Raw genomic sequence first — 107580 nt, forward strand, 5'->3', positions numbered from 1 at the left:
ATCAGCTGGGACACGCGCAGGTTGTGGCGGCGGCACAGCTGCAGCAGCTCGGCGGCGCTGTTGAAGTCGTAGGGCAGGCGGGTGGCGTCCTGGTCGAGACTGCCGGTGGCGGCCTGCTCGGCATCGACGACGAAGCCGCCGCCGATGGAGTAATAGGTGTCGGCGTACAACTCGGCGCCGTTTTCGTAGGCGACCAGGCTCATGGCATTGGGGTGGTAGGGCAGGTTCTCCTCCAGCAGACGCATGTCGCGCACCCAGTCGAAGGCAATGCGCCGCTCGCCGGCCAGGATCAGTTCGCCGCTGCCGAGCAGTTCGGCCATGCGCGGGGCGATCTGGCTGGGATCGATGCGGTCGGGCCATTCGCCCATCAGGCCCATGATCACGGCGCGGTCGGTGCCGTGGCCGACGCCGGTGGCGGAGAGCGAGCCGTAGAGCTTCACTTCGACGCGGCTGACGCGGGGCAGCAACTGGCGCTCGCGCAGGGCGCCGACGAACAGGGCGGCGGCGCGCATGGGGCCGACGGTATGCGAGCTGGAAGGGCCGATACCGATCTTGAACAGGTCGAACACACTGATAGCCATGCCGGCCTCCGCAGGAACTGGGCGTGATGCGGAGCGCCCGCGGGCACTCCTGATGCGGGGCATCATCGGCCCTCGGCCGGCGGGGCCGGCGTCCGGCACCGACTTGGCCTTATCCAAAAGCGCCGCGACGTGCGACACGGGAAGAATCGTGCCAGGCGATGTCGCTAATGCGACAAATAATTATGAATTTGAGACTTGGTCGATAGACAACATCAATCGGTCGACAGCCCCATATTTCGGGGTGTTTCATGATGAACGGTCGACGAACGGCTAGGGTTTCGCCTTCGGACCTGCGCTTGACCCCTCCCCGTAATTGCTAGAGGCTGACCTCATGAAGTGTTTTCTGTTGTCGCTGTTGGCGTTACCCGTTCTTTGCTCAGGCCTGGCCCAGGCCGCCGAACCACAGTCCTGCTCGCTGGTCCGTTTCGCCGATGTCGGCTGGACCGACATCACCGTCACCACCGCCGTCACCCGCCTGGTGCTCAGTGAACAGGGCTACCGCACCAAGGTCGAGCGTCTCTCCGTCCCCGATACCTACAAGGCTATGGCCGAGAAGCGCATCGACGTCTTCCTCGGCAACTGGATGCCGAGCATGGCCGCGGACATCAAGCCCTACGCCGACAACGGCCAGGTGCAGACGGTGCGCGCCAACCTGGAGGGCGCCAAGTACACCCTCGCCGTTCCCCAGTATGCCTACGACGCCGGCCTGAAGAGCTTCGCCGACATCGCCAGGTTCAAGGAGCAGTTGGGCGGCAAGATCTACGGCATCGAGCCGGGCAACGACGGCAACCAATTGATCCGCAAGATGATCGCCGAGAAGGCCTTCGGCCTGGGCGACTTCCAGCTGGTGGAGTCCAGCGAGGCCGACATGCTCGCCTCGGTGCGCCGCGCCGGCGCCCTCAAGCAGCCGATCGTGTTCCTCGGCTGGGAACCGCACCCGATGAACACCCGCCTGCAGATGCGCTACCTGGAAGGCGGCGATGCCTATTTCGGCCCGAACTACGGCGGCGCCACCGTCTACACCAACGTCAGGGCCGGCTATCTTGATGAATGCCCGAACGTCGCGCAGCTGCTGCGCAACCTGAAATTCGACCTGGCCATGGAGAACCGCCTGATGGACGCGGTGCTCAATGAACGGAGCAATCCGCGCCAGGCCGCCAAGGACTGGTTGCAGGCCAACCCGCAGGTGCGCGATGCCTGGCTCAAGGGCGTGCAGCCGCGCGCCCAGGCCCAGTCCAAGGCCGTCGCCCAGCAGTGAGAGCGACGCCGCCGGGACGCCGGAACAGGGCCGTGGAACTGGATGCGACACCCCTGGTGCTGATTGCGACTTCGCCTGCACTGGTTGCGACGCACCCGGTATGCGGCGGATTTTTCCTGTTCCATGATCGTTTCCGAATCGACGAAGAAAGGGCCCGCGTCCCGGCGCGGCCCACCTAGAAACCCACGCAGATCGCCCCATCCCGTAGAGGAGTACGCTCATGAAAGGTTGCAAGTCTTTGCTACTGGCTGTGTCCCTGAGTACGCCGCTGGTGGTTCAGGCCGCTGAACCTGAGTCGTGCGGCACGGTTCGCTTCTCCGACGTCGGCTGGACCGACATCACCGTTACCACCGCGACCACTCGCCAGGTGCTGGAGTCGCTCGGCTACACCACCAAGGTGAACATGCTTTCCGTGCCGGTGACCTATCGCTCGCTGGCGAACAAGGACCTCGACGTCTTCCTCGGCAACTGGATGCCGAGCATGGCCAACGACATCAAGCCCTACGCCGACAACGGCTCGGTGGAAACCGTGCGGGCCAACCTGGAGGGCGCCAAGTACACCCTGGCGGTCACCCAGGCGGCCTACGACGGCGGGCTGAAGACCTTCGCCGACATCGCCAGGTTCTCCGACAAGCTCGGCGGCAAGATCTACGGCATCGAGCCGGGCAACGACGGCAACCGCCTGGTCCAGGGCATGATCGACAAGAACCAGTTCGACCTGGGCAAGTTCAAGCTGGTGGAGTCCAGCGAGGCCGGCATGCTCTCGCAGGTGGGCCGCGCCGACCGCCGCAGCCAGTGGATCGTGTTCCTCGGCTGGGAACCGCACCCGATGAACACCCGCTTCAAGATGCAGTACCTGCAGGGTGGCGATGATGTGTTCGGCCCCAACTACGGCGGCGCGACCATCTACACCAACGTGCGCAAGGGCTACGTCCAGGAATGCCCGAACGTCGGCAAGCTGCTGACCAACCTCACTTTCACCCTGGACATGGAAAACAAACTGATGGACGCCGTGCTCAACGAGGGCAAGAAGCCCGAGGACGCGGCCAAGGCCTGGTTGAAGGATCACCCGGAACTGCTCGATGCCTGGCTGGCTGGCGTCACCACGCGTGACGGCAAGCCGGCGCTCGCCGCGGCCAAGGTCGCTTTCGCCAAGTGACCCTGGCCGGTCGCTTCCACCTTGCTTGATGGGCCCGCACTATGTTTCTGACTGAACACAAGATCCCCCTCGGTGAGCACATCGCCGCCTTCGTCGACTGGCTCACCCGCCATGGTTCGGCGGTCTTCGACAAGATCTCGGACGTCCTCGAGTTCCTCATCCACGGTGTCACCGGCGGGTTGCTGTGGTTCCACCCGCTGCTGCTCACCGCCATCATGGTGGGCCTGGTGCACTTCATCCAGCGCAGCATCGGCCTGACGCTGTTCGCCCTGGCCTCGCTGCTATTGATCCTCAACCTGGGCTACTGGCAGGAAACCATGGAGACCCTGGCCCAGGTCATCTTCGCCACCCTGGTGTGCGTCGCCATCGGCGTGCCCCTGGGCATCCTCGCGGCGCACAAGCCCTGGTTCTACACCGCCCTGCGCCCGCTGCTGGACCTGATGCAGACGGTGCCCACCTTCGTCTACCTGATCCCCACCCTGACGCTGTTCGGCCTGGGTGTGGTGCCGGGCCTGATTTCCACTGTGATCTTCGCCATCGCCGCGCCGATCCGCCTGACCTGCCTGGGCATCCAGGACGTGCCGGCGGAGCTGATGGACGCCGGCAAGGCCTTCGGCTGCTCGCGTTGGCAGCTGCTGACCCGAATCGAACTGCCGCACGCCATGCCCAGCATCGGCGCCGGCATCACCCAGTGCATCATGCTGTCGCTGTCGATGGTGGTGATTTCCGCGCTGGTAGGCGCCGACGGCCTCGGCAAGCCGGTGGTGAACGCGCTGAACACCGCGGACATCTCCCTGGGCTTCGAGGCCGGCCTGGCCATCGTCCTGCTCGCCATCCTGCTCGACCGGGTGTGCAAGCAACGCTCGCTGCGGGGGAGGTAAGCAACCATGGCTGCGATTGAATTCAAGAACGTCGATGTGATCTTCGGCAAGAACACCAAGGAAGCCCTGCGCCTGCTCGACGAAGGCCTGGGCCGTCAGGAAATCCTCAAGCGCACCGGCCAGGTGCTGGGCGTGGAGGACGCCAACCTGGACGTCGAGCGCGGTGAAATCTGCGTGATGATGGGCCTGTCCGGCTCAGGCAAGTCGAGCCTGCTGCGCTGCATCAACGGCCTCAATACGGTCAGCCGCGGCAAGCTGCTGATCGAGCACGAAGGCCAGCAGGTGGACGTCGCCAACTGCTCGCCGGCGACGCTCAAGACCATGCGCACCAAGCGCATCGCCATGGTGTTCCAGAAGTTCGCCCTGATGCCCTGGCTGACCGTGGCCGAGAACATCGGCTTCGGCCTGGAGATGCAGGGCCGCCCGGCCGCCGAGCGCAAGAAGGTGATCGACGAGAAGCTCGAACTGGTGGGCCTGTCGCAGTGGCGCGACAAGCGCCCGGACGAACTCTCCGGCGGCATGCAGCAGCGCGTCGGCCTGGCCCGCGCGCTGGCCATGGACGGCGACATCCTGCTGATGGACGAGCCCTTCTCGGCGCTGGACCCGCTGATCCGCCAGCAGCTGCAGGACGAACTGCTGGTGCTGCAACGGCAGCTGCACAAGACCATCGTCTTCGTCAGCCACGACCTCGACGAGGCGCTGAAGATCGGTTCGCGCATCGCCATCATGAAGGACGGCCGCATCATCCAGCACAGCAAGCCCGAGGAGATCGTGCTGAACCCGGCGGACGACTACGTGCGCACCTTCGTCGCCCACACCAACCCGCTCAACGTGCTGTGCGGCTCCAGCCTGATGCGCGGCCTGGACCAGTGCCGCCGGCAGGACGGCGAGGTGTGCTTCGACCAGGGCCGCGACTGCTGGATCGGCCTCACCGAGACCAACCAGATCAAGACCGCGCGCCAGGGCAGCAACATCATCGACCTGCAGCAATGGCGCCCGGGCGACCCGGTGGAAAAGCTCAAGCACGAGCCGACCCTGGTGGACGTCAGCATCCGCATGCGCGACGCCCTGCAGATCCGCTACCAGACCGGCCACAAGCTGGTGCTGCAGGAGCAGAGCCGCGTGGTCGGCGTGCTCGGCGACAGCGAGCTGTACCACGCGCTGCTGGGCAAGAACCTGGGCTGACGGGGCCGAGGCAACGAAAACGCCGGGCAGATGCCCGGCGTTTTCGTTTTGCGCGGAGTTTCTCCTGCACTTCGTAGGATGGGTTGAGCGAAGCGATACCCATCGCCACGGCCGCATGGGTTTCGCAGGCTCAACCCATCCTACGAAGCGCCCATCGGTGCAGCCAGCCTCAATGCTTGAGCTCGGCCAGGCCCTTGAGCAGCGCCGCGTGGAAGGCCTGCGGGTCCTGGATCTGCGGCGCGTGGCCGAGCTTGTCGAACTCCACCAGGGTGGCGTGGGGGATGGCCTGGGCGGTGCGCTTGCCCAGCTCGGCGTAGTTGCCCAGCTTGGCGCGCAGCGGCTCGGGGGCGACGTCCTTGCCGATCGCGGTGTTGTCCTGGGTGCCGATCATCAGCAGGGTGGGCGCCTGGATCTGGCCGAACTCGTAGACCACCGGCTGGGTGAAGATCATGTCGTACTGCAGCGCCGAGTTCCACGCCACGCGCTCGTGGCCGGAGCCGTTGTACAGGCCGGCGAGCATGTTCACCCACTTGTCGTACTCCGGCTTCCACTGGCCGGCGTAGTAGGTGGCCTGCTCGTACTTGCGGATGCTTTCCGCGCTGGTCTTCAGCTCGCGCTCGTACCACTGGTCCGGGGTGCGGTAGGGCACGCCCAGGGCCTTCCAGTCCTCAAGGCCGATGGGGTTGACCAGCACCAGCTGCTCGACCTGCTGCGGGTACATCAGCGCGTAGCGCGCGGCGAGCATGCCGCCGGTGGAGTGGCCGAGCATGGTCACCTTGTGCAGCCTGAGCTTGTCCAGCAGGGCGTGGGTGTTGCTGGCCAGTTGCTGGAAGCTGTACTGGTAGTGCTCCGGCTTGGTCGACTTGCAGAAGCCGATCTGGTCCGGCGCCACCCCCCGGTAGCCGGCCGCGCTGAGGGCGGCGATGCTCGCCTCCCAGGTGCCGGCGCAGAAGTTCTTGCCGTGCAGCAGCACCACCGTGCGGCCGTTGGGCTTGGCCGGCTTCACGTCGATGTAGGCCATGTGCACGTGCTTGCCCTGGGAGGCGAAGCTGAAGTGTCCCACCGGGTAGGCGTAGTTGAAGCGTTCCAGTTCGGGACCGTAGTTCGGCCGGGTTTCGGCGGCCTGCAGCGGCAGGGCGGCGGCCAGCAGCAGGGCGGGGAGCCAGCGTCGGAACATGGGGTTTCCTCGGGAGGGCGGGGGAATGCTCTAGCATGCCTGGGGAGGCTTGAGGCTCACAAGGGCGTAGGGCGGATAACCGTTCGCGGTTATCCGCCGTTTGACCTACGACGGCGCTCTTCCTCCCATGTTAGGAGCAACTGTCTTGCAAGCCGCGCCGAGGTGCTCTTCGTAGGATGGGTTGAGCTTGCGAAACCCATGCGGTTGCGCTGATGGGTATCGCTTCGCTCAACACCATCCTACGAGAAGCCGTGCCTATCCGTATTCGTGCCTATCCGTATTGTAGGAGCGGGCCCTGCCCGCGAATCGCGCGCTCCTACAGGTGACTCCGTTCGCGATGGCGGCGTTTCAGGCCGGCCCGTCGCGGGTCAGCCAGTCGATGAACAGCGAGAACAGCTCCGCCTGGGAGTTGATCTCCAGCTTGGTGTAGAGGTGCTTGCGGTGCATGCGCACTGTCTCCGGCGAGATGTCCAGCACCCGCGCGCTGGACTTCACCGAGTGGCCGCGCAGCAGCAGGTGGGCGATTTCCCGCTCGCGTTCGGTCAGGCAGTCGCCGCCGAAGTTCATGAAGGCTTCGCGGATGTGCCGGTTCAGTGCCGCCGCCGGTGGCGCGCCGGCGTCGCCACCGGCCAGCAGCAGGTCGAGGCCGCCGCGGCTCTCGAACTGCCGGCACAGCTCGCGCACCAGCGGTAGAGCGGCGCGCAGCAGTTCGGTCTGTTCCTCGCTGAAGCGCGCGCCGCTACGGCCCTGGTACACGCACAGGGAAAGCTTGCGCTGGGCGTCGAGGTCGACGATGTAGTGGCTGTCTTCCACCGAGCCGCACTTGAGGTAGTAGGTCTTGTAGTACTCGCTGGCGAAGAAGTCGTCCGGGGCGATTTCCGCCAGCGGGTAGAAGCCCTCGGCCAGGCCGCCTTCCATGGCCAGGCAGAAGGGGTCGAGCAGGTAGCCGCGGGCGTAGTAGCGCTCGGTCAGCGGCTCGCGGTATTGCGCGGGGATGCCGTGCTGGAACAGGTGGCGCGGCGGCTGGCCCTTGCGCTCCAGGCCGAACAGCGAGGACTCGATGGGCACCAGCGCGCCGAGCGCCTCCACCAGCCGCGCCGGGAACTCCGCCGTGGCCACCGCCGCCATGGCGCGCGCCAGCCCCGCATGCCAGGCATGCAGGGCTGGGCTGTTGGGTGGGGTGGCCGGTGTGCTCATGGTCGGCAGCATACGGCCGCCGCCGACCAGGTGCAAAGCGCCGTGTCCGCGCATCAGTGCCCCGCGTAGTCGCCGCTGCGCTTGAGGTCCTCGGCAGTTTCGAGAATCGCCTCGCGCAGGGTGTCGACCACTTCGTCGACCTGCTCGCGGGTGATGGTCAGCGGCGGCGACATCACGTTCAGGTGCACGATGGGGCGCACCAGCAGGCCGCGCTTCTGCGCGCGCAGGTGGATCTTCTCGCCGATGTTCAGCTCCTCGGGGAACAGCGTCTTGCTGCGCTTGTCGGCGACGAACTCGACGCAGGCCATCAGCTTCTGGCAGCGCACGTCGCCCACCAGCGGCAGCTCGGCCAGCTCCTTCAGGCGCTGCTCCAGGTAGGCGCCGACGTCCTTGACGTGCTCCAGCAGGTTCTCGCGCTGGATGATCTCGATGTTCTTCAGCGCCGAGATGCAGCTCACCGGGTGCCCGCTGTAGGTGAAGCCGTGGCTGAAGCAGCGGCCCTGGTTCGGCTCGGCGATCACCTTCCAGATACGGCCGGAGAAGATGCACGCGCCCAGCGGCAGGTAGCCGGAGGTCAGGCCCTTGGCGGTGGTGATGATGTCCGGCTGCATGCCGAACACGTCCTCGGAGGCGAAGAACGCGCCCAGGCGGCCGAAGGAGGTCACCACCTCGTCGGCGACGTAGAGCAGGTCGTACTTCCGGCACACCTCCCACATGCGCTTGTGGTAACCCTTGGGCGGGATGATCACGCCGCCCGAGCCCATGATCGGCTCGGCGAAGAAGGCCGCCACGTTGTCCGCGCCCAGTTCCAGGATCTTGTCCTCGAATTCCTTGACCAGGAATTCCAGGAAATCGCCCTCGGTCATGCCCGCCGGCGCGCGGTAGGGATTGGGGCAGGAAATGTGGTGGATGAAGTCCTTGAGGAAGTCGAACTCGGCCGGGTGGTCGGCGACCTTGCCGCCGAGCGACATGGTCAGGAAAGTCGAGCCGTGGTAGGCGTTGACGCGGCTGATGATGTGCTTCTTGGCGTGCTTGCCGCGGCAGTTCTGGTAGTACTGGATCAGCCGGTAGGCGGTGTCCACGGCGGTGGAGCCGCCGGTGGTGAGGAACACGTGGTCGAGGTCGCCCGGGGCCAGTTCGGCGAGCTTTTCGCAGAGCTGGATGGCGGTGACGTTGGCCATGTCGCAGAAGGGGTTGGAGTAGGCCAGCTGGCGCACCTGCTCGGCGATGGCCTCGGCCATCTCCTCGCGGCCCAGGCCGATGTTGGTGCACCACATGCCGCCCACGGCGTCCAGGTAGCGGTTGCCCTTGGTGTCGTAGATGTAGGCGCCCTGGCCTGCGGCAATGTTCAGCGCGCCGTTCTCGCGGTGGTCGTCGAACACGTGGTAGCCGTGCACGTAGTGGGCCTTGTCGGCGGCGACCAGCTTTTCGTCATCGAACTGGGCGAAGAAGGCGGCGGATGGGGTGATCATGGCAGTACCTCGATAGTGCGGTTTCATCTCGTTAATTCCGTTTCCCTCTCCCTTGCCGGATCTTGTATCGCCTGAGCGCTTCAGGAGGGCGCCATCGGTCATCTCGGCACTATCGGCCCCCTCTCCCTTCAGGGCGGGGCGCGCAGCCGAGGGCTGGGGAGAGGGGGCTCTTGAAAGTCAGCTCATCAGGTCCCCGTCTTCACCGCATTCCACGTCCGGGTGATCAGCCGCGTGGCCTTGGGCCCCTGGACCTTCTGGGTGAACAGCCGCGAACGCGTCTCGGCATCCGGGTAGATCGCCGGGTCGTCGCGCACCCCGGCGGCCAGCAGCGGCTTGGCCGCGCCATTGCTGGTGGCGTAGCGGATGTAGTCGCTGACGTCGGCGGCCACCTTCGGCTGCAGCATGTACTCGATGAACTTGTGGGCGTTGGCCACGTGGGGCGCGTCGGCCGGGATGTAGAAGTCGTCGAACCAGATCAGCGAGCCTTCCCTGGGCACGAAGTAGCCCAGCTTGACCTTGGCCCCGGCCTCGTCGGCGCGGGCCTGGGCGGTGGCGTAGTCGCCGGACCAGGTCATGGCCATGCACTGGTCGCCGTTGGCCAGGCCGTTGAGGTAGCTGGTGGAGTCGAACTTGCGGATGTACGGGCGGATCGACTGCAGCAGGTCCTGGGCGGCCTTGAGGTCCTCGGGGTTGGCGCTGTTCGGGTCGCGCTTGAGGTAGGCCAGGGCCAGCGGGATGACGTCGGTGGGCGAGTCGATGATGGTCACCCCGCAGTCGGCGAATTTCGACACCACCTTGGGATCGAACAGCATCGCCAGCGAGCCGATGGGCGCGTCGGGCATGCGCTGCCTGATCTTCTCGATGTTGTAGGTGATGCCGTTGCTGCCCCAGGTGTAGGGCGCCGAGTACTGCACGCCCGGGTCGTAGTGGTCGAGGTGCTTGAGCACCTCGGCGTCGAGGTTGCTCCAGCTGGGCAGCTTGCTCTTGTCCAGCGGCTGGAACACCCCGGCCTTGAGCAGCGGCGGCACCAGCGCGGCGTTGAGCACCACCAGGTCGTAGCCGGAGCGGCCGGGCAGCAGCTTGCCCTGCACCGTCTCGTAGGAGTCGAAGGTGTCGTAGACCACCTTGATCCCGGTGGCCTTCTCGAAGTCGGCGATGGTGTGCTCGCCGATGTAGTCGGTCCAGTTGTACAGCCTCAGCGTTTTGCCGCCGTCGGCGTCCGCGGCCTGGCCGAGCAAGGGGCTCAGCAGCAGGGCCGTGCCCAGGATCGCTGCGCAGGATTTGTACATGTCACTCCCACCTGTGGTTGTTGTTCGAGGGTCGTGTCGGCTGTGGCCACTGTCCGCCGCCAGCCGTCGCCGGGCCATTCCCCGAATGGGTGGGTGGGGCTGGTATGCTGTTGCACATTCGTTCAGATTGGCGGCCTCGGACACAGGAGCGGCAGGCGATGAACCAGGCAGTGCGCTTTTCCCGGCTGGAACCCGAACAGCGCAAGGCGCTGCTGATCGAGGCCACCCTGGCGTGCCTGAAGCAGCACGGCTTCCAGGGCGCGTCGATCCGCAAGATCTGCGCCGAGGCCGGGGTTTCGGTGGGGCTGATCAACCACCACTACGCGGGCAAGGACGAGCTGGTGGCCGAGGCCTACCTGACGGTCACCGGGCGCGTCATGCAGTTGCTGCGCGAGGCCATCGACCAGGCCGCGCCGGACCCTCGCGCGCGCCTGTCGGCGTTCTTCCGCGCCTCGTTCAGCGCCGAACTGCTCGACCCGCAACTGCTCGATGCCTGGCTGGCGTTCTGGGGCGCGGTGAAGACCGCCGAGGCGATCAATCGTGCCCACGACCATTCCTACGGCGAGTACCGCGCCCTGCTGGCCCAGGCGCTGAACCAATTGGCCGAAGAGGAAGGCTGGGCCGACTTCGATGCCGACCTCGCCGCCATCGCCCTGTCCGCCATGCTCGACGGCCTGTGGCTGGAATCCGGGCTGAACCCCAACACCTTCAGCCCCGAGCAGGGTATCCAGGTCTGCGAAGCCTGGGTCGACGGCCTGCAGGCCGGCGGGCGGCAGCGCTTCAGCCGTCGGCCGGCGGACTGTTGATCGGCCGTTCAGCAATCGCTACTCTGCGCCGGCTCCTGGGAAATTTCCCATGGGCGCCCATCCTCTAATAAGAAATCCGCCGCGACCTCGCCGGCGGCCGCAGCAGGGTATTGGCGATGGCTCCCCGTGTACTGATCGTCGACGACGATCCGCTGATCCACGAACTCCTCCAGTCCTACCTCGCCGGGGAGGGCTACGAGGTGGCCTGCGCCAGCACCGCCGAACAGGCCGAGGCCAGCCTGGCCGAAGCCGAGCAGGGCGGCCCGCCGTTCGACCTGGTGCTGCTGGACATCCGCCTGCCCGGCAAGGACGGCCTGACCCTCACCCGCGAACTGCGCGTGCGCTCGGAGGTGGGCATCATCCTCATCACCGGGCGCAACGACGACATCGACCGCATCGTCGGCCTGGAATGCGGCGCCGACGACTACGTGATCAAGCCGCCGAACCCGCGCGAGCTGGTGTCGCGGGCGAAGAACCTGATCCGCCGCGTGCGCCATGCCCGCGCGCCGGCCACGGCAACGCCGGCGCGCCAGCCGCTCAAGCGCTTCGCCCAGTGGCGCCTGGACCCGGACCGGCGGCGCCTGGTCGACCGCGACGGCGGCGAAACCCTGCTCACCCACGGCGAGTTCCAGCTGCTCAGCGTATTCCTGCGCAACAGCGGCCACACCCTCAGCCGCGACCAACTGATGGACCAGATCCGCAACCGCGAGTGGCTGCCCAACGACCGCTCCATCGACGTGTTGGTCGGCCGCCTGCGCCGCAAGCTGCGCGACGACCCGGCCGAACCCGAGCTGATCATCACCATCCACGGCGCCGGCTACCTGTTCACCGCCGCCCCCTGCGACGCCTGAACGTGCGCTGGCTGGCCCTGCTCGCCCTGGCGCTGCTCGTCCTGGCCCGGGGCGGCCTGGCGCCGGCCGCCGAGCGCGTACGTTACTGCGACTATCCGGTGTACCCGCCGGTGTCCTGGAGCGATGGCCATGAAGTGCGCGGGCTGGCGCCGCAGGTGGTGAAGCGCGTGCTCGGCGGGCTCGGCTACGACGTGCAGGTGGTGGTGCTGGGCAACTGGAAACGCTGCCTGCTGGACGCCGCCGCCGGGCGCGTCGACGTGGTGCTGGCCTACCGCACGGCGCAGCGCGACCAGGGCCTGGCCTTCGCCGAGGCGCCGGTGCTGCGCGAGGAGGTGGCGCTGTTCTACAACCGCCGCAAACCGGTGCGCTTCCAGACGCTGGAGGACCTTTCCCGCTACCGCGGCGGCCTGCTTTTCGGCGAGAGCTATGGCGCCGAATTCGACCGCTTCGTCGCCAGCCACGACAATATCGAGTACGTCTCCGACAGCACGCAGAACTTCGGCAAGCTGATCCGCCAGCGCATCGACTTCATCCCCTACGAACGGCGCACCGGGCGGCTGCTGGTCGAGCGCCTGCCCGGCGGCGCGGACATAGTGGACGCGCCGCAACCGATCACCGTCGACTACCTGCGCCTGGCGGTGTCGCGGCATTCGCCGTTGCAGGCGCGCCTGGGCGAGATCGACAAGGCCCTGCAACGCCTGCAGGCCGACGGCAGCCTGGCGCGCTGGCTGGATGAGAGCGAGCGCGACTACCGCGCCATGCTCGCTACCGGGGCGCAACCATGAGAGCCCTGCGCGCCCCCGGCCCGCTGGCGCGGCGCCTGCTGCTGCGGGTGCTGGGCTTCAGCCTGTGCTTCACCCTGCTGGCCGGCGCGCTGCAGCTGTACCTGGAATACCGCCGCGAGATGCGCGACATCGAAACCCGCCTGGAGCTGATCCGCAGCGGCTACCTGGCCAGCTTCGAGCGCAGCCTGTGGGACCTCAACCAGGCCCAGCTCAACGTGCAGCTGCACGGCCTGGTGGACTTCCCCGACATCGCCTGGGCGAGCCTGGCCAGCGCCGACTTCAACCTGATCCAGGGCGACATCCAGGCCCCCGGCCCGCTGCGCGTCGAGCACTTCCCGCTCAGCTACCAGCCGCCGGACGGCGAACGCCGGGCCCTCGGCGAGCTGGCCGTGGCCATCGACCAGGGCGCCGTGTACCGCCGCCTTTGGCACGGCGGGCTGAGCAACCTGCTGTGGATGGGTCTGTTCCTCTGCGGCCTGGCGGTGGCCCTGAGCTGGCTGTTCCACAAGCTGGTGACGCGCCACCTGGAGCGCATGGCCGAGTTCGCCGGGCGCATGGCCGGCGGCGACCTGCAACAGCCGCTGCGCCTGGACAAGCGCATCCGCGCCGAAGACGACGAACTCGACACCGTGGCCCATTCCCTCGACGACATGCGCCAGGCCCTGCGCGAAGAGCGCGACGAGCTGCAGCGCCAGGTCGAGCGGCGCACCGCCAGCCTGCGCCGGGCCAAGGACGAGGCCGAGGCGGCCAACGAGGCGAAGAGCCGCTTCCTGGCCACCATGAGCCACGAAATCCGCACCCCGCTCAACGGCATCCTCGGCATGGCCGAACTGCTGCGCGACGCGCCCCTGGGCGAGCTGGAACGCAAGCGCCTGCACGCCCTGCACAAGGCCGGCGAGGGCCTGCTGGCAGTGCTCAACGAAGTGCTGCACTTCGCCAAGCTGGAGGACGGCGCCAGCCTGCCGGAGCCGGTGGACTTCGACCTCGGCGAGCTGCTCGACGAGGTGCTGACGCTGCTGGAACCCCGCGCGGCGGCCAATGCCACGCGCCTGTCGCTGCACCTGGACGACGACGTGCGCCGCCGTTGCCGCGGCGCCGAGCAGTTCCTCCGCCAGGTGCTGAGCAACCTGGTAGCCAACGCGGTGAAGTTCACCGAGGGCGGCGAAGTGCGCGTGGAGGTGGAACTGCTGGCGCAGCAGGGCGAAGGCCAGCGCCTGCGCTTCGCCGTGGTCGACGACGGCATCGGCATTCCCGAGGCGGTGCAGGCGCGCATCTTCGAACGCTTCATCCAGGCCAGCGAGGAAGTCACCCGCCGCTACGGCGGCAGCGGCCTGGGCCTGGCCATCAGCAAGCGCCTGGTGGAAGCCATGGGCGGACGCATCGGCGTGCGCAGCCGGGAAGGGCAGGGCAGCACCTTCTGGTTCGAGGTCGAGCTGCAAGCCGCGCTGGTTCCCGTGGTGGAACCGCAGGCGGCCCCGCGCAGCGAACGTGCCCTGAGCGTGCTGCTGGTGGAGGACGTGCCGCTCAATCGCGAAGTGGCCCAGGGCCTGCTGGAGCGCGACGGTCACGCCGTGCGCCTGGCCGAGGATGCCGAACCGGCGCTGGTCGCCTGTCGCGAGCAGGCCTTCGACCTGATCCTGCTGGACATGCACCTGCCCGGCCTGGGCGGTATCGAGTTGTGCCGGGTGATCCGCGGCCAGGAGGGTGGGCGCAACCGGGAAACGCCGATCCTCGCCTTCACCGCCAGCGTGCAGCCGGCGCTGGTGCGCACTTACTTCGAAGCTGGCATGCAAGGTGTGTTGGCCAAGCCGTTGCGTGTCGACGACCTGCGCCGTGCGCTGGCCAACCTGCATGCGCCTGTGCCCGAGCGTGAGGCGGATGGGGTGATCGACGAGCAGGTGCTGGCGACTCACCGCGAACTGCTGGGTGAGCACCGGGTGAGAGAATTGCTCGGTGTGCTGCGCGACCTGCTGGCGCAACAGCTGCCGCTGCTGCACGAAGCCATCCGCGCCGACGACGCCAGCGAGGCCGCCGGGCTGGCCCACCGCCTGGCGGGCAGTTGCCATTCCATGGGCCTGCGTGGCCTGGGCGAATGCCTGCACGGCCTGGAGGAAGCGGCCCTGGCTGGCGAACCGCTGCAAGCCTGGAGCGAAAGACTCGACACGCAACTCCACACCGCCAGGACGCACCTCCTGTAGGAGCGAGCTTGCTCGCGAACGGATTCCCCGGCGGCTGCGGTGCCATGCGGTTCGCGAGCAAGCTCGCTCCTACGAAAAGCATGCATAGCCGCATGGCTTACCGGGAGGCACACGTTCCCCCGCAGGCACGGACAGTCCCCTCTCCCTTCAGGGAGAGGGTTAGGGAGAGGGTTGCGGGCTCACCGGTGAGCTCTGTGCGTTCGGCTGACTCCGTCCCCTCTCCCCAGCCCTCGGCTGCGCGCCCCGCCCTGAAGGGCGATGGGGCCGTTCGGCAGGCTTGGATGTTTCGGAGTTAGCCGGTGCGTCCGGAAAGCCCCCGCTACAAATTCCTTTGCTCGCGAACGGATCTCCCGGCGGCTGCGGTGCCATGCGGTTCGCGAGCAAGCTCGCTCCTACGAAAGGCATGCATAGCCGCATGGCTTACCGGGAGGCACACGTTCCCCCGCAGGCACGGACAGTCCCCTCTCCCTTCAGGGAGAGGGTTAGGGAGAGGGTTGCGGGCTCCCAGATGAACTCCGTGCGTTCGGCTGACTCCGTTCCCTCTCCCCAGCCCTCGGCTGCGCGCCCCGCCCTGAAGGGCGAGGGGGGCGTTCGGCAGGCTTGGACGTTTCGGCGTCAGCCGGCACGCCAGTAAAGCCTGTTCGGAATACAAATTCCTTACAGCTTTTTACATCTTCGATCCCGCCGTTCAACGCGACCTTACATCCCCTTCGAATAATCCGGCGGTATCCGTGCCCCGAGCCACGGCCTCTGACTGATTGGAGATAACAACAATGATCCAACGTAGAGTTCCGCTTCGCCGCGCCCGCCGTCTACCGGAGGTGCGCCATGTCTGATTCGAAGATCCAGCTCACCCGCGCGCTCAAGAGCCGCCACATCTTCATGCTGTCCCTCGGCGGGGTGATCGGCACCGGGCTGTTCATGGGCGCCGGCGTCACCATCAACCAGGGCGGCCCGGCCGGCGCCGTGCTGGCCTACCTGGTGGCCGGGCTGCTGATGTACCTGGTGATGGTCTGCCTGGGCGAGCTGTCGGTGCAGATGCCCGTCTCCGGCTCCTTCCAGGCCCACGCCACGCGTTTCATCGGCCCGGCCACCGGGTTCATGATCGGCTGGGTGTACTGGATGAGCTGGGCCTCCACCGTCGGCCTGGAATTCACCGCCGCCGGCATGCTGATGACGCGCTGGTTCCCCGAGGTGCCGATCTGGCTCTGGTCGGGCTTCTTCGTGGTCGTGCTGTTCTCCCTCAACGCCCTGGCCACCCGCGCCTTCGGCGAGGCCGAGTACTGGTTCGCCGGGATCAAGGTGGCGGCCATCCTCGCCTTCATCATCGTCGGCGTGCTGGTGATCTTCGGCGGCATCCACCTGAACGACGGCGCACCGGCCCCCATGCTCAACAACCTGGCCGGCGACAGCCTGTTCCCCAATGGCCTGTCGGCAGTGTTCGCGGTGATGATGACGGTGGTCTACGCCTTCCAGGGCTGCGAGATCATGGGCGTGGCCGCCGGCGAGACCGACCAGCCGGAGAAGAGCATCCCCCGCGCCGTGCGCAACGTGGTGTTCCGCGTGCTGATCTTCTACGTGCTGGCGATCGTCGTGCTGGCCGCCATCGTCCCCTGGCAGCAGGCCGGGCTGGTGGAAAGCCCGTTCGTGCAGGTGTTCGACATGGTCGGCATCCCCTACGCGGCGGACCTGATGAACTTCGTCATCCTCACCGCCATCCTCTCGGTGGGCAACTCCGGCCTGTACGCCTCCACCCGCATCCTCTGGGCCATGTCCAAGACCGGCATGGCGCCCAAGGGCCTGTCCAAACTCAGTTCCCGCGGCGTGCCGCTGTACGCGCTGCTGATCAGCCTGGCCTTCGCCCTGCTCTCGCTGCTGACCAGCGTGGTCGCCGCCGACACCCTGTTCATGGTGCTGATGGCGGTGAGCGGCATGTCCGGCACCGTGACCTGGATCGTCATCGCCTACGCCCAGTACCGCTTCCGCCGCGAACACATGGCCAAGGGCGGCACGGTGGCCGACCTGAAATACGCCGCGCCGCTGTTCCCGCTGATCCCCCTGGCCTGCATCGCCATCTGCTGCGCGCTGTTCGTGTTCCTGGCCCTGGACCCGACCCAGCGCCCGTCGCTGTACTGGGGCTTCGGCTTCATCGCCGCCTGCTACCTGGCCTACTACGTGCTCAAGCGCAAGCGCCCGCAGGTGATCGATGAGGCGCTGCCGAGCGTCGGTTGAGCCCACGAAGCCCCGCCCCGCGGGGCTTTTCGCTTTTCGGCTTCTCGTAGGATGGCGTTGAGCGAAGCGATACCCATCAGCGCAACCGCATGGGTTTCGCAAGCTCAACGCCATCCTACGAAAAGCCGTGCTTCCTGGAACCGTAGGAGACTTCGTCCGCGAAGGCCCGCAGGGCCGTTTGTGCGAAGTTGTAACAAGGTCCCGGGGAAAACCCTTCCGAATCCCCACAGCCCCGCACCACGCGGCCTTCCCGCCGTCCGGCGGGGCGTTACAAGCCCCCCGAACGGGTGCATTGCCGTCTTGTTGAACACTTGTTTAGTATGGTGGCCAACACCGCCCTCATGCGACAACAACAACGAGGCCAGCATGACTCACGCATCCCCGCTCAGCCGGGTCCAGGACGGCATCGCCTGGATCACCCTGAACCGCCCCGAACAGCGCAACGCGCTGGACGTTCCCACGCTGAAGAACCTGCACGCGCTGCTCGACGCCTACGCCGTCGACCCGGCCGTGCGCGTCATCGTGCTGACCGGCGAGGGCCGCAGCTTCTGCGCCGGCGCCGACCTCGCCGAATGGGCCGAGGCCGAAGCGCGCGGCGAGCTGGAAACCTACGGCTGGACCGAAACCGCCCACGCCCTGATGACCCGCCTGCACGGCCTGGACAAGCCGACCATCGCCGCGGTCAACGGCACCGCCGTCGGCGCCGGCATGGACCTGACCCTGTGCTGCGACTTCCGCATCGCCGGCGCCTCGGCGCGCTTCAAGGCCGGCTACACCGGCATGGCCTACTGCCCGGATGCCGGCGCCAGCTGGCACCTGCCGCGGCTGATCGGCAGCGAAGCGGCCAAGCGCCTGCTGTTCCTCGACGAACTGTGGAACGCCGAGCGCGCGCTGAACGCCGGCCTGGTCGGCGAAGTGGTCGCCGATGACCAACTGCAGGCCCAGGTCGGCGAATTCGCCGCGCGCCTGGCCGCCGGCCCGACCTTCGCCTTCGCCCAGACCAAGCGCCTGATCCGCGACGGCGCCAACCGCACGCTGGCCCAGCAACTGGAGGCCGAGCAGGCCGCCGGGCTGCTCTGCGGCCGCAGCGAGGACGCCGCCGAAGCCCTGCGCGCCGTGGCCGAAAAACGCTCCCCCCACTTCCAAGGCCGTTGAGCGGCGAGGTATTCCCCATGGATTTCAAACTGACCCAGGAACAGGAAATGCTCGTCGAGGCGGTCAAGGCTTTCGTCGAGAAAGAGCTGCTGCCCCACGAGGAAGAAGTCGACCGCGCCGACGCGGTGTCGCCGGAACTCGCCGCGCAGATTCGCGGCAAGGCGCTGGCCGCCGGCTTCTACGCCTTCAACATGCCCGAGGAAGTCGGCGGCGGCGGCCTCGACTACCTGTCCCAGGCGCTGGTCGAGCGCGAGCTGTCCAAGGTCTCCTGGGCGCTGCACGTGTTCGTCGCGCGGCCCTCGAAAATCCTCATGGCCTGCAAGGGCCAGCAGGTGCAGGACTACCTGCTGCCCTGCGTGAACGGCGAGAAGATCGACTGCTTCGCCCTCACCGAGCCGGGCGCCGGCTCCGACGCCAACTCGATCAAGACCCGCGCCGTGCGCGACGGCGACGACTTCGTCATCAACGGTGCCAAGCACTTCATCAGCCACGCCGGCCACGCCGACTTCGCCATCGTCTTCGCCGTCACCGACAGCTACGAGCGCAACGGCAAGAAGCGCAACGCCGTGACCGCCTTCCTGGTCGACAAGGGCAGCGCCGGCATGACCGTGCGCCGCGGCCCGAAATGCGTCAGCAACAAGGGCTACCACACCTACGAAATCTTCTTCGACGACTGCCGCGTGCCGGCCTCCAAGGTCCTCGGCGAAGTCGACAAGGGCTGGGAAGTGGCCAACGCCTGGCTCACCGCCGGCCGCGTGATGGTCGCCGCCAACTGCGTCGGCCAGGCCCAGCGCGCCATGGACCTGGCCCTGCAATGGTCGGCCGACCGCAAGCAGTTCGGCCAGGCCATCGGCAGCTACCAGGGCATTTCCTTCAAGCTGGCCGACATGGCCACGCAGATCCGCGCCGCCGAGCTGATGACCCTGCACACCGCGTGGAAGATGGACCAGGGCAGCATGACCGACGGCGAGGCCGGCATGGCCAAGCTGTTCGCCAGCGAAGTGCTCGGCAAGGTCGCCGACGAGACCGTGCAGATCTTCGGCGGCATGGGCCTGATGGACGAAGGCCCGGTGGAACGCATCTGGCGCAACGCTCGCATCGAGCGCATCTGGGAAGGCACCTCGGAAATCCAGCGCCACATCATCTCCCGCGAACTGCTGCGGCCGCTGCTGCGCTGATCCTCGCTCCCCTCTCCCGCTTGCGGGAGAGGGGCTGGGGGAGAGGGCAACGAGCCTTGCACCGAGACCTGATATGAACACAGAGAACCTCAAGCGCCTGCTGGCGCCCCGTCACCTGGCCTTCATCGGCGGCCGCAGCATGGCCCGCGCGCTCAAGCGCTGCGCCGAGGGCGGCTTCGCCGGGCCGCTGTGGCTGGTCAACCCGCAATACGACGAGCTGGAAGGCGTGCCCTGCGTGCGCAGCATCGCCGAACTGCCCGAAGGCCCGGACGCGGTGTTCGTCGCCACCAACCGCGACCTGACCCTGAACGCGGTTGCGGAGTTGGCCGCCAAGGGCGCCGGCGGCGCCATCTGCTACGCCTCCGGCTTCGCCGAAACCGGCGCCGAAGGCCAGGCCCTGCAACAGCGCCTGCTCGATGTGGCCGGCGACATGGCCCTGCTCGGCCCCAACTGCTACGGCCTGCTCGACTACCTGCACGGCGCCGCGCTGTGGCCGGTGGCCCACGGCGGGCACATCGTCGAGAAGGGCGTGGCGGTGCTGACGCAGAGCGGCAACTTCGCCTACAACCTGTCGATGAGCGACCGCTCGCTGCCCATCGCCTACATGGCCTCGGTGGGCAACCAGGCGCAACTGGGCGTGGCCGAGCTGATGGACGTGCTGCTCGACGAGCCGCGCGTCACCGCCATCGGCCTGCACCTGGAAGGCCTGAAGAACGTCCCCGGCTTCGCCCGCGCCGCCTACAAGGCGCTGCAGAAGGGCATCCCGGTGATCGCGCTGAAGACCGGCGTGTCGCAGATCGGTGCGGAACTGGCGCTCAGCCACACCAGCTCGCTGGCCGGCTCCGACGCGCTGTACGACGCGCTCTTCGACCGCCTCGGGGTGATCCGCGTGAGCGGCCCGGTGAGCTTCATCGAAACCCTCAAGGCCGCCGCCTGCGGCAACCTGCCGGCCGGCCCGAGCCTGGCCGCGCTGGCCTGCTCCGGCGGCGACGCCGGGCTGATCGCCGACTACGCCGAACGCAACGGCCTGCCGTTGCCCAGGCTGGTCGACGCGCAGCGCGCCGAACTGGCCCAGGTGCTGCCGGACTACGCCAACATCGCCAACCCGCTGGACTTCACCACCGCCATCTGGGGCGACGGCCCGGCGCTGGAGAAGATGCTCGACAGCGCCCTGCAGACCCCCGCCGACGCGGCCCTGCTGGTGCTCGACTACCCCGGCGAGGAAACCGGCGAACGCCCGCAGTGCGACCTGTTGCTGGAACTGTATTGCGCAGCGCTGAAGCGCCACGACAAGGTCGGCTTCATCGCCTCGGCGCTGCCCGAACTGCTGCCGGCCCACGCCCGCGAACTGCTGCACGGCCACGGCGTGGCGGCGTTGCAGGGCGTGGAAGACGGCCTGGCCGCCTGGGGCCGCATCGCCCACTACCGCCAACGCCGCGACGCGCTGCTGGCCCGTGGCGAGGCGGCGCTGGTGCCGCTGTGCCCGCAGGCCATCGACCGCCAGGGCCGGCTGCTCGACGAGTGGCAGTCCAAGCAGGCGCTGAAACCCTTCGGCCTGCCGCTGCCGGCCGCCGTGCTCAGCACCCCCGGCCAGGCCCGCGAGGCCGCCGCCGACCTGGGCTACCCGCTGGTGCTCAAGGCGGTCAGCGCCGAGCTGCCGCACAAGACCGAGGCTGGCGGCGTGGCGCTCAACCTGCGCAACGAGGCGGCCCTGGAAGCGGCGCTGTTCGACATGCGCGAGAACCTGGCGAAGCACGCACCGCAGCTGAAGTTCGAGCAAGTGCTGCTGGAACGCATGGCCAGCCCGCCGCTGGCCGAGCTGATCGTCGGCATCAAGCGCGAGGTCGGCTTCGGCCTGGCCCTGGTGCTGGGCGCCGGCGGCATCCTCGTCGAGTTGCTCAAGGATAGCCGCAGCCTGCTGCTGCCGACCACCGACGCGGCCATCCGCGACGCCCTGCTGGGCCTGCGCAGCGCACCGCTGCTCAGCGGCTTCCGCGGCCGCCCGGCGGTGGACATGGACAAGCTGGTGGACGCCATCCGCGCGGTGGCCGACTACGCCTGCGAACACGCCGACAGCCTGCTGGAGCTGGACGTCAACCCGCTGCTGGTCAACGCCGAAGGCGCCGTGGCGGTGGATGCGCTCATACGGCTGGCCGACGCCTGAGGAGCTGAAGGGGAACACGAACGCTCCCCTCTCCCTTCAGGGAGAGGGGCTGGGGGAGAGGGTGGCGGGCCGACGCACCGATGCGGCCGGCGAAGAGCCCCTCTCCCCAGCCCTCTCCCGCAAGCGGGAGAGGGGGCAAGAGCGCTACGGCGCGAACGGCGATCACACACGTCGCCGGACAGACGAGGATTTGCCCATGCAACAACAGAAGACCCTCACCGGCGGCCAGGCCCTGGTCCGCCTGCTGGCCAACTACGGCGTCGATACCGTGTTCGGCATCCCCGGCGTGCACACCCTGGAGCTGTACCGCGGCCTGCCCGGCAGCGGCATCCGCCATGTGCTGACGCGCCACGAGCAGGGCGCCGGTTTCATGGCCGACGGCTACGCCCGTGTCAGCGGCAAGCCCGGCGTGGCCTTCATCATCACCGGCCCGGGGGTGACCAACGCCGCCACCGCCATCGGTCAGGCCTATGCCGACTCGGTGCCGCTGCTGGTGATCTCCAGCGTCAACCACACCGCCAGCCTCGGCAAGGGCTGGGGCTGCCTGCACGAGACCCAGGACCAGCGCGCCATGACCGCGCCGATCACCGCCTTCTCGGCAGTCGCCTTGACCCCGGAAGACCTGCCCGAGCTGATCGCCCGCGCCTACGCCGTGTTCGACAGCGAGCGCCCGCGCCCGGTGCACATCTCGGTGCCGCTGGACGTGCTCGCCGCGCCCATCGCCCGCGACTGGACGAATGAAGTGGTGCGCCGCGCCGGCCGTGGCCAGCCCGCCGCCGACGCGCTGCGCCAGGCTGTGGATAAACTCGCCGCGGCCAAGCGCCCGATGATCATCGCCGGCGGCGGCGCGCTGCATGCCGCCGACGCCCTGGCCGCGCTCAGCGAACGCCTGGCCGCGCCGCTGTTCACCAGCGTCGCCGGCAAGGGCCTGCTGGCCCCGGAAGCGCCGCTGTCCGCCGGCGCAACCCTGTGTACCCAGGCCGGCTGGGACATGATCGCCGAGGCCGACGTGGTGCTGGCCATCGGCACCGAGATGGCCGACACCGACTACTGGCGCGAGCGCCTGCCGCTGAACGGCGAGCTGATCCGCGTCGACGTCGATTCGCGCAAGTTCAACGACTTCTACCCCAGCGCCGTGGCCCTGCTGGGCGATTCGAAGGCCACCGCCGAAGCGCTGCTCGCCGCGCTGCCGGCCGCCAAGCGCGACGCCGGCAGTGCCAGCGACCGTGTCGCCCAGCTGCGCCAGCAACTGGATGCCAGCCACGCGCCGCTGCAGCTTATCCACAAGGCGATCCTCGAACGCATCGCCAAGGCGCTGCCGGCCAACGCCTTCATCGCCAGCGACATGACCCAACTGGCCTACACCGCCAACTACCTGTACCCCAGCCAGGCCCCGCGCGGCTGGCTGCACCCCACCGGCTACGGCACCCTCGGCTACGGCGTGCCGGCCGGCATCGGCGCCAAGTTCGGCGCGCCGGAGCGCCCCGGCCTGGTGCTGGTGGGCGACGGCGGCTTCCTCTACACCGCCCAGGAACTGGCCACCGCCACCGAGGAGCTGGACAGCCCGCTGGTGGTGCTGCTGTGGAACAACGACGCCCTCGGGCAGATCCGCGACGACATGCTCGGCCTGGATATCGAGCCGGTCGGCGTGCTGCCGCGCAACCCGGACTTCGCCCTGCTCGGCCGCGCCTACGGCTGCGAGATGCGCCAGCCGCAGAGCCTGGACGAGCTGGAGCGCGACCTGTGCGAAGGTTTCGCCCACCCCGGCGTGACCCTGATCGAGCTGAAACACGCCTGCGCGAAGTAGGCCCCGTTGCACCCGCCGGGGCGCAGGCCCCGGCGCATTGAAGGACTCTCCGTCATGCGCTTCTCGAACCTCACCCAACGCATCGCAGGCCCCGGCGCCGCCGCCTGGGACATCCACTACCGCGCCCTGGCGCGCCTGGAGCAGGGCGACGACATCCTGCTGCTGTCGGTGGGCGACCCCGACTTCGACACCCCGGCGCCCATCGTGCAGTCGGCCATCGACAGCCTGCTGGCCGGCAACACCCACTACTCCGACGTGCGCGGCAAGCGCAACCTGCGCGAGGCCATCGCCAGCCGCCACACGCAACGCAGCGGCCAGGCGGTGGATGCGAACAATGTCGTGGTGCTGGCCGGCGCGCAGTGCGCGCTCTACGCCGTGGCGCAGTGCGTGCTGAACCCGGGCGACGAGGTGATAGTCGCCGAACCCATGTACGTCACCTACGAGGCGGTGTTCGGCGCCTGCGGGGCCAAGGTGGTGCCGGTGTCGGTGCGCTCCGAGCACGGCTTCCGCGTGCAGGCCGAGGACGTGGCCAGGCTGGTCACCCCGCGCACCCGCGCCATCGCCATCAACAGCCCGCACAACCCCTCCGGCGCCAGCCTGCCGCGGGCGACCTGGGAGGCACTGGCCGAGCTGTGCATCGAACACGACCTGTGGATGATTTCCGACGAGGTCTACAGCGAACTGATATTCGACGGCGAGCACGTCAGCCCGGCCAGCCTGCCGGGCATGGCCGAGCGCACCGCGACCCTCAACAGCCTGTCCAAGTCCCACGCCATGACCGGCTGGCGGGTGGGCTGGGTGGTCGGCCCGCAGGACCTCTGCGGCCATCTGGAAAACCTCGCGCTGTGCATGCTCTACGGCTCGCCGGACTTCGTCCAGGACGCCGCCTGCACCGCGCTGGAAGCCCAGCTGCCGGAGCTGGAAGCCATGCGCGAGGCCTACCGCCAGCGCCACGACCTGGTGCTCGACTGCCTCGCCGATTGCGTCGGCCTGCGCGCCCTGCGCCCGGACGGCGGCATGTTCGTAATGGTCGACATCCGCCCCACCGGCCTCTCCGCCCAGGACTTCGCCGACCTGCTGCTGGACCGCCACGGCGTCTCGGTGCTGGCCGGCGAAGCCTTCGGCCCCAGCGCCGCCGGGCACATCCGCCTGGGCCTGGTGCTCGGCGCCGAGCCGCTGCGCGAAGCCTGCCGGCGCATCGCCCTGTGCGCCGCCGAACTGCTCAAGGAGAAGCGCTATGCATGACCGCCTGCAGCTGTACATCGACGGCGCCTGGGTGGCGCCGCAAGGGCAGGGCCTGGCCGAGGTGCAGAACCCGGCCACCGAGCAGACCATCGGCCGCGAGTGGGGCGAGGAAGGTCTGGCGGAGTTCGTCGAACACAAGGCCATTCAACTCTGAACGCCTGAAGAGCACCCTCTCCCCAGCCCTCTCCCGCAAGCGGGAGAGGGGGCAAAAGCAGTCCAGCGTGGCGGTGAAGTTTCGCGCTGGCACGGATAGCTCCCCTCTCCCTTCGGAGCGGGGCGCGCAGCCAGGGGCTGGGGGAGAGGGCAACGCCCAGCGCCGATGCCCGACCATCAAGGAATCCACATGAACGTACTGATCGTCCACGCCCACAACGAACCCCAGTCCTTCAGCACCGCGCTGTACAAGCTGGCCGAGGAAACCCTCAAGGGCCAGGGCCACGAAGTGCAGGTCTCCGACCTCTACGCGATGAACTGGAACCCGGTAGCCAGCGCCGCCGACTTCGGCGCGCGCGCCAACCCGGACTACCTGGTCTACGCCCTGGAGCAGCGCGAAGGCGCCAAGCACCAGACCATCGCCGCCGACATCCAGGCCGAGCTGGACAAGCTGCTCAGGGCGGACCTGGTGATCTTCAACTTCCCGATCTACTGGTTCTCCGCCCCGGCCATCCTCAAGGGCTGGTTCGACCGCGTGCTGGTCTCGGGCATCTGCTACGGCGGCAAGCGCTTCTACGACCAGGGCGGCCTGGCCGGCAAGAAGGCGCTGGTCACCGTCACCCTCGGCGGGCGCGAGCACATGTTCGGCGAAGGCGCCATCCACGGCCCGCTGGAAGACATGCTGCGGCCGATCCTGCGCGGCACCCTGGCCTACACCGGCATGACGGTGCTGCCGCCCTTCGTCGCCTGGCACGTGCCCTACATCGGCAACGACGCGCGCCAGGACTTCCTGCGCCAGTACCAGGACCGCCTGCAGCACCTGGAGGGCGACCAACCGCTGGAATTCCCGCGCCTGGCGCAGTTCGACGAACGCCTCTATCCGCTGCCGCGCTGACTGGCACGCCTCGATGCCGTGGCGCACCGTCGTAGGATGGTGTTGAGCGAAGCGATACCCATCACCGCGACCGCATGGGTTTCGCAAGCTCAACCCATCCTACGAAAGCACCTCGGCGCCGCCTGCAAACGAAAAAAGGCGCACATCAATCAAGACATGCGCCTTTGGAGGAAAAGGGCAGCCGCTGCAGCGGGGTATGCGCGGGGGAGTGTTGGCAAGCGGCTGGTGTGCCGGGTGCCAGACGATAGGCCTGATGGACCCATCGCTGCTGCAGCGACCTGGTTGCCACTATACCCGGCAACTGTCGCGGGAAAATGACCCTATACTGCGATTCAGTTTTGCAGACGGGGCAACAGTGGACACTTTACATGCGATGCGGGTCTTCGCCCGCGTGGTCGATGCCGGCAGCTTCACCGCCGCCGCCAATGCCCTGGGCCTGTCGACCGCCCAGGTCTCCCGCGTGGTCTCGGACCTGGAGGCCTACCTGCAGGCGCGCCTGTTGCACCGCACCACGCGGCGCCTGGCCCTGACCGAGACCGGCGAACGCTACCTGCAGCGTTGTCGGGAAATCCTCCTCGACGTCGAGGAAGCCGAAGCCGAGGCCAACGGCGCGCACCTGCGCCCGCGCGGCCGGCTGCGCGTGCACTCGTTGACCGGGCTCGGCCAGCAGCATCTCATCCCGCTGATCTCGCGCTACTGCCAGCAGCACCCGGAGGTCTACATCGAGCTGACCCTGGCCCAGCGCCAGCCGGACATCCTCGAAGAAGGCCAGGACGTGGTCATCACCCGCGACCGCGAACTGCCCGACTCCGAATACGTCGCCCAGACCCTCGGCACCATCTACAGCGTGCTCTGCGCCAGCCCCGGCTACCTGGCCGAACGCGGCACCCCGCGCGCCATCGAGGACCTGCGCGAGCACCGCTGCCTGCGCCTGCAGGACCCGACCTTCCCGGAAGGCTGGGCCTTCGAGGAAGACAACGAGGCGAGCGTGATCCGCCCGCGCGACACCTTCATGGTCAACGTCGCCGAGGCCCTGGCCGGGGCCGCCCGCGCCGGCATGGGCATCTGCCTGCTGCCCAGCTACGTGGCCGCGCCGGCGCTGCGCCAGGGCGAGCTGGTGCGCGTGTTGCCCGAGCGCAGCCTGCACGTGCGGCAGATCTTCGCGCTCTACCCGTCGCGGCGCTTCCTCGACGCGAAGATCCGCACCTGGGTGGAATTCCTCAAGGAAGAACTGCCCAAGGCCTTCGACGCCGACGAGCAGGTGATGAACGACCCTGCGCACTGGGCCTGAAAACGGATTGTTGCTTTTCAGGCAATGGTCTGTTGGTGAGCCAGCTATTTTTCCGCCTGTCACCGAGTCGTAACCTTTGCATCGCCCCCACTGAGCGGGGCCAATCAAAGGTTCGAAAATCATGTCCCGTAAACTTGTTGTTGCTGCCCTGCTGTCCGTTTGCTCGCTGTCCTTCGTGCAACTGAGCTTCGCCGAAGAATCCCGACTGATGACCGACAAGATGGTGAAAGCCAACGAGGCCGCCATCGCCGCTGCCCAGCAGGCCTCCGACGCCGAGCGTACCGCCGGCAAGGCCGCTGCCCAGTCCAACGCCGATTCCTGATCGGCGTTACTTTCCCCCGGGAAGCCCGGAGCGTGAGCCGGTATTCCCAATGCCTTGCGCCGCATACGAAATGCGGCGTTTTTTTATCCCGGCGGGGGCGGTGATCTTTTCATTTTATGAAAAAGTCTTTCGCCGTCTCCGCGCTTTATCGAAACTAGATAGGTCAATAGACTTGTCTTTATCTGCCGGGCTCTCCCGGCAGGCCCGACACGATCAGCCTGATGTGTCACCGAGGGGCGGTGACTGCGAACTTCCGCCCCTCACGCCAGCCGGTTCCTCCAACGCCGACTGGCCTTGCTTCCCGACGCCGATATCCGATTGCTCCAATCGACGTCTTCTTTCCGGCCGCTGCACTCAGCGGCCGTTTTTTTGCCTGTGGAAAAGCGCCGGCCGCTCGAGGCGATATTGGCGAAGTGCCGTTGCGCAGGGCAGAATCCCTTCTGTCTGGACATGAATGCCATGCATGACGCCGAACCTGTTCGCCACTCCCCGCGCAAGCCTGGGCTGGCCGCTGCTGGCTCTGTTCGGAGCCGCCGTCGCATTGCTGCTGCTCTGGTGGGGGGCAGGGAGCATCTCGCGCGGGTACCTGGCCAAGCGCCTGGAGGAGGCGACTCAGCCTTCTCCGAGATAATCCCCCCGGCTCAACCCATGCCGCTGCATCTTCTCGTTGAGGGTGCGGCGCGGCAGGCCGAGCAGTTCCATCACCGCCTTGATGTCGCCCTTGCACTGGCCCAGGGCCTGGCGGATGCATTCGGCCTCGTAGGCTTCCATGCGTTCGAACAGGCCGCTGCCGGCCGGCGCTTCCAGTTGCGCCGCGCGGTCCAGGCCGAGCACGTGGCGTTCGGCGGCGTTGGCCAGTTCGCGGACGTTGCCCGGCCAGTCGTGGGCCAGCAGCCGGGCCAGTTCGGCGGTGCTCAGCGGCAGCGCTTCGCGGCCGAGCTTCTGGCTGGCCAACTGGGCGAAATGCTCGAACAGCAGCGGGATGTCCTCGCGCCTTTCGCGCAGCGGCGGCAGGCGCAGCTCGGCGACGTTCAGGCGGTACACCAGGTCCTCGCGGAAGCGCCCGGCGCGGGCTTCTTCCAGCAGGTCCGGCTTGGTCGCGGCGATCACCCGCAGGTCGACGCGGATGCTCTGGTTCGAGCCCAGGCGCTCCAGCTGCTGCTCCTGCAGCACGCGCAGCAGCTTGACCTGCTGGGCCAGCGGCATGCTCTCGATCTCGTCGAGGAACAGGCTGCCGCCGTTGGCGTGCTCCAGCTTGCCGATGCGCTTGCCCTGGGCGCCGGTGAAGGCGCCGCTCTCATGGCCGAACAGCTCGCTCTCGAACAGCTGCTCGGGGATGGCCGCGCAGTTCAGCGCGACGAAGGGCTTGTCGGCGCGCGGGCCGAAGTCGTGCAGGCAGCGGGCGACCAGTTCCTTGCCGGCGCCGGTCTCGCCGCGGATCAGCACGTTCACCGGCGTGCCGGCCAGGGCCAGCACCTGGCGGCGCAGGGCTTCCATCGGCTTCGACACGCCGAGCAGGCGCGACTCCACCTGGTCCTTGAGCGTGGCCTGTTCGCGCAGCTGGCGGTTCTCCAGCACCAGGCGGCGCTTTTCCAGGGCGCGGCGCAGGCTGTCCAGCAGGCGCTCGGGGGTGAAGGGCTTCTCGATGAAGTCGTAGGCGCCGTCGCGCATGGCCTGCACCGCCATGGGCACGTCGCCGTGGCCGGTGACCATGATCACCGGCAGGTCGCGGTCCAGCTGCTGCAGGCGTTCGAGCAGGGCCAGGCCGTCCGTGCCGGGCATGCGCACGTCGCTGATCACCACGCCGGCGAAGCTGCGCTCCAGGTTCTTCAGGCACTCCTCGGCGCTCTTGCACAGGCGCACCGTGAAGCCGGACAGCTGCAGCCACTGCTGCACGGCATCGCGGATGGCGGCTTCGTCATCGACGAAAATCACGTGTTCGGTCATGTCTCTTCGCTCGCGGCGGGCAGCACCAGGCGGAACAGCGCGCCGCCTTCGGGACGGTTGGCGGCCTCCAGGCGGCCGCCGAGTTCGTGGACGATGCCGTAGGATACCGCCAGTCCCAGGCCGAGTCCCTCGCCCACCGGCTTGGTGGTGAAGAAGGGATCGAAGACGTTGCCCAGGTGCTCGGCGGCGATGCCCGCGCCGTTGTCGGCGACTTCCAGAATCCAGTACGGGTCCTCGCGACGCAGCGCCACCCGGATGTGCGGGCGCTCGACGCCGGCCACCGCGTCCAGGGCGTTGCGCAGCAGGTTGACCAGCACCTGCTCCAGGCGGATGGCATCGCCCAGCACCCAGGCCGGCACGCTGAGCACCTGGCTGACCTCCACCTGCTCGGCGCGGATGCGCGGCGTCAGCAATTGCAGGGCCTGGTCCAGCACGTGGCCCAGTTCGATGCGTTCGCGCAGGCCGCCGGGGGTCTTGCGGGCGAAGGTCTTCAGGTGGCCGGTCAGCGCGGCCATGCGCTCCAGCAGGTCGTCCAGGCGCGCCAGCGCGGCGCGGGCCTCGTCGCTGCGCCCGGCGTCCAGCAGCAGGCGCACGCTGGCCAGGTGCATGCGCTGGGCGGTCAGCGGCTGGTTGATCTCGTGGGCCAGGGCCGCCGACATCTGCCCCAGGGCCGCCAGCTTGGCGGCTTGCACCAGGCCGTCCTGGGCGGTTTTCAGGGCGGCGGTGCGCTGTTCCACCAACTGTTCCAGTTCCTCGCGGCTGCGCTGGCGCAGGCGGGCGATGCGCCAGCGCTGCTGCAGCAGCAGGGCCAGGAACACCAGCGTCAGCCAGGCCCCGGCGGCGGCCAGGCGCGCGGTGGCGACGTCGCTCTGCACGCCGCGGGCGTCGCGCAGCAGGTGCAGGGTCCAGTCGTCGTCGGGCAGGCTCAGGGATTGCCAGAGGTAGTCGGTTTCGTCGTCCTTGGCGCCGACGCGCACCAGGCGGCTGTCCTCGCCCAGCGGCTGCAGGGTGCGGTGCCGCAGCGGGCTCAGCGGCTGGCGGTCGTACTGGCGGGTCTGCGCCAGTTCCAGGCGGGCGAAGGTGTCCAGCGGCTGCAATTCGCGGTAGCGCCAGCCGGGGTGGTTGGCGAGGAAGACGATGCCCTTGGTGTCGCTGACCAGCACCAGGTCGGGGGTCTGGCTCCACTGCTGTTCCAGGTCGGGGAATTCCAGCTTGACCACGATGGCGCCGAGGAAGCGTCCGGCCTCGTCGCGCACCGCGTTGGCCAGGAAGTAGCCGGGGATGCCGGTGGTCACGCCCACCGCGTAGAAGCGCCCGGTGCCCTGGGCGATGGTCTGGCGGAAGTAGGGGCGGAAGGCGTAGTTGTGGCCGACGTAGCTGGTCGGCAGGCGCCAGTTGCTGGCAGCCACCGCCAGGCCGTCGCGGTCAAGCAGTTCCAGGGTGGAGGAGCGCGCCGCGGCGTTGATCCGCTCCAGCTTGAGGTTCAGCGCCTGCTGCAGCTCGCCCGTGATCGGGCCGGCCAGGGCCTGGCGCAGTTCCGGGTCCAGGGCCAGCACCGCCGGCAGGCTGCGGTAGCGTTCCAGCAGGGTGCGCAGGGAGCTGACGTACAGCCCCAACTGCTCGTGGGCGGCCTCGGCCTCGGCGAGCAGCGAGCGGTGCCGCGCCTTTTCCCCGGCCCAGTACACCGACAGCAGCAGGCCGGCCAGTACCAGCAGGCTGGCGAGGATCAGGCGCAGGGGACGGGTCGGGCTCATGGCGCTCGGTGCGGGTGGGCGGAGCGCGACCATAGCACGTCCGGGCACTGGTCCGGCGCGGCCGCGGGTCGCTACACTGCGCGACCCTCGAGGAGAACGTCCGATGCAGTTGATCGCCTGGTCCCATTCCTGCTCCGCCGGCTTCACCCTGCGCGGCTGGCGCAGCGAACCCAGCGGCAAGCCGTTGCTGCACTTCCTGCATGGCAATGGTTTCTGCGGGCGCGCCTACGAGCCGATGCTCAAGCACCTGGCGCGGGACTTCGATCTCTGGCTGTGCGACGTCCAGGGCCATGGCGACAGCGACCACGGCGGGCGCTTCCACGGCTGGAACCGCAACGCCGAGATGGCCGTGGAAGCCTTCGAGGCCGGCCGCGGGGGCTACGGCGAGGTGCCGCGCTACGCCTGCGGGCACAGCTTCGGCGGCGTGCTCAGCAGCCTGATCCTGGCGCGCCATCCGCGGCTGTTCGAACGCGCGGCGCTGCTCGACCCGGTGCTGTTCACCCCGGCGATGATCGGCGTGATGGCGCTGTCCGAGGTGCTCGGCCTGCACGAGCGCCGGGCCATGGCGCAGAAGGCCAGGGCGCGGCGCAGCCAGTGGCCGGACCGTGCCGCCGCCTACGCCGGCCTGCACGGCCGCGGCATCTTCAAGGGCTGGACCGACGAGGCGCTATGGGCCTACGTGGAGAACGCCATCAAGGCGGTGGACGGCGGCGTCGAGCTGAAATGCCGGCCGAGCCGCGAGGCGGAAATCTTCAGTTCCTTCCCCAAGCGCCTGTGGCCGTCGCTGGCGAAAGTGAGCACGCCGACCCTGGTGCTGTTCGGCGAACGGACCTACCCCTTCGTGCCCAGGTCGGTGGCCCGCTGGTGCGCGCAGAACACCCACGTCGGCGGGCAGAGCGTCGCCGGCGGGCATTGCTTCATGCAGGAATATCCCCAGGACAGCGCCGAGCGGGTGGCGCGCTTCCTGCTCGGGCACGAGTAGTGCGGGAATCAGTCAGGGCACGGAAACCGCTTCCGAACTTCCAATTCACTCTCGTACTAGCCCTTGGCCACCGCAATCGAGGAGACCTCACCAGGAGCCATAGGGGATGCCGTACTTTTCGATGTAGGTCTTGGAGATGTCGCTTAATGGGTAATAGTGCCCATCTGATTGCCCGCCATAAGGCCCCTTCTTTACCACTTCCCCCTGTACCCGCGTGACCTCGATGGGATCCAGGCAAGGTCCCATGATCCAGACCTTGGCGATGCCGCCGGGCGCCAGGCCGATGGTCAGGCCTTTGCGGTAGTCGGTAATCCACTTTTCATCGAACCTGCAAAAGGCCTTTTCGCTCTTGACCATGGCCCGCTGGGTGGCTTCGGGTATCACGATATAGGCCTCATAGGTCTGCGGCTCCACCAGCGATTGCCAGCGCACGTAGATGAGCCGTGGTAAGGCTGCACCACGCACGTATTTGCCTGCTCCCCAGCCTGGGCGCTCTGGCCAGCCACTGGCATCTATCTTGAGTTTCGTGGGGGGAATGGTAGAGGCGACACCACTCATGGCGCGGCGGAACACGTGGTCATGTACGTCCACCGCATCGGCAGTCTCGATCCACACCTCCATGTAAGGCGGCGCGCCGAAGCCCAGGCGCCAGGCATCGTAGGGCAGGCCATTGGCGCCCGTGGCGCAGCCGCTCAGCAGCCAGGCCAGGGCGACTACCAGCAGGGGTTTCAGCCTATTCATTGGGATACTCCGCGCGCTTGCCGCCCTTGGCGGGGCGGTTGATGAACATCGCTTCCCACTCGCTTTCGTGCTTGCCCTTGGCCACGGCCATCGAAGAACCCTCACCAGGAGCCATAGGGGATGCCATATTTTTCGATGTAGGTTCTGGCTGTATTGGAGAGGGGGCGATGCCGTCCTTCTGAGGTGCCGTCATAGGGACCTTTCTTCACCACCGTCCCCTGTACCCGCGTGACCTCGATGGGATCCAGGCAAGGTCCCATGATCCAGACCTTGGCGATGCCGCCGGGCGCCAGGCCGATGGTCAGGCCTTTGCGGTAGTCGGTAATCCACTTTTCATCGAACCTGCAAAAGGCCTTTTCGCTCTTGACCATGGCCCGCTGGGTGGCTTCGGGTATCACGATATAGGCCTCATAGGTCTGCGGCTCCACCAGCGATTGCCAGCGCACGTAGACCAACCGCGGCAGAGCCGCGCCGCGGACATGCTTACCTTTCCCCCAACTCGGGCGTTCCGGCCAACCACGGGGATCGCCCTTGAGGTTCTTTGGCGTCTGGATCGCCGCCACCCCGCTCATGGCACGACGGAACACGCGGTCATGTACGTCCACCGCATCGGCGGTCTCGATCCATACCTCCATGTAGTTGGGCGCCAGGAAGCCCAGGCGCCAGGCGTCGTAGGGCAGGCCATTGGCGCCCGTGGCGCAGCCGCTCAGCAGCCAGGCCAGGGCGACTATCAGCAGGGGTTTCAGCCTATTCATTGGGATACTCCGCGCGCTTGCCGCCCTTGGCGGGACGATTGATGAACATCACTTCCAGTTCGCTCTCATGCTTGCCCTTGGCTGCATTCCAGTGGGCGGAGAGGTGGATGTAGCGGCGCTGCAACAGGGCGACTTCCTCCTCGCTCAAGCCAGGGAGGGATTCGCCCAGGGCATAGGCTTGCAACTTCGCGGCGATGGCTTGCAGCTCCATTGGTAATGCTGTGCGATTGTCATCGGGATCGATGGGGTCGAACGCCACCCCAGCCCGCACTGCCAGTTCCCGCATGATGCGCAGGTACACCCGCGACAGTTCCCCACGCACCTGGCGCTCGCTGCACACCGCGGCGTAGACGCGTTTTTCCGGGTAATGGTCGTGCTTCTTGTTGAAGGGCAGCCGGACCTCCCAGGTCTCGATGCCGATGCGTTGCGCATAGGGTTGCCAGGCCGGCAGGCGGCGCTCCAGCGTCTGACGCGTGCGCAGGTAGGCCTGGGTCCATTCGTTGGCGGTGCCCAGGCTGACCTGGTTGCTTTCCGGCGGGCTGAGGAAGACCTTTTCCGTGGCCAGGGGCAGGTAGCCGCCACCGATGTCCGAGTGGGCGCCGGGCAGGCGGATGTCGTGGTCGGTGCGGGTCAGGGAGAAGTTGTGGCGGTACTCGTTGGCGGCCACCAGTTGCACCACCTGGCGGGCGCAGCCGGGGGCCAGGCCCAGCTCCAGGTCGGCATTGCGCCCATCGTGCGGGCTGAAATCGCCACGCCAGGGCGCCACCACCGCGGCCACGGTGTCGAACAGGCCGATGAAGCCCAGGGTAAAGTCCGTGCGGTGGCGCCAGGCGAAGCTCTCGGCCAAGCCCTCCGTTCCTGGCGGTATGGCTTTGGCCAGCAGGCTGTCCGCGCCTTTGAGCAGGTCGTTGGCGCAATGCCGCGCGGCGGCGGCCCCGCGGCTGAAGCCGAACAGATCGATTTCGATACGTCGGATTTTCAGATCGGGATTGGCCTGCCGTAAACGACGCAACTGTTCCAAGGCCAGTGCCGGCATCTGCTTCACCCGCGCAAGGACTCCCGTGCTGCCACGGCCGGTCCCCTGGCTGAACGGCGAGTCCTGCTGGCCGGCGCTGGTGCCGACGCCTTCCAGATAGACTGCCAGATAGGCCTCGTCAGCTTCGGCCGGCAGACGCTCATCCGCCTGGTCTGGATAGAGGTTATACAAGTGAGCGATGTTGCTCGCATCGTTGCCATAGCTGTTATCCGGCGTGGCGCCGCTACCGTCGAAACCATAGGCTGCACAGTGCTGGCGGATCTCCTCCGCCGCCTCCTGTGACAGCCCCACGTTGATGGCGCGGCACTCGGCGGCAGCCTCGCTGTTGGCCTGGTTGTTGCCGGTGCCGTCGAAGAACAGGCCCAGGCGCAGGACGATGCCGGTGAGTTCTTCCTCTTCCTCCTCTTCTTCGGCCAGCGTCTCGCCCTGCTCGTTGCCGGGACGGGCTGGCCCGGTGCCCGCCAGCGGTACGGCAAGGGCGGCGCCAAGGCCCATCACGCCAGAGGCGGCGGCCCCCGAGCCTCCGTCGAGCGGGGCGATCAGGTAATGGCTGCCCGGCGGGCAGCCGCAAGCGACGGTACAACCATCGACGGCGACCAGCATGCCGAGGTGTTCGGTGGTCAGGTCGCCCTGCTGGATGACGCCCGGCACGCCGCAGCGTGGGCAGGGCGTGGTCATGTCGCCCACCCGCAGCACCGCACGGTCATGGTTGGTGAAGGTGGTCTGCCCGGCCAGGCACTTCGCCCCGGTGGAGGTGATATCGTCCGCCAGGCCCACGCCCTTGCCGCGGATATTCATGCGCTTGCCCATCACGCGGCTTCCTTGCCAGATGGCACGCTGGTCGACGGAGAGGCGGCTGGAAGGCCCGTGCGAGGCTTGTCGATCCAGCATTGGAGGATGGGGATAATGGGGGTATCGAGCATGGGTCATCCCTCTTCATTATTTGATGAGGGATGACCTTGGGTTGGCCCTGCGCGCAGGGGCAATCGGAACGGTCCTGGCTATGAATGGGAAACGGCGAATTCTCTATGCACCTTGACCTAGGGCGCACAAGCCGTGGGCATGTTCATGGAGGGGCAAGCGAGTCGCGCCCATTGTCCGCTGAGTTTCGTCCTATCCCTTGCCTGAGGGGCAGGCTATGCCTTGTGAGCGGTCAGGTTCAGTCGCCGACCTTCTTGTCGGCGTGGTTGCGCCGCCACTCGTCCAGCCGCACCACCTCGGCCTTGTGCCGTGGCGCCTGTGGCTCGGCCGTGGGCGCTGGCAGGGCCTGGGCGATTTCCACCACCGCGTGCACCTCGTGGGGCTCGGGGTGGAAGCGGAAGGGCTCCAGCTCGATCGGGCCGGGGCGCTGGCCGAGCATGGTGATGCTGCCGTTGTAGCGGTCCTGGCCGCTGGCGGTGAACTCGAAGCCGTATTCCCGGGCCAGGCAGAGCATGCCGTTGGCGCCGCGGCGCAGGCGCAGGCGGCGCAGGGCGACGTTCTCGTCGAGCAGCTCCACCCCCTGCCGCGCGCAGTGCTGGCGCGCCAGCTGCAGGGCGCGCTCGCGGATGCCGTGGGCGCGCCACCACCAGGCGGCGGCCGTGGCCAGCAGGAGGAATACGAAAAGGTTGCCCAAGGTCACTTCAAGGCTCCGCTCGGGAAGAGGCGCTCCAGCTTACCGAGTCTGTAGGAAAGCGGCGAGAGCCGCCGGTTCCCAGGTGGTGATTTGCGCCCCATACTGACACATCCAGTTGCAGGAATTCGTCATGTCGTCGCGCACTCCCCACGTCCTCGCCATCCAGTCCCACGTCGTCTTCGGCCATGCCGGCAACAGCGCCGCCGTGTTCCCGATGCGCCGCGTCGGGGTGAACGTCTGGCCGCTGAACACCGTGCAGTTCTCCAACCATACCCAGTATGGCCACTGGACCGGCCAGGTGCTGCCGCCGGAGCAGATTCCGGCGCTGGTGGAGGGCATCGCCGCCATCGGCGAGCTGGGCAACTGCGACGCCGTGCTTTCCGGCTACCTGGGCAGCGCCGCCCAGGGCCGCGCGATCCTCGAGGCGCTGGCGCGCATCCGCGAGGCCAACCCGCGGGCGATCTACCTGTGCGACCCGGTGATGGGCCACCCGGACAAGGGCTGCATCGTGGCCCCGGAAGTCGGCGAGTTCCTGCTCCAGGAAGCCGCCGCGGTGGCCGACTACCTGTGCCCCAACCAACTGGAGCTGGACAGCTTCTGCCAGCGCAGCCCGCAGTCCCTGGAGGATTGCGTGGAGATGGCGCGCAGCCTGCTGGCGCGCGGCCCCAAGGCGGTGCTGGTGAAGCACCTGAACTACCCGGGCAAGCCGTCGGATGCCTTCGAGATGCTGCTGGTCAGCGCCGAGGGCAGCTGGCACCTGCGCCGCCCGCTGCTGGCCTTCCCGCGCCAGCCGGTGGGCGTCGGCGACCTGACCTCCGGCCTGTTCCTGGCCCGCCTGCTGCTGGGCGAGGCGCCCTGCACGGCCTTCGAATTCACCGCCGCGGCGGTGCACGAAGTGCTGCTGGAGACACAGCACTGCGGCAGCTACGAACTGGAACTGGTGCGCGCCCAGGACCGCATCGCCCACCCGCGGGTGCGTTTCGAGGCGAAGGCGATCTGAGGGAGGCGTCAGGCCCTGTCGTCGAGGCGGGACCGAAAGTGCTCGGCACCCGCCGCGAACTCAAGCCGACTGCGGCAACCCATCCGGCTGCGGCGCCGGGGTGCCGTGCTGCTCGACGCGCTGGTACATGCCCTGGGCGATCTCGCGTTCGCCCATGATCACCAGGCTGGCGCCGTTCTGTTCCAGGTATTCCACCTCGGCGTCGAAGTGCGCGCGGGCGATGATGTCCAGTTCGGGGTTGGCCGCGCGGGCGCGGCTGGCGATCTGCCCAGCCTCGAAGCCGTTGGGGATGGCGATCAGCAGCCAGCGCGCGGTGGTGATGTTGGCCAGGGCCAGCACTTCCGGGTTGGCGGCGTTGCCGACCACTACGCTCAGGCCGCGTTCGCGCAGTTCGGCGGCCTTCTCGCGCTTGTCCTCGATCACCACCAGCGGCGTGCCGTCCTTCTGCAGGCGCGCGCTGACCAGTTCGCCGACGCGGCCGTGGCCGATGAGGATGGCGTGCTCGTGCTCGCGCACCGGCGGCGGCAGGTCCTCGTCCTGCGCCTGGGCCTCGCTGGGCTGGGCGCTTTCCTTGCGCGCCTGCAGGCGCTCGATGGCGATGAACAGCAGCGGGTTGACCAGGATCGACAGGATGGCGCCGGCCAGCACCAGGTCGCGGCCCTGCTCGGGCAGCAGTTCAAGGGTCACGCCCAGGCCGACCAGGATGAAGGAGAACTCGCCGATCTGCGCCAGGCTGGCGGCGATGGTCAGCGCGGTGCTGTTGGGGTGGCCGAACAGGCGCACGATGACGTAGGCGGCCACCGATTTGCCGAAGACGATGACCAGGAAGGTGGCCAGCACCGGCAGCGGCTCCTGGATCAGGATCGCCGGGTTGAACAACATGCCCACCGAGACGAAGAACAGCACCGCGAAGGCGTCGCGCAGGGGCAGCGAGTTCTCCGCCGCCTCGTGGCTGAGCTCGGATTCGTTGAGGATCATCCCGGCGAAGAAGGCGCCGAGGGCGAAGGACACGCCGAACACCACCGCCGAGCCGGTGGCGATGCCCAGGGCGATGGCCAGCACGGCGAGGGTGAACAGCTCGCGCGAACCGGTCGCGGCGACCTTCTCCAGGGCCCAGGGCACCACGCGGCGGCCGCCGAGGATCATCACCGCGACGAAGGCCACCACCTTGCCCAGGGTCAGCAGGATCGGCAGCAGGATGCCGCCGCTGGCGCCGTCCTCGGCCTTGCCGCCAAGCGTGCCGGCCAGCGCCGGCAGCAGCACCAGGGTGAGGACCATGGCCAGGTCTTCGACGATCAGCCAGCCGATGGCGATGCGCCCGCGCTTGGTGTCGATCAGCTGGCGCTGTTCCAGGGCGCGCAGCAGCACCACGGTGCTGGCCACCGACAGCGCCAGGCCGAACACCAGGCCGCCGCCCAGCGGCCAGCCCATCATCCAGGCCAGGCCCATGCCGAGCAGGGTGGCCACGCCGATCTGCACCACCGCGCCGGGGATGGCGATGGCCTTCACCGAGAGCAGGTCTTTCAACGAGAAGTGCAGGCCGACGCCGAACATCAGCAGGATCACCCCCAGTTCGGCGATTTCCGTCGACAGCGCCTGGTCGGCGACGTAGCCGGGGGTGAAGGGCCCGGCCAGCACGCCGGCCAGCAGGTAGCCGACCAGCGGCGAGATGCGCAGGCGGTTGGCCAGGGCACCGAGGATGAAGGCCAGCACGAAGCCGACGGCGAGGGTGGTCAGTAGCGGTGTGTGGTGCATGGTCTGGGCTCCGGGCACGCAGGGAACTGCCGCCCCGGGAGGGCGGTGGTTCGAAGGTGGATCACGGGGGCAAACCCGCGGATTGGGCAAGTCTAGGCGCTGGCGAGGCTTTCGGCCTTGCCGACGCTCAAGGTTAACTTGTTGACGCGCCGGACTTTTTCAGCGGCACTTGAGAAATCTTGTCAAGAAATGTCGGCATCCTTGTCCCATTCTTCACGAATTGCCTGGTAACGCTGCTCAAGTTCCTGGCGCAGCTGGCGGCGCTGCTGGGCCTGGGCGAAGCGCCGGCGCTCCTCCCGGGTGACCGGCTGCAGCGGCGGCACGGCGGTGGGTTTGCGCGCGTCGTCCAGCGCCACCATGGTGAAGAAGCAGCTGTTGGTGTGGCGCACGGATTTCTCGCGGATGTTCTCGGTGACCACCTTCACGCCGATCTCCATGGAGGTGCGGCCGGTGTAGTTGACCGAGGCGAGGAAGGTCACCAGTTCGCCGACGTGGATCGGCTCGCGGAAGATCACCTGGTCGACCGAGAGGGTCACCACGTAGTGGCCGGCGTAGCGGCTGGCGCAGGCGTAGGCGACCTCGTCGAGGTACTTGAGCAGGGTGCCGCCGTGGACGTTGCCGGAGAAGTTGGCCATGTCCGGGGTCATCAGGACGGTCATGCTGAGTTGGTGGTTGCCGGGTTCCATATCGCTCTCGCAAGGCGGGTGGGGGATGCCAAGACTGGACGCACTGCGCGCAGCCCCGCGACACACTCTTTTCTATACCCCCCATTGGCCCCGGCGAACAGGGGCGCGCGCCAATCGCCGGGCGATTGGCGCGCGGCGCGGCTCAGCGGCCGGCGGAGAGGCCGAAGTCGATGGCCAGGTCGGCGCCGGTGATGGCTTCGGATTGCGGGCCGCAGAGGTACCAGACCAGGTCGGCGACCTCTTCCGGGCGGATGAAGCGCGCTTCCTTGCCCTGTGGATAATCCCGCAGCAGGCCGAGCTTGTAGGCGGCGGGGTTGCCCTGGCCGTAGCGCTCGGCCTGGTAGTCGAGCATGGGCGTGGCGATGTCGGCCGGGGAGATGGCGTTGACGCGCACGCCGTCCGCGGCCAGTTCCAGGGCCAGGGTGCGGGTGAGCATGGTCAGCGCCGCCTTGCTCGCGCAGTAGGCCGCCGAGCCGCGGTAGGCCTGGCGCCCGGAGTCGCTGGAGATGTTCACGATGCAGCCGCGGTTGTCCTTGAGGTAGGGCGTGGCGGCCTGGCACATGTAGAACGCGGCCTTGAGGTTGACCCCCAGGACCAGGTCGAAATCGTCCTCGTTGAAGTTCTCCACCGGGCCCTCGCGCCAGACCCCGGCGGCGTTGATCAGCGCGTCCAGGCGGCCGGTGCGGGCGAGGATGTCCGCCACCAGGCTCTGGCAGTTGTCCGCCCGGCGCAGGTCGGCCACGGCGCTGGCATCCAGCGGCACCTGGGCGTTGAGCGCATGCAGCCCGCTCTTGTCGACGTCGGTGGCGGCGATGCGCCAGTGGCTCTGGGCGAAGCGCTTGGCGATGGCCTTGCCGAGGCCGCCGGCGGCCCCGGTGATCAGAACAACGGGTGTGCTCATTGACTGAGTGATCTCCCTGCCTGATAGGGAAACGGCGCGCCGTCAGGCAGTGGCGGCACGCCGCAAGGAAGAGGGCCGCACGGGCGGCCCTCTGTCTCTACTGACCAAGAAAAGACCAGAATCTTCGCTTTGCCAGGGTAATTTTTTCGTAAATCCCGCTGGAGCTTTCGTAGGCGACTGATGGTCGCGGCGGCTCAGGCGTGGTGCAGGTACCAGCGCCAGTCCTGTTCGCCGACCTCGCCCATGAACTGGCGGTATTCCTCCCACTTGATGGCCAGGAATACCTTGAGGAACTCTTCGCCCAGCGCCTCGCGGGCCCAGCTGGAGGCCTCCAGGGCGCGCAGCGCGGTGAGCCAGTCGGTGGGCAGGAACTCGCGGGCCTGCTCGTAGCCGTTGCCCTCGATGGCCGCGCCGGGGTCGAGCTGTTCGCGGATGCCCTTGTGGATGCCGGCGAGGATAGCCGCGGCGGCCAGGTAGGGGTTGGCGTCGGCGCCACAGATGCGGTGCTCGATGTGCCGGCTCTTGGCCGGGCCGCCGGGCACGCGGAAGGACACGGTGCGGTTGTTCACCCCCCAGCTCTTGGCCAGCGGCGCGTAGCTGTTGGCCTGGAAGCGGCGGAAGGAGTTGGCGTTGGGGCAGAAGATGGCCAGGGAGTCGAGCAGCGTGGCCATCATGCCGCCGATGGAGTGCCGCAGCAGCGGCGTGCCTTGCGGGCCTTCAAGGTCGGAAAGCTCGCTGGCGTAGAGGTTGTTGCCCTGTTCGTCGGCCAGGCTGACGTGCAGGTGCATACCGCTGCCGGCACGGTCGCCGAACGGCTTGGCCATGAAGCAGGCCTGCAGCCCGTGCTTGTTCGCCACGCCCTTGACCAGGCGCTTGTAGCGCACGCCTTCGTCGATGGCCTGGAGCACGTCGAAGCGGTGCTCCAGGGTCAGCTCCAACTGGCCGGGGGCGTATTCGGAGATGGCCGTGCGCACCGGCAGGCCCTGGGCCTCGCAGGCGGCGTAGAGGTCGTCGAGGAAGGGCTGCATCTGTTCCAGCTCGTACACGCCGTAGACCTGCGGCGCCTGCGGGCGCACGCCGTTCATCTGCAGCGCCGGCTGCGGGCGGCCCTGGGCGTCGCGCTGCTTGTCCAGCAGGTAGAACTCCAGTTCCACCGCCATCACCGGGTGCAGGCCCTCGGCCTTGAGCCGCTCGACCACGCGCACCAGGGCCTGGCGCGGGTCGGCCGGGGTGGCCGGCAGGCCCTGGGTCGGGTGCATGCTGACCTGCAGCTGGCCGGTGGGCGAGCTGCGCCAGGGTTGCAGGGTCAGGCTGCCGGGCAGCGGGTAGGTCCAGCAGTCGGCGTCGGCCACTTCCCAGACCAGCCCGGTGCCTTCGACATCCTCGCCCTGCACGGTGAGCGCGAGGATCGAGCTGGGCAGCGGCCGGCCGTTGTCGTAGATGGCCAGCAGCTCGTCGCGGTGCAGCAGCTTGCCGCGCGGGATGCCGTTGGCGTCGATGATGAACAGCTCGATGCTGCGTACCTCGGGGTGCGCGGCGAGGAAGGCTTCGGCTTCCTTTCGATCGGCGAATTGCATGGCGGTCCTCGGTTGGCGCGGCGCGCCGGATGTTCTCTTCGTAGGAGCAACTGTCTTGCAGGCTGCACCGTAGGATGGGTATCGCTTCGCTCAACCCATCCTACGACGGCGCTGCTCCTGTTCCTTGTAGGAGCGGATTCATCCGCGATCCGCCGGCAGGCGGCGGAAAGCATCGCGGACGGAGTGCGCTCCTGCGACGGTGTTTCGAGCGGGCCCAGGGGCGCGGTGCATCAAGCCTCGCGCGCGCCAGGAATCGCCAGCAGCTCGGTGATGCCCGCGTCGAGGGTGTCGATCAGGCGGTCGACGTCGGCTTCGCTGGTGTCCGGGCAGCACAGGGTCATGTTGTGGAACGGCGTGATCAGGATGCCGCGGTTGATCAGGTACAGGTGCAGGGCCATCTGCAGTTCGTCGTGGAAGGCCGCTTCGGCCTCGGCGCCGGTGCGCGGCGAGACCGGGCAGAACTGGAACTCGCTGCGCGCGCCCAGTTCGGTCACCGACCACTTCAGGCCGTGCTTGGCGATCAGCCGGCGGAAGCCGTCGGCCAGGCGCCTGGCCAGCGGCAGCATGTGCTCGTAGGCGGCCTGGGTCATCACCTGTTCCAGGTTGGCGCGCATGCAGTGCATGGCCAGGGCGTTGGCCGAGAGGGTGGTGCCCATGCCGCTGTGGCCGTGGCCATGGCTGTCTTCCTGGGCCTTCTGCCGCGAGGCGAGCATCTTCTCGGCCATTTCCGCGCTGCAGCCGAAGATGCCGCAGGGCACGCCGCCGGCGATCGGCTTGCCGACCACGAAGAAGTCCGGGTCGAGGTTCCACAGTTTCGTGCAGCCGCCGATGCCGGTGGAGATGGTGTGGGTTTCGTCGATGATCAGCAGCGCGCCGTACTTGCGCGTCAGCTCGCGGCACTTCTGCAGGAAGCCCGGGTCGGGCAGGACCATGCCGATGTTGGTCATCGCCGGCTCGCACAGCAGGGCGCAGACGTCGCCCCTGGCCAGCGCGGCTTCCAGCGCTGCCACGTCGTTGAAGGGGATGGAGCGGCTGTACTGGGTCAGGTCGTAGGCCTGGCCGACCAGGCCGGAGCGCGGCACGGTCTCGCCGTCGCGGTAGCGCACCATGACGTCGTCGACGGTGCCGTGGTAGCAGCCGTCGAACACCAGCAGGGTGTTGCGCCCGGTGATAGCGCGGGCCCAGCGCAGCACGTAGCGGTTGGAGTCGGTGGCGGTGGCGGTGACCTGCCAGAACGGCAGGCCGAAGCGCGCGGCCAGCAGTTCGCCGCAGACCACGGCGTCTTCGCCCGGGAGCATGGTGGTCAGGCCGTTGTTGGCCTGCTCGGCGATGGCGCGGGCCACCGGGTCCGGCGAGTGGCCGAACATGGTGCCGGTGTCGCCCAGGCAGAAGTCGACGTACTCGTGGCCGTCCACGTCGTAGAAGCGGGCGCCCTTGGCGCGCTCGACGAACAGCGGGCAGGGGGTGGACCAGTCGGCCATCCAGTGCATGGGCACGCCGGCGTACAGCGAGTTGCGCGCGCGCTCGGCCAGGGCCACGGATTTCGGGTTCTGCTCCAGGAAGCGTTGGCGTTCGCGGGCAGTGAATTCGTCCACGGCCTGTTGGGCGATTCCGCTGGCGGTCATCTTGCACACCTCGTTCGTTTTTTCGCACATCTTCCATTTGTGATCACAAAAAAGTCAATACATGCTGCGGGACGCCTGTTAATCTTTCTTCTCAATAGAATTTGTGATCACAAAACAGAATGGCTCATGGGAGCGCACTGGCAAGGCCAGTTGGCGCGCCTGATCGGAACAAGGGAAAAGAAAATGACGCACAACTGCAGCCTGACCTTCGCCCAACTGCCGGCGCCGCCGGCCCGCGCGGAGTGACGCCATGGCCGAGAACCTCCAGCAGCAGCTGTACCAGAACCTGCGCCAGGCCCTGCTCAGCGGGCGCTTCCAGCCCGGCGAGCGGTTGAAGATCCGCGATCTGGCCGACGAATGGGGCACCAGCCCGATGCCGGTGCGCGCCGCGCTGCAGCGGCTGGTAGCCGAGGGCGCCCTGGAGGGCGAGCCGCAGCGCTCGCTGCGGGTGCCGCTGATGACCCGCGAGCGCTTCCTGCAGATCCTGCAGATTCGCCAGTCACTGGAGGGGCTTGCGGTGGAGGACGGGGTGCCGCGCCTGCAAGGGGCGGACATCGAGGTCCTGCAGGCCTGTACCGAAGCCATGGAGGAGGCCGTGCGGCGGCGCGACGTGCAGGCCTACCTGGAGCACAACAGCCGCTTCCACCTGACGCTCTACCGCGCCTGCGGCAACCCTACGCTATTGCGCATGATCGAGGCGCTGTGGCTGCAGGTCGGGCCCTTTTTCAACCGGCTGTTCACCGGCGCCGACCTGTCGCTGCGCCTGAACGACTTCCACGGCCAGGCCCTGGAGGCCATCCGGCGGGGCGATGCCCGCGGCGCGCGGGCGGCCATCGAGCAGGACCTGGCCTACTTCGGCCAATACCTGCTGAATCTGCTGGCGCTGGAGTCGGGGGCGAGCGTGACGCGCTGAGGGCGCGTCACTCGGTCTTGATGTAGCGGACGTTTTCCTTGCGGATGAGGATCGTCTGCCCGTCGAGTTGCTCGAACTCGTAGTAGTCGTGGTACTTGTCGAAATCGGCATGGTCCTTTACCAGGACCTCGCTGCCGTCGTTCAGCATCACCACGGCCTTGTCGGCACAGCCGGCCAGGCCGAACAGCAGCGCGCTGAGGAGTAGGAATTTCAGCTTCATAGAGTCTCCAAGGGACATCGTGGACCGGCCTTGGCAGAAGGTTTGGGTACACGCTCGGTAGCCACTGTGACAACCGCTCCGCTTGGAAATTCAGTGCTCCGGGCTCAGGTGTCCAACCATACGTCGCGTGCCCAGGTCCACACCGAGTCCCAGGTTTCCTCGGTCAGTTCGCCGTCCGCCCAGAGCACCACCTCGCCGTCCTGGGCCACCGCATAGTAGTCGTCGCCATCGGCGCAGAGCGGTATCAGCTCGCGCGGCAGGCCCATCGCCCAGGCCACCGCGGCCACCTCCGGCAGATAGGTGTGGGAGTGCGGATCGGTCACCGTGACCGGCTCCAGGCGACCGTAGACCACGTCGCTGACCTTCAGGAGGAACTCGCGGAATTCCGACGGAAGGCCGATCAGCAGCTCTTCCTCGATCTCCACCAGCAGTTCCTCGTCCGGCAGCTCCAGGGGGACAGGGACGGGCTCGTTGAGTTCACGCAATTGGTCGATGACGTCTTCCACGGCAGGGGCCTCTCGATTGACTGGGGCGCTTTATACAGTAGTAGCCGGGCCTGGGCGCAAGTTCACGTTGGGGGTGTTTGGCGGACGAGTGGAAGGGATTGGGGTGGGGGGCTGTCCTGAGCGGTGTCGAAGTCAGGCACCATCCTTCCAACCCGTCATTCCCGCGAACGCGGAACCCAGTGGTTTGGGGGCTTGGTGTAGCGCGCCGCTCCGAGTCTGCGGAGACTTTTTGTTTCGCCCCCTCGGGCGAGTCACTTTTGTCAGTCGCCACAAAAGTAACCAAAAAGGCTTGCCCCGACATACGGGCCCGACACAGTCGGGCTACCCTCACGAACTCCCCCGCCACGGAGGCCCGCCCCGAGGGTACGTCCCTGTAGCCCATCGGGGCTCTCGCGACATCCATGTCGCATGACCTCCTGAGCGGGGGCTTCGTTCGGCCTTCTGAAGGGGCGTTTCGGTGCGCTTGGATGTTTCTCTGGAAGTCCAAGAGCAAACGCGCTTTTGCTTTTCGTAGGAGCGAGCTTGCTCGCGAACCCCGCAGTCACTGGGTTCCCGCGTTCGCGGGAATGATGGGGAGAGTGAGGAGTTTCAGGATGACTCCAAACTCCCTACCCACTCCGAACAGCCCCCTCTCCTTCAGGGAGAGGGTTGGGGAGAGGGCGCTCTTGGCAGCGCCTACGTCACCGGTAACCACTGTTCGCGAGCAAGCTCGCTCCTACAGGGCCCGTGCATACCGCCCGGATACGAAAACGCCGTTTCCCGGTAGAGGGAAACGGCGTTCTTTCTTGCTTAAGCGAACAGCCCTACGGCAGAAGCCATCAGCCGTTCTGGCGGATGCCTGCCAGCAGCCAGGGCTGGTCCTGGCCCTGGGCGCGTTCTATGCGCCAGCTTTCGCTGAAGGTTTCGCCCTGGTCGAAGCGCGAGGTCTTGGAGAGGCCGCTGAAGGTCAGGGTGGCGATGGTCTTGTCGGCCTGGTCGTCGACGCCTTCCAGTTGCACCTGCAGGTTGTCGATGTAGGTGGACTGGTAGCCGTCGCCCAGTTCGGCGCGTTCCTGCTTCAGCCACTGCAGCATCTGCGGGGTGACGAACTCGGCGATCTTGTCCATCTCGTTGGCGTCCCAGTGCTGTTGCAGGGACAGGAAGTGCTCGCGGGCGGCGCCGACGAAGCGCTGCTCGTCGAACCAGCTCGGCGCGTTGATCGCCGGAGCGGCCGCGGCCGGGCGGGCGCTGGCGCCGAATGGCGACGGCTGGGCGGCCGGCACTTCGCGCTGCTGCGGCGCATGGCCGGCCATCGCCGGCTGGCCCTGGGCCTGCTGGCGGCGACGGGAGGCGATGAAGCGGAAGGCGATGAAGGCGATCAGGGCGATGATCAGGATGTCGAGGAACTGCATGCCCTGGAAGCCGTCGCCCATGAACATGGAGGCCAGCAGGCCGCCGGCGGCGATGCCGGCCAGCGGGCCGAGCCAGCGCGATGCACCGCCAGCGGCGGCGGCACCTGCGGCCGCACCGGCTGCGGGAGCGGCGGCGTTGGGGGTGTTCGGGGCGGTGTTCGGTTGCACCTGGCGGGTCTGGTGGCTCGGCGCCGAGCCCATGCTCTTGCCGCCGCCGAAACGTTTGGCGGCATTGACGTCGAGGCTGAGCGTCACGGCGACACAGAAGGCCATGGCAAGGCTGAGAAAGCGCTTCATTGGGGTCATTCTCTTGGTTGGAATACGACGCGCGTCATGTTGCCGAGCATGGCCGCCAGGAACCAGCCGGATTTTGTTTCCGGCTATTGCCCCTGCGCCGCGCCAGGTCTTGGGCCAGAAGGGCTGCGAAGGTCTGTAACCGGGTTTTTCAGCGGCCTCGAAGACGCTGGCCGTTTGATAGGCTGGCGCCCTAGCGGGGCCGCTGGCCGCGCGATCCCCCCACTGCCACATCGCGCGAGGACCGCCGCCATGCACGCCATCGACTTCATCCAGGACCTGGCGGTGATCATGCTGATCGCCGGTTTCGTCACCATCCTCTGCCACCGCTTCAAGCAGCCGGTGGTGCTCGGCTACATCATCGCCGGGGTGATCATCGGCCCGCACACGCCGCCCTTCGGCCTGGTGCACGACGAGCAGACCATCAAGACCCTCGCCGAGCTGGGGGTGATCTTCCTGATGTTCTGCCTGGGCCTGGAGTTTTCCCTGCGCAAGCTGTTCCAGGTCGGCGCCACGGCGTTCATCGCCGCCTTCCTGGAGATCACCCTGATGATCTGGGCCGGCTTCGAGATCGGCCGGCTGTTCGACTGGAACACCATGGATTCGCTGTTCCTCGGCGCCATCCTGGCGATGTCCTCGACCACCATCATCATCAAGGTGCTGGGCGACCTGAAGCTGAAGAACGAGCGCTTCGCCCAGCTGATCTTCGGCGTGCTGATCATCGAGGACATCCTCGGCATCGGCATCATCGCGCTGTTCTCGGGCATCGCCGTGAGCGGTGCGGTGGAGGCCGACCAGGTGGTTTCCACGGTGGGCAAGCTGAGCCTGTTCATGGTCGTCGCGCTGGTCGTCGGCATCCTGCTGGTGCCGCGCCTGCTGGCCTACGTGGCGAAGTTCGAGAGCAACGAGATGCTGCTGGTGACGGTGCTCGGCCTGTGCTTCGGCTTCTGCCTGCTGGTGATCAAGCTGGAATACAGCGTGGTGCTGGGCGCCTTCCTGATCGGCGCGATCATGGCCGAGTCGCGCCAGTTGGTGCAGATCGAACGGCTGATGGAGCCGGTGCGCGACATGTTCAGCGCCATCTTCTTCGTCGCCATCGGCCTGACCATCGACCCGCGGGTGCTGGTGGACTACGCCGCGCCGATCCTGGTCATCACCCTGGTGGTGGTGCTGGGCAAGCTGGTGTCCTGCGGCACCGGCGCCTACATCGCCGGCAACGACGGGCGCACCTCGATGCGCGTGGGCATGGGCCTGTCGCAGATCGGCGAGTTCTCCTTCATCATCGCCGCCCTGGGCATGAGCCTGGGGGTGACCAGCGACTTCCTCTACCCGGTGGTGGTCGGCGTGTCGGCCATCACCACCCTGCTGACGCCCTACCTGATCCGCTCCGCCGACCCCCTGGCGCTGTACCTGGGGCGCACCCTGCCTTCGCCCATGGTGCGGGTGTTCGGCCTGTACGGCGAGTGGCTGCGCAGCATCCGTCCGCGCGGCGACAAGGCGGTGCTGGCCGGGATGATCCGGCGCATCCTGCTGCAGGTGGGGGTGAACCTGGTGCTGGTGATCGCCATCTTCTTCGGCCTGGCGTTCTTCGCCGGGCGGATCGCCGAGTGGCTGGCCAACTGGGTCGAGCACGAGGCGCTGCACAAGGCGCTGATCTGGGGCGCCGCGCTGCTGCTGTCGCTGCCTTTCCTGATCGCCGCCTACCGCAAGCTCAAGGCGCTGGCCATGCTGCTGGCGGAAATGGGCGTCAAGGCCGAGAGCGCCGGGCGCCATACCGCGCGGGTGCGCCGGGTGATCGCCGAGATGATCCCGCTGCTGTCCCTGGGCGGCATGATGCTGCTGCTGGCGGCGCTCAGCTCGAGCATCCTGCCGCCGGGGGAGCTGCTGGTGGTGGTGGGCCTGGTGGCCGCGCTGGCGCTGGCGGTGGGCTGGCGCTGGTTCATCCGCCTGCATTCGCGGATGCAGATCGCCCTGCTGGAAACCCTGGAGCAGGGCAAGGGCGGGCATTGAGCGTGCCGGGGCGATGCGGTCGGACTATACGCCCCACGAAACCGCGCCGAGGGGCTTTTCGTAGAATGGGTTGAGCTTGCGAAATCCATGCGGTCGCGGTGGTGATGGGTATCGCTTCGCTCAACCCATCCTACGGGACTTGCCGGATGGTGTAGGAGCGGACTCTGTCCGCGATAGCCGGATGTTCCGGCGCGATTCGCGGATGAGATCCGCTACGCTGCGCCACCCGCGCCACTCCCCTGTAGGAGCGCGCCCTGCGCGCGATTCGCGGGCAGGGCCCGCTCCTACAGGTATGGGGATAGCGTAGGAGCGGACCTTGTCCGCGATAGCCGGATGTCTCGGCGCGATTCGCGGATGAGATCCGCTCCTACGCTGCGCCACCCGCGCCACTCCCCTGTAGGAGCGCGCCCTGCGCGCGAAATCGCGGACGGAGTCCGCTCCTACAGGTGATGCCTGGCGTTGGGGGAGGGGGCTCTACACCGCCTCCAGCTTGGCGTAGCCGAGCATCAGCCACTTGCTGCCTTCGCTGTCGAAGTTCACCTGCACTCGGGCCTGGGCGCCGGAGCCTTCGAAGTTGAGGATCACGCCGTCGCCGAACAGCGGGTGACGTACCGACTGGCCGAGGGCGAAGGGGGTTTCCGGCACGCCGGCGCCGCTGAACAGGCTGCCGCTGCGCTGGTTGCCGGACAGCGGCCGGCTCACCGAGTTGGACAGGCGCACTTCCTGGATCAGGCCCGGCGGGATTTCGCGGACGAAGCGCGAGACCTTGTTGTAGGTCTCGCTGCCGTACAGGCGGCGCGTCTCGGCGTAGGTCAGCACCAGGCGCTGCATGGCGCGGGTGATGCCGACGTAGGCCAGGCGGCGTTCCTCTTCCAGGCGGCCGGGTTCCTCCAGGCTCATCTTGTGCGGGAACAGGCCTTCTTCCATGCCGGCCAGGAACACCAGGGGGAACTCCAGGCCCTTGGCGCTGTGCAGGGTCATCAGCTGCACGCTGTCCTCGAAGGCGTCGGCCTGGGTGTCGCCGGCCTCCAGCGCGGTGTGGTCGAGGAAGGCCACCAGCGGCGGGATGTCCTCGTCCTCGGGGTTCTCGAAGGCGCGGGCGGCGCTGACCAGTTCCTCCAGGTTCTCCACCCGGGCCTGGCCCTTCTCGCCCTTTTCTTCCTTGTGGTAGCTGATCAGCCCGGACTGCTCGATGACCGTCTGGGTCATCTGGTGCAGCGGCATGCCCTCGACCTGCTGGGCCAGCAGGTCGACGGTCTCGAGGAAGCCGTTGAGCGCGCTGGCGGCGCGGCCGGTCACGGCTTTGGCGGCGATCACGTCGTTGATCGCGCGCCACATGGAGGTGCCGTTCAGCCGCGCGGCGTTGCGGATGGCTTCGACGGTCTTCTCGCCGATGCCGCGCGGCGGGATGTTGACCACCCGTTCCAGCGCGGCGTCGTCGTCGCGCAGGCGGATCAGCCGCAGGTAGGCCAGGGCGTTCTTGATCTCGGCGCGCTCGAAGAAGCGCTGGCCGCCGTAGATGCGGTAGGGGATCTTCTCCCGCAGCAGCGCCTCTTCCAGCACCCGCGACTGCGCGTTGGAGCGGTAGAGGATGGCGATTTCGCTGCGCTTGAGGCCGTCCTTACGCAGGGCGTCCTCGATGGTCTCGACGATGTAGCGGGCCTCGTCGTGCTCGTTGAAGCCGGCGTAGAGGGTGATGGGCTCGCCATCCACCCCGTCGGTCCAGAGTTCCTTGCCCAGGCGCCCGTGGTTGTTGGCGATCAGGGCGTTGGCGGCCTTGAGGATGGTGGCGGTGGAGCGGTAGTTCTGCTCCAGGCGGATGTCCTCGGTGCCGGCGAAGTCGTCGGCGAACTGCTGGATGTTCTCGATCTTCGCCCCGCGCCAGCCGTAGATCGACTGGTCGTCGTCGCCCACCACCATCAGGCTCTCGCCGCCCTTGGCCAGCAGGCGCAGCCAGGCGTACTGCACGGCGTTGGTGTCCTGGAACTCGTCCACCAGGATGTGCCGGAAGCGCCGCTGGTAGTGCGCCAGCAGGCCGGGGTCGTTGCGCCACAGGTCCAGCGAGCGCAGCAGCAGCTCGGCGAAGTCGACCACCCCGGCGCGGGCGCAGGCCTCTTCGTAGGCCTGGTAGACGCTGACCATGGTGGCCAGGTAGAGGTCGCCGCTGGCCTGGATGTTCTGCGGGCGGTTGCCCTCGTCCTTCTGCGCGTTGATGAACCACTGCGCCTGGCGCGGCGGCCAGCGCTGCTCGTCCAGGCCCAGTTCGCGCACCACGCGCTTGACCAGGCGCAGCTGGTCGTCGCTGTCGAGGATCTGGAAGCCCTCGGGCAGCCCGGCCTCGCGCCAGTGGGCGCGCAGCAGGCGGTGGGCCAGGCCGTGGAAGGTGCCGACCCACATGCCCGCCGGGTTGATCCCCAGCAACTGCTCGATGCGCGCGCGCATCTCCGCCGCCGCCTTGTTGGTGAAGGTCACCGCCAGGATGCTGTGGGGCGAGGCGTGCTCCACCTGGATCAGCCAGGCGATGCGGTGCACCAGCACGCGGGTCTTGCCCGAGCCGGCGCCGGCGAGCACGCGCTGGTGGCCCAGCGGCGCGGCCACGGCCTGGCGCTGCGGGTCGTTGAGGGAGTTGAGCAGGAGGGAGAGGTCGTCGTTCATGGGGCGGCATTCTACCGACGGCGGGGAAAGCCCGGCAAACCAAAGCGCCGTCCGGCACCTGCCCGACGAAAGTTCAGCGATTTGCTGGCATATTGCCGCTTTCCCGAGCTTGGGCGACCCTGCCGCCTCGGTTATGCTCGGGCCACGCCAAGGCCGACCCCTACAAGAAAAAGCCGCCTATGACCGCATACCTGGATACCTCGGCCGCGCCTTTCAGCCAGGCCGAGATCCGCCAGCAATACGCCCACGAACTGGCCATCGAGCGCACCCGCCTGCTCTACCAGGGCTCGCGGGTGCCGACCCTGCTCATGCTGCTCAACGGCCTGGCCTGCGCCGGCCTGCTCTGGCACAGCCAGGACGGCCTGCTGCTGTCCGGCTGGCTGGTGTGGCTGGTGCTGCTGGCGGTGATGCGGCTGATCCAGGTCGCCGCCTTCCACAACGCCGAGCCGCAGCGCCAGGCCGAAGCGCACTGGCAGCGGGCGTTCCTCTTCGGCGCCGGCGCCTCGGGGCTGACCCTGGCCTTCGCCGCCATCGCCCTGGTGCCGCCGGATGCCTTCCTGCAACAGGCCCTGGTGTTCGGCCTGATCGCCGCGGCCATTCTTTCCGCCAGCGTCGCCTACGCGGTGAGCCTGCCGGCCTTCCTGACCTTCGCCTTGCCCTGCCTGCTGCCGTCCATCGGCTACCTGCTGCTCAAGGGCAGCGACCTGCAGCAGGGCTGGGGGCTGCTCGGCTCGATCCTGCTGTCGGCCCTGCTGGTGGTGGCCTGGCAGGTCAACCGGCTGGTCCAGGGCAGCCTGCTGCGGCGCTTCCAGACCCTTGCGCTGGTAGACCACCTGGAGCAGGCCAAGGGCCGCGCGGAAGCCCTCAACCAGGACCTGGCCCGCGAGGTCGAGCAGCGCCGCAGCGCCGAACGCGCCCTGCGCGAGGCGCGCGACCAGCTGCAGGTGCGGGTCGAGGCCGGCAGCGTCGAGCTGAGCAACAGCCAGGCGCGCCTGGCCATGGCCCTGGAGGCCAGCGAGCTGGGGCTGTGGGACTGGAACCTGCGCACCGACGAGGTGCACCACTCGCGCCTGCGGGAAATCTTCGGCCTCGACCAGGACGCGGTGCGCAGCATGCGCGCCGACCTGCGCCCGCTGTTGCACCCGGACGACGTGCCGCTGCTGCGCCGGGCCCTGGCCGACCACCTGCGCGGGCGCACCGACGGCTACCGCGTCGAATACCGCGTGCGCCACGCCGACGGCCACTGGGTGTGGGTGGAGGACCGCGGCCGGGTGATGGCCCGCGATGCCCGCGGCAAGGTCACGCGGATGGTCGGCACCCGCTGCGACGTCAGCGCGCGCAAGCGCCGCGAGGAAGAGCAGCGCCTGGCCGCCACGGTGTTCGAGGCGGCCAGCGAGGGCATCGTCATCCTCGACGCCGACTACCGCCTGCTGGCGGTCAACCAGGCCTTCAGCCGCGTCACCGGGCACCGCCCGGAAGAGGTGATCGGCCAGGTCGCCGCGAGCCTTTCCGGCAACCCCGAGACGCGCCGCCAGTACCTGCTGATCCGCGAGGAGCTGGAGCGCGCCGGCAGCTGGCAGGGCGAGCTGCTGGAGACGCGCAAGAACGGCGAGCCCTATCCGCAATGGCTGCAGCTGAACATGGTGCGCGACAACCGCGGCCAGCTGTCCCACGTGGTGGGCTTCTTCGCCGACCTCACCGCGCGCCGCGACGCCGAGGAGCGCCTGCGCTACCTGTCGCACTACGACGAGCTCACCGGCCTGGCCAACCGCGGCCTGTTCAAGCAGCGCCTGCACGATGCCGGCCAGCGCGCGCGGCACAGCGGGCGCAGCCTGGCCCTGCTGCTGATCGACCTGGACCGCTTCAAGCTGCTCAACGACAGCCTCGGCCACGAGGTCGGCGACCAGTTGCTGCGGCAGATCGCCCGGCGTCTGACCCAGGCGGTGCCGGAGGCGGACACCATCGCCCGGCTGTCGGCCGACGAGTTCGCCGTGCTGGTGGATTCCTATTCCAGTCTCTCGGCCCTGGCGCGCCTGTCCAGCCGCCTGCTGACGCGCCTGCGCATGCCGATGAGCGTCGCCGGCGAGGAGCTGATGCTCAGCGCCTCCCTGGGCATCAGCCTGCTGCCGGAGAACGCGCGGGAGATTTCCGCGCTGATGAGCCAGGCGAACATGGCCATGCAGCATGCCAAGCACCTGGGCGGCAACACCTTCCAGTTCTTCACCGACAACCTCCAGGCCTGCACCCTGGAGCGCCTGCAACTGGAAGTGCAGCTGCGCAAGGCTGTCGAGGACGGCCAACTGGAAGTGCACTACCAGCCCAAGCTGAACCTGGCCAATGGCCGCCTGGACAGCGCCGAGGCCCTGGTGCGCTGGCGCCATCCGCTGCAGGGCATGATCCCGCCCGGCGACTTCATCCCCCTGGCCGAGGAAACCGGGCTGATCGGCGCCATCGGCGAGTTCGTGCTGCGCCGCGCCTGCCACCAGGGGCGCACCTGGCAGGCCCGCGGCCTGGCCGAGCTGCGGGTGTCGGTGAACCTCTCGGTGCACCAGCTGCGCCAGGGCAACCTGGTCAGCCTGGTGCGCACCGTGCTCGACGAAACCGGCCTGGAGCCGCGGCTGCTGGAGCTGGAGATCACCGAGAGCCAGCTGCTGGAGAACGTCGAGAGCGTCAGCACCACCTTCCGCCAGCTGCGCGAGATGGGCGTGAAGCTGGCCATCGATGACTTCGGCACCGGCTATTCCTCGCTCAGCTACCTCAAGCGCTTCCCGGTGGACTACGTGAAGATCGACCAGACCTTCATCCGCGACCTGTCCGCCCAGGGCGAGGACGCCGCCATCACCCGCGCCATCATCGCCATGGTCCACAGCCTGGAGCTGAAGGTGGTGGCCGAGGGCGTGGAGCGCCAGGAGCAGCTGGACTTCCTGCGCCAGCACCGCTGCGACGAGATCCAGGGCTACCTGATCAGTCCGCCGCTGGCGCCGGCGGCCTTCACCGCCTTCCTGGAGGCCCACGGCCAGCGGCCGGGCTAGGCCGCTCAGCGGTGCGCGTGGTCGCCGCTCACGCCCTGCAGCACGGCCTGGTCGATCTCGCTGAAGCGCAGCACGCGGCCGCCTTCGGCCTTGGCCAGGCGCTCGGCGTCGGCCTGGTTGCCGAAGGAGGCGAGGGTGGCGCCCATCGCCCCGGGGCGCTGGATGCCCACCACGTAGTAGGCGCTGGTGGCGTCGATCAGGTGGCGGTCGTCCGGGTGGTTCCAGTCGCTGCGGGCCATGTCGTGCACGTACAGGCGCTGGCCGTCGTGGCGGTTCTCCGGCTGCAGCCACCAGCCGAGCAGCTCGGCGGTGGAGCAGAACTTGCGCACCTTGCCGGCGCTCACGGCCTCGCCCTTGGGCCCGGGGAAGCCGTCGATGAGCATGCCGCAGACGTGGCATTCGTCGCCATTGTGGAAGGGCACCGGGGCGAGGTTGGCGGCGTCCTGGCGGCCGTCGCCGCAACCGGCGAGCAGCAGGCTGAACAGGGCGGCGGCGAGGTAGAGGCGGGGCAGCGGCATCGGGGGCTCCTTGGAGTGGGTTTTCAGGCCGGGCGGCGCCGGAACAGGCGGTAGGCCAGGGCCAGCGCCGCCGGCGTCCAGGCCGCCAGGGCCAGCCAGAGCACGGCGCCGGGCACCGGCAGGTCGCGGCCCAGGACCAGCACGCCGTCGATCTCCGGGCCGAGGCCGGAGAGGTTGATCAGGCGGTAGATGTCGGTGGGGTTGAGCAACAGCAGCCAGGGCAGCAGTTCGGGGCTGATGCGGCCCTTGCCGAGCACCAGCAGGGCCAGCAGGGCCAGGTCGAAGAGCAGCACGAAGAAGAACCACAGGCCCAGCGCCAGGCCGGCGGCGGTGGACTTCTCGCTCACGCGGCTGCTCAGCGCGTAGGCCATGGCCAGGAAGGCCCAGCCGAGCAGGGTGGAGGACAGGATGAAGCGGGCGAAGGCCCACAGCAGCTGCGACAGCTGGATGTCCGCCACCAGCACGGCGATGGACAGCGCGGCGGCGGCGAAGCCGAGCAGGGTGGCCAGGGCGAGGATCAGCCCGTGGCCGAGGAACTTGCCCAGCAGCAGCTGGCCGCGGCTCAGCGGGTAGGCCAGCAGGAGCAGCAGGGTGCCGCCTTCCTCCTCGCCGACGATGGCGTCGTAGGCCAGCAGCAGGGCGATCAGCGGCATGAGGATGGTGGCCAGGCTTGCGAGGCTGGCCATGGTCGCCGGGATCGAGGTGAAGCCCACCTGCCCGGCGGTGGCCGCGCCGAACCAGGCGATGCCCACGGCGAGCAGGGCGAACAGCAGGCTGATCGCCAGCAGCCAGCGGTTGCGCAGGCCGTCGGCCAGTTCCTTGCGGGCGATGTGCCAGACCGGCGTCATGCTGTTTCTCCGCAGGCGCGCGCGGCGCCCTGCATGTGGTGCAGGTAGAGGTCCTCCAGCGAGGGCGGCAGCACCTCCAGGCCCTCGGGCTGTTCTTCCAGCAGCGCCTGCAGCAGGCGGCGCTGCCGTTCTGCGGCAGCCAGCAGCTCGATGCGCCCGCCGTCCAGGGCGCGCACGCTGTAGCCGCTGTCGCGCCAGTGGGCCAGCCAGCGTTCGTTGCGCGGGCCGGCGATGCGGATGCGCGTCGGCAGGCCGGCTTCGCGGCGCAGCTCGGCCAGGCTGCCGCAGGTCAGCAGGCGGCCGTTGGCGAGGATGGCGGCGCGGTCGATGTGGGATTCGACGCCGGGCAGCACGTGGGAGCAGAGGATGACCCCGGTGCCCTGGTTGCGCAGGCGGTCGAGCAGGCGGTAGAGCTCGACGGTGGCCAGCGGGTCGAGGCCCACGCTGGGCTCGTCGAGCAGCAGCAGGCGCGGCCGGCCGAGGATCGCCTGGGCCAGGCCGAGGCGCTGGCGCATGCCCTTGGAGTAGGTCTTCAGGCGCCGGTCGGCGGCCTGGGCCAGGCCCACCTGTTCCAGCAGCGCGTCCACTTCGGCGGGCGCTGCGCCCTTCAGGCGGGCGAAGTGGCGCAGGGTTTCGCGGCCGGTCAGCTGCGGGTAGAAGGTGACGTTCTCCGGGAGGAAGCCGAGCTGGCGGCGCACCGCGGGGTCTTCGGCAGCGCGCCCGAACACCCGCACCTGGCCTTCGTCGGGGCGCAGCAGGCCGAGCATCAGCTTGATGCTGGTGGTCTTGCCGGCGCCGTTGTGGCCGAGCAGGCCGAGCACCTCGCCGGCGGCCAGGTCCAGGTCGAGCCCGTGCAGGGCGGTGAAGGCCCCGTAGCGCAGGCTCGCGCCTTCTATTTGCAGCAGCTTCATGGGCTCGCCTCCGCTTGCGGTTCGCGCATCAGCGGGTGGCTGTCGCGCACCCCCGGCGAGCGCGTCACCGGGAAGGCGCGCTGCACCCAGCGCAGCAGTTCGATGGATGGGCTGGCGAGCAGCAGGCGCACCTGCGGGTACAGCCACAGCAGGCGGTCGACGTTGTCGTTGGGCTCGTAGAAGACGTCGCCCAGGCCGTCGTCGTCGCGGTCCCAGCCCAGGTAGTCGCTCCAGTAGTTGCCGCGGCCGTCGGCCGACCATTCCTGGGTGCGGTTGGCCACGTAGAGCACCTGCCGGCGGTTGCCGACGAAGGCGTTGCCGGCGATGCGGTTGTCCTCCGAGCCCGCGGTCAGGTGGATGCCCAGGGCGCTGCCGGCCAGGCGGTTGCCCTCGATGCGGTTGTACAGCGAGTTGTAGATGAACAGGGCCTTGCCCTCGGCGCCGGCGATCATGCCTTCGCCGGTCACGCCGCTGCCGCTGCGCACGCCCTCGACGCGGTTGCCGGCGAGGGTCGAGTAGGTGATGTAGTTCATCAGGATGCCGTAGTTCTCGTCGTCCACCGAGCGGTTGCCGATCACGCTGAGCTTGCGGCTCTGCATCAGCGCGTAGCCGGTGCGGGTATGGCGGGTCAGGTTGCCGATCACCCGGCTGTCGTTGGTGAACATGTAGTGCACGCCGTAGCGCAGGTCTTCCAGGCGGTTGTGCTCGATGGCGCTGCCGTTGGCGGTGTCGATGTAGATGCCGTCGCGGGTGTGGCGCACCCGGTTGCCGCGCACCAGGGCGTTGCGCACCGCGTAGAGGTGGATGCCGTTGCCGCGGTCCTGGGAGCGCAGCCGCGCATCGCCCTCGATGCGGTTGTCCAGCACCTGGGCGTCTTCGCTGGCGTCGAGCCAGATGCCGAAGCCCGGGCCCTGCAGCCGGTTGTTGCGCAGGACCACGCCGCGGGCGCGCTTCTCGACGAAGATCGCCGAGTCCATGTCGGTCAGGTTGCGGCCCCAGTTGCGCACCCGGCAGCCTTCGACGCTGACGTCGGCGCTGCGCACGGTGAGGGTGCTGCCTTCGCCCTGGCCGTCGAAAGTGGCGCCGTCTTCACAGCGCAGGCGCATTGGCCGGTCGATGAGGAAGCGGCCGGCGTAGGTGCCGGCCGCCAGCGTCCACAGCCCGTCGCCGGCCGCGCGCAGGGGCAGCTCGTCGATCGGCTGCAGCGCGGCCAGCGCGGGGCTGGCCAGCGTCAGCAGCAGGGCGAGGCAGGCGCGGGAAGTGGGCACGCGGAAGCATCCTCCGGGGGCGTTTGCAGGTGGCGGCTGCCGGGCCCCCGAGCCCGGCAGCGCCAGCGGCCCGTATCAGGCCTTTTCCACCAGCATGCGGCCGACCATTTCCATGTGCAGGGCATGGCAGAACCAGCTGCAGTAGTACCAGTGCACCCCGGGCCTGTCGGCGACGAAGGTGATGGACGAGGTCTGCTGCGGGCTGATCTCCATGCTCACGCCGTGGTTGACCATGACGAAGCCGTGGGTCACGTCCTCGATCTCGTCGAGGTTGGTGATGGTCACCGTGACCTCGTCGCCCTGCTTCACGGTGAACTCGGTGATCCCGTAGGTAGGCGCCATGGAAGTCATGTACACGCGCACCTGCTTGCCGTCGCGGATGACCTTGTTGTCCTTGAGCAGGTCGATGCCGTCCTTCTTCGCCCGGGCCACGGTCGGGGCGAAGAAGGGGTCGTCGCGCGACCAGATCTTGCGCGGCTTGATCTGGTCGCGGCGGGCGAGGATGCAGTCGTGCGGCTCGGCGAAGGTGGGGCCGTCGTGGACCAGTTGCATCTCGTCGCCGGAGATGTCGATCAGCTGGTCGTTCTCCGGGTGCAGCGGGCCGGTGAGCAGGAAGCGGTCCTTGGAGAACTTGCTCAGCACCACCACCCACTTGCCGTCGGCCTCGCGGGTCTCGCAGAGCGAGGCGTGGTTGTGCCCTGGCTGGTAGTGCACGTCGAGCTTCTGGCGGATGTAGTCGACCTTCTCGCCCTTGTAGGCGCGCACCGCGTCCTCCAGGTTCCACTTCACCAGCTGGCTGTCGATGAACAGCGTGGTGTAGGCGTTGCCGCGGCCGTCGAAGGTGGTGTGCAGCGGGCCCAGGCCCAGCTCCGGCTCGGCGACTACGACCTCGCGCGGGTCCTTGAGCTTGCCGGCGAAGAGGTCCGGCAGTTTGTCGATGGCGATCATGCTGCAGGTCGGCGACAGCTTGCCGTTGGCGATGAAGTACTTGCCGTCCGGCGAGGTGTTCAGGCCGTGGGGGTTCTTCGGCACCGGGATGTAGCGCGTTACCACGCTGTCCTTGCCGTCTTTCCTGCGGCCGTCGACCACCGGGACCTTGGAGTCGCCCAGGGTGACGAAGCGCTTGGCCTTGATCTCGGCCTCGATGCGCGGGATGTCGAACACCACCACCCAGTCGCGCTCGTTGCGCATCATGCCGGCCAGGTCCACCGCCTTCTCCGAGTTGTAGCAGGTGGAGGCGGCGAAGCGGCCGGTGTAGTCCATGTCGGTGTTGTCGAGGTTGCCGTCGACTATCACCTGCCAGGCCACCTCCATGGTCTCGGCGTCGATGGCGTTGTACATGGTGAAGGCGTTGTCCGCGCCGGGGTCGAAGCTGGAGCCGTCGTTGGGGTGGGGAATGATGAACTCGGCGTTGCAGAACACGTACTTGGTGTGCGGCACCTTCTGCAGGCGCAGGCCGTGGATGGCCTGGACGTTGGGGATGGTGACGATCCTGTCGCACTTCATGATGTCCAGGCGGATGCGCGCGACGCGGCTGTTGGCCTTGTCGTTGATGAACAGGTACTTGCCGTCGTACTTGCCGTCGGTCATGGAGATGTGCGGGTGGTGGCAGTCGCCGTTGTGGAAGCGCGCGCTGTCGCCGAGGATGTGCTTGCTCTCGTTGGTCAGGCCCCAGCCGGTGGCCGAGTCGACGTTGAACACCGGGATGCGCATCAGCTCGCGCATCGACGGGACGCCGATCACCCGCACCTCGCCGGAGTGGCCGCCGCTCCAGAAGCCGTAGTACTCGTCCAGCTCGCCGGGGCCGACGTGGGCCTTGGCCTGCGCCGCCTTGACCGTATCGGCCCAGGCCTCGCGCGGGATCACCGCGCCGCCCAGGGCGCTGGCGCCGACCAGCGCCGCGGCGCCGGTGACCGCCGAGGCGCCGAGGAAGTCGCGGCGGCTGAAGCCGCTGGCGTCTTCGGGCTGCGGGTGTTTCTTCTCGTTCATGTCCGTTCCTCCCAAGTTGCTATTCAGAATTGGCGCTTCAGAGTTGGCGCACGGCAATCCGCTCGCCGTCGTCCGCCGGTTCCGGCTTGCTACGTTTCTTGCGCTTGTTCACCAGCGGTGGGCACTTGTTCTGGTCGTGGTAGGTGAGCTGGCAGTCGAGGCAGTAGTGGCACTCATTGGCGTTGATCCGGCCGTCCGGGTGAATGGCCTGGATCTCGCACTCGCGGGCGCACAGTTGGCAGGGCTGGCCGCATTCCTTGCGCCGCTTGAGCCAGTCGAACAGGCGCGCCTTGCCGGGGATGGCCAGGGCCGCGCCGAGCGGGCAGAGGTAGCGGCAATAGACCTTGCGGGTGAACAGGTTGACCAGCAGCAGGCCGCCGGCGTAGGCGACGAAGCCCCACTGGCGGGCGAAGCCCAGGGTGATGGCGGTCTTGAACGGCTCCACCTCGGCGGCGCGCTCGGCGGTGGCGAGCGATTCGAGGGAGAGGCCGAACAGCGCCAGCAGGATGATGTACTTGATCGCCCAGAGCCGCTCGTGGACCGCGAAGGGCAACTCGAACTGCGGCACCCGCAGCTTGCGCGCGGCCTCGTTGAGCAGCTCCTGCAGGGCGCCGAACGGGCACAGCCAGCCGCAGAACACGCCGCGTCCCCAGAGCAGCACGCTGGCGGCGGTGAAGGTCCAGAGGATGAACAGGATGGGGTCGCTGAGGAACAGTTCCCAGCGGAAGCCTTCGAACAGCGCGTGGACGAAGGTCAGCACGTTGACCACCGACAGCTGGCCCAGGCAGTACCAGCCGATGAACACCAGGGTGAAGGCCAGGTAGCCGCGGCGCACCCAGTGCAGCAGGTGCGGCCGGCGGGTCAGGGCGTCCTGCAGGAAGAGGATGGTGGCGAGCAGCGCCAGGGCGCCGAGCAGCACGCCGATCTGGAAGCTCTTCTGGTACCAGATGCGCAGCCACAGGGGGCGCTTGGCCTCTTCCAGGGCCGCCAGTTCCTCGGCGCTGGGCTGCGGCCGCAGCAGGTAGGCCTCGGGCGTCTGGTAGGGCAGGGCGAAGCTGGTGAACAGGCTGGCCACCGGGCCGGTCTGGCGGCGCACCAGCAGCTCCAGGTTCCACGGCGTGCCGGGGTCGAAGCGGTGCTGGGCGCGGACGATGAAGACGGCCATCTCGGCGAAGGCCGGCATACCCTCGGCATAGACGTCGGACAGGCGCTGGTAGTCGAGGTCGCGGAAGCTGAGGATGTCGCCGAACTGGCGCAACTGCACCCGGTCGAAGATGCCGCCGCGCACGTAGCCCGAGCCCTTGAACGAATACTGGCCGTTGCCCAGCACGGCGATGGCGTATTCGCCGGGCTTCAGCGAGTCCATCAGCTCCTGATACTGGCGCTCGCCCAGCAGGTTGCGGCCGACGGTTGGCGGGTTGAGCAGGGCGGTATAGAGGTCGATGAAGTCGTCCGCCCGGTGCGCCGCATCGGCCGCGCCGACGCTGGCGGCCTCGGTGCCCTTGAAGGCGTCGTCGATCTGCCCGCGGTTCAGCTGCAGGCGGCGGATCGCGCCGTTGCCGGTCAGCTCGGCCCAGGTCGCCGGCTGGAAGGCGTCCAGGCGCACCTGCGCGGGCTTGGGCCGCACGCTGCCGCCGTCCTCGATCAGCCCCAGGGACACCGCCACGGTATGGGCGGCGCGCATGACGATCTCGTTGACCACCATGACTGTGACAGTGGCGCCGGCGACGGCATCGATGGTGGTCGTCCGGGCGTCGCTGGAGCGCCCCACCACCACGCGCTGGTCGGCCCGCACGCCGGCATAGCCGGCGGTGAAGGCGTGCAGTTTCTCGACGGGAATGCCGATCAGCAGGATCGGCTCATGGTGTTCCAGCACATAGGCGTCGCGGATCACCGCATGGGGATCGAGGATCACCTGCAGGTTGATCGGCTTGCCGGAATAGGCCGGCATCTGGGTGACGCGGATGCTCTGGAAGGCGTAGCCGAGCAGCTCGTCACCCTTGAACAGACGGCGCACGCCGAATTCGCCCTCGGCATCGCCGATGCGCTCGACGCCGGGGAACACCTGGGTGATGCGCGTGCGCTCCAGGTCGCTGAGTTCGGCGCCTTGGGCGGCCAGGCCGACCAGTAGCAACAGCCAGCCCAGCAGCAGATGGAGGCACCGGACGGCGCCTTTGCGGCCGGCGTCGGGCTCCGTACTACAGTGGGCATCCTGGTCGGCGGCCATCGGGTTTCCTCCCCTGCGCAACAACTACTACTTGAGCGTGACTATCCACTCGGCAAGGGTCTTGGCCTCATCCTCGCTGACGGCGTTGGGCGGCATCGGCATCGCGCCCCAGACGCCCTGGCTGCCCTTGCGGATGCTGTGCATCACGTGGGCCACGCCGTCGGACTGGTCGCCGTACTTCTTCGCCACGTCATGGAAGGCCGGGCCCACCAGTTTCTTGTCCAGCGTGTGGCAGGCCACGCAGGCCTTGGCCTTGAACAGGTCCTCGGCGCTGCTGGCGAAGGCTGGCGCCTGTGCCAGCAACCCGGCGGCCAGCAGTACGGCCATTGCTTTGTTCATGGTTCTCTTTCCTCGCAGGCTTGGCGCCGCAGCGCCGGATCCAGGTGCCGGCGTCCCCCCGGCGGTGGCTGCGATTCTAGGAGGGGCCCGTGGCGCAAACGCTTGATGGGGATCAAGAACTTCCGGCGCGGCGCTTGAGGCGGATCGTCGCGCTGGCTAGCGTGCCAAGCCGTGGAACCCGATGGAGAACCCCCGCTCATGAACGCACCCGCCCAGGAACTTCCGCTCTTCTATCAGCCCAGCGGCAACGAGGTGACGCTGTTCGGCGAAGCCGCGGCGCAAGGCATGCCGGTGCTGATCAAGGGCCCCACCGGCTGCGGCAAGACGCGCTTCGTCCAGCACATGGCGCAGCGTCTGGGCCGGCCGCTGTACACCGTGGCCTGCCACGACGACCTGTCGGCGGCGGACCTGGTCGGCCGCCACCTGATCGGCAGCGACGGCACCTGGTGGCAGGACGGCCCGCTGACCCGCGCGGTGCGCGAGGGCGGCATCTGCTACCTCGACGAGGTGGTCGAGGCGCGCCAGGACACGGTGGTGGTGCTGCACCCGCTGGCGGACGACCGCCGCGAGCTGTTCATCGAGCGCACCGGCGAATCGCTGGTGGCGCCGCCCGGCTTCATGCTGGTGGTGTCCTACAACCCCGGCTACCAGAACCTGCTCAAGGGCATGAAGCCGAGCACCCGCCAGCGCTTCGTGGCGCTGCGCTTCGACTACCCGGCGGCGGAGGTGGAGGCGGGCATCATCGCCCGCGAGGCCAACGTCGACCGCGAGCTGGCCCAGCGCCTGGCGCAACTGGGCGTGGCCTTGCGCCGCCTGGGGCGGCAGGAGCTGGAGGAAGTCTGCTCGACGCGCCTGCTGGTGCTCACCGCGCGGCTGATCCACGCCGGGCTGGCGCCGCGCGAAGCCTGCCGCGCCGGGCTGGCCGAGCCGCTGTCCGACGACGAGGGCACCGTCGCCGCGCTGATGGACCTGGTCGATGTCCACTTCGCCTGAGGCCCTGGCCGGCACCCGGCGCCTGCCGGGCGACCTGGCGATGTGGCTGTTCATCCTCGCCGAGCTGAGCGTCTTCGCCATCCTCATCCTGGTCTTCGCCGTGGCCCAGCGCCTGGATGCCGAGGGCTTCCGCGCCGGCCGCGCGGCGCTGGACCTGTCCCTGGGCCTGGCCCTGACGCTGAGCCTGCTGACCGCCGGCTTCCTCGCCGCCGCCGCGGTGGAACTGGTGCGCCGCGGCTACCAGCGCCGCGCCGGCTTCCTGCTGCTGGCGGCGCTGGCGCTCGGGCTGCTGCACGTCTGGCTGAAGGCCGGCGAATACCTGCACCTGGCGCAGCGCGGGCTGGACCTGGAGCACAGCACCTTCTTCACGTTGTTCTGGCTGGTCACCGGCTTCCACTTCCTGCACGTCTGGCTGGGCCTGGTGATCCTCGGCTGGATGGCCCTGCGCTGCCTGCGCGGCGCCTATGCCCAGGGCGCCCTCGGCGGGCTGGAGTCCGGGGCGCTGTACTGGCACATGGTCGACCTGGTGTGGGTGATGCTGTTCCCGCTGGTCTACGTGCTGGCGCCGCTGCCATGAGGTCGCTGGCCCTGGCCTGGGCGTTGCTGGTGCCGCTGGCGCTGGCCGGCATCTGGCTCGGCAACCACGCCGCCAGCGCGCTGCTGCCGGTGGCGAGCATCCTGCTGCTGGCGCTGGGCAAGGCCTGGCTCATCGTGCTGCGCTTCATGGAGCTGGGCCACGGTCCGGCGCTGTGGCGCCGGCTGCTGCTCGGCTGGCCACTGGCGCTCGCCGTGCTCCTCCTGGCCGTCCACGCAAGCTACTGATTTCCCTGAAAATAAATACCTGACAGGAAGCATTGGTCTTTCTTGATCGCCATCAAGCGGATCGGCCCGGGGGGCTTCCTAGAATGGCCGCAAATCGAGACCGAGGAGGACCCCATGTCAGACACCTTCACCAAGGGCATGGCGAGGAACATATACCTGGGGGGAGGCGTTTTCTTCTTCCTGGTGTTTCTCGCCCTGACCTATCACACCGAAACCACCTTCCCCAAACGCACCAACCAGGCCGAGCTGACCGAGTCGGTGGTGCGCGGCAAGCTGGTGTGGGAGCAGAACAACTGCGTCGGCTGCCATTCGCTGCTCGGCGAGGGCGCCTACTTCGCGCCGGAGCTGGGCAACGTGATCGGCCGCCGCGGCGGTGACGCCGCCTTCGACAGCTTCCTCGCCGCCTGGATGAAGATGCAGCCGCTGGGCATCCCCGGACGCCGGCAGATGCCGCAGTTCCACCTCAGCGACCAGGAGGTGGCGGACCTGGCGGCCTTCCTGCGCTGGACCTCGAAGATCGATACCAACAAATGGCCGCCGAACAAGGAGGGTTGAGCATGAACCCGGGCAATCCCCATCTGAAATTCGCTTCGCAAGCGGTGGCCAAGCCGTACTTCGTGTTCGCCCTGATGCTGTTCGTCGGGCAGATCGTCTTCGGCCTGGTCATGGGCATGCAGTACGTGGTCGGCGACTTCCTGTTCCCGGCCATCCCGTTCAACGTCGCGCGCATGGTGCACACCAACCTGCTGATCGTCTGGCTGCTGTTCGGCTTCATGGGCGCGGCCTACTACCTGGTGCCGGAGGAGGCCGACCGCGAACTGCACAGCCCGAAACTGGCGATCGTGCTGTTCTGGGTGTTCGCCATCGCCGGCGTGCTGACCATCCTCGGCTACCTGCTGGTGCCCTACGCGGGGCTGGCCAGGCTGACCCACAACGAGCTGCTGCCGACCATGGGCCGGGAGTTCCTCGAACAGCCGACCATCACCAAGCTGGGCATAGTCGTGGTCGCCCTGGGCTTCCTCTACAACATCGGCATGACCTTGCTGAAGGGCCGCAAGACGGTGGTCAGCGTGGTGATGATGACCGGCCTGGTGGGCCTTGCGGTGTTCTTCCTGTTCTCCTTCTACAACCCGGAGAACCTGGCCCGCGACAAGTACTACTGGTGGTGGGTGGTGCACCTGTGGGTGGAAGGCGTGTGGGAGCTGATCATGGGCTCGATGCTGGCCTTCGTGCTGATCAAGGTCACCGGCGTCGACCGCGAAGTGGTGGAGAAGTGGCTCTACGTGATCATCGCCATGGCCCTGATCACCGGCATCATCGGCACCGGCCACCACTACTTCTGGATCGGCGCGCCGGGCGTGTGGCTGTGGCTCGGCTCGATCTTCTCGGCCCTTGAACCGCTGCCGTTCTTCGCCATGGTGCTGTTCGCCTTCAACATGGTGCGCCGCCGTCGCCGCGAGCACCCGAACAAGGCCGCCTCGCTCTGGGCCCTGGGCACCACGGTGACCGCGTTCCTCGGCGCCGGCGTGTGGGGCTTCCTGCACACCCTGGCCCCGGTGAACTACTACACCCACGGCACCCAGCTGACCGCGGCCCACGGCCACCTGGCGTTCTACGGCGCCTACGTGATGATCGTGATCACCCTGATCAGCTACGCCATGCCGCGCCTGCGCGGGATCGGCGAGGCGGCCGACGCCCGGGCGCAGAGCCTGGAGATCTGGGCCTTCTGGCTGATGACCATCTCCATGCTGCTGATCACCCTGCTGCTGACCGCCGCCGGCGTGGTGCAGGTGTGGCTGCAGCGGATGCCGGCCGACGGCGCGGCCATGCCGTTCATGGCCACGGTGGAGCAACTGAAGGTGTTCTTCTGGTTGCGCCTGTACGCCGGCTTCGGCTTCCTCATCGGGCTGATCTGTTACCTGCTGAGCTTCCGCCAGCGCGGCCGCATCGCGGTGGGCGTGGCGCAGCAGGCCGGTTGAGTTCCCTCCCCCGGGGCCCGTCTGCCTGGCAGCGGGCCCTTTTTTTGCGAGGCCGCGATGACCATTCACCTGGAACTGGAGGAAGGCTTCGGCCGCGCCTGGCACCGCTTCATCACCCGCCGCGCGAGCCCGACCTTCGAGGACGCGGCGGTGAGCCTGGACGAGGTCCGCCGCAGCCTGCTGCTGCTGTTCCGCGGCACCGGCGGCGAGGCCGGCGTCGGCGTGGAGGCGGCCAGCCCGCGCGAACTGCTGGTGCGCCGCAGCCTGTTGCAACAGGTGGCCGGCACCTGCCAGCAGCTGCCGGTGGCCTGGTTCGACGCCGACTCCCTGCGCCTGCCGCCCAGCCTGGCGGTGTACCCCGATGCGCAACTGAATCGTGAACTCTACCGCTGGCTGGCGCTGCTCGCGGCACACAGCCAGCCGCTGCGGCACTGGGCCGGCGACAACCAGGCCTGGACCCTCGCCGTGTTGCAGCGCTACCCGCTGCTGCGCCCGCGCTATGAACGCCTGGTGGAGGCGCTGCTGCCGCTGCGCCCGGACCCGGCCCAGCTGCCGCCGGCCGAGGCGCTGCTGGAGCGCGCGCTGCGCCAGGCCCTGCGCGAGCCGGGCAGCGTCCTCCGCCTGCCGCGCAGCGAGCGCGCGCCCTGGCCGCTGCCGTTGTGGCTGTATCCGCCGCAGCAACTGGCGGCGCCGCAGCGCACCGAGCTGGTCGACGGCGACGAGCAGGGCAGGCCGACGGGCGACGCTCGCAACGGCATCGCCCGCAAGCGTGGCGAGCGCACCGAACAGGACCCGGGGCGCGGCGGCCTGCTGCTGTTCCGTCTGGAGAACCTGTTCAGCTGGTCCGAGCACGTCGAGCTGGACCGCGCCGGCGACGACAGCGAGGACCTGGACGCCGCGCGGGTGGCCGAGGACCTCGACCACCTGAGCCTGTCCCGGCAACGCCAGCGCAAGGGCGGCGGCCTGCGCCTGGACCTCGACCTGCCGGCGGCCGAATACGACGACCTGCCGCTGGGCGAGGGCATCCGCCTGCCGGAGTGGGACTACCGGCGCCAGTGCCTGCTGCCCGACCACGTCTGCCTGCAACCGATGCTGCCGCGCGACGCCGCGCCGGCGCCGCTGCCGGATGCGCTGGCGCCCATCGCCCGGCGTCTGCGCCGGCAGTTCGAAGGCCTGCGCCAGCAACCGCAGTGGCTGCGCCGCCAGCCCCAGGGCAGCGAGCCGGACCTGCAGGCCTGGCTGGACTTCAGCGTCGAACGGCGCCTGGGCGCCTGCGCCGAGACCGGCCTGTTCCTCGAACGCCGGCAAACCCGCCGCGACCTGGCCTGCCTGCTGCTGGCCGACCTGTCGATGTCCACCGACGCGCACCTGGACGACCGCCACCGCGTCATCGACCTGATCGGCGACAGCCTGCTGCTGTTCGGCGAGGCATTGCAGGCGGTGGGCGATCGTTTCGCGCTATACGGCTTTTCCTCGCTGCGCCGGCACCACGTGCGCCTGACCCAGCTGAAGAGCTTCGAGGAGCGCTATGGCGACGCCGTGCGCGGCCGCATCCGCGCCTTGCGCCCCGGCTACTACACACGCATGGGCGCGGCGATCCGCCGGGCCACGCAACTGCTGCTCGAACGCGGCGAGCGTCAGCGCCTGCTGCTGATCCTCACCGACGGCAAGCCCAACGACCTGGATTGCTACGAGGGCCGCTACGGCATCGAGGACACCCGCCAGGCGGTGCTGGAAGCCCGCCGCGCCGGGGTGCTGCCGTTCTGCCTGACCATCGACCGCGAGGCGGCGGACTACCTGCCGCACCTGTTCGGCCACCAGGGCTACCAGATGCTGCACGACCCGGCCCAGCTGCCGCTGCGCCTGCCGCAGCTGTACCGCCAGTTGACCCGCCGCCGCGAGTGAGGCCGTGCGCCATTGTAGCGGGCCCTGCCCGCGAATCGCGCGCAGGGCGCGCTCCTACAGGGGGACGATGTGGCGAGTGAGGCGGTGGACAGCCCTTTGTAGGAGCGAGGGGGACGCCCAGTTCTTGCTCGCGAACCAACCCCCGCAGCGAGACCCGTTCGCGACCGATTTACCGGCCGCTCAGGACAGCCCCCTCTCCCGCTTGCGGGAGAGAGTTGGGGAGAGGGCGCTCTTGAGCCCAACACCTGCGTCGCCGGAAACCCCGTTCGCGAGCAAGCTCGCTCCTACGAAAAGCACCTCGGCGCAGTGCGAACCCGGAAACAGCGTAGGAGCAAGCGTCTTGCCGGCTGCTCCAGGGTGCTTTTCGTAGGATGGGTTGAGCTTGCGAAACCCATGCGGTTGCGGTGATGGGTATCGCTTCGCTCAACACCATCCTACGAAAAGCCATGCTCGCTCATGCGGTAGGAGCGGATTCATCCGCGATCCGGCCGGCAGGCCGGTTTCGGGACGCCTAGCGCGGCAACCAGACCGCCATGGCCACGCAGAACACCGCAAGGACGACACAGAACAGCTTGAACCGACGCAGCCGCTTCTGTCGGGCCAGGGCCTGTTCGGCCGGCAGCGGCATGCCGCAGTGCGGGCAGTCGGCCTGGTCGTCGGGACTGGCCTGCTGGCAATACAGGCACTGGCGCATGCCTATTCGAACTGCTCCAGGCGCAGCGGGTCGAGGACCTGCACGGTGCGGCCCTGCAGGTCGATGATGCGTTCGTCGATCAGCCGGCGCAGCACGCGGGAGAAGGTTTCCGGCTGGATCGACAAATGCCCGGCCACCAGTTGCTTGGCCATCGGCAGGTCGAAGCGCAGGTCGGCGTCGCCGTGCCGGTTGAGCAGCGTCAGCAGGTAGCGCACCACCCGGTGGGTGGAGTTCTTCAGCGACAGCGTCTCGATCTCGTTGATCCGCCGGTGCAGGCGGATGCACAGGGTGCCGAGCAGGGCGAAGGGCAGCTGCGGGTTGCTGTGCAGCAGCTCCAGGTAGGTGCGGTTGGCGAAGCGGTAGACCTGCGTCGGCTCCAGCGCCTGGGCCGAGGCGACGTAGTCGGGGGTGTCCATGAACATCATGGCCTCGGCGAAGGTCTGCCGGCCGACCACCACTTCCAGCACCTTCTCCTGGCCCTCCGGGGTCAGCCGGAAGATCTTCACCGCGCCGGATATCACGAAGAAGAACGCATGCGCCGGCTCGCCCTGGTGGAACAGCTTGTCGCCCTTGTCGAGGTTGAGCAGCTGGCAGGTGGCGAGCAGCTGTTCCAGCTGCGCCTCGTCGAGGGCATCGAACAGGTGATGCCCGCGCAGGATCTGCTGGTGGACGCGCTGGGACTGCATGGCGGAGCTTTCCTGGGCAGGGGACATCCGCCCAGTATGCTCGCCATGCGCAGGTTCGGGGGTGAGGCATGCTGTCACGCCGGCCTCCGGCCGATGAATGGTCATTGCGGCCGGTTGGCGCCGACGAACAGCAGGTTGTTTTCCAGGTGGATGTGCTGCATCAGGTCGCGGCGCAGCTCCTCCAGCCCGGCGTAGAGCGCGCGCCAGGTGGTGCAGGCGTTGGCCGGGGCGGTCAGGTCGTCGGTCAGCTCGGCCAGCGCGGCCAGGGACTGGGCGTGTTCGTCGTGCTCGTGGCGCATCACCCCGATCGGCCCCTGCACGTGCAGCAGCGGCACGCCCTGGTTCAGCCAGGGGAACAGGATGTGCTCCTCCTTGCACATGTGCGATTCGAGTTCTTCCTGCATCCGTTCCAGCAGCGCCACCAGGCCGTGGGGGCAGTGCGGGTGCGCGGCGTGGGTGCGCTCCACGCGCTGGGCCAGCGGCAGCAGCGCGGGGAACTGCTGGCGATGGCGCTGGTGGTAGCGCTCGAGGATGTGCTCGATCAGTTCGGCGTTGCTCGCCTGGCGCCAGTCGCGCTCTTCGCTGGCCGGGCGCAGGGCGCGCAGTTCGCTGGCGATGCGCTCGGCGTCCAGGCCCAGTTCGCTGGCGGCTTCGCGCAGGCTGCGCTGGCCGGCGCAGCAGAAGTCCAGCTTGTAGTCGCGCAACAGGCTGGTGCTGCCGGGCAGGCTGCAGGCCAGGTCGCTGAGGGTGCGTTCGGTCAGGTTGTCGTGCATGGCGGCGGGCCTCGGGAGTCGGTGCGGTAGGCAGGCGCCAGTCTAGGAAGGGCGGTGGCCCGGGCTCCTTGATTGCGGTCAAGCGTCGCAGTGCGCGGTTTCCCGTTCGTCGTCGCCCTCGGCGATGTGCAGCAGCTGCTGCGGGTTGCGCACCAGCAGCTTCTGCCGGCCGCTGCGCACCAGGCCGCGGCCTTCCCAGGCGCAGAGGATGCGCGAGACGGTGTGCAGGGTGGTGCCGGTCATCTCGGCGATGTCCTGGCGGCTGACCGGGAAGTCGATGCGCACGCCCTCGGATTCCGCGCGGCCGCTGCTGCGCACCAGGCGCAGCACGGCGTGGGCGACGCGGCGTTCGACTTCCTCGGTGGCCAGTTCGCAGAAGCGCACGTGGGCTTCCTGCAGGCGCACGCCGATGGCCTGCACGGTGTTCAGGGCGAAGCCGGGGTGGCGCGCCAGCAGCGGTTCCCACAGCGCGGTGGGCCAGGCCAGCGCCAGGCTTTCCTGGGTGGCGGTCGCGCTGGCGGGGTAGTCCTCGCGGCCCAGGGCGCGGACGAAGCCGAACAGGTCGCCGGGGTTGACCAGGCGCACCAGCACGCGCTGGCCGTCGCAGGTCAGCTGGGTGGCCTTGAGGCGGCCGTGCACCAGCAGGTAGAAGTGCTCGGCCGGCTCGCCCTGCTCGAACACAGTGGCGCCGCAGTGCAGCGGCAGCACGCTGGCCGGGCGGAGTATGTCGTCCTGTTCCTCGCGGGTGCAGTTGGCAAAGGGTGGCAGGTTCGCCAGCCAGGCGCGGTTGATCGTCGGCTTGTCGCTCACGCTCGGGATTCCCTGGGGCCCGCCGCAGCATACCCGTTTCGCGGGGTGGCGAAACTTGAGTGGGATCAAGTCAAGGCAGCTCTCTGACCAGGCGGAAACCCAGGTTGTCCGGCGGTTGCCCGGCGCTGCAGCCGCCGCCGCGGGCGTCGCGGACGAATTCGTTGATGGCGGCGCGGTGGCGGCCCTCGGCGATGCGGATCGAGCAGGCCTCGACGCGGCTCTTTTCCGCGCCATCGGCGTCCAGGCTGACCCGCGTGTGGCAGCTCTGCGTCCACTCCCAGACGTTGCCCGCAAGGTCTGCCACGCCCAGTTCGTTGAGGCCATGGCTGCCGCGCGGCTGTGCCCGGGCCGGGCCTTCGCTGGCCGCCGCGGCCTCGAAGCGGTAGCGCGCCAGCCAGCGGCGCGCCGGGTTGCGGCCGTCGTCGTCGATGCGCAGGGCGTCGTCGGCCCAGCGCGAGCCGGCGAAGAACGCCCATTCCTCATCGCTGGGCAGGCGCCAGCGCTGGCCGGTTCGCCTGGACAGCCACTCGGCATAGAGCTGCGCGTCCAGCAGGCTGGCGCCGGTGAGCGGCAGGTCGGCGCCGGGCGTGGCGGCCTGGCCATCCAGCGCCAGGCAGGCACCGGCGTCCACGCAGCGGGCGTATTCGGCCCGGCTGACCTGGTATTTCATCACCGCGAAGCGCGGCGCCAGGCGTTCGCTGCGCAGCGGCGCGTCCACCGGGCGGGCGTCGCGCCAGTAGTCGCCGGCGGGGCGGAAGCGGTATTCCCGCGGCGTCAGGCTGACGGTCTCCGGCGCCAGGCTCGGGTCGCTGCGCGGCAGCCAGGCGCCCAGGGCGATGGCCACCAGCAGCAGCGGAAGGGCGATGATCAGCGCCTTGCGCATCGGCGTTCCCTCGTGGCGGGGCCGGCCCTCGCGGGCCGGCCGGTGGCGTCACTTGATGGGCGAGGGCGGTTCGACCTGGCTCATCAGGTCGGAGTCCCATTGCCCCTCGACCTGGAAGTGCGCGGTGGCGCCCAGGGCCACGCCCTCGATCAGGTTGTGGTTGAGGTAGGCATACAGGCCCGGCTGGCGGAAGGTGTACAGCGCAGCGCCGGCGGCGCCGCCGGGGATGAACCAGGTCTCCAGGCCTTCCTCCGGCGGGTTGCCGAACTTGCCGGTGGCCCAGACGTGGTCGCCGTGGCCGCCGATCAGGTGCGGGCGGGTGTCGCGGTTGGCCTGGGAGTGGACGATCAGCACGGTCTCGCCGACCTTGGCGGTCAGCGCGTTCTTGCCGGTCAGGGCGCCGACCCGGCCGTTGAACACCACGTGGCTGGGGATCAGCCCCTTCATGGTCTGCATGGTGTCGTTGAAGCTCTCGGCGGGCGTGGCGTAGCGCTTGAACTTGCCGTCCTTGTCGCGCGGCACGTAGAAGTCCTGCTCGCCGATGTAGAACACCTTGTCGTACTTCAGCGGGCGGCCGTCGCGGTCCTTCAGGCCGTCGCGCGGCAGCACCATGATCGCGCCGTTCATGCCCGAGACCACGTGCCAGGGGATCATCATCCCGCCGGGCGCGCAGTGGTAGACGAACACGCCGGGGCGGGTGGCCTTGAAGCGCAGCTTGACCTGCTCGCCGGGGTTGACGATGGTCAGCGAGCCGCCGCCCAGGGCGCCGGTGGCGGCGTGGAAGTCGATGTTGTGGGCCATGGTGTTGCTGGCCGGGTTGACCAGGGTGAGTTCGACGTAGTCGTCCTGGTGCACCACCATCAGCGGGCCGGGCACCGAGCCGTTGAAGGTCATGGCGTGGACGTGGGTTTCGTCGTCGTCGATGATCAGGTCCTTCTCCTGGATGACCATGCGGAACTCCACCACCCGCGGCTTGCTGCTGGTGCGCTGTTCGTGGGCATGGACGAAGGGCGGGGTGAGCAGCTCGACCTTGCTCCTGGCCAGCTTCGACAGGTCCGGCGCCGGCCCGGTCTGCAGCGGCGCCGACTCCTTGGCGAAGGCCAGACCGCTGCCGAGGACCGAGCCGGCGACGCCGAGCGCGACGGCTCCGGCGAGCAGGCTACGGCGCGAGAAAGGCGTTTTTTCCAGGTCAGCCATGGGTACTTCTCCTAATGGACGAGATTGCGTTGTCCACAGGGAAACCCCTTGGGCGAAAACCTTCTTTGCGCCGCAGCAAATAGCGGCGCAGCTGGACAATCTGCCGCAGCGCGCCGTCTGGTTTTTCCTACGGCGCCTGTGTGAATGCGGCAAGTGCCTGTGCGCCGAGGTAAGATTCCAGCCCAAAGAGCGAATTCCCCGCGCCAAGGCGCGGGCCCCAACGGACAAGGACCTTGCATGCGCCCGCGTGGACTCCCCCTCCTGGCCCTCACCTTCGGCGTGCTTGCCGCGCAGCAGGCCTACGCCAGCAGCGACGATTCCTGCTACCCGAGCTGGAACCTCAAGCGCGACACCCTGGACGTGTGCAACAGCCTGCCGTTCCTCAGCCCCGGCAACGACAGCCGGGTCAACCTGCAACTGCTGCTGGCCGATGCCGGCCGCGCCAGTCTGCCGGTCAAGGCGCTGTCCGATGACGAGCAGCAGCTGGGCTACGGCCTGGTGCCCTTCCCGCTGACGCGGCTGTTCGACGAACCCATGACCGTGGAGCCCGCAGCGGCCGCCGCGGCCAAGCCGGCGGCGCCCCTGGCGGAGCTGGCGGTGCGCATCGGCCTGCCGGCGGACGCGGTGCCGGCCGAGGGCGAGCGCTTCGCCAGCGGCGAGGGCAGCCGCTGCCGCAGCAACAACCCGGCCACCGCCCTGGACTTCCTCGCCCAGCTGCTGGCCGCCGACCTGCCGCCCGCCGAGCGGCAGGGCCTGGCGCGGGCGCGCCTGGCCCTGTTGCAGGGTTGCCAGTGGGACGACGCGCAGCTCGCCGGCCTGCTGCCCAAGGATGTGGATTCCCCCGCCGGGCGCGATTTCGCCGGCTACCTGCAGGGCGTCGCCGCCTTCTACAGCGGCCACTTCCCGGCCGCGCGCAAGAGCTTCCAGGCCCTGCACGACAGCCGGCTGCCATGGCTGCGCGAGACGGCGCGCTACATGCTTGGCCGCAGCCAGCTCAACCAGGCGCAGCAGAACGCCTTCGACGACATGGGCTACCCCGACCTGCGCAAGGTCGACCAGGCCGCGCTGAAGGTCGCCGAGAGCGACTTCAAGGCCTACCTGCAGGCTTATCCACAGGGCCGCTACGCCACCTCGGCCAAGGGCCTGATGCGCCGCGTGTACTGGCTGATGAACGACCCCGGGCGCCTGGCCGCGGAGTACGCCTGGCTGTTCGCCCAGCCGGAAGCGGCCCAGGGCAACGCCGACCAGGCCCAGCTGATCGCCGAGGTGGACAACAAGCTGCTGGTCAGCGCGCACCCGGCCGAGGTCAAGGACCCGCGCCTGCTGGCGGTGCTCGACCTGATGCAGATGCGCCACCACGAGGCCGGCGAGGGCCGCGCCCTCGACCTGCCCGGGCTGCAGGCGCAGAAGCCGCTGTTCGCCGAGTTGCCGGGGCTGCACGACTACCTGCTGGCCGCCTGGCAGCTGTACGTCGAGGAACAGCCGGCCAAGGCGGCCGAACAATTGCCGAAGGCCCTGCCGCAGAAGCTCGACTACCTCGCCTTCAGCCAGCAGACCCTGCGCGGCTTCGCCCTGGAGGCCGGCAACGACTGGCTGGGCGCGGAGAAGCTCTGGCTGCAACTGCTGCCCCTGGCCCGCCAGCCGCTGCAGCGCGAGCAGCTGGAACTGGCGCTGGCCTTCAACTACGAGCGCAGCGACCGCCTGGTGAAGGTCTATGCGGAGAACTCGCCGGTGCGCACCCCGGCCATCCGCGAGCTGCTGCTGCGCCACATCGCCGGCCCCGAGCTGCTGCGCCAGCAGGTGAAGTCCGAGACGGCGCCGGCCGAGGAGCGCGACACCGCGCTCTTCACCCTGCTGTACAAGGACCTGCTGCACGGCCGCTACGCCAACTTCGTCAACGACCTTGCGCTGCTGCCGGCCGAGCCATCGACCAAGCCGCTGAGCGCCAGCCTTGGCTTCGTCTATGGCGGCGGGCAGCCGCTGAGCCTGTTCCAGTGGCCGGGCGGCAAGGGCAGCTCCGGCTACGACTGCCCGGCCATCCGCGACCTCGCCCTGGCCCTGCAGCAGGAGCCGCAGCCGCCGCAGGCGCTGAACTGCTTCGGCGAGTTCATCCTGCGCAACAACCTCGACAGCTTCCCGCTGGATAACCAGCCCGGCGTGCGCGAACTGGGCGGCAGCCCGTCGTTGTTCGAAGGCGAGCCCTATTCGCGCCTGGACGGCTACCTGAAGGTGATCGCCGACGCCCAGGCCGGCAGCGACGACAAGGCCTACGCGCTGTACCGCGCCATCAACTGCTACGCGCCCAGCGGCTACAACGGTTGCGGCAAGCAGGACATCGCCCCGGCGCAGCGCAAGCGTTGGTTCCGCACGCTGAAGACGCAGTACGCCGATACGCCCTGGGCGAAATCGCTGAAGTACTACTGGTAGCGCGGCCATGGGCCTGGCCGCGAAGAGCCTGGCGCTGGGCCTGCTGCTGTGGAGCGCTACGGCCCGCGCCGGAGTGGTGGACGCCGCCGACTACGACGCCTTCTGGTTGTGGGGCGGCGTGCAGGCCCAGCCGGTGCTGCGCCAGGCGCGCACGCTATACGTGCTGCAGGGCCAGGTCAGCGCCTCGCGCGGCGCCCCCGAACAACCGGCGCGCCTGCACGCCCAGGGCATCGCCATGCCGCGCCTGCGCACGGGCCAGGTATGGCTGGTCTACCGCGCCCACAGCCTGCGCTGGAGCGAGGACAGCTACGCGACCCTGCTGGCCCAGCTGCGCCGCTGGCAGCGCGCCGGCAACCCGCTGCTGGGCGTGCAGATCGACTTCGACGCCCGCACCCGCTACCTCCACGAATACGTGGCCTTCCTGCGCGACTTCCGCCGGCGCCTGCCCATCGAATACCGCCTGAGCATCACCGGCCTGCTGGACTGGAGCAGCAACGCGGAGCCGGCGACCATCAATGAACTCAAGGACGTGGTGGACGAGGTGGTGGTGCAGACCTACCAGGGGCGGCGGACGATTCCCGACTACCAGCGCTACCTGCCCAGGGTGGCGCGCCTGCAGCTGCCGTTCCGCATCGGCCTGGCGCAGTACGGGCAGTGGCAGGCGCCGGAGTATCTGGAGCGCAGTCCGTGGTTCCGGGGGTATGTGGTGTTTTTGCAGAATCCGTGAGTTGGTGGTCGGGGGGATTTTGTAGGAGCGAGCTTGCTCGCGAACGGAGTTTGTCGGTGGCTGCAGTGTTTCGGGTTGACTCTTTTCCCTCTCCCCAGCCCTCTCCCTGAAGGGAGAGGGGGCTAGTCCGTGCCGAGAGAAGTGATGGTTTCAGTCGGAAACCTTCGGTGTTGCCGGCTGACTCAGGAATACCCAAGCACGCCGAACAGTCCCCTCTCCCTTCAGGGAGAGGGTTAGGGAGAGGGCGCTCTTCTGCTCAAGCACCGAGATTACCGGCGAAGTCCCGTTCGCGAGCAAGAACTAGGCGTCCCCGCGTTCCTACGAAGAGCACTCAGCAGCCACAACCCCCACACCCCGCCTTCACCGGCCGCTCCACCAGATCCCGCATCAGCAACCCATAATCCAGCCCCACCTCCTCCGGCACCGGCAGATACACGACGTGCCCATCGCCCGGCGCCACCTCGATGGCTTCACCACGAGCATTCTCCAGACGTTCCAGCCGCAGCGTACGGTTCCCACCCGGCGTCATGAGTTCGAGGCTGTCGCCCACCGCGAAGCGGTTCTTCACCCTTACCTCGGCGAGGTCGCCACGGCGGGCGCCAGTGAACTCCCCGACAAACTGCTGGCGCTCCGCCCGCGAGCTGCCGTACTGGTAATTCTGATACTCGTCATGCACATGGCGGCGCAGGAAGCCCTCGGTGTAGCCGCGGTGGGCCAGGGACTCCAGCTCGTCCATCAGGCCACGGTCGAAGGGCCGGCCGGCTACGGCGTCGTCGATGGCCTTGCGGTAGGCCTGGGCGGTGCGCGCCACGTAGTAGTGCGACTTGGTGCGGCCCTCGATCTTCAGCGAGTGCACGCCCATCTCGGCCAGGCGCTGCACGTGCTGGATGGCGCGCAGGTCCTTGGAGTTCATGATGTAGGTGCCGTGCTCGTCCTCGTGGGCCTCCATCAATTCGCCGGGGCGGTTGCCTTCCTCCAGCAGGAACACCGCGTCGCTGGGCGCGCCTTCGCCGAGGGTCGGCTCGCGCACCAACTGGCCCAGTTCGTCCTCCCGCGCCGGGTGCGCCTGGTACTGCCAGCGGCAGGCGTTGGTGCAGGTGCCCTGGTTGGGGTCGCGGCGATTGATGTAGCCCGACAGCAGGCAGCGCCCGGAGTAGGCCATGCACAGGGCGCCGTGGACGAACACCTCCAGCTCCATGTCCGGGACCTTCTCGCGGATTTCGCCGATCTCCTCCAGCGACAGCTCGCGGGACAGGATCACCCGGCTCAGCCCCTGGTCGCGCCAGAAGGCCACGCTGGCCCAGTTCACCGCGTTGGCCTGCACCGAGAGGTGGATGTTCGCCGCGGGGAAGTGTTGGCGCACCAGCATGATCATCCCCGGGTCGGACATGATCAGCGCATCCGGCCCCAGGGCCAGCACCGGCTCCAGGTCGGCCAGGAAGGTTTTCAGCTTGGCGTTGTGCGGGGCGATGTTCACCACCAGGTAGAAACGCTTGCCCAGGGCATGGGCCTCGGCGATGCCGACGGCCAGGTTGGCCAGGTCGAATTCGTTGTTGCGCACCCGCAGGCTGTAGCGCGGTTGCCCGGCGTAGACGGCATCGGCGCCATAGGCGAAGGCGTGGCGCATGGCTTTCAGCGAGCCGGCGGGGGAGAGCAGTTCGGGGGCTTGGAGCATGGCGTGGGGACGGTTGTGGATAAAACGCTGCACTCTAGCGGGGGCGGGGGCTCGGTGCCCTGAGCGGGGTCAATGCTGGTGGGGCTTTTCGTAGGAGCGAGCTTGCTCGCGAATGAGGTTTCCAGGTGGCCCCGGTGTTTCGGTTTGACTCCTCTCCCTCTCCCCAGCCCTCTCCCTGAAGGGAGAGGGGGCTAGTCCGTGCCGAGAGAAGGAATGGTTTCAGCCGGAAACCTTCGGTGCTGCCGGCTGACTCCAGAACATCTAGTTCTGCCCAACGGTCCCCTCTCCCTTCAGGGAGAGGGTTAGGGAGAGGGCGCTCTTCAGGTCAAGCACCGAAATTGCCGGCGAACCCCCATTCGCAAGCAACCTCACTCTAACCACCGCCGCCCCTGCAGCTCCAGCAACATCTGCGCCTGCTCCGGCCCGTTGCTGCCGGCGGGGTAGGGCCTTGGGCGCTGGTAGTGCTCCTGCCAGCCGGCGATGATCGGGTCGATCCAGCGCCAGGCGGCCTCCACCTCGTCGCGGCGCATGAACAGCGTCGAGTCGCCCTGGATCACGTCCAGCAGCAGGCGCTCGTAGGCGTCCCAGCGGCGCTTGCCGGGGCTGGCGGTCTGCGCCAGGTTCAGGTCCAGCTCGGCCGGCTCCAGGCGCATGCCCTTGCCGGGGGTCTTGGTCATCAGTTGCAGGCTGATGCGCTCCTCCGGCTGCAACCTTATCCACAGGCGGTTGGCCGGGCCGCTGCCGTCGCCTATCAGCGCATGGGGCACCGGCTTGAACTGGATGACGATCTCCGAGCACTTCTTCGCCATGCGCTTGCCGGTGCGCAGGTAGAAGGGCACGCCGGCCCAGCGCCAGTTGTCGATCTCGGCGCGCAGGGCGACGAAGGTCTCGGTGTCGCTGTCGTTGTCCACGTTCTTCTCGAACCAGTAGGCCGGCACCTCCTGGCCGCCGATCCGCCCGGCGCCGTACTGGCCGCGCACGGTGCGGTCCTGCACGTCGAGGCCGCCGATCGGGCGCAGGGCCTGGAGGATCTTCAGCTTCTCGTCGCGCACCGACTCGGCGTCGAAGTGCACCGGCACCTCCATGGCCACCAGGCACAGCAGCTGCAGCAGGTGGTTCTGCACCATGTCGCGCATGGCCCCGGCGTGGTCGTAGTAGGCGCCGCGGTTCTCAACGCCGAGGGTCTCGTTGACGCTGATCTGCACGTGGTCGACGTAGGCGCTGCGCCACAGCGGCTCGAACAGGGTGTTGGCGAAGCGCAGGGCCAGCAGGTTCTGCACCGTCTCCTTGCCCAGGTAGTGGTCGATGCGGAACACCCGCGACTCGTCGAACACCTGGCCGATGGCCTGGTTGATCGCCCGCGCCGACTCCAGCGAATGGCCCAGCGGCTTCTCCAGCACGATGCGCGTGTTCGGTCCGGCCAGGCCCGCGACCTTGAGGTTCTGCGCGATGGGCGCGAAGAGGTCCGGGGCGGTGGCCAGGTAGTGCACCAGCACGCGCTCGTGGCCGAACTTCAGGCGCTGGCGCAGGCGGCTGAAGTCGGCGCTCTGCGAGGCGTCCATGGCCAGGTAGTCCAGGCGCGTGGCGAAGCTCTGCCAGTCGGCGACGCTGAAGTCGGCCCGCGCGACCTGCGCCCGGCAGTGCCGCTCGGCCAGCGCCAGGTAGGCCTCCTGCGAGCGCTGGCTGCGGGCCAGGGCGAGGATGCGGGTGTCGGCCGGCAGGCGCTCCTCGCGGTGCAGGTGGTAGAGCGCCGGCAGCAGCTTGTGCAGCGCCAGGTCGCCGGTGCCACCGAACACCAGAATGTCGCAGGAAAGGGGAAATGCGGAAGTTTCGGACATCATCAGGTACTGCTCCACCACTTATTGCCTGGGCGTGACCACCTGACTTGTAGTATAACTACAAACAGACTACATCCCTTCCGCCGATCATAGCCGAGTCCAGCCCAGTGAACCTGTTGCAGCACATTGCCCAGTCGCGTCATCTGCTTCGCAAGTCGGAACTCAAGGTCGCCGATCACGTGATGCAGGACCCCGCCTCGGTCATGCACAGCTCCATGGCCGACCTCGCCCACGGGGTGGGCGTCAGCGAGCCGACCATCGTGCGCTTCTGCCGCGCCATCGGCTGCACCGGCTTCCAGGACCTCAAGCTGAAGCTGGCGCAGAGCCTGGCCGCCGGCGCCAGCTTCGGCCAGTTCGCGATCAGCGAAAGCGACTCGGTCACCGACTTCAGCCTGAAGATCTTCGACACCACGCTGCACTCGCTGATGGAAGTGCGCGAGAAGCTCGACACCCACGCCCTGGAGCGCGCCATCGCCGCCATCGCCCACGCCCAGCGTGTGGAGTTCTACGGCTTCGGCGCCTCCGGCGCGGTGGCCGCGGATGCCCAGCACAAGTTCTTCCGCCTGCTGCTCTCGGCCGCGGCCTATTCCGACCCGCACATGCAGGCGATGTCGGCGGTGACCCTCAAGCCCAGCGACGTGGCCATCTGCATCTCGCAGTCCGGCCGCTCCAAGGACCTGCTGGTGACCGCCAACCTGGTCCGCGAGGCCGGCGCCACCCTGATCACCCTGTGCCCCAGCCAGACCCCGCTGGCCGACCTGGCCACGGTGAACCTGGCGGTGGACGTCCACGAAGACACCGACATCTACACCCCGCTGACCTCGCGCATCGCCCACCTGGTGGTGATCGACGTGCTGGCCATGGGCGTGGCCATGGCCCGCGGCCCGGACCTGGTCAACCACCTCAAGAGCGTCAAGCGCAGCCTGCGCAGCCTGCGCCTGTCGCCCAAGGTGGTGAAGAGCCACGAGGAGCCGCGGTCGGAAGAGACGTCCTGAGGCGGCGCCGACCGCTCGTCGGCGTCACCGGCGCTTCACCGCCGCGCCCTCAAATTGTCATCCGTCGTCCGCATCCTGGCGTCTCCAGCCCTTCGGCCTTGGGAGATGCGAGATGCAACGCCATATCGACGACACCCAGCACCTGGACAGCAAGACCCGCCGCAAGCTCGAGGACCAGCGCCGCATGCAGTTCCGCCGGGCCATCGAGGAGCGCCTCGAAGCGCAACGCCTCGACCGCGAGATGTCCGATTATCCCGACCTGATCGCCGCCAACTACCTCAATTCTGCGCGGGCGTCGGTGAAAAGCGCTCGGCCAGTTGGCTGATCAGCGCGCGCTCCTCGCGGATGAAGGCGACGAACGCCTGGGCGACCGGGCTCAGGCGCTTGCCGCGGGCGTGCACCAGGCACCAGCTGCGGTAGAGCGGCAACTCCTCCACCGGCAGTTCGCGCAGCAGCCCGGCGCGCAGTTCGCGGCTCACCGCGTGGCGCGGCAGCAGGGCCAGGCCGAGGCCGGCCAATACCCCTTCCCGTGAGCCTTCCAGCGAGGCGAATTCCAGCGTCTGCGGGAAGTGCGCGCGCTTCTGCTGGAAGTGTTCCTCGCAGGCCTTGCGCGTGCCCGAGCCGGGCTCGCGGATCAGCAGCGGCCAGGATTCCAGGTCCTTCAGCGACAGCTTGGCGGCGCTGCACAGCGGGTGGTCGGGCGGCGCCACCGCGACTATCGGGTTGTTCAGGAAGGGCAGGAATTCCAGGGCCATGTCCTGCGGCACCAGGGACATGATCACCAGGTCGTCGCGGTTGTCCGACAGGCGCTTGATCACCTGGGCGCGGTTGACCACGGTGAGGTGCAGGCTGACGTCCGGGTGCTGCTTCTGGAAGGCGGCGAACAGGTGCGGGGTGATGTACTTGGCGCTGGACTCCACCGCCAGGCGCAGCTGGCCCTGCAGCGAGCCCTTGAGGTCGGAGAGCTGCATGTCCAGCACTTCCAGGCGCTGGAAGATGTCGGTGCTGGCGCGCAGCAGGGCGTCGGCGGCGTCGGTCTGGTAGAGCTTCTTGCCGATGTACTCGAACAGCGGCTGGCCGACCAGTTCCTCCAACTGGCGGATCTGCAGGCTGACCGCCGGCTGCGTCAGCGCCATTTCCTCCGCGGCGCGGCTGTAGGAACGGCTCTCGCACACCGCACGGAACACCTGCAGTTGGCGAAGTGTCATTCGCATCAAGGACTTACGCATTCGCACCGGCTCCCGCACGGGTCAGTTCGCTCGACTATAAGTCAAAAATTATGGCTATCCCAATAAATATTGATTTTGGGTAATCCTCGATCCCGCGTAGGGTAAAAAAACGCCGGAACCCTGCTCCGGCATTGCGCCGAACCGCCGCGGATCGCTCCGCGGCGGATTGCCGATTGGTTCAAGTGCCGGGTCCACGAGCCCCGGTCGAGGGAAACCGCAAGTGATCAAGAAAATCCTGATCGCCAACCGTGGGGAGATCGCTGTCCGCATCGTGCGTGCCTGCGCCGAGATGGGCATCCGTTCGGTGGCCGTCTACTCCGACGCCGATCGCCACGCCCTGCACGTGAAGCGCGCCGACGAGGCGCACAGCATCGGCGCCGACCCGCTGGCCGGCTACCTCAACCCGCGCGCCCTGGTGAACCTGGCGGTGGAAACCGGCTGCGACGCCCTGCACCCGGGCTACGGTTTCCTCTCCGAGAACGCCGAGCTTGCGGAAATCTGCGCCGAGCGCGGGATCAAGTTCATCGGCCCGTCGGCGGAAGTGATCCGCCGCATGGGCGACAAGACCGAGGCGCGGCGCAGCATGATCGCCGCCGACGTGCCCTGCACCCCGGGCACCGAAGGCAACGTCGCCGACCTCGCCGAGGCGCTGTCCGAGGCCGAGCGCATCGGCTACCCGGTGATGCTCAAGGCCACCTCCGGCGGCGGCGGCCGCGGCATCCGCCGCTGCAACAGCTGCGAGGAGCTGGAGCAGAACTTCCCCCGCGTCATCTCCGAGGCCACCAAGGCCTTCGGCAGCGCGGAAGTCTTCCTCGAGAAGTGCATCGTCAACCCGAAGCACATCGAGGCGCAGATCCTCGCCGACTCCTTCGGCAACACCGTGCACCTGTTCGAGCGCGACTGCTCGATCCAGCGCCGCAACCAGAAGCTCATCGAGATCGCCCCCAGCCCGCAGCTGACCCCCGAGCAGCGCGCCTACATCGGCGACCTGGCGGTGCGCGCGGCCAAGGCCGTGGGCTACGAGAACGCCGGCACCGTGGAGTTCCTGCTCGCCGATGGCGAGGTGTACTTCATGGAGATGAACACCCGGGTGCAGGTGGAGCACACCATCACCGAGGAAATCACCGGCATCGACATCGTCCGCGAGCAGATCCGAGTGGCCTCCGGCCTGCCGCTCTCGGTCAAGCAGGAAGACATCCAGCACCGCGGCTATGCCCTGCAGTTCCGCATCAACGCCGAGGACCCGAAGAACAACTTCCTGCCCTCGTTCGGCAAGATCACCCGCTACTACGCGCCCGGCGGCCCCGGCGTGCGCACCGATACGGCGATCTACACCGGCTACACCATTCCGCCGTACTACGACTCCATGTGCCTGAAGCTGATCGTCTGGGCGCTGACCTGGGAAGAGGCCCTGGACCGCGGCCTGCGCGCCCTGGACGACATGCGCGTGCAAGGCGTGAAGACCACCGCGCCCTACTACCAGGAAATCCTCAAGAACCCGGAGTTCCGCAGCGCCCAGTTCAACACCAGCTTCGTCGAAAGCCACCCGGAGCTGACCCAGTACTCGATCAAGCGCAACCCGTCGCACCTGGCCATCGCCATCGCTACCGCCATTGCCGCCCACGCTGGCCTGTAGGGGAAGGATTCAGAACATGAGCAAGAAAATTTCCGTTACCGATACCATCCTGCGCGATGCGCACCAGTCGCTGCTGGCCACCCGCATGCGCACCGAGGACATGCTGCCGATCTGCGACAAGCTCGACAAGGTCGGCTACTGGTCGCTGGAAGTCTGGGGCGGCGCCACCTTCGACGCCTGCGTGCGCTTCCTCAAGGAAGACCCGTGGGAGCGCCTGCGCAAGCTCAAGGCCGCGCTGCCCAACACCCGCCTGCAGATGCTCCTGCGCGGGCAGAACCTGCTGGGCTACCGCCACTACAGCGACGACGTGGTGCGCGCCTTCGTGGCCAAGGCCGCGGTCAACGGCATCGACGTGTTCCGCATCTTCGACGCGATGAACGACGTGCGTAACCTGCGCGTCTCCATCGAGGCGGTGAAGGCCGCCGGCAAGCACGCCCAGGGCACCATCTGCTACACCACCAGCCCGGTGCACACCATCGACGCCTTCGTCGCCCAGGCCAAGGCCATGGCGGCCATGGGCGTGGACTCCATCGCCATCAAGGACATGGCCGGCCTGCTGACCCCCTACGCCACCGGCGACCTGGTCAAGGCCCTGAAGGACGCCCTGCCCCTGGAAGTGGTGGTGCACTCCCACGACACCGCCGGCGTGGCCAGCATGTGCCAGCTCAAGGCCGTGGAGAACGGCGCCGACCGCATCGACACCGCCATCTCCAGCATGGCCTGGGGCACCAGCCACCCGGGCACCGAGTCGATGGTCGCGGCGCTGCGCAACACCCCCTACGACACCGGCCTGGACCTGGAGCTGATCCAGGAAGTCGGCATGTACTTCCACGCCGTACGCAAGAAGTACCACCAGTTCGAAAGCGAATTCACCGGCGTGGACACCCGCGTGCAGGTCAACCAGGTGCCCGGCGGCATGATCTCCAACCTGGCCAACCAGTTGAAGGAGCAGGGCGCCCTCAACCGCATGGCGGAAGTGCTCGAAGAGATCCCGCGGGTGCGCGAGGACCTGGGCTTCCCGCCCCTGGTCACCCCGACCTCGCAGATCGTCGGCACCCAGGCGTTCTTCAACGTGCTGGCCGGCGAGCGCTACAAGACCATCACCAACGAGGTGAAGCTGTACCTGCAGGGCCGCTACGGCAAGGCCCCGGGGCAGATCAACGAGCAACTGCGGCGCCAGGCCATCGGCAACGAGGAAGTCATCGACGTGCGCCCGGCCGACCTGATCAAGCCCGAGCTGGACAAGCTGCGCGGCGAGATCGGCGCGCTGGCCAAGTCCGAAGAGGACGTGCTGACCTACGCCATGTTCCCGGACATCGGCCGCAAGTTCCTCGAGGAACGCGAGGCCGGCGCGCTGAAGCCCGAGGAACTGCTGCCGATCCCCACCGGCAACGGCGTGGCCGCGGCCGGCGGCGAAGGCGTGCCGACCGAGTTCGTGGTCGACGTGCACGGCGAGAGCTACCGCGTGGACATCACCGGCGTCGGCGTGAAGACCGACGGCAAGCGCCACTTCTACCTGTCCATCGACGGCATGCCCGAGGAAGTGGTGTTCGAGCCGCTCAACGAGTTCATCGGTGGCGGCGGCAACAAGCGCAAGCACGCCAGCGCGCCGGGCGACGTCAGCACCACCATGCCGGGCAACATCGTCGACGTGCTGGTGAAGGAAGGCGACAGCGTGAAGGCCGGCCAGGCCGTGCTGATCACCGAAGCCATGAAGATGGAAACCGAGGTGCAGGCGCCCATCGCCGGCACCGTCAAGGCGATCCACGTAGCCAAGGGTGACCGCGTCAACCCGGGCGAGGTGCTGATCGAGATTGAAGGCTGACCGACGGACAGACGGGTCTCAAGGTTCAGTCCCCGGGGGAGCACGATGCTCCCCCTTTTTTTTGCCTTTGCGAAAGCCATCACCTTCCGGCGCGGCCGGCTCGCCGCTTCATTGACCTGCATCCAGGCCCTTCGCCGCGCGCACGCCTATAAACGGCAGGCCGCAGGCCGAGTTCCGGGGAGGAGGCGATGCGTTTCGCGATTGCTCTGCTGTTGACCGTCAGTTGTACCGCCCTGGGCGACGAGGCCGCCCAGGCGCGCTTCGACGCCATCATGGCCGACCCCGCCAAGCGCGAGCAGGCCTATGCCGCCGGCCACGAGCGCATCGTGCTGTGTCGCAACTGCCACGGCGACGACGGCAACAGCCGGCGCGACTACATCCCGAACCTGGCCGCGCAGGCCCCGGGCTATCTGTTCACTGCCTTCGAGCGCTACGCCAGCGGGCAGCGCAGCGACTTCGTGATGAACCAGGCGGCCCGGATGCTGAGCCTCGACGAGCGGGTGAACATCGCCGTGTACTACAGCCAGCAGCAGGTGCTGCCGCGCCAGGGCGCGGTGGACGATGCGCTGCGCGCCAGGGGCGAGGCGCTGTTCGGGCAGGTCTGCGTGGCCTGCCATGGCCCGCAGGGGCTCGGCCAGCAGGGCGTGCCGCGTATCGCCGGGCAGCCGGCGACCTACCTGCAGCGGACGCTGGAGGCCTACCGCGACAAGGATCCGCGCCGCGCCGGCTCGACCATGCTGGCGGTGGCGTCGCAACTGCAGGCCGGGGATATCGAGGCGCTGGCGGCCTACCTGCAGCAATTGCACCCCTGAGGCGGGCAAATCCTTATATAATGCACGGTCTTTTCCCACTGTCAGTGATAGAGACCATGAGCCTGCCACCCTGCCCCAAATGCAATTCCGAATACACCTACGAGGACGGCGCGCTGCTGGTCTGCCCGGAATGCGCCCATGAATGGTCGGCCGATGCCGCCGTCGAAGGTGAGGGCGATGCCAAGGTGATCAAGGACGCCGTCGGCAACGTGCTGCAGGACGGCGACACCGTCAGCGTGATCAAGGACCTGAAGGTCAAGGGCTCGTCCCTGGTGGTCAAGGTCGGCACCAAGGTGAAGAACATCCGCCTGGTGGACGGCGACCACGACATCGACTGCAAGATCGACGGCATCGGCGCCATGAAGCTGAAGTCGGAGTTCGTGAAGAAGGTCTGAGCCGCTCGGCTTTTGTAGGCGCGGATTCATCCGCGATTGCCGCGCACGGGCCCGGCCGATCGCGGACGGAGTCCGCTCCTACGGTTCCAGGATGCACGGCTTTTCGTAGGATGGGTTGAGCTTGCGAAACCCATGCGGTCACGGTGATGGGTATCGCTTCGCTCAACGCCATCCTACGAAAAAGCGCCTCGGCGCAGTCGCGTAGGAGCGGGCCCTGCCCGCGAATCGCGCGCAGCGCGCGCGCTACTCCGCCGGCTGCAGATCCTGGCGCAGCAGCTCCAGGGCTTCGCGCGGGCCGCCGGAGACGATCTGGGTGGGCACCGCCAGCATCAGGTTCAGCGGCAGGCCGAAGGCTTCCAGGACGTTGCCGTCGCGGTCGCGGCCGGGCTGCTGGCCGAGCCATTCCGGGTACTTGCGGCGCATGCGCTCGACGTAGCTGCCGGCGTCCGGCAGGTAGCCGTACAACGGCTTGCCCAGGGCCGCGGCGTAGCCGACCTCGAAGCAGGTGCCGCTGTCCGGCTCGCTACCGCGGAACGATGCCAGGTTGGCCAGCACGCAGTCGGCCTCGGCGATCAGGCGCAGGTTGGCGCGGTAGATCCAGATCGCCTGCTGGTGCGGCTCGCTGATTTCCGCCGGTACCTGGACGTCCAGCGGGAACAGCCCCTCGAACCCGTATTCCGCGCACAGTGCCTTGAGCTGCGCGCCGTGCCCGGCGGCGTCGGGGCGGAACACGTCGGGGCCGGCGAGGTAGATCTTCAGCATGGTCACAATCCCATGAACGACAGCATCAGGAAGGTGGCGAAGAGCACGAAGTGAGTCATGCCCTCGATGGCGTTGGTCTTGCCGTCGTGCAGGTTGAAGCCCGCCACTATCAGGGTGATGAACATCATGCCGGTCTGCAGCGGCGTCATGGCCATCTGGATCGGCTGGCCCTTGAACAGCGCCAGGGCCTCGATCACCGGCACGGTGAGGATCACCGTGGACAGCGAGGCGCCCAAGGCGATGTTGACCACCGGCTGCATGCGGTTGGCCAGCGCGGCGCGCAGCGCGGTGAGAATTTCCGGGCTGGCGGAGATGGCCGCCACCAGCAGCGCCGGGACGATCGGCGGCACGCCGCTGCCTTCCAGGCTGACGTCCAGGGCCTTGGACATGACCTCGGCCAGTGCGCCGATCAGCACCACCCCGGCCACCAGCAGGGCCATGGACTGGCGCGTGCTGCCGTGGGCCTCGTGGCCGTGCTGCTGCTCGCCGTGCACCGCGTAGTTGTAGGCGAAGAAGTAGCTGTGCTGGCCGGTCTGCATGCGCAGGAACAGGCCGTAGAGCATGACCATGCAGCCGATGGTGAACAGCGAGTAGAGCTTCCACTGCGCCGCCGGGATCAGCTCCGGGACCACCATGGAGATGCCCACCGCGGTGAGGATCATGGTCACGTAGGTCTTGCCCGAGTCGTCGTTGTACGACTGCTCGCCGTGCTTCAGGCCGCCGAGCAGCGCGGCCAGGCCGAGGATGCCGTTCATGTCCAGCATCACCGCGGCGTAGATGGTGTCGCGGGCCAGGGTGGGGGAGTGGTTGTGGCCCATCATGATGGCCAGGATGACCACCTCCACCAGCACCGCGGCGAGGGTCAGGATCATGGTGCCGTAGGGCTCGCCGACTTTCTCCGCAAGAATCTCGGCATGGTGCGCCACGCGCAGCGAGACGCTGATGATCGAGGCCAGCAGGACAGTGGCGGCCACCCCGGCCAGGGCCTTGCCGCCTTCGAGCAGGCTGTGTTCCAGGGGGTAGACCAGCACCGCCAGGAGCAGGGCGAGGAGGAGGAATTTCTCGTCTTTGAGCAGGCGCAGCATCGTCGGGGGACATCCGTTCCATGGGATAGAGGCGCCCATCTTAGGCCTTGCCCGGGGCCTTGCCCACCGTCGCCGGGGCGCAGACACCTATGAGGTTATCCGCCGTTTGGCGCGCGCTTCGGGGTCGGCCGAAACGCCGGGCCAACCTGCCGCGTTACCTCAGGCCGGCTCGACCAGCAGCACCGCGCCATCCTGCCCGGTGACCTTCACCTGGGCGCCGGCCGGCAGGTCGGGGCCGCTGACCAGCCACAGGCTGTCGCCGACGCGGATCTTGCCGCGGCCGCCGATGATGGCGTCGTGCAGGGCGAACTGCCGTCCGACCAGCTCGCTGCCGCGGCGGTTCAGGCCGCTGGCGGCTTCGCCGGCGCCCGGGCGGTGCTGGTAGCGCCACCAGAACACCACGGTGAGCAGCGCCAGGATGCCGAAGGCGAGGAACTGCCAGGTCCAGGCCAGGGCCGGGGCGAAGAAGGCGAGCACCCCGGTGGCCGCGGCGGCGATGCCGATCCACAGCAGGTAGCCGCCGGCGCCGAACACCTCGAGGATCAGCAGCAGGGTGCCGAAGGCCAGCCAGTCCCAGAAGCTCAGGTGTTGCAGATAGCCCCACATGGCTCAGCCCCGGCCCTTGGCGCCGGGCGCCCCGTCGCCGAAGGTGGCTTTGACGATCTCGCCGATGCCGCCCACCGCGCCTATCACCTGGCTGGCCTCCAGCGGCATCAGCACTATCTTGCTGTTGTTCGAGGCGGCCAGCTGGCCGAGGGCGTCGACGTATTTCTGCGCGACGAAGTAGTTCACCGCCTGCACGTTGCCGCTGGCGATGGCCTCGGAGACCACCTGGGTCGCCCGCGCCTCGGCTTCGGCCTGGCGCTCGCGGGCCTCGGCTTCGAGGAAGGCGGCCTGGCGCTGGCCCTCGGCCTTGAGGATCTGCGCCTGCTTCTCGCCCTCGGCGGTGAGGATTTCCGCGGCGCGCTTGCCCTCGGCATCGAGGATCTGCGCGCGCTTGAGGCGCTCGGCCTTCATCTGGCTGGCCATGGCTTCCACCAGGTCGGCCGGCGGGCTGATGTCCTTGATCTCGATGCGGGTGACCTTCAGGCCCCAGGGCGCGGTGGCCTCGTCGACGGTGCGCAGCAGGCGCTCGTTGATCGCGTCGCGCTGGCTGAGCATGTGGTCCAGCTCCATGGAGCCGAGCACGGTGCGGATGTTGGTCATCACCAGGTTGCGGATGGCGTTCTCCAGGCCGCTGACCTCGTAGGCCGCGCGCGCCGCGTCGACTACCTGGTAGAAGCACACCGCGTCGATCTGCACGATGGCGTTGTCGGCGCTGATGGCCTCCTGCGGGGGGATGTCCAGCACCCGCTCCATCATGTTGATCTTCTGCCCGATGCGGTCCATCACCGGGACGATGATGTTCAGCCCCGGCTTGAGGGTGCCGGTGTAGCGGCCGAAGCGCTCCACCGTCCACTCGTTGCCCTGGGGCACCACCTTGAAGCCCATGAACACGATCGCCACCGCGAGGATGACGAAGAGGATCAGGACACTGCCGGTTTCCATTTGCTGCACTCCTTGGTCGATTGGGACTTCCGTGGCGCCCGGCTCCCAAAGGAGCGGGGCGGCGGGAAAAGCTAACCCTTTCCCGTGTCATCCCGCGAGCCCTGTCGGGCTCGGAGATTTCCTATTTCTGCTCGCTCTGCGGCGTCACCCGCAGCACTTCCTCGATGGTGGTCAGGCCCGCGGCGACCTTCTGTGCGCCGGACAGGCGCAGGCTGCGCATGCCTTCCTTGAAGGCCTGGCGGCGCAGCGGGATGAGGTCGGTGTCGGCGGTGATCTGTTCCTTCAGGCTGTCGGTCAGCAGCATGATCTCGTATACCCCGGCGCGGCCGCGGTAGCCGGTGTCGCGGCATTCCAGGCAGCCCACCGCCTGCTGCGCGCCGGTGGGCAGCGGGGCGTTCCAGGGCCGCGTCAGCTCCTGCCAGTCGCTCTCCTCCAGCTCCAGCGGCGCCTTGCAGTGCGGGCACAGGGTGCGCACCAGGCGCTGGGCCATGACGCCGAGCACAGTGGCGCGGATCAGGTAGTAGGGCACGCCCAGTTCCAGCAGGCGGGTGATGGCCGTGGGCGAGTCGTTGGTGTGCAGGGTGGAGAGCACCAGGTGCCCGGTCAGCGCCGCCTGGATGGCCATCTCGGCGGTCTCCAGGTCGCGGATCTCGCCGACCATGATGATGTCCGGGTCCTGCCGCAGCAGGGCGCGCACGCCGCTGGCGAAGGTCAGGTCGATGTTGTGCTGCACCTGCATCTGGTTGAACGAGGGCTCGATCATCTCGATCGGGTCCTCGATGGTGCAGACGTTCACCTCGTCCGTGGCCAACTGCTTGAGCGTGGTGTAGAGGGTGGTGGTCTTGCCCGAGCCGGTGGGGCCGGTGACCAGGATGATGCCGTTGGGCTGGTTGGTCATGCTCTGCCAGCGGCGCAGGTCCTCGGGGGAGAAGCCCAGCTGGTCGAAGCTCTTGAGCAGCACCTCGGGGTCGAAGATCCGCATCACCATCTTCTCGCCGAAGGCGGTGGGCAGGGTCGACAGGCGCAGTTCCACCTCGGCACCGTCCGGGGTCTTGGTCTTCACCCGGCCGTCCTGGGGCTTGCGCTTCTCGGCGACGTTCATGCGGCCGAGGGACTTCAGGCGGCTGACCACCGCCATGGTGACCTGCGGCGGGAACTGGTAGACGTTGTGCAGCACGCCGTCGATGCGGAAGCGCACCGTGCCCTGCTCGCGCCGCGGCTCGATGTGGATGTCGCTGGCGCGCTGCTGGAAGGCGTACTGGAACAGCCAGTCGACGATGGTGACGATGTGCGCGTCGTTGGCGTCCGGCTCCTGGTCGCTGGCGCCCAGGTTGAGCAGTTGCTCGAAGTTGCCCACGCCGCTGGTCTTCATGTCCTGGGCGGAGGCGCCGCTGACCGACTTGGCCAGGCGGTAGAACTCGGTGGTGAAGCGCTGGATGTCCTGCGGGTTGCACACCACGCGCTTGATCGGGCGCTTGAGCACGTGGGTCAGGTTGCCTTCCCAGCTGTGCACGAAGGGCTGGGCGCTGGCGATGGTGACGCTGTCCGGCGCCACCGCCACGGCGAGAATCCTGTGGCGCTGGGCGAAGGCGTAGGACATCAGCGGGGTGACCGCGGCGACGTCGATCTTCAGCGGGTCGATGCGCAGGTAGGGCTGGCCGGAATACTCGGCCAGCCAGTGCACCAGGGCGTCTAGGTCCAGGTGGCGGCCGGGGCGGTGCTGGTCCGGCACCTGCTGGGCGGCGAGGAATTCCAGGGGGTGCTGCTGGTTCTTCACCGCGCTGCGGCGGATCGCCAGGCACTGCTCGGCGTCGCTCTGCGCGACGCGGCCCTGGGCGACCAGCTCGTGGAGGATATCGGCCAGGTCAAGCCAGCGATCCTGGGCGGGCGAAGCGAAGACGGACATTCGGACTCCCTGCGTTCGTGTGTGCCGCGGACGGCTGCGGGTGGAGCTGGTCTGAGTCCGGCCCGCGCCGTCGGGTTCCCCAGCTTATTTCAAAAGCGCCTTCCAAGGCTTGAGGGTCAGCACAGTATGGGCCTGGGCGGCGAGGGCATCCAGGTCCGCGCTGTCGCGCCGGTGCAGGGCCTGTTCCAGCTTGGCCAGCTCGCCGTAGAGGCGGTCGGCCTCGGGCAGGTCGAGCACGCCGCGGGCCAGACGCAGCCACACCAGCAGGCGTTGCAGGCGCGGCAGTTGTTCGGCGAGCAGTTCCGGCTGCTGCTGGGCGCGGGCCAGGGGCAGGCCTTCGGCCTCCTCGGCGAGCAGGCGCGGCAGCCATTTGCCCAGGGCCGCGGCGCCCTGGCGGTTGCCGCGCTCGTTGCGGCCTTCCTGCCAGGCGCGGGCCAGCAGCCAGCGCGAGGCTTGCAGGGAGAACAGGCCCCAGCGCGTTTGGCCGAGTTCGGCGCGGAAGGCTTCCGGCGCCTGCTGGCGCGCGGCCTCGTCGTCTTCGCCCTGTTCGATGCGCGGCCGCCAGTCGCCGATCAGCGCGTCCAGCGCGGCGCGCAGCTCGCGGCTGCTGGCGCGCGGCGCGGCCTGGCCGAGGCTGCCGAGCAGGGCGCGCAGGTCCACCAGCTGCTGCAGCCACTCCTGCAGCAGGCGCCAGTGGCCGTTGAAGCGGTACTGCTCGGCCAGGCGCTGGCTGCTGCCCAGCAGCGACCAGGCGATGGCGGCGAAGGCGCCGTCCAGCGGGGTTTCCGCCAGCAGCTTCTGGGTGTCCGGGTGCACCGTGTAGCTGGCCGGGTCGAACAGCCGGTAGCCGCGCTCGGCCTTGCTGATGTCGCAGGGCATCAGCGGCAGGTCGGCAGCCAGCTCGGCGGCCAGTTCCAGCAGCGCTGCGGGTTCGCCCTGGCGCAGTTCCAGCTCCAGCTCGCAGATTTCCTCTTCCTGCTGGTCGGCGACGACCTTGCCCAGGTCGAGGGCGGCTTCGATCGCCACCTTGGACTTGCCGCGGCCCCAGGCGATCTCGGCGCGCTGGCGGGTGAAGTCGGTGCTGAAGATCGGCTGCAGCTGCTGCTTGTCGAGGTCGGCCAGGGCCGCCGGCCAGCAGGAGTCGTCGAGCTTGCCCAGGTCCAGCTCGGGCTTGTCCAGGTACCAGTCCCACTCGTTGCGCTCGGACAGCCCGGCGACGCTGTGGCCGCGGCTCTTCAGCGTCTGGATGTACTGCTCGCCGTCGCGGCGCAGGCGCAGCGCCACCTTGGCCCGGGCCAGGTCGCGGCCGGGGGTGTCGTAGTACTGGTTGTACAGCTCGCTCTGCTGCCAGCCGGACTTGTTGCGCTTCTTCAGCAGCGGGTGGTCGCGCAGCGCCTCGAGGGTCTGGCGGCTGGCGCGCAGCTTGATTTCGGTTTCTTTCTGCATGGCGGAGTCCGGGAAGGAAAAGGGTAGACGGGCCCGCAGGGCTTGGCGCGGGAGCGTTCGTCGAAGCCCGCTAGTGTACAGGACCGCGTCGCCGCGCCGCTGTTCCACGCGACAGCGGCGGTTCAATTGCACGCCATCCTGGGCCATGATGGGTACAACGCTTCCGGAGACGCCCATGCCCCTGCCGAGCCTGAAAGACCGTTTCGCCCAGTTGCTCGCCCTGCCGTCGGTGAGCTGTACCCAGCCCGCCCTGGACCAGTCCAACCGCCCGGTGGTGGAGCTGCTGGCCAACTGGCTGGGCGACCTGGGCTTCGCCTGCGAACTGCAGGAGATCGCCCCGGGCAAGTTCAACCTGCTGGCGAGCCTGGGCAGCGGCCCCGGCGGCCTGGTGCTGGCCGGGCACACCGACACCGTGCCCTACGACGAGTCGCTGTGGAAAAGCGACCCGCTGCGCCTGGACGAGCGCGATGGCCGCTGGTATGGCCTGGGCAGCTGCGACATGAAGGGCTTCTTCGCCATCGCCATCGAGGCGCTGTTGCCGCTGCTGGACAAGCCCCTGCGCCAGCCGCTGCTGATCCTCGCCACCTGCGACGAGGAAAGCTCCATGGCCGGCGCCCGCGCCCTGGCCGAGGCCGGCCGGCCGCTGGGGCGCGCCGCGGTGATCGGCGAGCCCACCGGGCTGCGGCCGATCCGCCTGCACAAGGGGGTGATGATGGAGCGCATCGACATCCTCGGGCAGAGCGGCCACTCCTCCGACCCGAGCCTCGGCCACAGCGCCCTGGAGGCCATGCACGCGGCCATCGGCGAGCTGCTGGCGCTGCGCGCGCAGTGGCAGAAGGAATTCGACAACCCGCAGTTCGGCGTGCCGCAGCCGACGCTGAACCTGGGCTGCATCCATGGCGGCGACAACCCCAACCGCATCTGCGGCCAGTGCGCCCTGGAGTTCGACCTGCGGCCGCTGCCGGGCATGGACCCGCAGGCCCTGCGCCGGGCCATCGGCGAGCGCCTGGCGCCCCTGGCCGAGCGCTTTGCGGTGCGCCTGGACTACCAGCCGCTGTTCCCCGCCGTACCGCCCTTCGAGCAGGCCGCGGACAGCGAGCTGGTGCGCCTGGCCGAGCGCCTCAGCGGGCATTCGGCGGAAGCGGTAGCCTTTGGCACCGAAGCACCGTATCTTCAGCAGCTTGGTTGCCAGACCCTGGTCCTGGGCCCCGGCGACATCGCCTGCGCCCATCAGCCGGACGAACATCTGGAACTCGCTCGCATCCCGCCGACCGTGGAACTGCTGCGCGGCTTGATCCAGCATTACTGCCTGTAACCGCCCTGAAGAGGAGAAACCCGTCGATGTGCATGCGACGACGATAACCGCCGCTCCCGCCGCCCCTGCGGCCATTCGCACTCGACAACCCTTCATCGCCCGCTCACAGGCCACCTGGACAATGCAAGACTACGTCACCTGGTTACGTCACGCTTCTCCCTACATCAACGCCCACCGGGACTGCACCTTCGTGGTCATGCTGCCCGGCGAGGGCGTGGAAGACCCGAACTTCGGCAACATCGTCCACGACCTGGTGCTGCTGCACAGCCTGGGCGTGCGCCTGGTGCTGGTCCACGGCTCGCGCCCGCAGATCGAGGCGCGCCTGGCCCAGCGCGGCCTGGCGCCGCGCTTCCACCGCGACCTGCGGGTGACCGACGCGCCCACCCTGGAATGTGTGATCGACGCCGTGGGCAGCCTGCGCATCGCCATCGAGGCGCGGCTGTCCATGGACATGGCCGCCTCGCCCATGCAGGGCGCGCGCCTGCGCGTGGCCTCGGGCAACCTGGTCACGGCGCGGCCGATCGGGGTGGTCGAGGGCATCGACTACCACCACACCGGCGAGGTGCGGCGCATCGACCGCAAGGGCATCGGCCGCCTGCTCGACGAGCGCTCCATCGTGCTGCTCTCGCCCCTGGGCTACTCGCCCACCGGGGAAATCTTCAACCTCGCCTGCGAGGACGTGGCCATGCGCGCGGCCATCGAGCTGGACGCCGACAAGCTGATCCTGTTCGGCGGCGAGCGCGGCCTGCTCGACGAGGACGGCAAGCTGGTCCGCGAACTGCGCCCGCAACAGGTGCCGGCGCACCTGCAGCGCCTGGGCAACAGCTACCAGGCCGAACTGCTCGACGCCGCCGCCCAGGCCTGCCGCGCCGGGGTGCGGCGCAGCCACATCGTCAGCTACACCGAGGACGGCGCGTTGCTCAGCGAGCTGTTCACCCGCACCGGCAACGGCACCCTGGTGGCCCAGGAGCAGTTCGAGCAACTGCGCGAGGCGGGCATCGAGGACGTCGGCGGCCTGCTGGAGCTGATCCGCCCGCTGGAAGAGCAGGGCATCCTGGTGCGCCGTTCGCGCGAGGTGCTGGAGCGCGAGATCGAGCAGTTCAGCATCGTCGAGCGCGAGGGCCTGATCATCGCCTGCGCGGCGCTGTACCCGATCGCCGATTCCGACGCCGCCGAGCTGGCCTGCCTGGCGGTGAACCCGGAATACCGCCACGGCGGGCGCGGCGACCAGTTGCTGGAGCGTATCGAGAAGCGCGCCCGGGCCCTGGGCGTGAAGACCCTCTACGTGCTCACCACCCGCACTGCCCACTGGTTCCGCGAGCGCGGCTTCCAGCCCAGCAGCGTCGAACGCCTGCCGGCGGCGCGGGCGTCGCTGTACAACTACCAGCGCAATTCGCAGGTGTTCGAGAAGAGCCTGTAGTTCAACGCTTCGGTAGGTGAGGGCACCTGCGGGACGGGGTTATCCGCCCTACTCCAGGCCCAATCATTGTAGGGCGCGCCCTGCCCGCGAATCGCGCGCAGGGCGCGCTCCTACAGGGAAATGGTGTGGGCGGGGCGGCGTAGGAGCGGATCTTATCCGCGAATCGCGCCGGGATGTCCGGCTATCGCGGACAAGGTCCGCTCCTACGGGGGAGGAATACCGTGCTTCCCGGCACAACCTGTAGGAGCGGGCCCTGCCCGCGAATCGCGCGCAGGGCGCGCTCCTACAGGGAGTGGTGCGGGTGGGGCGGCGTAGGAGCGGATCTTATCCGCGAATCGCGCCGGGATGTCCGGCTATTGCGGGCAAGGTCCGCTACGGGGGAGGAATACCGTGCTTCCCGGCACAACCTGTAGGAGCGGGCCCTGCCCGCGAATCGCGCGCAGGGCGCGCTCCTACAGGGGAATGGTGTGGGCGGGGCGGCGCGGATCTTATCCGCGAATCGCGCCGGGGCATCCGGCTATCGCGGACAAGGTCCGCTCCTACGACGGGGCTTAAACGCCGATCACCCCGAGGATGCTCGCCTGGTAGGCCGCCACGAAGGTGTCGAAATCCCCTTCCGGCTGGCGTTCCAGTTCCTCTTGTTCGGCCAGGGAGATCTTCGCCATGGCCTCGAAGGCTTCCTGCTCGATGGCCGGCAGCGGTCGGGCGAGGGTTTCCGCGTGTTCGCGGCTCTTGCGCAGGGCGAAGGCGGTGAAGCTTTCGCCGCGCTCGCGCATTTCCGCCAGGACCTGCGCGGACGGCGTGCGCTCCGGATCGGCCACCTTCTCGCGCTGCTGCGCCAGGCTCTGCGCATGGGCGTCGCCGCCGGTGGCGCGGTCGAGCAGTTCGGCGATGGGCGCGATGCGTTCCAGCAGTTCGCTGGCCCAGACCTGCAACGGCACGGTCTGCCCGCCACGCTGCAGGTGCAGCCCCGGGCGGCGGCCTTCCTTGACCACCTTGAGGAAGTTGCTGGTGGCCGCGCCGCACTCGCCGTCGGCCAGCAGCGGGCTGTCCTGCAACGCGCAGTAGAGCAGGAAGGCGTCGAGGAAGCGGCCCTCGGCGGCGTCGATGCCCAGCGGCAGGAAGGGGTTGATGTCCAGGCAGCGCGCCTCGACGTACTGCACGCCGCGTGACTCCAGGGCCTGGATCGGCCGCTCGCCGCTGTAGGTCACGCGTTTCGGGCGGATGCTGGAGTAGTACTCGTTCTCGATCTGCAGCACGTTGGTGTTCAGCTGCACCCACTCGCCGTCCTGCTTGGTGCCGATCTTCTGGTAGGGCGGGTAGGGCGTGCCCACCGCGCTGCGCAGGCTCTCGACGTAGCTTTCGAGGTCGTTGTAGCAGGGCGTCAGGCCGGCCTGGGCGTTGTTCTGGTAGCCCAGGTCGCTCATGCGCAGGCTGGTGGCCCAGGGCAGGTACAGGGTGTGCTCGTCGAACTGCTGCAACTGGTGCGGGCGGCCGCGCAGGAAGCCGGCGTCCAGCGCCGGCGAGGCGCCGAACAGGTACATCAGCAGCCAGCTGTAGCGGCGGAAGTTGCGGATCAGGGCGATGTAGTGCGCCGACTGGAAGTCGCGCAGCGCCATGCCGCCGTCCTCGTGGCGCTGCAGCAGCTGCCACAGCCCCTCGGGCAGCGAGAAGTTGTAGTGGATGCCGGCGATGCACTGCATGGTCTTGCCGTAGCGCAGCGCCAGGCCCTTGCGGTAGACGTACTTGAGGCGGCCGATGTTGGAGCTGCCGTAGCGCGCGATCGGGATGCTCTCTTCGTCGGGCAGCTCGCAGGGCATCGACGGGCTCCACAGCAGCTCGCCGTCCAGGCGCTGGCTGGCGAAGCGGTGGATGCTCTCCAGGGACGCCAGGGTCTGCTCGACGCCGGTGCTGGTGGGGGTGATGAACTCCAGCAGCGCCTCGGAGTAGTCGGTGGTGATCTGCGGGTTGGTCAGGGCCGAGCCCAGGGCCTTGGGGTGCGGGCTCAGGGCCAGGCGGCCATTGCCGTCGACGCGCAGGCACTCGCGCTCGATGCCGTGCAGACACTGGCTGAGCAGGGGCAGGTTGGCAGCGTCGCCGAGCAGCGCCAGGCGGCGGGAGAGTAGGTCGCTCAATTTGATGTCCTTCACGCGGCAGTCGCCCCACTATGGGGGTGGACCGGGCGGTCTACAAGGGGGAGGGCGGCCGGCGTTGTCGCCTGGCGGGCTGCGACTCACCGGAGCCCACGTGGTGCGCGGGCTGCCGATGGTCAGGATAGAGCAGGAAAGGGGCTCGGGCTTACAGCTGGGCGAAGGTGCCTTGTCCCTTGGCGACCAGCTTGTCGCCCTGGAGCACGTCGGCCTCCACCACCAGCGTGCGGCGCCCGGCGTGCAGGACCCTGGCCACGCAGCGCACCTCGCCTTCGGCGACGGCGCGGATGTAGTTGATCTTGCATTCCAGGGTGACGCTCTGGCGGTCGAAGCCATGGGCGCTGGAGCAGGCCAGGCCCATGGTCACGTCCATCAGCGAGAAGATCGCCCCGCCGTGCATCACGTTGCCGCGGTTGCGCAGGTGCTCGGCCATCTTCAGGCTCACTTCGGCCTCGCCATCGCCCAGGCGCACCGGCTCAAGGCCGATGTTCTCGCTGAAGGCGCTGATCATGACGTCGCGGCTGGGCATCTCGCTCATGGGGCTTCCCTACTTCTTCTTCAGTTGCTTGGCATTGGCGAACAGCGCGGCCATGGCGTTGTTCGCCGGGGCCTTCTCCTGCTGCCGCGGGGCGCTGCGCTCGCCACGCTGGCCACCGTTGCCGCGGCCGCCGCCGCGCGGGCCCTCGACCTTCTCGCCGGGGGTGTCGCCCATGCGCATGGACAGGCCGACGCGGTTGCGCGGGATGTCCACTTCCATGACCTTGACCTTGACGATGTCACCGGCCTTGACCACTTCGTACGGGTCCTTGACGAACTTCTCCGACAGCGCCGAGATGTGCACCAGGCCGTCCTGGTGCACGCCGATGTCGACGAAGGCGCCGAAGTTGGTGACGTTGGTCACCACGCCTTCGAGCACCATGCCCGGCTTGAGGTCCTTGAGGCTTTCGACGCCGTCCTGGAACTCGGCGGTCTTGAACTCCGGGCGCGGGTCGCGGCCGGGCTTGTCGAGTTCCTTGAGGATGTCGGTGACGGTGGGCAGGCCGAACTGCTCGTCGGTGAACTTCTTCGGGTCCAGGCGCTTGAGGAAGGCCGAGTCGCCGATCAGCGAGCGGATGTCGCGGCCGGTGTCGGCGGCGATGCGCTGCACCAGCGGGTAGGTCTCCGGGTGCACAGCCGAGGCGTCCAGCGGGTTGTCGCCGTTCATCACGCGGAGGAAGCCGGCGGCCTGCTCGAAGGTCTTCTCGCCCAGGCGGCTGACCTTCTTCAGGTCGTCGCGGGACTTGAACGCGCCGTTGGCGTCGCGGTGCGCCACGATGTTCTGCGCCAGGGTGCTGTTGAGGCCGGAGATGCGCGCCAACAGGGCGGCGGAGGCGGTGTTGACGTCCACGCCCACGGCGTTTACGCAGTCTTCCACCACCGCGTCCAGGCTGCGCGCCAGCTGCAGCTGGGACACGTCGTGCTGGTACTGGCCGACGCCGATGGACTTGGGTTCGATCTTCACCAGCTCGGCCAGCGGGTCCTGCAGGCGGCGGGCGATGGAGACGGCGCCGCGCAGCGACACGTCGAGGTCGGGGAATTCCCGGGCGGCGAGCTCGGAGGCCGAGTACACCGAGGCGCCGGCCTCGCTGACCATGATCTTGGTGCACTTGAGCGCCGGGTATTTCCTGATCAGCTCGGCGGCCAGCTTGTCGGTCTCGCGGCTGGCGGTGCCGTTGCCGATGGCGATCAGTTCCACCTGGTGCTTGGCGCACAGCGCGGCGAGCACGGCGATGGTCTGGTCCCACTGGTTCTTCGGCGCGTGGGGGTAGACGGTGGCGGTGTCCAGCAGCTTGCCGGTGGCGTCGACCACGGCAACCTTGACGCCGGTGCGCAGGCCCGGGTCCAGGCCCAGGGTGGCGCGCGGGCCGGCCGGGGCGGCCAGCAGCAGGTCGTGCAGGTTGCGGGCGAAGACGTTGATCGCCTCGGCGTCGGCGCCTTCGCGCAGCTCGCCCAGCAGGTCGGTCTCCAGGTGTGTGTAGAGCTTGACCTTCCAGGTCCAGCGCACCACCTCGCCCAGCCACTTGTCGGCGGCGCGGCCCTGGTTGGAGATGCCGAAGCGCTCGGCGATCATCACTTCGCACGGGTGGCTGGTGCCCGGCAGCTCCTCGCCGACCTTCAGCGCCACGCTCAGCACGCCTTCGTTGCGCCCGCGGAAGATCGCCAGGGCGCGGTGCGAGGGCGCGCCCTTGAAGGGCTCGTCGTGCTCGAAGTAGTCGCTGAACTTGGCGCCTTCGGTTTCCTTGCCCGGCACCAGGCGGGCGGTGAGGGTGGCGTTGTCCTTGAGGAACACGCGCAGGCGGTCGAGCAGGGTGGCGTCCTCGGCGAAGCGCTCCATGAGGATGTACTTGGCGCCTTCGAGCACGGCCTTGATGTCGGCGAAGCCCTTCTCGGCGTCGACGAAGCGCGCGGCTTCGGTCTCCGGGGCCAGGTTCGGGTCGGCGAACAGCGCATCGGCCAGCTCGCCCAGGCCGGCTTCCAGGGCGATCTGGCCCTTGGTGCGGCGCTTCTGCTTGTACGGCAGGTAGAGGTCTTCCAGGCGCGTCTTGGTGTCGGCCAGCTTGATCTCGCGGGCCAGCTCGGGGGTCAGCTTGCCCTGCTCCTCGATGCTGGCGAGGATGCTGGCGCGGCGCTCGTCCAGCTCGCGCAGGTAGCGCAGGCGCTCTTCCAGCAGGCGCAGCTGGGTGTCGTCGAGGCTGCCGGTCACTTCTTTGCGGTAACGGGCGATGAAGGGGACAGTGCTGCCTTCATCGAGCAGGGCCACGGCGGCGGCCACCTGCTGCGGTTGAACACGGCCGGAGGGCAGTGCGGAGAGCTCTTCGGCGATACGGGTGTTGATGCTGTCCATGAATCCACCTGGTGAAACCAACGAGAATACGGGGTGTGGCGCTAGCGCCGGCCGGCTCGCTCGGGCGTCCGGCAGGCGTCTATGACAACGCCCCGCCGCAAAAGCGCCGCATTATACCCAGGCAAAATCGCGCGAGAGGGCGGTCGGTCGGGGAAAAATCTGCTAACAATGGACAATCCGTGGCCAACCGAGGCTGGGCGATAATTGCCGGCCTGACCCGAACCTGGAGTTTCTATGTCGAACCCGTCCACCCTGCCCGAAGGTGAAAAGATCCTCATCGTCGACGACGACGCCCGCCTGCGCCGCCTGCTGGAGCGCTTCCTCGACGAGCAGGGCTACCGCGTGCGCGCCGTGGAGAACACCGAGCAGATGGACCGCCTGCTGGCCCGCGAGCTGTTCCAGCTGGTGGTGCTCGACCTGATGATGCCCGGCGAAGACGGCCTCTCGGCGTGCAAGCGCCTGCGCGAGGCGAACAACCAGATCCCGATCATCATGCTCACCGCCAAGGGCGACGAGTCCAGCCGCATCCAGGGCCTGGAGCTGGGCGCCGACGACTACCTGGCCAAGCCGTTCAACCCGCGCGAGCTGCTGGCGCGGATCAAGGCCGTGCTGCGCCGCCAGGCGCCGCTGGTGCCGGGCGCCCCGGCCGGCGAGGACGAGGTGGTCACCTTCGGCGACTACGAGCTGTACCTGGCCACCCGCGAGCTGAAGAAGAGCGGCGGCGAGGTGCACATGCTCACCACCGGCGAGTTCGCCGTGCTCAAGGCGCTGGTGCAGCACGCCCGCGAGCCGCTGACCCGCGACAAGCTGATGAACCTGGCCCGCGGCCGCGAGTGGGACGCCCTGGAGCGCTCCATCGACGTGCAGATCTCGCGCCTGCGCCGGCTGATCGAGCCCGACCCGTCCAAGCCGCGCTACATCCAGACGGTGTGGGGCGTGGGCTACGTGTTCGTGCCGGACGGTAATGCCCGCAAATGATCCTCCTGTAGGCGCGAGCCCGCTCGCGAACCGACTCCGCAATGGGGCGGGTTCGCGAGCAAGCTCGCTCCTACGTTCCGTGCTCTGTGGTAGTTCATCTTGAAAACCCCGCCCTGGTTCCCGCAAAGCTTCTTCGCCCGCACCCTCTGGCTGGTGCTCATCGTCGTGCTCTTCTCCAAGGCGCTGACGCTGGTCTACCTGCTGATGAACGAGGACATGCTGGTCGACCGCCAGTACAGCCACGGCGCGGCACTGACCGTGCGCGCCTACTGGGCCGCCGACGAGCGCTCGCGCGAGGCCATCGCCAAATCCGCCGGGCTGGCCTGGGTGCCCCACGAGAACGGCCAGCCGGAAGAACAGCACTGGCCCTACAGCGGCATCTTCCAGCGGCAGATGCGCACCGAGCTGGGCCCGGACACCGAGACGCGCCTGCGCATCCACCACCCGTCCATGCTCTGGGTCCACGCGCCCAACCTGGGCGACGGCTGGCTGGGCGTGCCGCTCTACCCGCACCCGCTGCGTGGCCAGCAGATCTGGAGCGTGCTCGGCTGGTTCCTCGGCATCGGCCTGCTGTCCACCGCCGCGGCCTGGATCTTCGTGCGCCTGCTCGGCCAGCCGCTCAAGCGCCTGGTGGTGGCCTCGCGGGAGTTCGGCAAGGGCCGCAGCGTGCGCCTGCCGCTGGGGCAGGACACCCCCAGCGAAATGGCCGAGGTATACCGCGCCTTCAACCAGATGGCCGACGACGTCGAACAGGCGGCGCGCGAGCGCGAGCTGATGCTGGCCGGGGTGTCCCATGACCTGCGCACGCCGCTGACGCGCCTGCGCCTGTCCCTGGAACTGATGCCCGAGACCGAGCGCGAGATGGTCGAGGACATGGTCCGCGATATCGAGGACATGGACCAGATCCTCGACCAGTTCCTCGCCTTCATCCGCGACGGCCGCGACGAGCCGGTGGAGGCGGGCGACCTCAACGAACTGACCCGCGAGGTGGTGGCGCCCTACAACCAGGGCGAGGAGCACGTGCGCCTGAGCCTGCAGCCGCTGCCGCCGTTCCCGCTGCGCCGGGTATCGATGAAGCGCCTGCTCGGCAACCTGATCGGCAACGCCCTCAACCACGGCGGCGGCAACGTCGAGGTGGCCAGCCACCTGGCCGGCGGCGACGGCGCGCCCTACGTGGTGCTGAGCGTGCTGGACCGCGGCGCCGGCATCGACCCGCAGGAGCTGGACAGCATCTTCAACCCCTTCATCCGCGGCGACAAAGCCCGCGGCGGCAAGGGCACCGGCCTGGGCCTGGCCATCGTCAAGCGCATCGCCGCGCAGCACGGCGGCAGCGTGGAACTGCGCAACCGCGAGGGCGGTGGAGTGGAGGCCAGGGTGTGCTTGCCGCTGGGGTTGATGTTGCCGCGGGGGGCTTCCTGAGCGGCGGTATCCCCGACGGGTGTAGGAGCGGGCCCTGCCCGCGATTCGCGCGCAGGGCGCGCTCCTACAGGGTGGCTGCTACGTAGGGCTTGGGGCTAGTCCGTGCCGAGAGAGGTGATGGTTTCAGCCGGAAACCGCTGGCGCTGCCGGCTGACTTAGGAGTACCCAAGCGCTCCGAACGGTCCCCTCTCCCTTCAGGGAGAGGGTTAGGGAGAGGGCGCTCTAGAATTCAGCTCCAGAGTCTCGAGCAAGCACCGTCCGCGATCTGTTGATCCTGACGCCGGCACTACCAGCTCAACCCCTTGGTATCCAACCGCCCCACCTTCCCATAAGGCCAAGCCCGATTCTGCGCCCCATGCCCGCTCGGCAGCCCGTGGTACAGCGGCACCCCCAGCGGCCTCAGGTACTCCACGAAAATCTTTTCCAGGCTATGCGCCACATTCTTGCGCGGGCAATCGGTAAAGGTGCCCAGCACCACTGCGCCCAGGCTCTGCGCATCGATGCTGTTGAGCAACTGCCAAAGGCTGCGCTCCAGCCGGTAGTAAGGCTCGCCCACATCCTCCAGCACCAGGATGGCGCCGGCCGGCGCGTACAGCCCGGCTACCGTGCCTGCGGTGCTGGCCAGGGCAGTGAGGTTGCCGCCGATCAACTCGCCTTCCACGACCTTCTTCGGACCGCTCAGGTGAGTACAGGGCAGGTGACGGTCCTCGCCAGCCAGCAAGCGGCTGACCGAAGCCAGCGAGGCCAGCCGCTCGCGCTGTTCGCTGGGCGCGCTCAGCGGCTGCAGGCCGAGGGCGCTGGCCACCGGGCCGTGGATCGCCGGCAGGCCGTGGCGGTGGAAGGCGCTGAGCAGGATGGAAATGTCCGAGAAGCCGATCAGCGGCCGCGGCGAGGCCGCCCGCAGCCGCGTCCAGTCCAGCCCGGGCACCAGTTGGGCGCAGCCGTAGCCGCCGCGCAGGCACCAGACGGCGCTCACGTCCGGCAGCTCGAAGGCCCGGTGGAAGTCCTCCAGGCGCTGTTCGGCGCTGCCGGCCAGGTAGCGGTAGCGGGCTTCGGCGTGCTCGCCCAGGTGGTAGTCGATGCCCAGCACCTCCAGCTGGCGCAGGGTGGCCTCGAAGACCTCCTCGGCGATGGAGGAGGCCGGGGCGACCAGGGCGACGCGGCCTTCGAAGGGCGACCAGGTCAGGTCGGAGGAGCGGGGGGATTTGGGCATGGGGTTATTCGTGAGCGGGCGGGAGATTGATGTGCTTCATGGTGATCCTGCGTAGACATCCCTGTCGGGGCATCGTGCCCGTCGGCACCCCCAGCCCGGCCATCCATGGCCGGTCGTTCGTCGGCGCGACGCATGCGTCGCGTACGTGCCTCCTCACCCTTTACCTTTAGTCCGCACCATATGCGGCCCGGCATTCTTCTCCAGGTACTCGATGATCACCCCGGCGATGTCCTTGCTGGTGGTGGTCTCGATGCCTTCCAGGCCCGGCGAGGAGTTCACCTCCATCACCAGCGCGCCGTGGTGCGAGCGCAGGATGTCCACGCCGGCCACCTTCAGGCCCATGATCCGCGCCGCGCGGATCGCCGTCATGCGCTCCTCGGGGGTGATCTTGATCAGGCTGGCGCTGCCGCCGCGGTGCAGGTTGGAGCGGAACTCGCCGGGCGCGGCCTGGCGCCGCATCGAGGCGATCACCTTGTCGCCCACCACGAAGCAGCGGATGTCGGCGCCGCCGGCTTCCTTTATGTACTCCTGCACCATGATGTTGTGCTTCAGCCCCATGAAGGCCTCCAGCACCGATTCTGCGGCCTTCTGCGTCTCGGCCAGGACCACGCCGACGCCCTGGGTGCCCTCCAGCAGCTTGATCACCAGGGGCGCGCCGCCGACCATCTGGATCAGGTCCGGCACGTCGTCCGGGGAGTGGGCGAAGCCGGTGATCGGCAGGCCGATGCCCTTGCGCGAGAGCAACTGCAGCGAGCGCAGCTTGTCGCGGGAGCGGGCGATGGCCACCGACTCGTTGAGCGGGAACACGCCCATCATCTCGAACTGGCGCAGCACCGCGCAGCCGTAGAAGGTGACCGAGGCGCCGATGCGCGGGATCACCGCATCGAAGCCTTCCAGCGGCTGGCCGCGATAGTGGATCTGCGGCTTGTGGCTGGCGATGTTCATGTAGGCACGCAGGGTGTCTATCACCACCATTTCATGCCCGCGTTGTTGCCCGGCCTCCACCAGCCGACGGGTGGAATACAGGCGCGGGTTGCGCGACAGCACGGCGATTTTCATTGGGCACCTGAAAGGGCGGGGGTAACCATGATGAGGGGTTTGTCCTGGACGTAGGTCAGCGCCGGGTTGACCACCAACTGGCCCTGGACCAGGGCCTTGGAACCCAGCAGCACGCGGTAGCGCATGGTCTTGCGGCAGGCCAGGGTGAATTCCACCGCCCAGGCGCGGTCGCCCAGGGCCAGGGTGGTGCGGATCACGTAGCGCGTCTGGGCCTGGCCGTTGGAGCTGCGGATGGTCTTCATCGTCACCAGCGGCGCCTCGCAGCGGTGGCGGCGCTGCACCTGGGTGCCCAGGTGGGCGGTGAAGCGCACCCAGTCGCGGCCGTCACGCTGGAAGGTGGCGATGTCGCTGGCGTGCAGGCTGGAGGTGCTGGCGCCGGTGTCGATCTTCGCGCGCAGGCCGACGATGCCCAGGTCGGGAAGGGCGATCCATTCGCGCAGGCCGATCACTGACAGGTGGTCGAATGTCTTCAAAAGGAGCCATCCCAGGGTTTTGCGGCATTCTAGCAGGGCCATCGGCGCCCGCCAGGGGCCTGCCGGGAACGCCGGGCCGAGGGTAGACTGGCCAGGTTGCAGAAGTGTGGATGAGGCCGTGAGCGAGAAAGACGACGACAGGGTACGCCTGGACAAGTGGCTGTGGGCTGCGCGTTTCTACAAGACCCGCGGCCTGGCCAAGGCGGCCATCGAGGGTGGCAAGGTGCATTGCCGGGGCGAGCGCTGCAAGCCGAGCAAGGAGCCGAAGGTCGGCGAGGAGTACGTGCTGCGCACCGGGTTCGACGAGCGCACCGTGGTGGTCAAGGCGCTGTCGGGCGTGCGCCGCGGCGCGCCGGAGGCGCAGCTGCTCTACGAGGAAACCGCCGAGAGCGTGAAGCGCCGCGAGGACGCGGCGGCCATGCGCAAGGCCGGCGCCCTGGGCGTGCAGACCGACGGCCGGCCGAGCAAGAAGCAGCGCCGCCAACTGCTGCACTTCCTCGACGACCAGGAATAACGGAAACCCCCGCCGTGGCGTAATGCTGTTCACTCAAGCGATAGGTGGTGGTTCAGCGAAGGTGCGCCAGCCTGGCTTCGCTCCCTCACCCCAGCCCTCTCCCAAAGGGAGAGGGGGCTGTTCGGAGCGTGCGGGGAGTTCGGAGTCATCCCGGAACGCTTACCTCCTCCCGTCATTCCCGGGAACGCGAGCCCCGGGTTCGCGAGCAAGCTCGCTCCTACGAAAAGCCAAAACGCATTCGCTCTGGCTTTTGGACTTCCAGAGAAATACCCGAGCGCACCGGAACGCCCCTTCAGAAGGCCGAGCGAAACCGGCGCTCAGGAGGTCATGC

89 protein-coding genes and 1 pseudogene are annotated in these 107580 nt (G+C 68.3%); 42 read left to right on the top strand and 48 right to left on the bottom strand.

Features of this window, described 5'->3' with window-relative positions; translation table 11 throughout:
- Positions 1 to 581: serine dehydratase beta chain (locus RN02_RS11580; RefSeq protein WP_043314643.1), on the bottom strand; the 581-nt coding region annotated here is incomplete at its 3' end.
- A gap of 382 nt (positions 582 to 963) precedes the next feature.
- On the opposite strand from RN02_RS11580, the gene RN02_RS11585 reads away from it, so the two are divergent.
- From RN02_RS11585 to choV, 4 genes are all read left to right on the top strand, one after another.
- A complete protein-coding gene (locus RN02_RS11585) occupies positions 964 to 1839 on the top strand; it encodes a choline ABC transporter substrate-binding protein (protein ID WP_372241070.1) in 876 nt (291 codons plus the stop codon).
- Positions 1840 to 2059: 220 nt separating this feature from the next.
- Positions 2060 to 2998, top strand: coding sequence for a choline ABC transporter substrate-binding protein (locus RN02_RS11590; RefSeq protein ID WP_009614794.1), 939 nt, complete (start codon positions 2060 to 2062; stop codon positions 2996 to 2998).
- Positions 2999 to 3039: 41 nt separating this feature from the next.
- Positions 3040 to 3879: a choline ABC transporter permease subunit gene (gene choW / locus RN02_RS11595; protein ID WP_009614795.1), complete on the top strand. Its 840-nt coding sequence runs from the start codon at positions 3040 to 3042 to the stop codon at positions 3877 to 3879.
- A gap of 6 nt (positions 3880 to 3885) precedes the next feature.
- Complete coding sequence (choV, locus tag RN02_RS11600) at positions 3886 to 5064, top strand: choline ABC transporter ATP-binding protein (RefSeq protein WP_009614797.1); 1179 nt, start codon at positions 3886 to 3888, stop codon at positions 5062 to 5064.
- 169 nt (positions 5065 to 5233) lie between these two features.
- On the opposite strand, the gene RN02_RS11605 is transcribed toward choV, so the two are convergent.
- From RN02_RS11605 to RN02_RS11620, 4 genes are all read right to left on the bottom strand, one after another.
- Complete coding sequence (locus RN02_RS11605) at positions 5234 to 6241, bottom strand: alpha/beta fold hydrolase (RefSeq protein ID WP_043314644.1); 1008 nt, start codon at positions 6239 to 6241, stop codon at positions 5234 to 5236.
- A gap of 348 nt (positions 6242 to 6589) precedes the next feature.
- On the bottom strand, positions 6590 to 7438 hold the full coding sequence (locus tag RN02_RS11610) for a helix-turn-helix transcriptional regulator (RefSeq protein ID WP_043314706.1): 849 nt from the start codon (positions 7436 to 7438) through the stop codon (positions 6590 to 6592).
- 53 nt (positions 7439 to 7491) lie between these two features.
- The gene (locus RN02_RS11615; RefSeq protein WP_043314645.1) at positions 7492 to 8910 is read right to left on the bottom strand and encodes an aminotransferase; all 1419 of its coding nucleotides are present in this window, start codon (positions 8908 to 8910) and stop codon (positions 7492 to 7494) included.
- A gap of 185 nt (positions 8911 to 9095) precedes the next feature.
- Entirely contained in the window at positions 9096 to 10199 is a 1104-nt protein-coding gene (locus RN02_RS11620) for a polyamine ABC transporter substrate-binding protein (RefSeq protein ID WP_043314646.1), read from the bottom strand.
- A gap of 158 nt (positions 10200 to 10357) precedes the next feature.
- On the opposite strand from RN02_RS11620, the gene RN02_RS11625 reads away from it, so the two are divergent.
- The 14 genes and pseudogenes from RN02_RS11625 to RN02_RS11685 all read left to right on the top strand — a co-directional run bounded on the left by RN02_RS11625 (position 10358) and on the right by RN02_RS11685 (position 27281).
- Positions 10358 to 11005 (top strand): TetR family transcriptional regulator C-terminal domain-containing protein, encoded by a 648-nt coding sequence (locus tag RN02_RS11625; RefSeq protein WP_009614807.1) that lies wholly within the window; start codon positions 10358 to 10360, stop codon positions 11003 to 11005.
- 110 nt (positions 11006 to 11115) lie between these two features.
- Positions 11116 to 11856, top strand: coding sequence for a response regulator transcription factor (locus RN02_RS11630; RefSeq protein WP_152623749.1), 741 nt, complete (start codon positions 11116 to 11118; stop codon positions 11854 to 11856).
- A gap of 2 nt (positions 11857 to 11858) precedes the next feature.
- Positions 11859 to 12641, top strand: a complete 783-nt coding sequence (locus tag RN02_RS11635) for a substrate-binding periplasmic protein (protein ID WP_082033771.1) — start codon at positions 11859 to 11861, stop codon at positions 12639 to 12641.
- Positions 12638 to 14839 (top strand): hybrid sensor histidine kinase/response regulator, encoded by a 2202-nt coding sequence (locus RN02_RS11640; protein WP_043314649.1) that lies wholly within the window; start codon positions 12638 to 12640, stop codon positions 14837 to 14839. Before RN02_RS11635 ends, RN02_RS11640 begins: the two co-directional genes overlap by 4 nt.
- A gap of 828 nt (positions 14840 to 15667) precedes the next feature.
- The gene (locus RN02_RS11645) at positions 15668 to 17071 is read left to right on the top strand and encodes an amino acid permease (protein WP_043314651.1); all 1404 of its coding nucleotides are present in this window, start codon (positions 15668 to 15670) and stop codon (positions 17069 to 17071) included.
- 366 nt (positions 17072 to 17437) lie between these two features.
- Positions 17438 to 18226: an enoyl-CoA hydratase/isomerase family protein gene (locus RN02_RS11650; RefSeq protein WP_043314653.1), complete on the top strand. Its 789-nt coding sequence runs from the start codon at positions 17438 to 17440 to the stop codon at positions 18224 to 18226.
- Between the two features lie 17 nt (positions 18227 to 18243).
- Complete coding sequence (locus RN02_RS11655; RefSeq protein ID WP_043314654.1) at positions 18244 to 19404, top strand: acyl-CoA dehydrogenase family protein; 1161 nt, start codon at positions 18244 to 18246, stop codon at positions 19402 to 19404.
- A 73-nt stretch (positions 19405 to 19477) separates the two neighbouring features.
- Positions 19478 to 21568, top strand: coding sequence for an acetate--CoA ligase family protein (locus RN02_RS11660; protein WP_043314656.1), 2091 nt, complete (start codon positions 19478 to 19480; stop codon positions 21566 to 21568).
- A gap of 132 nt (positions 21569 to 21700) precedes the next feature.
- Positions 21701 to 23375, top strand: a pseudogene (locus tag RN02_RS11665) (5-guanidino-2-oxopentanoate decarboxylase); the annotation flags it as partial.
- Positions 23376 to 23429: 54 nt separating this feature from the next.
- Positions 23430 to 24620, top strand: a complete 1191-nt coding sequence (locus RN02_RS11670) for a pyridoxal phosphate-dependent aminotransferase (RefSeq protein WP_043314659.1) — start codon at positions 23430 to 23432, stop codon at positions 24618 to 24620.
- Positions 24613 to 24774, top strand: a complete 162-nt coding sequence (locus RN02_RS33940) for an aldehyde dehydrogenase (RefSeq protein ID WP_009614823.1) — start codon at positions 24613 to 24615, stop codon at positions 24772 to 24774. The genes RN02_RS11670 and RN02_RS33940 overlap by 8 nt, the downstream gene beginning before the upstream one ends.
- A 189-nt stretch (positions 24775 to 24963) precedes the next feature.
- Entirely contained in the window at positions 24964 to 25668 is a 705-nt protein-coding gene (locus RN02_RS11675; RefSeq protein ID WP_009614824.1) for an NAD(P)H-dependent oxidoreductase, read from the top strand.
- 355 nt (positions 25669 to 26023) lie between these two features.
- Positions 26024 to 26959 carry a LysR family transcriptional regulator gene (locus RN02_RS11680; protein WP_024128827.1) on the top strand — a complete coding sequence of 312 codons (936 nt, stop codon included), beginning with the start codon at positions 26024 to 26026 and terminating at the stop codon, positions 26957 to 26959.
- Between the two features lie 121 nt (positions 26960 to 27080).
- Positions 27081 to 27281: a hypothetical protein gene (locus RN02_RS11685; protein WP_009614826.1), complete on the top strand. Its 201-nt coding sequence runs from the start codon at positions 27081 to 27083 to the stop codon at positions 27279 to 27281.
- A 612-nt stretch (positions 27282 to 27893) separates the two neighbouring features.
- Here RN02_RS11685 and RN02_RS11690 read toward each other — a convergent pair.
- Both RN02_RS11690 and RN02_RS11695 read right to left on the bottom strand, forming a co-directional pair.
- A complete protein-coding gene (locus tag RN02_RS11690) occupies positions 27894 to 29228 on the bottom strand; it encodes a sigma-54-dependent transcriptional regulator (protein ID WP_043314660.1) in 1335 nt (444 codons plus the stop codon).
- A complete protein-coding gene (locus RN02_RS11695; RefSeq protein WP_043314661.1) occupies positions 29225 to 30982 on the bottom strand; it encodes a sensor histidine kinase in 1758 nt (585 codons plus the stop codon). Before RN02_RS11695 ends, RN02_RS11690 begins: the two co-directional genes overlap by 4 nt.
- Before the next feature lie 103 nt (positions 30983 to 31085).
- Between RN02_RS11695 and RN02_RS11700 the strand changes: the two genes are divergently transcribed.
- Positions 31086 to 31964, top strand: a complete 879-nt coding sequence (locus RN02_RS11700) for an alpha/beta fold hydrolase (protein ID WP_043314662.1) — start codon at positions 31086 to 31088, stop codon at positions 31962 to 31964.
- A gap of 87 nt (positions 31965 to 32051) precedes the next feature.
- Here the strand turns inward: RN02_RS11700 and RN02_RS11705 are convergent, their stop codons facing one another.
- The 4 genes from RN02_RS11705 to RN02_RS11720 all read right to left on the bottom strand — a co-directional run bounded on the left by RN02_RS11705 (position 32052) and on the right by RN02_RS11720 (position 36117).
- Positions 32052 to 32705, bottom strand: a complete 654-nt coding sequence (locus RN02_RS11705; RefSeq protein WP_043314664.1) for a DUF2931 family protein — start codon at positions 32703 to 32705, stop codon at positions 32052 to 32054.
- A gap of 101 nt (positions 32706 to 32806) precedes the next feature.
- Positions 32807 to 33460 (bottom strand): DUF2931 family protein, encoded by a 654-nt coding sequence (locus tag RN02_RS11710; RefSeq protein WP_043314666.1) that lies wholly within the window; start codon positions 33458 to 33460, stop codon positions 32807 to 32809.
- Positions 33453 to 35306: a PAAR domain-containing protein gene (locus RN02_RS11715; protein WP_043314667.1), complete on the bottom strand. Its 1854-nt coding sequence runs from the start codon at positions 35304 to 35306 to the stop codon at positions 33453 to 33455. The genes RN02_RS11710 and RN02_RS11715 overlap by 8 nt, the downstream gene beginning before the upstream one ends.
- A gap of 349 nt (positions 35307 to 35655) precedes the next feature.
- Complete coding sequence (locus tag RN02_RS11720) at positions 35656 to 36117, bottom strand: DUF3301 domain-containing protein (RefSeq protein ID WP_043269833.1); 462 nt, start codon at positions 36115 to 36117, stop codon at positions 35656 to 35658.
- A gap of 124 nt (positions 36118 to 36241) precedes the next feature.
- Here RN02_RS11720 and pdxY point away from each other — a divergent pair, with 124 nt between their 5' ends.
- Positions 36242 to 37111 (top strand): pyridoxal kinase PdxY, encoded by an 870-nt coding sequence (pdxY, locus tag RN02_RS11725; protein ID WP_009614845.1) that lies wholly within the window; start codon positions 36242 to 36244, stop codon positions 37109 to 37111.
- Positions 37112 to 37171: 60 nt separating this feature from the next.
- Here the strand turns inward: pdxY and ybaL are convergent, their stop codons facing one another.
- From ybaL to RN02_RS11750, 5 genes are all read right to left on the bottom strand, one after another.
- Positions 37172 to 38866, bottom strand: coding sequence for a YbaL family putative K(+) efflux transporter (gene ybaL, locus RN02_RS11730; protein ID WP_043269829.1), 1695 nt, complete (start codon positions 38864 to 38866; stop codon positions 37172 to 37174).
- A 182-nt stretch (positions 38867 to 39048) separates the two neighbouring features.
- Positions 39049 to 39552 (bottom strand): acyl-CoA thioesterase, encoded by a 504-nt coding sequence (locus RN02_RS11735; RefSeq protein WP_043269827.1) that lies wholly within the window; start codon positions 39550 to 39552, stop codon positions 39049 to 39051.
- A gap of 142 nt (positions 39553 to 39694) precedes the next feature.
- Entirely contained in the window at positions 39695 to 40453 is a 759-nt protein-coding gene (locus RN02_RS11740; RefSeq protein WP_043314669.1) for an SDR family NAD(P)-dependent oxidoreductase, read from the bottom strand.
- 194 nt (positions 40454 to 40647) lie between these two features.
- Positions 40648 to 42030: a glutamine synthetase family protein gene (locus RN02_RS11745; protein ID WP_043269823.1), complete on the bottom strand. Its 1383-nt coding sequence runs from the start codon at positions 42028 to 42030 to the stop codon at positions 40648 to 40650.
- 230 nt (positions 42031 to 42260) lie between these two features.
- Entirely contained in the window at positions 42261 to 43655 is a 1395-nt protein-coding gene (locus RN02_RS11750; RefSeq protein WP_043314708.1) for an aspartate aminotransferase family protein, read from the bottom strand.
- Between the two features lie 250 nt (positions 43656 to 43905).
- Here RN02_RS11750 and RN02_RS11755 point away from each other — a divergent pair, with 250 nt between their 5' ends.
- A complete protein-coding gene (locus RN02_RS11755; RefSeq protein ID WP_043314671.1) occupies positions 43906 to 44568 on the top strand; it encodes a GntR family transcriptional regulator in 663 nt (220 codons plus the stop codon).
- A gap of 7 nt (positions 44569 to 44575) precedes the next feature.
- On the opposite strand, the gene RN02_RS11760 is transcribed toward RN02_RS11755, so the two are convergent.
- The 3 genes from RN02_RS11760 to RN02_RS11770 form a co-directional block, all read right to left on the bottom strand.
- Positions 44576 to 44788, bottom strand: coding sequence for a YgdI/YgdR family lipoprotein (locus RN02_RS11760; RefSeq protein WP_009614860.1), 213 nt, complete (start codon positions 44786 to 44788; stop codon positions 44576 to 44578).
- Between the two features lie 104 nt (positions 44789 to 44892).
- Entirely contained in the window at positions 44893 to 45294 is a 402-nt protein-coding gene (locus tag RN02_RS11765) for an SMI1/KNR4 family protein (RefSeq protein ID WP_009614862.1), read from the bottom strand.
- 818 nt (positions 45295 to 46112) lie between these two features.
- Positions 46113 to 46982 (bottom strand): Tim44 domain-containing protein, encoded by an 870-nt coding sequence (locus RN02_RS11770; protein WP_043314672.1) that lies wholly within the window; start codon positions 46980 to 46982, stop codon positions 46113 to 46115.
- Between the two features lie 249 nt (positions 46983 to 47231).
- Here RN02_RS11770 and RN02_RS11775 point away from each other — a divergent pair, with 249 nt between their 5' ends.
- Positions 47232 to 48989, top strand: a complete 1758-nt coding sequence (locus RN02_RS11775; protein WP_043314673.1) for a cation:proton antiporter — start codon at positions 47232 to 47234, stop codon at positions 48987 to 48989.
- A 474-nt stretch (positions 48990 to 49463) separates the two neighbouring features.
- On the opposite strand, the gene uvrD is transcribed toward RN02_RS11775, so the two are convergent.
- Entirely contained in the window at positions 49464 to 51644 is a 2181-nt protein-coding gene (uvrD, locus tag RN02_RS11780; protein WP_043269815.1) for a DNA helicase II, read from the bottom strand.
- A 179-nt stretch (positions 51645 to 51823) separates the two neighbouring features.
- Between uvrD and RN02_RS11785 the strand changes: the two genes are divergently transcribed.
- Positions 51824 to 54676 carry an EAL domain-containing protein gene (locus tag RN02_RS11785; protein WP_043314674.1) on the top strand — a complete coding sequence of 951 codons (2853 nt, stop codon included), beginning with the start codon at positions 51824 to 51826 and terminating at the stop codon, positions 54674 to 54676.
- A gap of 5 nt (positions 54677 to 54681) precedes the next feature.
- On the opposite strand, the gene RN02_RS11790 is transcribed toward RN02_RS11785, so the two are convergent.
- The 7 genes from RN02_RS11790 to RN02_RS11820 all read right to left on the bottom strand — a co-directional run bounded on the left by RN02_RS11790 (position 54682) and on the right by RN02_RS11820 (position 62776).
- Positions 54682 to 55194, bottom strand: coding sequence for a nitrous oxide reductase accessory protein NosL (locus tag RN02_RS11790; RefSeq protein ID WP_043314677.1), 513 nt, complete (start codon positions 55192 to 55194; stop codon positions 54682 to 54684).
- Positions 55195 to 55217: 23 nt separating this feature from the next.
- Positions 55218 to 56042 (bottom strand): ABC transporter permease, encoded by an 825-nt coding sequence (locus RN02_RS11795; RefSeq protein WP_009614874.1) that lies wholly within the window; start codon positions 56040 to 56042, stop codon positions 55218 to 55220.
- A complete protein-coding gene (locus RN02_RS11800; protein ID WP_043314680.1) occupies positions 56039 to 56953 on the bottom strand; it encodes an ABC transporter ATP-binding protein in 915 nt (304 codons plus the stop codon). Before RN02_RS11800 ends, RN02_RS11795 begins: the two co-directional genes overlap by 4 nt.
- Entirely contained in the window at positions 56950 to 58221 is a 1272-nt protein-coding gene (locus tag RN02_RS11805; RefSeq protein WP_043314682.1) for a nitrous oxide reductase family maturation protein NosD, read from the bottom strand. The genes RN02_RS11800 and RN02_RS11805 overlap by 4 nt, the downstream gene beginning before the upstream one ends.
- A gap of 75 nt (positions 58222 to 58296) precedes the next feature.
- Positions 58297 to 60210: a TAT-dependent nitrous-oxide reductase gene (gene nosZ, locus RN02_RS11810; RefSeq protein WP_009614880.1), complete on the bottom strand. Its 1914-nt coding sequence runs from the start codon at positions 60208 to 60210 to the stop codon at positions 58297 to 58299.
- Between the two features lie 37 nt (positions 60211 to 60247).
- Entirely contained in the window at positions 60248 to 62347 is a 2100-nt protein-coding gene (nosR, locus tag RN02_RS11815) for a transcriptional regulator NosR (protein WP_043314710.1), read from the bottom strand.
- Between the two features lie 117 nt (positions 62348 to 62464).
- The gene (locus RN02_RS11820) at positions 62465 to 62776 is read right to left on the bottom strand and encodes a c-type cytochrome (protein WP_009614885.1); all 312 of its coding nucleotides are present in this window, start codon (positions 62774 to 62776) and stop codon (positions 62465 to 62467) included.
- A 198-nt stretch (positions 62777 to 62974) separates the two neighbouring features.
- Between RN02_RS11820 and RN02_RS11825 the strand changes: the two genes are divergently transcribed.
- The 6 genes from RN02_RS11825 to RN02_RS11850 all read left to right on the top strand — a co-directional run bounded on the left by RN02_RS11825 (position 62975) and on the right by RN02_RS11850 (position 68475).
- Positions 62975 to 63769, top strand: a complete 795-nt coding sequence (locus tag RN02_RS11825) for a CbbQ/NirQ/NorQ/GpvN family protein (protein ID WP_009614887.1) — start codon at positions 62975 to 62977, stop codon at positions 63767 to 63769.
- The gene (locus RN02_RS11830; protein WP_043314683.1) at positions 63753 to 64346 is read left to right on the top strand and encodes a cytochrome c oxidase subunit 3; all 594 of its coding nucleotides are present in this window, start codon (positions 63753 to 63755) and stop codon (positions 64344 to 64346) included. The genes RN02_RS11825 and RN02_RS11830 overlap by 17 nt, the downstream gene beginning before the upstream one ends.
- Positions 64343 to 64591 (top strand): cytochrome C oxidase subunit IV family protein, encoded by a 249-nt coding sequence (locus RN02_RS11835; RefSeq protein ID WP_009614890.1) that lies wholly within the window; start codon positions 64343 to 64345, stop codon positions 64589 to 64591. Before RN02_RS11830 ends, RN02_RS11835 begins: the two co-directional genes overlap by 4 nt.
- Positions 64592 to 64705: 114 nt before the next feature.
- Positions 64706 to 65146, top strand: coding sequence for a c-type cytochrome (locus RN02_RS11840; RefSeq protein WP_043314711.1), 441 nt, complete (start codon positions 64706 to 64708; stop codon positions 65144 to 65146).
- A gap of 2 nt (positions 65147 to 65148) precedes the next feature.
- Positions 65149 to 66570 (top strand): cbb3-type cytochrome c oxidase subunit I, encoded by a 1422-nt coding sequence (locus RN02_RS11845; RefSeq protein WP_009614895.1) that lies wholly within the window; start codon positions 65149 to 65151, stop codon positions 66568 to 66570.
- Between the two features lie 57 nt (positions 66571 to 66627).
- On the top strand, positions 66628 to 68475 hold the full coding sequence (locus tag RN02_RS11850; RefSeq protein WP_043314686.1) for a nitric oxide reductase activation protein NorD: 1848 nt from the start codon (positions 66628 to 66630) through the stop codon (positions 68473 to 68475).
- Positions 68476 to 68986: 511 nt separating this feature from the next.
- On the opposite strand, the gene RN02_RS11855 is transcribed toward RN02_RS11850, so the two are convergent.
- The 6 genes from RN02_RS11855 to nirK all read right to left on the bottom strand — a co-directional run bounded on the left by RN02_RS11855 (position 68987) and on the right by nirK (position 73518).
- Positions 68987 to 69169 carry a hypothetical protein gene (locus RN02_RS11855; RefSeq protein ID WP_043314688.1) on the bottom strand — a complete coding sequence of 61 codons (183 nt, stop codon included), beginning with the start codon at positions 69167 to 69169 and terminating at the stop codon, positions 68987 to 68989.
- A 2-nt stretch (positions 69170 to 69171) separates the two neighbouring features.
- Positions 69172 to 69855: a Crp/Fnr family transcriptional regulator gene (locus RN02_RS11860; RefSeq protein WP_009614901.1), complete on the bottom strand. Its 684-nt coding sequence runs from the start codon at positions 69853 to 69855 to the stop codon at positions 69172 to 69174.
- Between the two features lie 101 nt (positions 69856 to 69956).
- Positions 69957 to 70628: an iron-sulfur cluster repair protein YtfE gene (gene ytfE / locus RN02_RS11865; protein WP_009614903.1), complete on the bottom strand. Its 672-nt coding sequence runs from the start codon at positions 70626 to 70628 to the stop codon at positions 69957 to 69959.
- Between the two features lie 78 nt (positions 70629 to 70706).
- Positions 70707 to 71438 carry a Crp/Fnr family transcriptional regulator gene (locus RN02_RS11870; protein WP_009614906.1) on the bottom strand — a complete coding sequence of 244 codons (732 nt, stop codon included), beginning with the start codon at positions 71436 to 71438 and terminating at the stop codon, positions 70707 to 70709.
- Between the two features lie 70 nt (positions 71439 to 71508).
- Positions 71509 to 72321 carry an SUMF1/EgtB/PvdO family nonheme iron enzyme gene (locus RN02_RS11875; protein ID WP_043314689.1) on the bottom strand — a complete coding sequence of 271 codons (813 nt, stop codon included), beginning with the start codon at positions 72319 to 72321 and terminating at the stop codon, positions 71509 to 71511.
- A 48-nt stretch (positions 72322 to 72369) separates the two neighbouring features.
- A complete protein-coding gene (gene nirK, locus RN02_RS11880; protein WP_043314690.1) occupies positions 72370 to 73518 on the bottom strand; it encodes a copper-containing nitrite reductase in 1149 nt (382 codons plus the stop codon).
- Between the two features lie 237 nt (positions 73519 to 73755).
- Here nirK and RN02_RS11885 point away from each other — a divergent pair, with 237 nt between their 5' ends.
- Together RN02_RS11885 and RN02_RS11890 are read left to right on the top strand one after the other, a co-directional pair.
- The gene (locus RN02_RS11885; protein ID WP_043314691.1) at positions 73756 to 75945 is read left to right on the top strand and encodes an outer membrane assembly lipoprotein YfiO; all 2190 of its coding nucleotides are present in this window, start codon (positions 73756 to 73758) and stop codon (positions 75943 to 75945) included.
- Positions 75946 to 75952: 7 nt separating this feature from the next.
- On the top strand, positions 75953 to 76672 hold the full coding sequence (locus RN02_RS11890) for a DUF3142 domain-containing protein (protein WP_043314692.1): 720 nt from the start codon (positions 75953 to 75955) through the stop codon (positions 76670 to 76672).
- Positions 76673 to 77003: 331 nt separating this feature from the next.
- Here the strand turns inward: RN02_RS11890 and trhP are convergent, their stop codons facing one another.
- A complete protein-coding gene (trhP, locus tag RN02_RS11895) occupies positions 77004 to 78347 on the bottom strand; it encodes a prephenate-dependent tRNA uridine(34) hydroxylase TrhP (protein ID WP_043314693.1) in 1344 nt (447 codons plus the stop codon).
- 368 nt (positions 78348 to 78715) lie between these two features.
- Positions 78716 to 80185, bottom strand: coding sequence for a glucose-6-phosphate dehydrogenase (gene zwf, locus RN02_RS11900; protein WP_167361039.1), 1470 nt, complete (start codon positions 80183 to 80185; stop codon positions 78716 to 78718).
- A 107-nt stretch (positions 80186 to 80292) separates the two neighbouring features.
- Here zwf and hexR point away from each other — a divergent pair, with 107 nt between their 5' ends.
- Positions 80293 to 81180, top strand: coding sequence for a transcriptional regulator HexR (hexR, locus tag RN02_RS11905; RefSeq protein ID WP_043314694.1), 888 nt, complete (start codon positions 80293 to 80295; stop codon positions 81178 to 81180).
- A 112-nt stretch (positions 81181 to 81292) separates the two neighbouring features.
- Complete coding sequence (locus RN02_RS11910; RefSeq protein ID WP_043314695.1) at positions 81293 to 81505, top strand: PA3496 family putative envelope integrity protein; 213 nt, start codon at positions 81293 to 81295, stop codon at positions 81503 to 81505.
- Here RN02_RS11910 and RN02_RS11915 read toward each other — a convergent pair.
- Complete coding sequence (locus RN02_RS11915; protein ID WP_116424636.1) at positions 81459 to 82394, bottom strand: LysR family transcriptional regulator; 936 nt, start codon at positions 82392 to 82394, stop codon at positions 81459 to 81461. The genes RN02_RS11910 and RN02_RS11915 overlap by 47 nt on opposite strands.
- A gap of 235 nt (positions 82395 to 82629) precedes the next feature.
- Here RN02_RS11915 and RN02_RS11920 point away from each other — a divergent pair, with 235 nt between their 5' ends.
- The 4 genes from RN02_RS11920 (at position 82630) to RN02_RS11935 (ending at position 87077) form a co-directional block, all read left to right on the top strand.
- A complete protein-coding gene (locus RN02_RS11920; RefSeq protein WP_043314696.1) occupies positions 82630 to 84045 on the top strand; it encodes an acetyl-CoA carboxylase biotin carboxylase subunit in 1416 nt (471 codons plus the stop codon).
- 16 nt (positions 84046 to 84061) lie between these two features.
- Positions 84062 to 85870: a sodium-extruding oxaloacetate decarboxylase subunit alpha gene (oadA, locus tag RN02_RS11925; RefSeq protein WP_009614930.1), complete on the top strand. Its 1809-nt coding sequence runs from the start codon at positions 84062 to 84064 to the stop codon at positions 85868 to 85870.
- A 188-nt stretch (positions 85871 to 86058) separates the two neighbouring features.
- Complete coding sequence (locus RN02_RS11930; RefSeq protein ID WP_009614932.1) at positions 86059 to 86682, top strand: c-type cytochrome; 624 nt, start codon at positions 86059 to 86061, stop codon at positions 86680 to 86682.
- A 56-nt stretch (positions 86683 to 86738) separates the two neighbouring features.
- Positions 86739 to 87077, top strand: coding sequence for a zinc ribbon domain-containing protein YjdM (locus tag RN02_RS11935; RefSeq protein WP_009614934.1), 339 nt, complete (start codon positions 86739 to 86741; stop codon positions 87075 to 87077).
- A gap of 243 nt (positions 87078 to 87320) precedes the next feature.
- On the opposite strand, the gene RN02_RS11940 is transcribed toward RN02_RS11935, so the two are convergent.
- The 6 genes from RN02_RS11940 to RN02_RS11965 form a co-directional block, all read right to left on the bottom strand.
- Entirely contained in the window at positions 87321 to 87839 is a 519-nt protein-coding gene (locus RN02_RS11940) for a nucleoside 2-deoxyribosyltransferase (RefSeq protein WP_043314697.1), read from the bottom strand.
- A gap of 2 nt (positions 87840 to 87841) precedes the next feature.
- The gene (locus tag RN02_RS11945; protein ID WP_009614938.1) at positions 87842 to 88924 is read right to left on the bottom strand and encodes a calcium:proton antiporter; all 1083 of its coding nucleotides are present in this window, start codon (positions 88922 to 88924) and stop codon (positions 87842 to 87844) included.
- Positions 88925 to 89083: 159 nt separating this feature from the next.
- Positions 89084 to 89530, bottom strand: coding sequence for an NfeD family protein (locus RN02_RS11950; RefSeq protein WP_043269779.1), 447 nt, complete (start codon positions 89528 to 89530; stop codon positions 89084 to 89086).
- Positions 89531 to 89533: 3 nt separating this feature from the next.
- Positions 89534 to 90472: an SPFH domain-containing protein gene (locus tag RN02_RS11955; protein WP_009614942.1), complete on the bottom strand. Its 939-nt coding sequence runs from the start codon at positions 90470 to 90472 to the stop codon at positions 89534 to 89536.
- 121 nt (positions 90473 to 90593) lie between these two features.
- Positions 90594 to 92378 carry a GspE/PulE family protein gene (locus RN02_RS11960; RefSeq protein WP_043314698.1) on the bottom strand — a complete coding sequence of 595 codons (1785 nt, stop codon included), beginning with the start codon at positions 92376 to 92378 and terminating at the stop codon, positions 90594 to 90596.
- 84 nt (positions 92379 to 92462) lie between these two features.
- Positions 92463 to 93824, bottom strand: a complete 1362-nt coding sequence (locus RN02_RS11965; protein ID WP_043314699.1) for a CYTH domain-containing protein — start codon at positions 93822 to 93824, stop codon at positions 92463 to 92465.
- A 175-nt stretch (positions 93825 to 93999) separates the two neighbouring features.
- Here RN02_RS11965 and argE point away from each other — a divergent pair, with 175 nt between their 5' ends.
- Positions 94000 to 95139, top strand: coding sequence for an acetylornithine deacetylase (gene argE / locus RN02_RS11970; protein WP_043314700.1), 1140 nt, complete (start codon positions 94000 to 94002; stop codon positions 95137 to 95139).
- Positions 95140 to 95260: 121 nt separating this feature from the next.
- Positions 95261 to 96559, top strand: a complete 1299-nt coding sequence (gene argA / locus RN02_RS11975; protein ID WP_043314701.1) for an amino-acid N-acetyltransferase — start codon at positions 95261 to 95263, stop codon at positions 96557 to 96559.
- Positions 96560 to 97110: 551 nt separating this feature from the next.
- Here the strand turns inward: argA and gshA are convergent.
- The 3 genes from gshA to RN02_RS11990 form a co-directional block, all read right to left on the bottom strand.
- Positions 97111 to 98694, bottom strand: a complete 1584-nt coding sequence (gshA, locus tag RN02_RS11980) for a glutamate--cysteine ligase (RefSeq protein ID WP_043314702.1) — start codon at positions 98692 to 98694, stop codon at positions 97111 to 97113.
- Positions 98695 to 98857: 163 nt separating this feature from the next.
- On the bottom strand, positions 98858 to 99247 hold the full coding sequence (locus RN02_RS11985; protein WP_052267712.1) for a PaaI family thioesterase: 390 nt from the start codon (positions 99245 to 99247) through the stop codon (positions 98858 to 98860).
- Positions 99248 to 99256: 9 nt separating this feature from the next.
- Entirely contained in the window at positions 99257 to 101593 is a 2337-nt protein-coding gene (locus RN02_RS11990) for a Tex family protein (RefSeq protein WP_043314703.1), read from the bottom strand.
- Positions 101594 to 101827: 234 nt separating this feature from the next.
- On the opposite strand from RN02_RS11990, the gene ompR reads away from it, so the two are divergent.
- Both ompR and RN02_RS12000 read left to right on the top strand, forming a co-directional pair.
- Positions 101828 to 102571: an osmolarity response regulator transcription factor OmpR gene (ompR, locus tag RN02_RS11995; protein ID WP_009614957.1), complete on the top strand. Its 744-nt coding sequence runs from the start codon at positions 101828 to 101830 to the stop codon at positions 102569 to 102571.
- A 99-nt stretch (positions 102572 to 102670) separates the two neighbouring features.
- A complete protein-coding gene (locus RN02_RS12000) occupies positions 102671 to 103990 on the top strand; it encodes an ATP-binding protein (protein WP_009614958.1) in 1320 nt (439 codons plus the stop codon).
- A gap of 286 nt (positions 103991 to 104276) precedes the next feature.
- Here the strand turns inward: RN02_RS12000 and RN02_RS12005 are convergent, their stop codons facing one another.
- The 3 genes from RN02_RS12005 to rimB all read right to left on the bottom strand — a co-directional run bounded on the left by RN02_RS12005 (position 104277) and on the right by rimB (position 106735).
- Positions 104277 to 105203 (bottom strand): S66 peptidase family protein, encoded by a 927-nt coding sequence (locus tag RN02_RS12005; protein WP_043314704.1) that lies wholly within the window; start codon positions 105201 to 105203, stop codon positions 104277 to 104279.
- Positions 105204 to 105356: 153 nt separating this feature from the next.
- The gene (rimK, locus tag RN02_RS12010) at positions 105357 to 106262 is read right to left on the bottom strand and encodes a 30S ribosomal protein S6--L-glutamate ligase (RefSeq protein WP_043314705.1); all 906 of its coding nucleotides are present in this window, start codon (positions 106260 to 106262) and stop codon (positions 105357 to 105359) included.
- The gene (rimB, locus tag RN02_RS12015) at positions 106259 to 106735 is read right to left on the bottom strand and encodes a retropepsin-like aspartic endopeptidase RimB (protein ID WP_024128818.1); all 477 of its coding nucleotides are present in this window, start codon (positions 106733 to 106735) and stop codon (positions 106259 to 106261) included. The genes rimK and rimB overlap by 4 nt, the downstream gene beginning before the upstream one ends.
- 118 nt (positions 106736 to 106853) lie before the next feature.
- On the opposite strand from rimB, the gene hslR reads away from it, so the two are divergent.
- A complete protein-coding gene (gene hslR / locus RN02_RS12020; RefSeq protein ID WP_009614968.1) occupies positions 106854 to 107249 on the top strand; it encodes a ribosome-associated heat shock protein Hsp15 in 396 nt (131 codons plus the stop codon).
- Positions 107250 to 107580 lie beyond the last annotated feature (331 nt).

This window comes from Pseudomonas sp. PI1 (assembly GCF_000812405.1).
GTDB lineage: Bacteria > Pseudomonadota > Gammaproteobacteria > Pseudomonadales > Pseudomonadaceae > Pseudomonas > Pseudomonas citronellolis.

What these genes read in the sequence shown, in the direction of transcription:
- RN02_RS11590 (WP_009614794.1), top strand. Translation starts at nt 2,060, where the DNA reads ATGAAAGGTTGCAAGTCTTTGCTACTGGCTGTGTCCCTGAGTACGCCG.
- choW (WP_009614795.1), top strand. Translation starts at nt 3,040, where the DNA reads ATGTTTCTGACTGAACACAAGATCCCCCTCGGTGAGCACATCGCCGCC.
- choV (WP_009614797.1), top strand. Translation starts at nt 3,886, where the DNA reads ATGGCTGCGATTGAATTCAAGAACGTCGATGTGATCTTCGGCAAGAAC.
- RN02_RS11605 (WP_043314644.1), bottom strand. Translation starts at nt 6,241, where the DNA reads ATGTTCCGACGCTGGCTCCCCGCCCTGCTGCTGGCCGCCGCCCTGCCG.
- RN02_RS11610 (WP_043314706.1), bottom strand. Translation starts at nt 7,438, where the DNA reads ATGAGCACACCGGCCACCCCACCCAACAGCCCAGCCCTGCATGCCTGG.
- RN02_RS11615 (WP_043314645.1), bottom strand. Translation starts at nt 8,910, where the DNA reads ATGATCACCCCATCCGCCGCCTTCTTCGCCCAGTTCGATGACGAAAAG.
- RN02_RS11620 (WP_043314646.1), bottom strand. Translation starts at nt 10,199, where the DNA reads ATGTACAAATCCTGCGCAGCGATCCTGGGCACGGCCCTGCTGCTGAGC.
- RN02_RS11625 (WP_009614807.1), top strand. Translation starts at nt 10,358, where the DNA reads ATGAACCAGGCAGTGCGCTTTTCCCGGCTGGAACCCGAACAGCGCAAG.
- RN02_RS11640 (WP_043314649.1), top strand. Translation starts at nt 12,638, where the DNA reads ATGAGAGCCCTGCGCGCCCCCGGCCCGCTGGCGCGGCGCCTGCTGCTG.
- RN02_RS11645 (WP_043314651.1), top strand. Translation starts at nt 15,668, where the DNA reads ATGTCTGATTCGAAGATCCAGCTCACCCGCGCGCTCAAGAGCCGCCAC.
- RN02_RS11650 (WP_043314653.1), top strand. Translation starts at nt 17,438, where the DNA reads ATGACTCACGCATCCCCGCTCAGCCGGGTCCAGGACGGCATCGCCTGG.
- RN02_RS11655 (WP_043314654.1), top strand. Translation starts at nt 18,244, where the DNA reads ATGGATTTCAAACTGACCCAGGAACAGGAAATGCTCGTCGAGGCGGTC.
- RN02_RS11660 (WP_043314656.1), top strand. Translation starts at nt 19,478, where the DNA reads ATGAACACAGAGAACCTCAAGCGCCTGCTGGCGCCCCGTCACCTGGCC.
- RN02_RS11670 (WP_043314659.1), top strand. Translation starts at nt 23,430, where the DNA reads ATGCGCTTCTCGAACCTCACCCAACGCATCGCAGGCCCCGGCGCCGCC.
- RN02_RS33940 (WP_009614823.1), top strand. Translation starts at nt 24,613, where the DNA reads ATGCATGACCGCCTGCAGCTGTACATCGACGGCGCCTGGGTGGCGCCG.
- RN02_RS11675 (WP_009614824.1), top strand. Translation starts at nt 24,964, where the DNA reads ATGAACGTACTGATCGTCCACGCCCACAACGAACCCCAGTCCTTCAGC.
- RN02_RS11685 (WP_009614826.1), top strand. Translation starts at nt 27,081, where the DNA reads ATGTCCCGTAAACTTGTTGTTGCTGCCCTGCTGTCCGTTTGCTCGCTG.
- RN02_RS11690 (WP_043314660.1), bottom strand. Translation starts at nt 29,228, where the DNA reads ATGACCGAACACGTGATTTTCGTCGATGACGAAGCCGCCATCCGCGAT.
- RN02_RS11695 (WP_043314661.1), bottom strand. Translation starts at nt 30,982, where the DNA reads ATGAGCCCGACCCGTCCCCTGCGCCTGATCCTCGCCAGCCTGCTGGTA.
- RN02_RS11700 (WP_043314662.1), top strand. Translation starts at nt 31,086, where the DNA reads ATGCAGTTGATCGCCTGGTCCCATTCCTGCTCCGCCGGCTTCACCCTG.
- RN02_RS11705 (WP_043314664.1), bottom strand. Translation starts at nt 32,705, where the DNA reads ATGAATAGGCTGAAACCCCTGCTGGTAGTCGCCCTGGCCTGGCTGCTG.
- RN02_RS11710 (WP_043314666.1), bottom strand. Translation starts at nt 33,460, where the DNA reads ATGAATAGGCTGAAACCCCTGCTGATAGTCGCCCTGGCCTGGCTGCTG.
- RN02_RS11715 (WP_043314667.1), bottom strand. Translation starts at nt 35,306, where the DNA reads ATGGGCAAGCGCATGAATATCCGCGGCAAGGGCGTGGGCCTGGCGGAC.
- pdxY (WP_009614845.1), top strand. Translation starts at nt 36,242, where the DNA reads ATGTCGTCGCGCACTCCCCACGTCCTCGCCATCCAGTCCCACGTCGTC.
- ybaL (WP_043269829.1), bottom strand. Translation starts at nt 38,866, where the DNA reads ATGCACCACACACCGCTACTGACCACCCTCGCCGTCGGCTTCGTGCTG.
- RN02_RS11735 (WP_043269827.1), bottom strand. Translation starts at nt 39,552, where the DNA reads ATGGAACCCGGCAACCACCAACTCAGCATGACCGTCCTGATGACCCCG.
- RN02_RS11740 (WP_043314669.1), bottom strand. Translation starts at nt 40,453, where the DNA reads ATGAGCACACCCGTTGTTCTGATCACCGGGGCCGCCGGCGGCCTCGGC.
- RN02_RS11745 (WP_043269823.1), bottom strand. Translation starts at nt 42,030, where the DNA reads ATGCAATTCGCCGATCGAAAGGAAGCCGAAGCCTTCCTCGCCGCGCAC.
- RN02_RS11750 (WP_043314708.1), bottom strand. Translation starts at nt 43,655, where the DNA reads ATGACCGCCAGCGGAATCGCCCAACAGGCCGTGGACGAATTCACTGCC.
- RN02_RS11755 (WP_043314671.1), top strand. Translation starts at nt 43,906, where the DNA reads ATGGCCGAGAACCTCCAGCAGCAGCTGTACCAGAACCTGCGCCAGGCC.
- RN02_RS11760 (WP_009614860.1), bottom strand. Translation starts at nt 44,788, where the DNA reads ATGAAGCTGAAATTCCTACTCCTCAGCGCGCTGCTGTTCGGCCTGGCC.
- RN02_RS11770 (WP_043314672.1), bottom strand. Translation starts at nt 46,982, where the DNA reads ATGAAGCGCTTTCTCAGCCTTGCCATGGCCTTCTGTGTCGCCGTGACG.
- RN02_RS11775 (WP_043314673.1), top strand. Translation starts at nt 47,232, where the DNA reads ATGCACGCCATCGACTTCATCCAGGACCTGGCGGTGATCATGCTGATC.
- uvrD (WP_043269815.1), bottom strand. Translation starts at nt 51,644, where the DNA reads ATGAACGACGACCTCTCCCTCCTGCTCAACTCCCTCAACGACCCGCAG.
- RN02_RS11785 (WP_043314674.1), top strand. Translation starts at nt 51,824, where the DNA reads ATGACCGCATACCTGGATACCTCGGCCGCGCCTTTCAGCCAGGCCGAG.
- RN02_RS11790 (WP_043314677.1), bottom strand. Translation starts at nt 55,194, where the DNA reads ATGCCGCTGCCCCGCCTCTACCTCGCCGCCGCCCTGTTCAGCCTGCTG.
- RN02_RS11795 (WP_009614874.1), bottom strand. Translation starts at nt 56,042, where the DNA reads ATGACGCCGGTCTGGCACATCGCCCGCAAGGAACTGGCCGACGGCCTG.
- RN02_RS11800 (WP_043314680.1), bottom strand. Translation starts at nt 56,953, where the DNA reads ATGAAGCTGCTGCAAATAGAAGGCGCGAGCCTGCGCTACGGGGCCTTC.
- nosZ (WP_009614880.1), bottom strand. Translation starts at nt 60,210, where the DNA reads ATGAACGAGAAGAAACACCCGCAGCCCGAAGACGCCAGCGGCTTCAGC.
- RN02_RS11820 (WP_009614885.1), bottom strand. Translation starts at nt 62,776, where the DNA reads ATGAACAAAGCAATGGCCGTACTGCTGGCCGCCGGGTTGCTGGCACAG.
- RN02_RS11825 (WP_009614887.1), top strand. Translation starts at nt 62,975, where the DNA reads ATGAACGCACCCGCCCAGGAACTTCCGCTCTTCTATCAGCCCAGCGGC.
- RN02_RS11830 (WP_043314683.1), top strand. Translation starts at nt 63,753, where the DNA reads ATGTCCACTTCGCCTGAGGCCCTGGCCGGCACCCGGCGCCTGCCGGGC.
- RN02_RS11835 (WP_009614890.1), top strand. Translation starts at nt 64,343, where the DNA reads ATGAGGTCGCTGGCCCTGGCCTGGGCGTTGCTGGTGCCGCTGGCGCTG.
- RN02_RS11840 (WP_043314711.1), top strand. Translation starts at nt 64,706, where the DNA reads ATGTCAGACACCTTCACCAAGGGCATGGCGAGGAACATATACCTGGGG.
- RN02_RS11845 (WP_009614895.1), top strand. Translation starts at nt 65,149, where the DNA reads ATGAACCCGGGCAATCCCCATCTGAAATTCGCTTCGCAAGCGGTGGCC.
- RN02_RS11850 (WP_043314686.1), top strand. Translation starts at nt 66,628, where the DNA reads ATGACCATTCACCTGGAACTGGAGGAAGGCTTCGGCCGCGCCTGGCAC.
- RN02_RS11855 (WP_043314688.1), bottom strand. Translation starts at nt 69,169, where the DNA reads ATGCGCCAGTGCCTGTATTGCCAGCAGGCCAGTCCCGACGACCAGGCC.
- RN02_RS11860 (WP_009614901.1), bottom strand. Translation starts at nt 69,855, where the DNA reads ATGCAGTCCCAGCGCGTCCACCAGCAGATCCTGCGCGGGCATCACCTG.
- ytfE (WP_009614903.1), bottom strand. Translation starts at nt 70,628, where the DNA reads ATGCACGACAACCTGACCGAACGCACCCTCAGCGACCTGGCCTGCAGC.
- RN02_RS11875 (WP_043314689.1), bottom strand. Translation starts at nt 72,321, where the DNA reads ATGCGCAAGGCGCTGATCATCGCCCTTCCGCTGCTGCTGGTGGCCATC.
- nirK (WP_043314690.1), bottom strand. Translation starts at nt 73,518, where the DNA reads ATGGCTGACCTGGAAAAAACGCCTTTCTCGCGCCGTAGCCTGCTCGCC.
- RN02_RS11885 (WP_043314691.1), top strand. Translation starts at nt 73,756, where the DNA reads ATGCGCCCGCGTGGACTCCCCCTCCTGGCCCTCACCTTCGGCGTGCTT.
- RN02_RS11890 (WP_043314692.1), top strand. Translation starts at nt 75,953, where the DNA reads ATGGGCCTGGCCGCGAAGAGCCTGGCGCTGGGCCTGCTGCTGTGGAGC.
- trhP (WP_043314693.1), bottom strand. Translation starts at nt 78,347, where the DNA reads ATGCTCCAAGCCCCCGAACTGCTCTCCCCCGCCGGCTCGCTGAAAGCC.
- zwf (WP_167361039.1), bottom strand. Translation starts at nt 80,185, where the DNA reads ATGTCCGAAACTTCCGCATTTCCCCTTTCCTGCGACATTCTGGTGTTC.
- RN02_RS11910 (WP_043314695.1), top strand. Translation starts at nt 81,293, where the DNA reads ATGCAACGCCATATCGACGACACCCAGCACCTGGACAGCAAGACCCGC.
- RN02_RS11915 (WP_116424636.1), bottom strand. Translation starts at nt 82,394, where the DNA reads ATGCGAATGACACTTCGCCAACTGCAGGTGTTCCGTGCGGTGTGCGAG.
- oadA (WP_009614930.1), top strand. Translation starts at nt 84,062, where the DNA reads ATGAGCAAGAAAATTTCCGTTACCGATACCATCCTGCGCGATGCGCAC.
- RN02_RS11930 (WP_009614932.1), top strand. Translation starts at nt 86,059, where the DNA reads ATGCGTTTCGCGATTGCTCTGCTGTTGACCGTCAGTTGTACCGCCCTG.
- RN02_RS11935 (WP_009614934.1), top strand. Translation starts at nt 86,739, where the DNA reads ATGAGCCTGCCACCCTGCCCCAAATGCAATTCCGAATACACCTACGAG.
- RN02_RS11940 (WP_043314697.1), bottom strand. Translation starts at nt 87,839, where the DNA reads ATGCTGAAGATCTACCTCGCCGGCCCCGACGTGTTCCGCCCCGACGCC.
- RN02_RS11945 (WP_009614938.1), bottom strand. Translation starts at nt 88,924, where the DNA reads ATGCTGCGCCTGCTCAAAGACGAGAAATTCCTCCTCCTCGCCCTGCTC.
- RN02_RS11950 (WP_043269779.1), bottom strand. Translation starts at nt 89,530, where the DNA reads ATGTGGGGCTATCTGCAACACCTGAGCTTCTGGGACTGGCTGGCCTTC.
- RN02_RS11955 (WP_009614942.1), bottom strand. Translation starts at nt 90,472, where the DNA reads ATGGAAACCGGCAGTGTCCTGATCCTCTTCGTCATCCTCGCGGTGGCG.
- RN02_RS11960 (WP_043314698.1), bottom strand. Translation starts at nt 92,378, where the DNA reads ATGTCCGTCTTCGCTTCGCCCGCCCAGGATCGCTGGCTTGACCTGGCC.
- RN02_RS11965 (WP_043314699.1), bottom strand. Translation starts at nt 93,824, where the DNA reads ATGCAGAAAGAAACCGAAATCAAGCTGCGCGCCAGCCGCCAGACCCTC.
- argE (WP_043314700.1), top strand. Translation starts at nt 94,000, where the DNA reads ATGCCCCTGCCGAGCCTGAAAGACCGTTTCGCCCAGTTGCTCGCCCTG.
- argA (WP_043314701.1), top strand. Translation starts at nt 95,261, where the DNA reads ATGCAAGACTACGTCACCTGGTTACGTCACGCTTCTCCCTACATCAAC.
- RN02_RS11985 (WP_052267712.1), bottom strand. Translation starts at nt 99,247, where the DNA reads ATGAGCGAGATGCCCAGCCGCGACGTCATGATCAGCGCCTTCAGCGAG.
- RN02_RS11990 (WP_043314703.1), bottom strand. Translation starts at nt 101,593, where the DNA reads ATGGACAGCATCAACACCCGTATCGCCGAAGAGCTCTCCGCACTGCCC.
- ompR (WP_009614957.1), top strand. Translation starts at nt 101,828, where the DNA reads ATGTCGAACCCGTCCACCCTGCCCGAAGGTGAAAAGATCCTCATCGTC.
- RN02_RS12005 (WP_043314704.1), bottom strand. Translation starts at nt 105,203, where the DNA reads ATGCCCAAATCCCCCCGCTCCTCCGACCTGACCTGGTCGCCCTTCGAA.
- rimK (WP_043314705.1), bottom strand. Translation starts at nt 106,262, where the DNA reads ATGAAAATCGCCGTGCTGTCGCGCAACCCGCGCCTGTATTCCACCCGT.